Below are 115,343 nucleotides of genomic sequence, written 5' to 3'. Positions count from 1 at the left end.
CAAAAACTCCGTTTTGGTTTTAGCGCTTCGTTAATCAGGCTTTCAACCTCTCCCTCTTGGCTGTCCTGCTCTGTTTCCAGAGAGACTGGGGTAAATTTTTCGAGCTCTCGTTCATCAAAAACTTGGGCTTTTTTTAGCGATTCTTTCGTATTATTTTCACTATTCTCAGCGAAATCTAAACGCTGTTTTAAGGGTTCATTCATTTCAGTTTATCTCCCAACAAAAATTCAAGCGCACTGTCCATACGAATATGTGGCAATGGTTGATCCATTGGCGTTGGCCTTGGTCTGAAATCTTCAAATTGAAAACCTTGTGTTTGCCAAAATTGTTCATTAGGCAATCGTTTTGGCACCTCTCCTGGATAAAACATTAACGGTTGGCCATCACTTAGCCGATCCCCTTTTAATGCAGGTAATTTTTCACCTTTGTAATCCACAAGGCCACTTTCGGTTGCTTGTATTGACGCTAAACCCACACAATCCATGCTGATCCCTTCAAATGCGGCATGCTGCCACGCCTCTTGCACTAACTGCTGCAACAAAGCCACTAGGTTTGCATGTTGGTCTGGTGTTACATGGTCTGACTTGCTCGCCGCAAAGAGTAATTTATCAATACATGGCGAAAATAAACGCCTCAGTAATGTGCGCTTTCCATAATGAAAACTGCGCATTAATTGTGTTAATGCCATTCTCATATCATTAAAAGCATCAACCCCACTATTTAAGGGTTGTAAACAATCAACTAAAACAATTTGCCGGTCAAAGCGTTGGAAATAATCACGATAAAAGCCTTTTACGACATGTTCACAATAATATTGATAGCGTTGCTGCAATGCACCAATATTGGTGTTTTTGCCTGCCTGTGCGAGCTTTTTATCGCCATATTTAGCCACATTCGGCCATGGGAAAAACTGTAGTGCGGGCGCTCCAGCTAATTCAGCAGGCAAAACAAAGCGGCCAGGTTGGATAAAATGTTGGCCTTGGGCCTTACACTCCACTAGATATTGGGTATAGGCAGCGGCAATCTCAGCGAGTAAGTTTTCATCGACTGGGGCTAAGGGGTCACATTTCTCACACAATGCCAGCCACGAGTGGGCCAAATGCGCGCGTTTTCCCTTTATTAAGGTGTTCATTTGCTCAGACCACGCTAAATAATTTAAATCTAGCATGGGTAAATCCAACAACCATTCACCGGGGTAATCGACAATTTCTAAATACAATGATGAGTTATCGACAAAGTGACGTAAAAAAGAGTCTTCTGAACGGTAATGCAATTTAAGGCGTATTTCACTTACACCCCTTGTTGGTGTTGGCCATTGTGGTGGCTCTCCATAAAGTGATGCAATCCCATCATCATACGCAAAACGAGGTACCGACAAATCACGGTGAGGTATCCGCTTAACCCCTAACAACCGCTTATCACGCGCAGCAGAAAACAGAGGGAGCCGCGCGCCCGCATTCACATTCAATAGTTGATTGACCAATGAAGTAATAAATGCGGTTTTTCCACTGCGGCTAAGCCCTGTTACTGCGAGCCTAACATGACGATCAACACTTCTATTCATCAAATCGGTTAATTCACTGTGCAGTCGTTTCATGCTCCTCCCAAGACTTATCCTTTCAATTTAAACCCATTTTACGTCATATTGCGTACTATAATTTAGCATAAAACAAACTGTATTAGGTCAACCGTTTAATGAGTACATTAAGCAACCATTTACTCGTCAATAATTTAATTATTCTTCCTACGGCCCCGGCAGGACTATAAGAAATAAGCAACACTACTGCTAGTCGAATGCCTTTTTGCAGAAGACGTTTTTTTGCAAATTTTTTGATTCGATAAAGAACGTTATTTGCCATACTTCACTCACTTATTGATAAAAAACAAAAGGGATTTGGTTTTAAAACCTAATCCCTTATCATGTGATGGCGATACGATTTGTTATAGATTTCGAAATTTACTGTTCACTGTATAAGTATCTGATGTAACATATCTTTCAATTTGGCGTAGCTTCATTTCACCTGATTTTAATTGTGTATCGATTTGGTTAATCAAGCTGCTAACTTCTGGGCCAATATCTTGCTGTGAACGGTAGCCACTTGGAGCCGTTTCTACGACAAAACACATCACGATATATAAAATCAATGTAATTCCAAAGCTTACAAATAAGGCCAATACGGCTAATGCTCTGACCAAAGCAACCGGAAGTTCTAAGTACTCAGCAATACCCGAACACACACCACCGAACACACGTCTATCCGTTAAACGATAAAGTTTGCGGTTGCGAAATTGAGTCATTATTTTTGCCTCCAATTTGGGTGTTCTGCATCCAAAATATCTTCAAGCGTTTTAATGCGTTGTTGCATCTGTGATGCTTGCTCTGCTAATTGCATTAAACGTTGTACTTCATTTTCAGTTAGCTGACTCCCCTGCCCACTATTTTTTTTGCTGTAATGTAGCCACAGCCAAATAGGCAGAATAAAAATGAGAAAAATGATTAATACGAGAGACAGAAAAACGTAGCCCATCACATATCCTTATACATATGGTTAACCTATCTATGGCACTGATACGATATGGCTAACGTACCAGTGCATCAAAATAACTATTACTGATCTTTATTGATTTTAGCTTTAAGCGCTGCTAATTGCGCGCTTATTTCATCGTCTGCTTTTAACTCTGCAAACTGTTGATCCAGCGATTTTTGTTTACCAATACCATAACTTTGAGCTTCGCCTTCCATATGGTCTATACGGCGTTCAAACTGTTCAAAACGAGCCATTGCTTCATCTAGTTTGCCGCTATCCAATTGGCGACGTACATTACGACTAGACTGTGCTGCTTCCATACGAACAACCATTGATTGTTGTTTCGCACGAGTTTCTTGCAGTTTGTTCTCTAATTCTGTGATTTCACCTTTCAAGCGAGTCAAGGTTTCATCAACAATTATCAGCTCATGTTTTAAGGTATCGACCATCGCACTCACTTTTTGCTTTTCAATCAGTGCTGCGCGCGCTAAGTCTTCTTTATCTTTCACCAGCGCTAATTCTGCTTTTTCTTGCCAATCAGCAACTTGTTTTTCGCCCATTTCAATGCGACGCTCTAAACCTTTCTTTTCTGCTAAAGTACGTGCTGATGTTGAACGGATTTCAACTAACATGTCTTCCATTTCCTGGATCATCAGACGGATCATTTTTTGCGGATCTTCTGCTTTGTCTAACAAAGAAGCGATGTTTGCATTAATGATATCGGCAAAACGTGAAAAAATACCCATTATTTATATCCCCTTGATGGATTTAATCATTCTGTAGCGCCTCGACCTGATTTGGCTTCCAACCCATACCTGACGCTCCGTAAGTCTAACAACAATTCGCATGTTGCTGTATTTAGCAATTGCTATTCACATATTTAAAATAGCAATTCGCGTGCCAACTTTTAAATTAATTCATATTAATATGATTTTAAAGAGAATAATTATAAGCTTCCCCTGAAAATCATTTTAGTCTATAGTTAAATTATCGGCATTTTAGACCAACTATTGGTAAAAAAAACCATGAAAGAAACCAATGAACCTATTCTTGGCGTTTCAAGTAATTTTCTCGATGTACTTGAACAAGCCTCTGAACTCGCACAACTCAATAAGCCTGTTTTGGTTATCGGTGAACGTGGCACAGGTAAAGAACTTATCGCAGATAGACTTCATTACCTCTCTCCACGCTGGCAAGAAGCTTTTATCTCTCTCAATTGCAGCGGACTCAATGAGAATTTGCTGGATTCTGAATTATTTGGACATGAAGCGGGCTCTTTTACAGGTGCTCAAAAACGCCATCAAGGGCGCTTTGAACGAGCAGATAAAGGTTCTCTTTTTCTTGACGAGCTTGCTACAGCACCTATGTCAGTTCAAGAAAAACTCTTACGGGTCATTGAGTATGGTGAACTTGAGCGAGTCGGTGGAAGCCAAGCTTTACACGTAGATGTGCGTTTAATCTGTGCCACAAATGCCAATTTACCCGAACTTGCCAAACAGGGCCGTTTTCGAGCTGACCTCTTAGATAGGCTGGCTTTTGATGTCATTCGCCTTCCCCCACTACGTGAACGACAGCCTGATATCTTATTGTTAGCAGAACATTTTGCCATTTTAATGTGTGGTGAATTAAAGCGTTCACACTTTACAGGCTTTACACAACATGCCCAACAGGCCCTGCAACACTACCCATGGCCAGGTAATGTACGCGAATTAAAAAATGTCATTGAGCGCTCAGTATACCGCCATGGAAACCGAGCAGAGCCCGTTGATAATATTATTTTTAACCCATTTGGCGAAAAACTCGCTGAATTACATGAATCACCAAATACTCTGCCCTCACAACCTACCCAGCAACAAAAGGCAATATTGCCTTCATTACCTTGTGATTTACGTCAGTGGCAACAGCAATCCGAAAAAGCGTTATTAGAAAAAGCACTAACTGATTGCCATTTTAATCAACGTAAAGCTGCACAACGGTTATCATTAAGCTATGACCAACTGCGGGGGTTAATAAAAAAACATCAAATAAATATTGAAATTTAATAACTGACAGTCCAAAAAATACAAGTTTATTGTTTGGACTACTGTATTATACTTAAGAAGTAAAAATTAAATATATTGTCTTATCTTTATTACTAAATATTTCCAGTTCCATATTTTAGTTTCAAGAATTCTTTATTATCCCCAACTAATAAAACCCGATAAAGAATATAGACAAAACAAATAAAATCATTAAATATCAACAGATTAAATAAAATTCAAAAAAATAAATAATTATTACCTCAACTTACGCACCCAATGAGTTAAAAATAACAAAACAATGATAACTAGTCATTTTTACTGACCATTATATATAAATGTCATGGATATTCAGCACATTTAGTTAATTAAACATCCATGCTTAAGTCTATATTCAATTAATAATAGTGTTAAATTATTAAACTATTTTTACACCTTGTCATATTTAACTACTGTGCGAAATATATTTATATGATATCTCTATTAATATGATTTTTATTATATGAGGAGCCTATTATGAAGAATATAAATATACTCGCTATCACCTTTTTTCTTCTAGGGTTATCTCCTGTAGTCTATGCGGAATCATTGATGAGAACATTTTCTTACTGTGACGCTGCTTTTTTCGAGAAAATAAAAGAGTACCCCGTTTTAAACGATGTATCTAACAGATTGAAAAATAGGCAATTAGGTGACGGCGAACAAATTTCTGTTAATCTCAACTTTTCACCAACAGGTATTGTTACTTTTAACCGTTTTTTTGTTAGCTATAGTAATTTTGATAAATATGATGACTTCTCCTATTTAGGCTTACGTGGTCAATACTATTTTTGGGGATTTGAAACCACTCAAAGCCTCGAAGAGGTTGTCCGCTATACTTCATCAAAGATTGCTATTATAAAGGTGGGAAATACTTACATCTACTCACCGATGATCCGCCACAACTTGCAGGGTAAATGGGTATTTAACGAATACGCAACGCAAGACTACAACTTAGACCCGAATGCTGCTGAAAAAATGCTGATTATTGAAAAAGATGAGCAAAGAGGTGTTGTTCGTTTCTTTTGTACTCTCCAAGGTAAAGTGACCGATGAAGACCTACACTATGTGGGTTTAGAGTAATAGCAAAAAACAATGTAAAACAGGCTCCATTATTTTTACATAAAAAAAAGCCAGCACCCAAGCTGGCTATTAAATAAAACACTGGAAGCAATGTGAGCAATGTCATGCCTTGTCTACATAAGCACTTAGCTTAAGTGACAAAACGAATGATAATCGTTATCAGTGTCATTTGTAAAGCTTTTTAATGAGATTTTTTCTCATTAAGACATACTTCAATGATTAGTATAATAATTTAAGTTAATCATTATACTAACACCTTCCTTTTTTGCTTAATTTTTAAACTTTGTTTGGCTAAATTTTGCTTATACCCTGTCCCCCCATTTTTACGCTACAATAGGTGAATTCTAGTTAACGATGTCAGTGGTATGCGCCTATTAACTCTTTGGTTTTTATTTATCATATCTGTGTCTGCACAAGCGCTTAATAACCAAGAGCGCTTTACCGATATTGTGGCTAACGAGGTCCCTGCAGACATACGCCAAAAAGGTTTTATTTACTGTGTAAATGGGATTGTTACCACATTTAATCCACAGCTAGTCAGTAGCGGGCTGATTGTCGACCCTCTAGGTGCTCAAATTTATGATCGCCTGTTAGATGTTGACCCATTTACCTATCGCTTGGTTCCAGAACTGGCCGCAAGATGGGAAGTTCTCGATAATGGTGCGACTTATCGTTTATACCTGCGTAAAGATGTTAAATTCCAAAACACAGCTTGGTTTACACCAACGCGCAATATGAATGCCGATGATGTTGTGTTTAGTTTTTCCCGCATGTTTGAGGTAAACCAGCCTTATCACTATATTAATGGGGGGCGTTACCCTTATTTTGATAGCTTACAGTTTGCCAACAGTGTCCAAAGCATACGTAAAATAAATAACCATACAGTAGAGTTCCGTTTGAACTCACCTGATGCGTCTTTTTTATGGCACTTGGCAACCCACTATGCTCCTGTTCTTTCATCCGAGTATGCCGATTACCTTTCAAGTATCAATCGCCAAGAGCTGATCGATTGGCGGCCTGTAGGTACGGGTCCATTTCATTTAGATGACTACCAAGCCGGGCAATTCGTTAGGCTCCTCAGAAATGATAACTACTGGAAGGGATTACCACGTATGGAAGAAGTGGTTGTTGATATGGGAGCCGGAGGAACTGGCCGTATTTCGAAATTACTCACAGGGGAATGTGATGTTCTAGCTTACCCTGCAGCAAGCCAATTAAAAGTATTACGAGATGACCCACGCTTGCGGATTTCTATGCGCTCTGGGATGAATATTGCCTACCTCGCATTTAATACCAGTAAACCCCCTTTAGATAAACTAAAAGTGCGCCAAGCCATTGCTTATGCAATTAATAATGAGCGTCTTATGCAGTCAATCTATTATGGTACAGCAGAAACAGCCGCGTCTATTTTACCCAGAGCATCATGGGCTTATGACAACCAAGCAAAGATCACCGATTATAATCCCGAGCTTTCCAAACAAATGCTCAAAGAGATGGGATTAGAAAATCTAAAATTAGATTTATGGGTTCCAATCGCCTCTCAATCATATAACCCAAGCCCACTTAAGATGGCTGAGCTTATTCAAGCGGACTTGGCACAGGTGGGTATTGTTATGAATATCCGTTCTGTCGAAGGCCGATTCCAAGAAAACCAATTAATGGATAGAAGCCATGATATGACATTAGCGGGCTGGACAACTGACAGTAATGACCCAGACAGTTTTTTCCGTCCGCTACTGAGTTGTGCGGCAATAGGTTCCCAAACCAACCTAAGCCATTGGTGTAACCCCGCCTTTGATGAAATCTTGCATAAGGCACTCTTGACGCAACAATTAGCCGCACGTATAGATTACTACCACCAAGCACAGCAAATTTTAGGGGAAGATTTACCCGTCTTACCGCTTGCCTATTCTTTACGTTTACAAGCCTACCGCTATGATATAAAAGGGCTAATGATCAGTGCGTTTGGTAATACCTCATTTGCTGGTGTGTATCGAGAAATGGAACAGGCTGAGAAAGTTTCTCCGAAAAAACAGAGGCAGCAACCATGATTATTTATTCACTGCGTCGTTTTTTACTTTTATTAGTCACGGTGTTCTTCTTATCGCTAGTCAGCTTTAGCTTAAGCTATTTTACGCCCAATGCCCCATTGAGTGGCGCCTCACTTATTGACGCCTACATTTTTTATTTTGAAGGCTTACTCCATTTTGATTTTGGTGTTTCAAGTATCAACGGGGAACCCATCAGCGAACAATTAAGAGATACATTCCCTGCAACAATGGAATTGTGCATTTTAGCATTTATTTTTGCTTTAACGACAGGTATACCATTGGGTATCATTGCTGCTTTTTGGCGTAACAAACCCGCAGATATTGCTATCAGTGTTTTTGCTTTATTAGGATTTTCTGTCCCTGTATTTGTACTCGCCCTAGTCTTAACCCTCTTTTTCTCATTACATCTAGGCTGGCTACCTGTATCTGGTCGAATTGACCTCTTATATAATTTAAAAACAGTGACTGGCTTTGCCTTGGTTGATGCATGGCTTTCTGATTCGCCCTATCGTAAGGATATGATTATCAATGTACTTGAACACATGGTGTTACCTGTTCTTACTTTGGCGCTGGCGCCTACAACAGAGGTTATTCGGTTAGTACGCAATAGCACCGAAGAAATCGCCAGTGAAAATTATATCAAAGCGGCCGCTATTCGAGGGCTTTCACGAATTAAAATCATTCGTCGCCATATTTTTCATAATGCTATCCCCCCAATTATTCCTAAACTTGGGTTACAGTTTTCCACCATGTTGACACTAACTATGGTAACCGAACTCGTTTTTAACTGGCCAGGGCTTGGCCGTTGGTTAGTGACAGCAATCCGCCAAGAAGACTACTCCGCAATTTCTGCTGGCGTAATGCTAATTGGCGCATTAGTGATTACTGTAAATGTGTTGTCTGATATTTTAGGCGCCATGATGGACCCATTAAAACATAAGGATTGGTATGTCCTCAGATAATTTTTATCGTGAACAAAAAATGCCATCCCCAACACGTGTGGTATGGAATATCTTCTCATCAGATGTGGTTTCTATGGTGGGATTTGTTGGTGTGTTAGTTTTATTAATTTTATGCTTTGTTGGCTCTTACCTAGCGCCTTATGCACTAGATCAACAGTTTTTAGGTTACCAATTAACACCACCATCTTGGTCACATTATGGTGATGTTGCTTTCTTCTTTGGGACTGACGACCTTGGCCGCGATATTCTGAGTCGGCTATTAATTGGCACTAAATCAACGTTTGGTGCGGCTATTTTAGTCACATTGGTAGCAACACTGATAGGGTTAGTTCTGGGCTGCTTAGCAGGGATGACTCGTGGATTAAAATCTGCAATTTTCAACCATATACTCGATACATTACTGTCAATTCCGTCTTTATTACTGGCTATTATTGTCGTCGCATTTATGGGCGCTAGCCTACAAAATGCGATGCTCGCCATTTGCCTTGCATTAATTCCACGGATGGTAAGAACCATTTATGTCGCTGTTCATGATGAGTTAGATAAAGAGTACATTGTTGCCGCACGCCTTGATGGCGCTTCAAACATTTTTATTTTATGGTATACCGTACTACCAAACATCACCCCTATTCTCGTAACTGAACTAACTCGGGCACTTTCAATTGCCATTTTAGATATTGCCGCTTTAGGTTTCCTTGATTTAGGTGCACAACTTCCATCTTCTGAATGGGGCGCCATGCTAGGAGATACTTTAGAACTTATCTACGTTGCTCCCTGGACGGTTATCTTACCCGGTGTTGCTATCATGATAAGCGTACTTTTCGTTAACCTTTTAGGGGATGGGCTACACCGTGCCATCAACGCGGGAGTTGAATAATGCCACTACTAGACATCCGCAATTTAACTATCGAATTTATGACTGCCAATGGCCCAGTCAAAGCTGTTGATCGCGTATCCATGACATTATCTGAAGGGGAAATCCGAGGTTTAGTCGGCGAATCAGGCTCTGGGAAAAGCCTAATTGCGAAAGCTATCTGTGGCGTAACTAAAGATAACATTCGTGTAAAAGCCGACCGTTTTCGATTTCAAGACATTGACTTACTAAAACTCAGCCCACGTAAACGTCGCAAGTTAATTGGCCATAATATCTCTATGATATTTCAAGAACCCCAGTCTTGCCTCGACCCTGCCGCTGATATCGGCAAACAGCTTATTCAATCAATCCCAGGTTGGACTTATAAAGGCCGCTGGTGGCAGCGTTTTAATTGGCGTAAACGCCGTGCGATAGAACTGTTACACCGTGTGGGGATAAAAGATCATAAAGATATCATGCGCAGTTACCCTTATGAACTCACCGATGGTGAATGTCAAAAAGTCATGATAGCGATTGCGATAGCTAACCAACCACGGTTATTAATCGCTGACGAACCTACCAATGCGATGGAGTCTACCACTCAGGCACAAATTTTCCGTTTATTGGATAAATTAAATCAAAACAATAACATGGGAATTTTGCTCATTAGCCATGATATGGAAATGATGTCAAAACTTGTTGATCGCATTAACGTACTCTATTGTGGGCAAACGGTTGAGAGCGCAACACCTGAAGATATTCTGCAACGGCCACGCCACCCTTATACCCAAGCGTTGATCCGCTCAATCCCTGATTTTGAAAGCCCTCTTCCCCACAAAGGACGATTAAATACGTTACCCGGAGCAATTCCTTCTCTTGAGCATTTGCCTATTGGTTGCCGCCTTGGCCCCCGTTGCCCTTATGCACAACGCACTTGTATCAATGCGCCTCAACTGCGCAATATTAAAGGCCACCTCGTTGCTTGCCATTACCCGCTAAACACCGAGGAGCAATCTTAAATGGAGACCTTACTTGAAGTCCGTAATCTCACTAAAACTTTCCGTTTTCGTGAGGGCCTATTTCATCGGCACGAATTGCAAGCTGTTAAGCCCGTTAGCTTTAACTTACAGGCAGGCCAAACATTAGCTATTATTGGTGCCAATGGCTCAGGGAAATCAACGCTTGCACGGATGTTATCAGGTGTTGTTGAACCCACCAGCGGCGATATTTTCATTCGTGGTCAACGCCTAAATTTTGGCGATTATAGCTACCGTTGTCAGCGTGTTCGCATGATTTTCCAAGATCCAAGTACATCCCTAAATCCAAGACAACGTATTGGTCAAACGCTTGAACTCCCTTTAAAATTAAACACTGACTTGACTGGTATAGAACGTGAAAGACGCATTATTCAAACACTTCGCCAAGTCGGGTTACTTGCTGACCACGCTGAATACTATCCGCATATGTTAGCATCAGGGCAAAAACAGCGTATTGCACTGGCAAGAGCACTTATTCTACAACCCGAGATTATTATTGCTGATGAAGCATTGGCTTCGTTAGACATGTCTATGCGCTCGCAAATCATCAATTTAATGCTAGATTTACAAGCAAAACAAGATATTGCATTTATCTATGTTACCCAGCACTTAGGGATGATGAAGCACGTCAGCGATAAAATGCTTGTTATGGATAAAGGCGAAGTTGTTGAACGTGGTAATACAGCAGAAGTTTTAGCCGCCCCTCTCCACGACGTTACCCGCCGGTTAATTGAAAGTCACTTCGGTGAACCCTTGTCGATTGATGCTTGGCGGCAAGACTTGTAAGCGTTAATTCATTGTCTGTGGATAAAATTCTTCACAGACAATGAATTAAACTTGTTATTTAACGGGCTATCGTCACATTGGCTTTAATATGTTTAAGATGTACAACAATTGTAAAGGTAACAATCACTAACAGTGACCAGGCCCCCCACTTACCTGCATGTACCATTGACCAAGCACCAATTTGGTTTGGATATTGCCAAACACCAAAAAATGTCCCAAAATTTTCAGCCAGCCAAATAAAAAAGCCAATTAGCATAAATGCGAGCAATAATGGCATTTTTCGTTCTTTATCAAGCGGAGTATAAAAAACCATACTACGTGCATACAATCCCATAATAAATGCAGCTAAATACCAGCGATAATCATCAATATAATGATGACTAAAAAAATTAATATAAATAGCCAGAGCGACTACTGTTGCCATCCAGTAAGGTGGGTAGTGTTCAATTCTTACTTTAAAAAACCGCCAAGACTGAATGATATAGCTCCCTACTGCCGCATACATAAAGCCAGTAAATAAAGGAACCCCCCAAAGTTTTGTGTAGGCTTCATCCGGGTATTGCCATGAACCAATTGTTGCTGATGTTTTAAACAGTTCCATCATAAAACCGACTAAATGAAAAACACAAATCGCTTTTAATTCATCCCAAGTTTCTAGTTTTGACCAAACCAACAATCCTTGAAAAATAACCGCAAAAATTAGTAGCACATCATAGCGAGGTATGCCAATTAGCCCTTTAGCGGGTACCAAGAATAGTGCTAAAAAGAAAAATCCAGCGAATAAACAGGAACGAGCATTAATTAAACCGAAAAACCAAAACTCTAATAGAAAACGTTTAATCCCATGGCTCTTATTTGGCTGATGAGCCATTAAAATTTGGTCTAGTTTTCCTAAAAAATTCAATTTTTGACACAAGCTGGTCATTTATTTACTCACCTGTTACTTATTATTCGGTTTATTTTTTTCATAAGACAAGGCGAGGAGTTTAACAAAATAGTATTTCCTTACATAAGGTAACTATCTTAGATTTATGTATTTTTATCATTTATAGTTTTAAACACTGGTTGTACTCTGCTTGTTTATATTAACGATAATTTCAGTCCGATTTTGGGTTTTATTTTTTAACTCACACTTGATGGCAATTCGTTAACAGAAAGTGATGATATACTTAAGTGATATGTGTTTATCTGCCATATGAATGCTAACTCAATAATTTAGGAGTTTTATGATGAAATTATATTACGCTCCCGGTGCTTGCTCACTTTCTCCCCATATCATTCTGCGTGAAACTGGTTTAGATTTCAGTATTGAACGAGTGAATATAAAAGAGAAAAAAACAGAGAAAGGTGAAGACTTTTTAGCGATAAACCCGAAAGGTCAAGTACCCACTTTAGTGCTGGATAATGGTGAACAACTTACAGAAGGTGCAATTATTGTTCAATATATTGCAGATCAAAAACCAGATCGTAACCTAATCGCGCTTCCAGGTTCGATGAAACGTTATCACCAGTTAGAAGCTTTGAATTTTATTTCGACAGAACTCCATAAAACTTTCTCACCTTTATTCACACCAGGAACGCCAGAAGAGTATAAAGATACTGTACGTAAGGTATTGTTTAATAAATTTGAGTATGTTGATAGCGTACTCGCTAAGCAAGCTTTCTTTGCTGGTGATACTTTTAGTGTCGCAGATGCCTATTTATTCACTGTGAGTAACTGGGCAAAACACGTAGGGCTTGATTTAACTAGCCTGAGTCACCTGCAAGATTTCATTGCTAAAATCGCTAAACGCCCTAATGTTCAAGATGCATTAAAAGCGGAAGGTTTAATTTAATCGGTAAAATAGCGCTCTTCCAATAGAGCGCTATTTTCGATAATACAAATCAATTTAATCTAATTGTGTTGCACAGAAATTATGTTCAGGGTTAACCATTTTGTCTTGAGCCGCAACGAGCTGTAACTCATACTCGCCCATTTCTTTGGTTTTTATCATCACTTCATATACCGCTGCTGCAACATGCTCTAGCCCCTTATCTAAGGGCTCACCTTTCAATAAGTTAACCAACATTAAACCACTGGTTAAATCACCAACACCGACAGGTTGCTTTTCACCAAAATCAACGAGAGGACGGCTAACATGCCAAGTATGCTCTGCTGTTACAAGGATCATTTCAAAACGATCAGCACGATACCCTGCACGACTTAAATGCTTAACAAGAACAATTTTAGGGCCTTTGTAACACAATTCGCGAGCAGCTTGAGCGGCTTCTTCTACACTTTTAATTGTTCTACTCGTTAATGTTTCTAACTCTAGTAAATTTGGTGCGATGACATCACAAGCAGCCAGCGCTCGCTCACAAAGGAATTCAGCAACACCAGGTGCCACAATGCAACCTTTCTCAGGATGCCCCATTACTGGGTCACAAAAATAGAGGGCTTGCGGGTTGGCTGCCTTCACTCTTTTCACGATCGCAAGGATATCATCTCCTTGCTCAGCTGAGCCGATATAACCGCTTAATACAGCATCACAAATCTCTAATTTATGGATTTTAGCTAATCCATCAACGATATCAGTTAAGTGCTGGGCAGGAAAAACACTTCCAGTCCATTGTGGATACTGTGTGTGATTCGAAAATTGTACGGTATTAAGTGGCCACACATCTACGCCCATCCGGCACATAGGAAATGCGGCGGCACTGTTTCCTGCATGGCCGAAAACAACATGGGATTGAATTGATAATACGCTTTTCATTGAGAACCCAAAGAATTGTTATGTCGAATGAAGAGAAATCAGTGATTACCCGTTGCAAATATGAATATACTCCAAATAATTCGAATTGCATGTAAGTAACATGGCAAGATGACCCGACGAGCGTAGATCCGTATGTAATGCGGAGAACTCAGCGCAATCAACACCTATGCAATTTGAAATAGGACGAGTATAACCCGGAAAATTCCGGGCTGATATTACAAAGGTTAGTCAGAGCTATTTCCAATTAATTAAACAGTCGTTTTTCTTACCACGACGGATCAATGTATAACGACCAAACAAACGGTCTGCATCAGAGAATACATACATTGGCTCTGTTTGTTTTTGGCCATTAATAGATACCGCATTAGAGCTAATAGCCGTTCTTGCTTGCCCACGAGAAGGAACCAACTCTGAATCAACTAAGGCTTGCTGTAAATCAGCGCCTGCTTCTAATGTAATGCAAGGCATACCATCTTGAGCTAATTGCTCAAAATCAGCTTCAGTTAAATCAGATACTGCACCAGAGAATAAGCTTTCTGTGATACGCTTCGCTGCTGCTAGCCCTTCTTCGCCGTGTACTAGTTTAGTAACCAATTCCGCTAATACATATTGAGCTCGAGGCGCCTTACCACTATTTTTGTCTTCTTCTTCCAGTGCATTAATTTCATCTATTTCCATAAATGTGAAGAATTTTAAGAAGCGATAAACGTCAGCGTCTGCCGTGTTGATCCAGAACTGGTAGAATTTATATTGGCTGGTTTTTTTGGAGTCTAACCAAACTGCGCCACCTTCAGTTTTACCAAATTTAGTACCGTCTGCTTTAGTAATCAGAGGAACCGTCATACCAAATACTTGGTTTTGGTGTAAGCGACGAGTTAAATCGATACCCGAAGTGATGTTACCCCATTGGTCAGAACCACCGATTTGCAGTTCTACACCCATCTCTTTATTCATATTTGCGAAGTCATAACCTTGTAAAAGATTATAGGCAAACTCAGTAAAAGAGATACCAACGTCATCACGATTTAAACGTTGCTTAACAGACTCACGGTTAATCATTTGGTTAACAGAAAAGTGCTTACCAATATCACGTAAGAAAGTCAGTACATCCATTTTGCCAAACCAATCATAGTTGTTAGCAAGGCGTGCACTGTTATCACCACAATCAAAACTTAAAAACGGTGAAACTTGGTTACGGATTTTTCCTACCCACTCTTGAACGGTTTCTGCGGTATTTAATTTACGTTCAGTAGCTTTAAAGCTCGGATCGCCAATAAGGCCCGTTGCGCCACCTACCAACGCCACAGGCTTGTGCCCGGCTAGTTGGAATCGTTTTAAACACAGCAAAGGAACCAGATGTCCCAAATGCAAGCTATCTGCGGTAGGATCGAAGCCACAATAGAGAGAGATAGGGCCCTGCGCCAGTCTCTCTGCTAACGCATCCTCATCCGTTACCTGGGCAACGAGGCCCCGCTCTTGCAATTGTTTAATCAGGTTATTGCTAGACATCAATGACTCCATCAGTTGTATTTTGTCTATCTATATTAGTTTGAATGACCAGTAAGTTTGAGAGGCTTGTCAAAAACTCACCAGTGTAATTTGTCAATTTTCTTAAATGAAGCTATAGCATAAAGCGCATATCAATTAAGTGCCAGCTAAAAAACATGATCCTAAGGGGCTAATCTATCAATTTTCCAGCCATCGCCTTCTCGCTGGTATAAAAAACGGTCATGTAGACGGTGCGCCCCACCTTGCCAAAATTCAACACTATCAAATACCACTCGATACCCCCCCCAAAAACTCGGTAATGGGACATCGCCATTCTTAAATTTTTGTTTTAGTTCTAAAAATTTCCCTTCTAAAATACCACGCGCTGAAATTTTAGAAGATTGCGCTGATGCCCATGCTGCAATCTGGCTGTCTTTCGGCCTACTATGAAAATATTTGACAACCTCAATAGGGTTCAAACGCTCAGCAACCCCAGTGAAATTAACTTGGCGCTCTAATGGATACCATGGAAAATGTAGGCTAATTTTATTATTTTTCTCTAAATGTTGTGCTTTTCGACTACCTAAGTTGGTATAAAATACCAAGCCTTTATCATCAAAATGTTTTAATAGTACAATACGTTGGTAGGGCTGCCCGGTTTCATCTACAGTAGCAACACACATGGCTGTTGGATCACTCAATCGAGCTTCACATGCCTGCTTCATCCATAGTTCAAAAAGCGTCAGTGGGTTTGGTGTTAAGTCATTACGCCTCAACCCACTTTTGGTGTATTCACGACGTACCGATGCAAGATCTATTTCACCTAGCTCGTTCATTTTTATATCCTTCACCACTGTTATTTTTTATCGGTATTTTTAGGGTATATTGCCCCAAGCACAGTTTCTTGACTTGCTCCAGTAACGGATGCCAAATTTCCAGGAAGACCTGATATCGTTCGTGCTGCTAGCCATGCAAATGCTAAAGCTTCCATATCATCCCCACTTAAACCAAACTTATCACTTGGCGCCACTTCAGTTCCCGGGAGCAAAGCGGCCATTCGTTGCATTAAAAAAGTATTCTTTGCTCCACCACCGCAGACTATTAAGCGCTCACAACCACCACATAGTAATACTTGCTCTGCGATAGAGGCCGCAGTCAATTCGCACAGAGTTGCTTGCACATCATCCGCTGAGATTGATGGAAAATGAACTAAATGCTGTTCTAACCATTGCATGTTAAAATATTCACGCCCCGTACTTTTCGGCGAGGAACGTCTAAAATATGGGTCACTTAACATGGCTTTTAGTAATACATGGTTAACTTGACCACGACTTGCCCATTCACCATCTTTATCGAATGCTTTTTGTTGGATACGCCAGCTCCAGGTATCCATTAACATATTTCCCGGTCCTGTATCGTAGCCTTTGACGTAAGCCCCTGGTAATAAAGCTGTCACATTAGCAATTCCACCAATATTCAGTACAATTCGCTTTTCTGTAGAATGCCCTAGAACAGCTAAGTGAAATGCGGGAACTAAAGGCGCTCCCTGCCCACCATAAGCCATATCTCTTCGGCGAAAGTCCCCTACCGTTGTGATCCCTGTTAAAGCTGCAATACGGTTGTTATCACCTAACTGTATAGTAAAAGGCTGTTCGCCATCAGGTTCGTGCCAAACAGTTTGACCGTGACAACCAATCGCAATGATATCTTCGGCTGTTAGCCCTGTTTGAATAAGAAGTTGGTTTATCGCATCTGCATATAAAGAGCCAAGCTCTCTATCAATTTTACCAACCTCTGATAGCGTTGTTGCCTGCCCTTGGCATATATCTAGAATTCGTTTTTTTAACTCGATGGGAAACGCAACACTCAAACTGGATTGCTCTGCGACAAATTTGTCACTGATTGCGGCAAGAACGACATCAACACCATCTAGGCTAGTTCCTGACATAACGCCTATGTAACGACCCGATTTCATCATTATTCTTGTTCCTTCAGAGTGCACATTAACTTTACAATATTCAGCTACAAAAGATTGTGCTTTGATGACAAATTTTGTCAACAATTCGATGCAATTTCTCGGAGCGCTTCGCAGGAATAATAAATAAGTACTTTAAAACTAAAAATTGCTAGACAAACCAAATAAAAAAGTCGTTTTTTAATGTCTGAAATTTTCATTTTCAATATTATGGTACATAATGCATTGATCAGCTCAGCATAACTGTTTCGCGCTTCAGTTAAAGTTTAAAGCCTTACCCTGTTTGGCAACTTGTGCGAAATGATGCTCATGAATTGACTACCCTATGTGAATATTTAACAAAGAGTGCCTTATTGAATGAAATAATCACGAATTTGAGATATTTTACCTAGTGTTTACGCTCTATTTAAATCAGAATCGGTAATCTAACCATCGCTTTTTAATACCATTATTTTGATACTTGTTGTATTTATGGTGAAAACAAATATACGATGCTATGTTAGTGCCACAGACAGCAAATCTCATAGGAGTTCTTATGCTTAAGAAAGTTTTTGTAGGTGTTGTAGCAGTTGCAGCCTTATCAGGCTGTGTCAATACCAGTACGCTTTCTGGTGATACTATTTCTGCCAAGGATGCGAAACAGGTACAGACTGTGACTTATGGTACTGTTCTGAATGCTCGCCCTGTGACTATTCAAGCTGGTGAAGACGGTAACGTAATTGGCGCAATTGGTGGTGCTGTACTTGGTGGGTTATTAGGTAACACCATCGGTGGTGGTACAGGTAACACATTAGCAACAGCTGCAGGTGCTATTGCCGGTGGTTTAGCCGGTCAGGAAGCTCAAGGCGCATTAAATAGAAGCCAAGGTGTTCAATTAGAGATCCGCCTCGATAGCGGCAAAAACATTGTTGTTGTTCAAAAACAAGACCCTAGCACCTTCCGTAATGGCCAACGTGTTATGATTGCAAATAGCGGAAATACAGTGACTGTGTCTCCTCGGTAATCTTACGATACGAAATTAGGCATACTCACTGGCCAATGCCGGTGAGTATGCCTTAAAATAATATTGCTGAATAATATAGTTACTTCATGATATATAATTATATTTTATATTCATCATACATAGCTTTTAGGTAATACAGTTTCTTGCTTACAAATAAATGCCTTGCTTTCGAACCCAAAAAGGCACTTAACTTCCCCCCTTTAATAAATCGTTTATTATTAATTAATACGCACTAATAAATTAGCCAGCTAACAATTAGAAATACCGTAGGTAAATATAATTAACAGTATTAATTATATTTAAAGGTAATGACTTATCAAGAATCATAACTGGGTGTAATTATTATTTCCATTGACCTATTCCTATATCACCATCATACAAATTACATAGCCCGATTACTTAATTGCTAGTTTAATGATTAGCACACCATTTATTAGTTAGGTATATTATTTTCATATCAAGAATCATTTTGTAATCTTAAAATATTTTTTTCAAGTTTCATAAGTAACTGTGATAATTGATAAAGTTCATCTTTACTAATATTGTTCAATATCTCTATACGCGTATTGTTTATGACTTGATCTACCGTTTTAATAAAGGGTTCAGATTCTTCCGTTAACTTTATCCTTTTAGCTCTCCTATCATTTGTACAAGTATGTCTGGAAATAAGCTTTTTTTCCTCTAACTGATCTAGAGTCCTTACTAGTGAAGGCTGTTCAATACCAATCGCTTTTGCTAACTGTATTTGAGATTGCTCAGGCGGTAGTTGACTTATATTATGCAATGTAACCCAATGTGTTTGTGTAAGTTTAAGAGGCTTCAAACGATAGTCGATTAATGCTCTCCACATGCGAACAACACGTGATAACTCTGTCCCAATTTGTGATTCCAATTTACCCTCCTTTATATAATTATAATGTCAAAAAAATATACCATCTTCATATTATTTTTTGAATTATATATTAATTTCCCTTTATACTTACAACTTTTTATTTATATATTAGCTATTAAATACCTATATCTAGTTACAATAGCTGATTTATTATGAGATATAACTCTAATTAATATGTCGTTGATTCATACATTTTCTCAACCTAAGCTTAATAAGATAACCTATCAATTATCTTATTAATAAGAATAGCCGCACTCTCCTTTTTGATCTATCTATTTTAGCTCTTATAGCAGTCATGAATAACAATAAAAAAAACAATGTCACATAAACCTTTAAAAAACAAACAAATATAGTTAATCTTAAAATCATGTTAATTACAGTCATTTAAATTTAATCTATAATAATTTTGAATAAATAAAATTTCATTGAAATATAAACTCAGAAATAAATAGCATGCTAATAATTTATTATGGATTAATTTTCATTAAAAATAAAACATTTGATTTTTTTATCATTATTTTTAAACAGGAAACTAGAAAAGTTGTTGTTGTGTATCGATGGTTTTCTCTTGAGCTATTTTTTTATTTAATATTCTTAAATAACGTTGGTGACATAAACGAAGGACATTTCGTTTTTCACTATCCGAAAATTTTAACCAGTTAAAGCGTTCATCACGAGTGCGGTAACAACCTCGACAATAGCCTTGTTCATTACTTTGGCAAATACCACGACAAGGGCTGGGGATCTCAAAAAATTCAAGTTGTTCAGCCATAACTTTCCCCTTCAAAAGAAAAAATCACCATAAATGTATGATATACTCCTAGAAATGAGTATTACCATTATTTGTTCAAAAAACAAACTGTAATCATTGTATTTATTAATTTAAGCACGTTATATTAATAGGTAAATCGATTCAGGCTGATTCCAAGAGGTTTAAAAATGCGCTTACTCCATACTATGTTACGTGTTACTGATATGCAGCGTTCTATCGACTTTTACACAAAAGTGTTAGGCATGCGCTTATTAAGAACCAGTGAAAACACAGAGTATAAATACTCTCTCGCATTTGTTGGCTACAGCGATGAAAGTGAAGGCGCTGTCATAGAGTTAACCTATAACTGGGGTGTTGACCAATATGACATGGGTAACGCATATGGTCATATCGCCTTAGGCGTCGATGATGTTGCAAAAACGTGCGATGATATCCGTAGTGCGGGTGGTAACGTAACTCGTGAAGCGGGCCCTGTTAAGGGTGGAACAACTGTGATTGCATTTGTCGAAGATCCAGATGGCTATAAAATTGAGCTGATCGAAAACAAAAGCGCAAGTAAAGGCCTAGGCCATTAATTAGCGATATAATTTAAAAGTTTAGGCGCCTAACTCATCGCCTAAACTTTTATCACCGTTTACCTGCAAATTTTTACTGGTTTTGGCATAATGTCACCCAACCAGAAAACTAAAACTGAAAGTCCTAATGTCTGAAAAAAACAATCCAAATGCCCTAGTGAACCGCTTCAGGGGATACTATCCTGTCGTTATTGATGTTGAAACAGGTGGGTTTAATGCAAAAACTGACGGCCTGTTAGAAATTGCTGCCATCACCTTAAAAATGGACAAAGACGGCTGGCTCTCCATGGATGAAACATTACATTTTCATGTAGAACCTTTTGAAGGCGCAAATCTTGAGCCATCCGCTCTTGCCTTCACGGGAATTGATCCAACTAACCCTCTACGCGGTGCTGTTAGCGAATATGAGGCTCTTCATGCGATATTCAAAGTCATCCGCAAGGGCATGAAGAATACAGATTGTAATCGCGCAATTATTGTCGCTCATAACGCAAATTTTGATCACAGCTTTGTCATGAATGCTGCCGAACGAGCAGGTTTAAAACGTAATCCTTTCCATCCATTTGCAACCTTTGATACAGCGGCATTAAGTGGCTTAGTATTTGGTCAAACCATTTTGGCAAAAGCGTGTGTTTCCGCAGGTATCCCATTTGATGGCAAACAAGCTCATGGCGCTTTGTATGATACGAATCGAACGGCTCTGCTATTTTGCGAAATTGTTAATAAGTGGAAGAAATTGGGTGGTTGGCCAATTATTGAAGACTCTCAATAATCTTTTTATCAATAGTCATGACATAAAAAAAACCGTGTTTAGTAGAAAGTCATCAATGCTTTCACCAAATACGGTTTTTCAGTCTTTTAATTATGGCTTAATTCAGTCTGCGCTAGCTTCATCTGCTGAACGGTATTTATCAGCCGTTTCTTTAATTAGAGATTGAAGCTCACCACGCTGGAACATTTCCATGATGATATCACAGCCACCGACCAGCTCACCATCAACCCACAGTTGAGGGAAAGTTGGCCAATTTGCATATTTTGGTAATTCCGCACGAATATCTGGATTTTGTAAGATATCAACATAGGCAAAACGTTCACCACAAGAAGACAGAGCTTGTACTGCCTGAGCAGAAAAACCACAGCTCGGAAGTTTAGGAGAGCCTTTCATATATAATAAAATTGGGTTTTCTTTAATTTGGCGCTCAATTCTTTCAATAGTTGTCATTTTTTAACTTCCTTAAAACAAAGATGCAGGTTTTGCAGTCAGCCGGTAACTGAGAGTCTACCGCAACTTAACAGAATACATTGACTGATTGACTGATATAATAAGAAACTGAATTGTTTCATACAATATGCCAGTTTTATAGGGGCATTACTATAGCATCCCAAAAAGTAAAAAGGCACCTTTTCTATCTTCTCTTTACCTAAGTCAAACAAGTAGCTATTTCTAAGTAAGAACTGAAATTTAATGTGCTTAGGTTCCTCACCTACAATATCTATATGATTTTTATCTGTAATTTCTCTATTTATCTGTTAGCATCTTAGTCGTCTCATTACCTTACCTTTGTAAGGTTGATCGTGCTATCATTAATATATTAAGTATCATATCGCCAATAGGTGAAACTCTAATGATAAGCTGTGACATATTATTTCGCTCACTTTAAGAGCAAACACCCTGAGTATTTTGATATAAAAGCAATCAAGGAGTACGCAATGTCATTTGAACTACCCGCTTTACCGTATGCAAAAGATGCTTTAGAACCTTATATCTCTGCAGAAACCTTAGAATATCACTATGGTAAACACCACAACACATACGTTGTTAACTTAAATAACCTCATCAAAGGTACTAACTTTGAAGGAAAATCTTTAGAAGAAATAATCAAAACTTCTGAAGCAGGGGTTTTTAACAACGCGGCACAAGTTTGGAACCACACTTTCTATTGGAATTGCTTAGCGCCAAACGCTGGTGGCGAGCCGACAGGAAAAGTTGCGGAAGCTATTAATAAAGCATTCGGTTCTTTTGCTGAATTTAAAGCTCAGTTTACTGATGCAGCAACCAAAAACTTCGGTGCTGGATGGACTTGGTTAGTGAAAAAAGCAGATGGTAGCCTTGCAATCGTAAATACATCGAATGCTGCGACCCCAATTTCTGGTGATGATAAACCCGTGTTAACCGTTGATATTTGGGAGCATGCTTACTATATCGATTACCGTAACGCCCGCCCTAAATACTTAGAAAACTTCTGGGCACTGGTTAACTGGAAATTTGTGGAAGAAAACTTAGCATAGTCACCTAGCAAGTATTGAAACAAAGCATAAATAGACAAGGGCGAGATACACTCGCCCTTTTATTTCACCCTACTTGAGGCTGAAATAAAATCAGAAAATATGTGCAGCAAGAAAGATAATCATTGCTAATGAGCCCAATGCAGCAAGCAATCCATATTTAACATCTGTATCCATGAGTTCCTCTCATTCTAATGTAATTGAATTAACAAATAACCATGCAATAATTAAGGTTATTAAGTATACATATCCAAAAAAGTAAAACTAGTGTCTATATCACATGTTATAACATCAATTATTTCTTTCGTTTTTGCGCTAGATCAGACAAAATCGACAACAAATCGCTAAATTATTGCCAGCAAAGGATCAATGCATCAATATGCAGGTAATTTTTTAACAAGAATTCTTATTGAGACCGGTTATTGGTCAGGAGTTTTTTTTCCCCATGGCAACGATTAAAGATGTGGCGAAACGCGCTGGCGTATCTACCACGACTGTATCCCATGTTATTAATAAAACGCGCTTTGTGGCCGATGATACTAAGACAGCGGTCTGGGCTGCGATTAAAGAGCTCAATTATTCACCGAGTGCAGTTGCCCGTAGTTTAAAAGTTAATCATACAAAGTCGATTGGTTTACTCGCAACCTCAAGTGAAGCGCCTTACTTTGCGGAAGTCATTGAATCAGTTGAAAATAGTTGTTATGAAAAAGGTTACACGCTTATACTTTGTAATTCCCATAATAATTTGGGAAAACAAAAAGCGTATTTGCAAATGTTAGCGCAAAAGCGCGTTGATGGCCTACTCGTGATGTGTTCTGAATATCCAGATACGTTAATTAGTATGCTTGAAGATTATCGCAATATCCCAATGGTGGTGATGGATTGGGGAACCTCCCGAGGTGATTTTACAGACAGTATTATTGATAATTCATTCCATGGTGGGTACCTTGCAGGCCGCTATTTAATTGATCGTGGGCACCGTGATATTGGTGTGATCCCAGGTTCGCTCGAAAGAAACACAGGTATCGGCCGCTTAACAGGCTTCCAAAAAGCAATGGAAGAGGCAAAGATCACACTGAGAGACCAGTGGATAGTGCAAGGTGATTTCGAACCTGAGTCTGGTTATAAAGCAATGATGCAAATTTTAAGCCATAAACAACGCCCTACCGCGGTATTTTGTGGCGGCGATATCATGGCGATGGGAGCCATTTGTGCGGCTGATGAAATGGGGCTACGTGTTCCACAAGACATTTCAATCATTGGTTATGATAATGTACGAAATGCGCGCTATTTTACCCCAGCATTGACCACTATCCACCAACCAAAAGAGCGTTTAGGCCAAATGGCCTTCACTATGCTGCTCGATCGTATCGTAAATAAGCGCGAAGATGCTCAAACAATTGAAGTCCACCCTCGCCTTGTAGAACGTCGTTCTGTCGCTGACGGTCCATTTATCGATTACCGTCGATAAGAAAAATAGTTAAGTTGAAAGCCACTCTGCGTTGAGCGTTTCGTTATCGCCAAGGTAATCTAATAACCAACGGAGCGCGGGTGATGTGTTATTTTCCACCCAAGTTAAACAGCAAGGACTGGGTGGAAATGGCTGGGCTAATGCTAGCTCAACCAATTGGCCTTTTTCACAAAGCGGAGCTGCTCGATGCTCAGGTACCATTCCAACGCATAACCCGTTAACTAAACAAGCTAGACCATTTTCCCAGTAAGGCACGACAAGCCGACGTTGGTTATCAAGTGCCCAAGTATCACGTTTGGGAAGGTTACGAGAGGTATCTTCAAGGCACAAACTCGGATACTCTCTCATTTGGTCATCAGTCAGTTTTTCACCTATTTTTGCTAATGGATGTTCCGGACTTGCGACACACATCCACGGCATAAACCCCATATCACGGAAACTGTATCTTTCACCTATCGGGGACGCTCGAGTCGCACCAATCGCAACATCTACGCGCCCGTCAGCCAGTGCATCCCACACTCCATTAAACACTTCTGGATGAATAAAAAGTTCAATATCAGGAAAATGACGATAAAAATCAATAATTAACTGTTCCGTCCTTTGAGGTTTAACAATGCAATCAACGGCAATACTAAATTGCCCGCGCCAGCCATTTGCAACTTGCTGGCACTGATGCCGGGTATCTGTCATTTTTTTGATAACAGAACGGCTTTCCTTAATAAATATCGCTCCTGCTTCTGTCAGAACAACATCACGATGTCGGCGTTCAAATAGAGGAACCGCAAGCCATTCTTCAACTTGCTTTACGGTATAACTGATTGCAGAAGGTACACGGTGCAATTCTTCAGCAGCACCACTAAAGCTCCCAGTTCGAGCAACTGCATCAATCACTTCGAGTGCATGCGCAGACCACATAACTTCTCCTTTCGAAAATTTTGATAGCAAGATCCAAATATTACCGTTTCACAACCTAAAAAAATAGCCTATACAATGGAGTCATCATTAACATTTTTTTAAATATCAGATAAGTAATAATTATGTCGAATACTGTGAAAAAAAATTCCCCTGGTTTTATGGTTTACCTTGCAGGACTTAGCATGCTAGGGTTTTTAGCCATTGATATGTATTTACCTGCATTTGGTGCTATGCAAAACACCTTGCATACATCTGAAGGCGCTATCAGTGCTTCTCTCAGTATATTTTTAGCTGGTTTTGCCTTCGCTCAACTGTTGTGGGGGCCATTATCAGACAAACTTGGCCGTAAGCCTGTGCTCATTGTGGGCTTAACTATTTTCATTATAAGTAGCTTAGCCATTTATTGGGTAGAAACCGCAACACAGCTGTTAACTCTACGTTTTTTACAGGCGGTTGGTGTCTGCTCCGCTGCGGTTTTATGGCAAGCGCTTGTTATCGACCGCTATGATGAAGCAAATACCCAAAAAGTCTTTGCTTCTATTATGCCGCTAGTCGCGCTATCCCCTGCTTTAGCGCCATTATTAGGTGCATGGGTTCTAGAGCACCAAACATGGGAAGCAATTTTCCTGATCCTAATGGCTGTGGGCATATTACTTTTATTACCAACACTCTTTTTGAAAAATGTCTCAGTTAAAACGATCACTGATGACAGCCAACCGCAGGCTAAGATTTCTTTCTCAAACTTACTCAGTTCCCCTGTTTTCAGCGGTAACGTGCTGGTTTATGCATCCTGTAGTGCGGGTTTCTTCGCTTGGTTAACAGGGTCACCTTTTATCTTACGTAACATGGGATTCAACCCTGCTGATATTGGTCTGAGTTATATTCCACAAACTTTAGCCTTTATTGTTGGTGGATATGGCTGCCGTATTTTATTAGCAAAAATTCGTGCAGAAGCGTTATTTCCATTGTTACTGATTGGTTACGCGGTAAGCATGTCTATTTTATTCATCATGGCCATCTATACCACGCCATCATTAACCATGATATTGATCCCATTCTGCTTTATGGCGGCAATGAACGGGGCCTCTTACCCTATTGCAGTATCCAAAGCACTAAATACATTTCCTAGTGCGAGTGGTAAAGCAGCTGCGTTGCAGAATGCTTTACAGTTAGGCCTATGTTTTTTAGCAAGCCTGCTTGTTTCTGCCCTGCCCTTCGACCCATTGTTAGCCACAACTGGTGTAATGGCAGTTACAATTATCCCAATGGCTATTGGTTATTTTATGCAACGCTGTGACAAAAAAAACAGTCAAACTCTTGAGCAGGTCGACTGCCAGGCGAATTCATAAAATGTAGTTTATCGAATCAATCATGCCGTATTTTATCGGCATGATTGTTATTTAATAAATTCAAGAAAAACGTCTTCCAGTGTATAGCACTTGTGACTATACCGTAATACTTATTAAGTATTTTTCTATATCGCCCATTATTCTTAGCTCACAAAACCTGAACTTTCTTATCACGTTTCTTTATTCAAAGCGGATTTCACTAATAAATAAGGCTTTTATTTTGTTATCTACTAAGATATAGATATTTCATGGTTAATTTTTTTGTTAAAAAACGTTATCATTGCGACATTAAATAATGAGTGCTCAAGAATGATGTTAAAACAGTATTATCCACCAGATGAATTAAAATCCTTTGTTAGCTCTATTTTAATAATCAAAGAGTTTACAGAGGCAATTAAAATTTTTCCTGGAACGGGTGCTGAAATCTGGGTTTCATCAGATACATTTCAGATGACAACTGAAAGCAACTCAGTCGTAGACCCTTATCAACTCATTATTCCTAGAGTCAATACATTTACCGCTAGCCCTAATGATTCAAAAGTCATGGTATTACGTATTCGTCATGATGCATTGCGTTTTCTTCTGCCTCAAAGAACACTAAATTATACTGATGACCCCATCGCTCTGAATGACATATGGAAAGACCGTTGGTTTGAAGCTTTAGCTAATTCTTCATTCAAAGAGTTGTTGGATTGCTTTAATAGGACAAAAGCCAAGAAAAAGTCTCATTTCACAGATGAAATTTTAGAGTTGCTATATCGTAACCCAACTAAAAAAATCACTGAAATTGCCGAAGAGACAGGTTTACACCTCCGAGTCATTCAAAAAGAGTTTTTAAAAGAATACGGTATTACGCCAAAAAGATACCAGATCAATTGCCGCTTAGAGCACGTTTTAAAAAGTATGGTAGTAGAACCAGATACCTACCGTTGGTTTGAAACAGGCTATTATGATCAATCCCACTTTTACCGTGATTTTAAAAGATACTTTACTATGACGCCGTCGGCATTTTTAAAATCGAGTTATTCGCTTTTTTACAATACAAAAACTAAGTACCCATTAAGATAGTTCTTAATACATAAGGAGAACGGAATGAGTATTGTTGTGTATGCCCAAATTACAACAGAAAGGACGGATGGGTATTTAACGAAAGAAATCGTTCGTGACTTAGCAAAACTAAGCCGCCGAGAGAAAGGATGCATTCAATATGATCTTATGGCTAAAGAAAATGGTTACATTGTTTTCGAGGAATGGGAAGACACTCAGGCATTAGAGATGCATAAAAACAGCCCACATTTCAAGCGATTAGTTGAAGCAATTGAACGTGATAACGCTAGCTTTTCTGTCAATTTTAGTGAAAATGATCTATTAATAATGAAAACTAGAGCTCATTGTATTTTTTAAGCAATTTTAACCTTCTTTATTTAATAGAACTCCATAACCTACATTCAATAAACAAAATCCAACCATGCTTTATTCAGGCTATAGCATAAACTACCATTGCTATAGCCTACCTGATTGCTTATATCGCTATTTATCTTTAACATAAATAACGCAATTGCTAGCTTTTATGCCTATTCACTCTGTTTTCGCTACATTAGCCAACTCTTCTGCTTGCTGTAATAACTTTTCTTGTTCTTTTTGATTTAAAACGCGTTCAACCGTATCAACAATTGCCTGCGTTTGAGGGTCTATCTCAATATTTATTTTATCACCCAAGCGTTTTTTACCTAGTGTTGTTCTTTCTAATGTTTCTGGGATAAGATGGACACAAAACCGATTATTGATTACATCACCCACCGTTAAACTGATACCATCAATCGCCACAAAGCCTTTATGCAAAATATATTTCATCAAAGCCTTATCATGAATTGATAACCAAATTTGGTGGTTATCTTCAGATGTAAAGATTTTACTAATTTCAGCTGTTGTCATAATATGCCCAGAAACAACATGGCCACCAATTTCGTCACCATATTTTGCGGCGCGTTCGATATTAACAACATCACCTTCTTGTAATTCCCCTAAGTTAGTTAATCTTAGAGTTTCTTTGATTAGATCAAAACTGACTCTTTCACCGTCAATGTTTGTTACCGTCAAACAACAACCATTATGTGCAACGGAAGCCCCTGTTTCTAAACCTTTAAGTAATTCTGGGGTAAATTTCATTACATGAGTTCGAAAGTTGGCTCTTTCTGTAATTTCAATAATAGGAGCAGTCGCTTGAACAATGCCTGTAAACATAATGATTCTCAGTGTAGTGGATTAATAGACTCAGTTTACATCAGAATTTTTAGAGATCTATCCTATTTGAGTGGTAAACAAAGCGATAATAAACCTAGTATTTAGCAATATTTTAGGTTCTAAAATGCTCTTTTATAGTTTGTTACCATATCATTATTGGAATCCATATAGAAAAGGGATAGAATGAGCGGTTTTTAATAATCAATGAGATTTTAGTAACTCATTTATTTTTCTAATTTTTTCCTCTTACTTGCTTTTATTACAAAGGTGTATGCGTGCAGAAATATTTTACAGAAGCGCGTAGCTTGTTGGCACTTGGTATTCCTATCGTTTTAGCTCAATTTTCACAAACTGCAATGGGGTTTGTGGATACCGTTATGGCTGGAAGTGTTAGTGAAATTGAGATGTCCGCAGTTGCAGTTGGTTTTTCCATCTGGCTGCCAGCTATTCTTTTTGGCCAAGGCATTTTGATGGCGTTAACCCCAATCGTTGCACAAATGAATGGGTCAGGCCGTCGTAACTTAATTGGCGACCAAATTCAACAAGGGCTATGGTTAGCGCTACTTTTAGCCTTAGGCATTATGTGCCTTCTTTATAATAGCCAGCTTATTATCAGCAATATGCCCCATATTGATAAAGAATTGGCGGATAAGTCTGTCCGTTTTTTACATGCCATTATGTGGGGAGCACCGGGCTACTTATTTTATCAAGTGTATCGTAGCCAATGTGAAGGGCTTTCAAAAACCAAACCGGGGATGGTGATTGGTTTTCTTGGCCTAATGATTAATATTCCTATTAACTATATCTTTATTTATGGTCACTTTGGTGCACCTGCTTTAGGTGGTGTGGGTTGTGGTGTCGCCACTGCATCAGTGTATTGGGCTATGTGTCTGATGATGAGATGGTATGTGAAACGTGCTACTGCGCAGCGCGATATTCGCCCTACACTCTCTTTCACATCGCCAAATCCATTAATCTTAAAGCGAATTATCGTATTAGGTACCCCTATTGGTCTGGCACTTTTCTTTGAGGTCACTTTATTTGCTGTCGTTGCACTGCTAGTCGCCCCATTAGGTGTTGTCGCAGTAGCTGGTCACCAAGTTGCGTTGAATTTCAGTTCTGTGATGTTTATGTTCCCATTATCATTAGGAATAGCAGCAACCATTCGCGTTGGTTATAACTTAGGGCAGAACTCAACTGAAGCCGCTAAAGTTTCATCTTATACTGGTATTGCTGTTGGCTTAATGGTCGCTTGTTTTACCGCAGTTCTCACCGCGGTCTTCCGTGAGCCAATTGCGATGATGTATAACAAAAACCCAGAGGTGGTTGTTTTAGCGAGTAGTTTAATGCTATATGCCGCTATTTATCAGCTTTCAGACTCTGTGCAAGTTATTGGTGCGGGAATTTTACGTGGCTATAAAGATACACGTTCTATTTTCTTTATTACCTTCACGGCATATTGGTTACTTGGCTTACCTTCCGGTTATATCTTAGCATTAACTGATATTATCGCACCGGCCATGGGACCTAAAGGCTTTTGGATTGGCTTTATTATTGGTTTAAGCGCAGCAGCAGTAGGAATGGCGACACGGATTATGTGGATCCATAAGCAAACAGAGGATGTTATTCTACTTCGCTCTGCCCGCTAATTGACGGTTTTTTAAGCTTTTTATTATGGGGGAAGATGTATTTCGCACCAGATAGTTTTAAATACGAGCAAACTATCACGAAAATACATTTTCCCCTTGCCAGATGAACCTCATAACGTTAATATTCATCCCCGTTGTCACCTAGATAACTTTTAAATGCGTCCGTAGCTCAGTTGGTTAGAGCACCACCTTGACATGGTGGGGGTCGGTAGTTCGAGTCTACTCGGACGCACCATTTCTAGTGAACACAATGTTAATTTTCAGCGCGTCCGTAGCTCAGTTGGTTAGAGCACCACCTTGACATGGTGGGGGTCGGTAGTTCGAGTCTACTCGGACGCACCATTTCAAATTAACACAAGCCAAGTTTCTCAGTGCGTCCGTAGCTCAGTTGGTTAGAGCACCACCTTGACATGGTGGGGGTCGGTAGTTCGAGTCTACTCGGACGCACCATTTTATTTATCTTCCCACCCGCTAAAATTTCTCTTGATTGTCTATTATTATTCCCTTACCTTGTTGCGCAACAAATTAAATGACTTAATATTAACTGAATTTTTGATCTGAACGGTCTCTTCTTTTAATTTTATAAAATTTGATTTGTCTCACAGTTTTTTGTTGTCTATAATACTCGCGCTGGCTGAAAGGTTTCAACAGTAGCAAATCAATACGTTAGCTTTAATTCAATTTGTCATCTACACTATAATAAGAATCAAAATGTGACAAATTTAAGTGTAAAAATGCATTAAACACCAGACTGTCGCCTATTCTTATAAATGAGTTGCGCAACAAAATTTTTCATGCGCACGATTTATTAAATGTACTAAGCATCGGCGGCAATTCCGATTTCCTTTATAACATTAGATAGACTGCCATGAAAAAAACCAAAATTGTTTGTACTATCGGTCCAAAAACCGAATCAGAAGAAAAACTGACTCAACTTCTTGATGCTGGCATGAACGTCATGCGCCTCAATTTTTCTCACGGTGACTATGAAGAACATGGTCAACGTATCAAAAACCTTCGCTCTGTTTGTGCAAAAACGGGTAAACAAGCAGCTATTCTGTTAGATACTAAAGGTCCTGAAATCCGCACCATGAAATTGGAAGGTGGTAACGACGTTTCTCTCGTTGCGGGTCAAACTTTTACATTCACTACCGACACTTCAGTTGTAGGTAACAAAGATAAAGTTGCAGTGACCTATGCAGGCTTAACTTCAGATTTAAAAGTTGGTAATACTGTATTAGTTGATGATGGCTTAATTGGCATGAAAGTGACTAATGTCACTGCTACTGAAGTCGTTTGTGAAGTTTTAAATAACGGTGACCTCGGTGAGAAAAAAGGGGTTAATCTGCCAGGCGTTTCAATTGGCCTTCCAGCGTTAGCTGAAAAAGATAAAGAAGACTTAGTCTTTGGTTGCGAACAAGGTGTTGATTTTGTTGCTGCTTCTTTTATCCGTAAGCGCTCTGATGTTGAAGAAATTCGTGCTCACCTGAAAAAACATGGTGGCGAGAACATCCAAATTATTTCTAAGATTGAAAACCAAGAAGGTTTAAATAATTTTGATGAGATTTTAGAAGCTTCAGACGGCATCATGGTTGCTCGTGGTGATTTAGGCGTTGAGATCCCGGTTGAAGAAGTTATTTTTGCACAAAAAATGATGATTGAAAAATGTGTCGCAGCACGCAAAGTCGTGATCACTGCAACGCAAATGTTAGATTCAATGATCAAAAACCCACGCCCTACCCGCGCAGAAGCAGGCGACGTTGCCAACGCTATTTTAGACGGCACAGACGCAGTTATGCTGTCTGGTGAAAGTGCTAAAGGTAAATATCCAGTAGAAGCCGTTACCATTATGGCAACTATCTGTGAGCGTACAGACCGTGTCATGCAAACTCGCATTGATAACCAAAAACCAAGCCAACGCTTACGTGTCACTGAAGCTGTATGTCGTGGTGCTGTGGAAATGTCTGAAAAATTAGATGTTCCATTGATCGTTGTTGCAACCTACGGTGGTAAATCGGCTAAATCTGTACGTAAATATTTCCCTACAGCACCAATCCTAGCATTGACTACCAATGAAGAAACTGCACGCCAGTTACTGTTAGTCAAAGGTGTGATCCCAATGATTGTCGGTGGTTTTACATCCACAGATGATTTTTACCGTGAAGGTAAACGCGCAGCGCTAGAAAGTGGTTTAGCGGTTTCTGGTGATGCTGTTGTGATGGTTTCTGGTGCATTAGTACAAAGCGGTACAACCAACACATCTTCAGTTCATGTACTTTAATTTTTAATTGTCTTCTAGAGGCCGATAGTGACTATTTTAGCTATCGGCCTTTTTATTTAGATTTAACATTAAGTGCTGCCTTGATGTAACTATTCCTTTATTTCCTTTTCTCTAGTAAATATCTTATCGCGATTTAAGAGTAATATCATAAAACACGCTCAGATTGGTCAAATAACAACCTTTATTAATCTTAATTTAAATTTTTCTCCTTTTTCCTAGTACTAAATATAAAGTATTTCTAGCAAAACTTTATATTTAGTACTAGCATAAGACATAGTAAGTGCCATACCCTAATTTTCATTAGGTTGTTTTAAAGGGATATAGCAAGCTTTAAGATAACAAGCTTAGCTCTATTGTTTGGTGACTTGCTTTTTTATATTTTCAAGATAAATCAATCTAGAGGGTAAAATAATGATTCGTACTAAAATTGTACTGGGCTCTATCGTATTAGCTTCAGCATTACTAGCGGGTTGTTCTAACAGCACTGAAGTGCAAAAACTCTCTTCAGACGTGCAAACTCTGAATGGTAAAGTTGATCAACTGAGCAACGACGTTCAGTCTCTGCGTTCTGACGTACAGACAGCTCAAGAAGAAGCAGCGCGCGCTAACCAGCGTTTAGATAACCAAGTTCGTACTTACAAAAAATAAGTTCAATTTGGTCGTTATCTAGCTGATACGACGCTTCTTTGAAGCTAATAGTATTTATGAGGGCCTATGAAAATAGGCCCTTATTATTTGTCAGGATTATTGAGTTACAACAGAAGAACGGTATTTCGCAGGTAACAAAGCACCAACTTTACCATCATAGATAGGTTCAGGCTGTGAAATAGAGAACGGCTCAATAGGCACTAAACCTTGATGTTGTGTTTCACTTTCAGGAATACTGTTGCCCTGATCATTATTCACACGCACAGGCATACCAGAACGCCTTGCTAGCTCTTTTTCTACTAATGCCTTATCAACCCCTTCATTCTCTAGAAAATGCTTGAAATCGTCAGATAGCTTGATTGGCATGGTTTGAGGATCATCACTGTTTGTCCGTGACAATGGCTGATGTACTTCAATGTAATAACTACCATCCGTTTCTTTGGAGTATTTTATGGGCTGATCAATAACTTGAACACGAGTTCCTTTTGGTACCGTCTTAAATAAGGCTTCAATATCATCAGGACGCAAACGAATGCAACCAGAGCTCACTCGCATACCAATCCCAAAATCCGCATTAGTACCATGGATCAGATATTCACCACGCCCATGTGCTAGACGTAATGCATATAAGCCCATTGGGTTTTCAGGGCCAGCGGGAACGACAGCAGGAAGCGTTATACCTTCTTTCGCATAATTTTTACGAATATTTGCCGTGGGTGTCCATGTAGGGTCTTTTATTGACTGGCTAACTGAGGTCACCATTTCAGGTGTATCGCGACCTAATTGGCCAATACCAATAGGATATACAATCACTTCTTCACTGTTCGCTGGGTAGTAATATAAACGTAGCTCAGCCAGATTAATCACAATTCCCGTTCTTGGTGTCGACGGTAATAGCATTTGTGCTGGAATGATAAGTTCTTTACCCGCTTCGGGAAGATACGGGTCTGTTCCTGGATTTGCCTCAAGCATACCAAGTAGGCCAATTTGGTGATCACTGGCAATGGCCTCCAACGGCCGCCCATCATTGGGGACGATATACGTGTAATTTTCCCCGATAAGACGAGTGTTACTGTCAGGTAATGGGTATTCTTTTGCTTGAGCTGGCGCTAATAAGGCGCTCATGACAAACAAACTTGCCACCGTCAAAACTCTTTTCATATCTACTCCAAGGAAAATAATGTTCTTACAATAATTCAATAATTATTGTTCATAATAGCAACTATCTTTCATATCTTTAATACTAAATAAATATTTTTATTAAGTATTAATATGAAGTCAGTCTTTTTATGATGATTAAATATAGTTAGATATAGTTAAACACGATGGCTTTAATGGATTACTCAGATAAAGAATAATACCCAAGAAGTAAAATATAGGTAAGGGAGCATAACGCTCCCTCGGTAGGATCACACGAACTGTGCCGCGCGCGATAAAATCGTACGGATCATTGCATTTAAGCCTTGAGTACGTGAAGGTGTTAAATGCTGCTCCAATGCTAATTGCTCAAAAAATGACTTAACATCCAGTGCTAATATTTGTTGGGCAGTTTTACCTTGAAAAAGAATGATCACAATAGCAACTAACCCTTTAACGATCGCAGCGTCGCTGTCACCGGCAAACGTAACGGTACCGTCTGCTTGTTTTTGCATATCAATCCACACTTGGCTTTGGCAACCGGCGATTAAATTATTATCGCTTCTTTGCACCGCAGAGAGTTCAGGTAAACGCCCTCCTAGTTCTATCATATAAAGATAGCGTTCTTCCCAGTCTTGGCAGCGAGAAAAATTACGTAATAACTTATTTTCATCGGGTAATGCGGGCATGCTCATTTCCTTTACTATGTGTTTCTTATGTGCTTAGCCTAACAATTTTTTGATGCGCTGTAACGCATTGAATAAGGAATCAACTTCTTCCTTAGTCGTGTATATCCCCACAGAAGCACGGCACATAGCGGGCACTTGGTAATGTTCCATTAATGGTAAAGCACAGTGATGCCCAGTACGGATTGCAATGCCATACCTATCAAGAAAAGACCCCACATCATAAGCATGGTGCTGGCCTAGATTGAAGGCCAGAACACCTTCCCGTTGGTCATTGCCATATAATATAATTGAAGGTATTTCTTGTAATTTCTTAGACGCATAAGCCATCACTTCAGCTTCATGAGCAAATACATCAGATAAATTTAGTGCATTTAAATAATCGAATGCCGCCCCTAAACCAATAATTGCGCTTACATTCGGTGTTCCTGCTTCAAAGCGCCATGGTGCATCAGCAAAAGTGATCCCTTTGGTCAGGCTAACTTGGCGGATCATCGCCCCACCGCCTTCCCATGGTGGCATCATATCCAAAATAGCTTTTTTACCGTAAAGGATACCAATACCTGTCGGGCCATATAACTTGTGACCTGAAAACACATAAAAATCACAGTCTAAGGCTTGCACATCAACCTGCTGATGCATTGCACCTTGCGCACCATCGACCAATACCGTGATTTCACTGCCTTTTGAGGCAGCAATTGCTCGTGCTTGCTTGATTATCTCCTGTACGGGATTAACTGTTCCTAATACATTAGAGATATGTGTAAAACTCAGCAATCGCGTACGTGAATCAATGACATCATTTAATATATCTAATTGCAGCCTACCATCATCGGAAATTGGGATAACACGGATTTCAAAGCCAATTTCCTCAGCTAACATATACCAAGGTACAATATTCGCATGGTGTTCCATTTCAGTGATGACAATATTGTCCCCTTCATGGAAATACTTCCGGCCAAAACTGTTTGCAACAAGGTTAATGCCTTCCGTCGTACCTTTGACAAACACGATTTCTTCATTTGAAGCGGCATGAATAAAAGCCGCTGCTTTTTGACGAACTTCTTCCATCATTGTCGTCGCGTTTGCACTAAGAGTATGTATACCGCGGTGAACCGCGGCATATTGATGTAGTGTAAACTCACTTTCTTTTTCAATAACTTGCAAAGGCTTTTGCGCACTTGCTGCGCTATCTAAATAGACCAGCGGATGATTATTGACTGACTGAAATAAGGCAGGAAAATCCTGCCTGACTGATGCGACATTGAATGGCATGGATATTAAACCTCCGCTAAGCGCTGGCGGATGTTTGCCATCACAGCGTGTTTTAATTCTTCCGATTCAATAGATTCTGTAAGTTCTGCAGCAAATGCAATAATAATCATATGTTTTGCTGCTTTCCCCTCAATTCCTCTTGAACGCAGATAGAACAACTGTTCGTCATCAATACGACCGACTGTTGCACCGTGACCACACTTTACGTCATCAGCATAAATCTCAAGCTGAGGCTTGGTATCAATTTCTGCTTTTTCACCTAACAACAATGTGTTGTTAGTCATTTGGCCATCCGTTTTTAATGCGTTCGGTGCCACTTTAATCATGCCATTAAAGACAGCTTTACTGCTATCCATTGCAATGACTTTATGTAATTGGCGACTATTGCAGTAGCTATTATTGTGCTCTAAATACGTACGCGTATCTGCAATTTCATTGCCTTTAGGCAGCAATATACTGTTAAGTTCAAACTCAGTATTTTCACCATCAAGGCGAGCACTTGTATGGTTACGCGTTAATAATGCGCCAAGTAAAAAACTCGTACTTTTCACACGGCTATCGCGACCAATAACAATATCATTGTGAGCAAAATGCTGAGACTGACCATTTTCAACATTTAACTTAAAGTGACTAAAGTCTGCGTTATCACCGACTTCAACTGTTAAACGGCTGCCAGTCATGTGCATTTGGTCATTCAAACTAACATAATGCTCAATGACTTGGGCTTTGCTATTTGCATCTAACGTTAAATGGTAGCGATACTGGCTAATATTCGTGGCCTGCTTATCGTTGCTACCCGTGGAGATATTCAGCAAATACAATGGTTTCTCTGCTATTTTATTTGCTGCAAGATAAACAACTAACGGTTGTACCGCCAAGCTTTCTGTTAAATGCAAGAAAATCTCACTATTTACAGGCGAAGGCAGCAAGTCTTGGTTATCAAGCAAAGACACTTGGAATGGCCCCATATCAATGGAGCTTAGTGCTGAACTATAACGCCCATCAATTAAAACAAGGCGATATGCGTCAATTGGCAGAGCCAATGCTTCACACTCTTTTGCTTCAATATCACTATCGCTAAAACGATACTGAGCCTCAAGTACCGTATTTAGTGGTGTATAGTGCCAATCTTCATGGCGGAACACAGGTAAGCCAACTTGTTTTGCCATTTCCCAATGCGTTTTAGCATGTTGGGAATTCGCACCGTGTCGTTGCTCAAATAATTCAGAAAAACGTGACATTGCTTGCTCATTAAGCTTCGCAACTTCTGCACGTTTTTGTGCTCTTTCACTGTTGGTCAATAAGCCAGCCATAACCCTGCTCCTCCAGTTTTTTCGCTAAACTGAAATCACCTGATTTGATGATTTTCCCTTGATATAACACATGGACAAAGTCAGGTTTTACATAATCCAAAATACGCTGATAGTGGGTGACGATGATGAATGAACGCTCTGGCGAGCGTAATGAATTCACCCCGTTAGCCACAATTTTCAGTGCATCAATATCTAAACCGGAGTCAGTTTCATCGAGGATACACAATTGAGGTTCTAGAGCTGCCATCTGCAAGATATCATTGCGTTTTTTCTCACCACCGGAGAAACCTACGTTGACAGAACGAGCAAGTAAATCTTCTGGCATTTCTAATAATTTAATTTTATCTTCAATAAAATCTTGGAAATCGAAACGATCTAATGCTTCTTGCTGACGATATTCTCTGACCGCATTAACGGCTGTTTGCAAGAAAAATTGGTTACTGACCCCTGGAATTTCGACTGGGTATTGAAATGCGAGGAAAACACCTTCCCCTGCACGCTCTTCGGGATCTAATTCAAACAGGTCCTTACCTTTAAACGTCACTTCACCGCTATCAATTTCATACTCTTCGCGGCCAGCAAGTGTGGCTGATAATGTACTTTTACCTGAACCATTTGGCCCCATGATGGCATGAACTTCCCCTGGTTTTACTTCCAGAGATAACCCTTTTAAAATCTCATTACCTTCTACACTCACGTGTAAATCTTTAACACTTAACATATTTACATGCCTTTAGCGCTTTAGCGCAAATAAACTCGATTAGGATCAGCCAACGCTGTGCTCTAAGCTGATCGCCAGTAATTTTTGTGCTTCTACGGCAAATTCTAATGGAAGCTCCGAGAACACATCCTTACAGAAACCATTTACAATCATTGAAATTGCATCGTCTTCGCTGATACCACGTTGTAAACAGTAAAATAACTGGTCTTCCCCAATACGTGAGGTTGTTGCTTCATGTTCGAGCTGTGCCGTATTATTTTTCACTTCCACATATGGGAAAGTATGTGCACCACACTGTGTACCAATTAACATAGAGTCACATTGGGTAAAGTTACGAGCATTATGTGCACTCGGTAAAATTTTCACTAAACCGCGATAGCTGTTTTGGCTTTTACCCGCAGAAATACCTTTAGAAATGATCGTGGAACGGGTGTTTTTCCCGATATGGATCATTTTCGTTCCGGTATCCGCTTGCTGATTGCCGTTTGTTAATGCAACGGAGTAAAATTCACCGACTGAGTTGTCCCCTTTAAGGATGACGCTTGGGTATTTCCATGTGATGGCAGAGCCAGTTTCTGACTGTGTCCATGACATTTTTGAATTTTCACCTTCACACAATGCGCGTTTAGTCACAAAGTTCAGGATCCCACCCGCTTCGCTATCCCCACCAGAGAACCAGTTCTGGACAGTTGAATATTTAACTTCAGCATCTTTATGAATAATCACTTCAACAACCGCTGCATGGAGCTGATAGCTATCACGAACAGGTGCAGAACACCCTTCGATATAGCTGACATAACTACCTTCATCGGCAATTAAAATCGTACGCTCAAATTGGCCTGTTTTGGCTGCGTTGATCCTAAAATACGTTGATAGCTCCATTGGGCAGTGTACGCCTTTTGGTATATACACAAATGTGCCATCTGAAGCCACTGCCGCATTCAATGCAGCAAAAAAGTTATCATGGCTCGAAACGACTGACCCTAGATACTTCTGTACCAGTTCAGGGTACTCTTGAATAGCTTCGCTGAATGAGCAGAAAATCACCCCATGTTTCGCGAGGTCATCACGGTAAGTTGTTGATACCGAGACCGAGTCAAAAATTGCGTCAACCGCAACGGCCTTCCCTTCACGGACAGGAACACCCAACTGGTTAAAGGCTTCTTCAACTTCAGCTGTTAAATAGTTATTGGTTTCAGCCACACCAGTGCCTTGTGTCGCACCAGTTTGCGAACCACAAGTATCATCGCATGAACCACAAGATGGCGCAGAATAATAGCTGTAGTCCTGATAATCGAGATTTGGGTAATTCGCTTTCAGCCAATGAGGTTCTTCCATGCCTTTCCAGTGATTAAAGGCATCAAGACGGAATTGAAGCATCCACTCAGGCTCATTACGTTTTGCTGAAATGGCACGGATCACATCTTCGTTGATACCTTTCGCCATTTCATCAGTTGCGACTTCAGTAAAGAAGCCTTCTTTATAACGCTGGTCATCAAGCCAGCTTTGAACATCATCGCCAACTTCTACATTGCTCTGTGACATAATCTGACTTCACATGTTAAACGCCGAAGCTTTCACCACACCCACAGGCATGTTGGGCTTTCGGGTTATTAAATTTGAAAATTTGATTCAGCCCTTCTTGGACAAAATCAACGACTGTGCCATCAATAAATGGCATTGCTTCTTTTGGCACATAAAGGTGTGCGCCATCGAGTTCAAATAACAGGTGTTGGTCTGTTGGGTTTTCGATCATCTCAAACACATAACCGAAACCTGCGCAGCCAGACTGTTTTACGCCGAGTGAAAGCCCTTTTGTGTTTGGGTTTTGCACCATCAATTTTTTGATTTGTTTTGCAGCGCTTTGTGTCAGGTTAACTCCCTGCCAATTGTTTTCATCAAATGAAAATGTCTCTACACCGTCAGTCATATTGACCCCACATTTCTTATGGCTTTTCAGCCTGTTATCAAGAGATTAACTCTGCCTACCCTATGGTAATGATTAGCTAATTGACTTCAACCATTTGTTTTAAGAGGTTATAGCTATTTTAGCTCTTTTCTTGCTCACTACTAGATTAAAAAACAAACATCGCCCTAGAAAAACCAATCTAACTCATTGATAAGCAATAAATAAATAGAGTTGTATTTTTTATTTAAATTTGTACTAAATAATACACTTAAATGACACAAATTAATAAAGGTGCATTTATTATACAACTTAATTAACTTGATAAAAATGAATTTATAGAAAGAACGGTCATAAAACCACATAAATATAAGGGTTTTATAGGGCATTTTAGCCTTTGATTAGCCAAAAAACCCTACATTTAGAATGGTTATTATTCAAATAATACCGCAGTTGTCAGGCGAGAAGTACAACACAATTTGCCTTGTTCATTGAAAATTTCAATATTCCACACTTGCTGGCGACGTCCTAAATGAATCGGTTTACAAATACCTCTCACAACCCCTGAGCGAGCAGCACGAACATGATTGGCATTGATTTCCAACCCGACCACCTTTTGTTCCCCTTCCGAGCACATATAACCCGCAATTGAACCCAAAGATTCGGCTAACACAACAGAAGCGCCGCCATGCAATAACCCAAAAGGCTGTTTGGTACGATGATCAACAGGCATTATTCCCTCTAAATAATCATCTCCAATTGCCGTGATTTCAATACCGAGATGCCCTAACATGCAGGTTTTTGACATTTCAGCGAGTTGCTGCAAATTAAATTGACGTTTCCAAATCATTAAACTATCTCCAACAGGGCTTGAATCGGATGTTTTATCGATACATTTTCCATTCGCTTAACTTGGCTACGGCAAGAATAACCTGAACTTAAACAGCGATCTTTAGGCAAAGAAGACATCGCGCCTTTCCACGATAAGTCATAAATACCTTTTGAATTTTGAAGATTGGCCACTTCGTGTCCATAAGTCCCTGCCATGCCACAACAGCCAACACTAACATTATTCAATGTTTGCCCAAAGCGAGCAAATAACGCTGCCCATTGGTTCGCACTATTAGGTAAAGCCGTTGATTCCGTACAATGACCGAAAAAATACCACGGTTGTGCCGAAGCCGTTTGCACATTGTGTGGTTCAGGCAATGTCATTAACCACTCATGTGCCAACATCACCGTAAATTGGCACTGCTCTTTGCCTAAAATTTCATGATATTCATCGCGGTAACAAAGTACCAGTGCAGGGTCAACACCGACCATTGGCAACTGTAACTTTGCCACTCGATTTAAAAAGTCCGCAGTCTTACGCGCTGTTTTCGCAAATTTCGCTAAAAAACCTTTGATGTGTTGTGCTTTTCCATTCGGTGAGAACGGTAACAATACAGGTTTAAGGCCTAATTTTTCGATTAAGCGGACAAAATCTGCCACTACTTTGGCATCGTAATAACTGGTAAAAGGGTCTTGAACCACCAGCACATACTTTTCACGCTGTGAACTCGTCATACTTTCAAGTTGCTCAAGCGTGACAGAAACCGCGGCATGTCCTGAAAGTTCTTGTTTCAACGTTGGTTGAGAAAACAACGGCAAATCTACCATGCCAATCGTGTGTTGACTCAATTTTTGCACCATCGGTTGACGTAAAAAGAAATTAAATACCCCCGGTACTTTGGAAAGTAATGGCGCACTCGCTTCAACGTTTGCAACAATATGGTCCCGAATAGGACGTAAATAGCGCCCATGGTACAGCGCTAAAAATTTCGCTCTAAATGAAGGGACATCAATTTTGATCGGGCATTGCGTTGAGCAGGCTTTACAGGCAAGGCACCCTGCCATTGATGCTTTCACTTCATGAGAGAAGTCATAATCGCCTTGCTTCGCACGCCAAGTATTACGTGTTTTCTCTATAAGACCACGCAATGATGGTTGGCTTTGTGTTATACCTTTTTCAAGGTGTTCTGGTGTAATGCCTTGTTCCGCTAGTAACCTTAACCATTCGCGAACAAGTGTCGCGCGGCCTTTCGGGGAATGGACTCGTTGACCACTCACCTTCATCGACGGGCACATCGGGCTTTTCACATCAAAATTAAAACACAGCCCATTGCCATTACACTCCATTGCACCACGGAATTCTTGGCGCATTTGGACTGGAATTTGCCGGTCATACGTTCCTCGCTTGATATCATCAACCTGCTTCATCGGTGCATCCAGCCCCGCAGGTGGACAAATTTTACCTGGATTCAAGCGGTTATCGGGGTCAAAAGCGGCTTTGATGTTACGCAGTTCAGCGTATAACACATCACCAAAAAATTCAGGGCTATATTGTGCACGGAAACCTTTCCCATGCTCCCCCCACAGTAGTCCACCGTATTTCGCGGTTAATGCCACAATTTCATCAGAAATTTGTTTCATCAATACTTCTTGTTGCGGATCACACATATCAAGTGCAGGACGAACATGTAAGACACCTGCATCTACATGGCCAAACATGCCATAATTCAAGTTATGACTGTCTAATAATGCACGAAATTCTACTATATAGTCAGCAAGATGCTCAGGAGGAACACAGGTATCCTCAACAAATGGGATTGGCTTCGCTGCGCCTTTACTATTCCCCAGCAACCCAACCGCTTTTTTACGCATATTATAAATACGCGTAATATCTTCAAGATCATGGCAAGTTTGATAGCCAATCACTCCGGCTTGATTATTCGCCATTAATTCGTCTAAGCGTTGGCACAAGCTTTCAGTCAATTGATTGATTTCATCTTCATCGTCACCACTAAATTCAACGATGTTTAACCCTAACATCTCTTTATTTGGCACATCCGTAATTAAGGCTTTGACGGAATGCCAAACGATGTCTTCTTTTGCCAAGTTAAGTACTTTTGAATCCACGGTTTCAACAGACAATGCTTTCGCTTCAACCATAAAAGGTGCATTACGCAATGCGGACTCAAAAGAGTCATATTTTACATTTACCAAGCGCCGTACTTTTGGCAAAGGTGTAATGTCCAGTGTCGCCTCGGTAATAAAAGCTAAAGACCCTTCAGACCCAGTCAAAATACGGGTAAGGTCAAATTCAGTTAATGCATCATTAAATACATGACGTAAATCATAACCAGTTAGGAAACGGTTTAACTTAGGAAATTTTTCTTCAATTAATGAACGTTGTTCTAAACAGCGTTCTAACACCATTTTATAAATGCGTCCCACCGTAGAATCTTCTGACGCAATCGTTTGGGCGAGTTCGATAGGCATAGCGCGTGTATCTAGGCATTCCCCACCTAACACCATGGCTTTGACGCCTAATACGTGATCAGACGTTTTTCCATAAACTAATGAGCCTTGGCCTGATGCGTCAGTGTTGATCATCCCACCTAATGTTGCTCGGTTACTAGTGGATAATTCAGGTGAAAAGAAATAACCGTAAGGTTTGAGGTATTGATTTAATTGGTCTTTGATAACCCCAGCCTCAACTTTAACCCACCCTTGCTCTGGATTTATTTCTAGAATGCGGTTCATATAACGGGACATATCCACAACAATCCCTTCGGTTAAGGACTGCCCATTGGTTCCCGTTCCCCCTCCCCGAGGTGTAAAGCTAAGTTCACGAAATTTTGCTTGCCCTGCAAGGCGAGTGATAATTTGTACGTCTGCACTCGAACGTGGAAACACAACCGCTTGAGGTAATAATTGGTAAATACTATTGTCTGTCGCCATGGATAAACGCTCAGCATAGCTGGTGCCGTTATCCCCAGTAAAACCCTGTTCTTGTAGCTCATGCAAGAACTCAATGACTAAATGACTAAGATGAGGAGCTTCTGATATACGCGGGATCATTATTAACGATGACTCTTGTTGTTTAGTGTTCGCATTACTCGTTATGTACTATCTTTATTTTAAGTTGCACAATAGTGTCTGAGGTCTATGATGAATTACCCTCACAGCCTGTAAAGACAGTACAGCCGCTGATGACATTGCCATCATGAACCATACCACAATATTGTTTTTTTTAACCGTGAAAAATAATTACGTTATTTTCACCTAAAAATTTGCCACACACGCAGAATTTTCATTTGTAAAGGATCAATCATTAATGGAAAAATCGCAAAAACGCTTGGATCTTCCCAAACTTATTTTCGGCCTATTATCCATCGTTTTAATGATAGCAGCCTGCTTTTGGGTACTTAATCCATTTATTCTTGGCTTTGTATGGGCTGGAATGATGGTCATTGCTACTTGGCCACTATTATTAAGACTAGAAGCTCGCTTATGGCACAAGCGCTGGTTAGCGGCATTAGTGATGGTTCTTCTTATATTACTGCTATTCGTTATCCCATTAGGTATTCTAATCGGCAGTATTATTGAAAATAGCACCCCACTCATTGATTTAGCCAAATCACCGTCAAGCCTAACATTACCTGATTTAGAATGGCTAAATACCATCCCAATGGTCGGTGAGAAAATTTACTATGCGTGGCATAGTTTAGTCGCTAGTGGTGGTAATGCTTTACTGGCTAAAATTCAACCCTACTTTGGCCAAGCTGCGGGGTGGTTTGCTACGCAGGCCATTAGCGCAGGAAGATTTATTTTTCACTTGATGCTAATGTTGCTATTTAGTGGCTTGCTCTACCTTAAAGGCGAATCTGTCATGGTTGGCATCCGTCACTTTGCTGTTCGTCTCGCAGGGATCCGTGGGGATGCTGCCGTCGTATTAGCAGCACAATCTATTCGAGCTGTTGCCCTTGGTGTCGTCGTGACTGCGCTAATTCAAGCCATAGTCGGTGGAATTGGCCTCGCCCTGTCAGGTATCGGTTATGCGGCAATTTTGACTGTCTTATTGTTTATTTGCTGTGTGGCACAGTTGGGGCCTCTACTCATCATGGTACCATCTGTCATTTGGCTGTTTTGGACGGGTGATACAACCTGGGGAATTATTCTTGCGATATGGGCCGCTGTTGTTGCTACCATGGATGGTGTTCTACGCCCATGGTTAATTAAAATGGGCGCAGACTTACCAATGGTTCTGATCCTTATTGGTGTTATTGGTGGGATCCTATCATTTGGTATGATTGGTTTGTTTATTGGTCCAGTTGTATTAGCAGTTTCATATAGCTTACTAAAAGCTTGGATGAACGAAGTCGCGGTTCCAAATGAAGACTTAACAGAAACTGAAAAGTTTCTAGAAGAAGAGTTTTTGATTAAAAAGTAGCATACCACTAATTAGTTGCAGGCATGTTCAAGCAATACATGCCTGCTAACTTAATAAATCCCGTTTCATTAATATTTAGAAACAATATTTAACATTCTAACGTTAGTATTTAGGCTAATTTATGTTAACATAAATCTATTGAATTAATTCTCTTTAAGTAACAATGATTAATATTAATATTGAGAGTGTTCTTAATGATTGTATAATATGAATAGTTTAACATTTGATTATTCAATCATATAGATCTACAAAGCTATGCCATCCCCTTTTAGGCGTGGTTTTATTAACTGAATTGCTGTGTGTAGTCTTTGCCTGTCAGCCCATGATAGGCTTTTTTTTTATCTTAATTTAATATGAATACTATTCATGTCCCAATCAGAATATCAGCTTATAATTATTGATTAACATCAATTTCTGACATTATTATCAGTAATCTTACTCTTTTAGCGTTATATAATTAATTAATCTTCGTTACACTTATTTAGGATATGCTATCCTTTTAAAACTTAATACTCACAATGGGAGTAATTATATTTTATTTACGCTTAGCTTATACCTAAAAAGTATTATGCAGACAGTTATCCAGAACTGTTTAATATTAATCTACTTATAATAGTATTTATCAATTTCTATAATAGGCAGTTTTAATCAAGTAAATGCAAAGGCTGAATGTAATTCACATTCAGCCTGATAATTAATAAACGAGATAACTATTGATTTTCAGCTATTGTTAGCCACGTTTGTACGACAGTATCAGGGTTTAAAGATAAGCTATCAATACCTTCATCGACCAGCCATTGGGCGAAATCTTGATGGTCGGATGGCCCTTGACCACAAATACCTACATACTTATTTTGGCGTTTTGCAGCTTGTATTGCCATGGATAACATCGCTTTAACTGCATCGTTTCGTTCATCGAATAATTCAGAAACAACACCTGAATCCCTATCAAGGCCTAATGTTAACTGAGTCATATCATTCGAACCGATAGAGAAGCCGTCAAAATGTTCGAGGAATTGGTCAGCCAGTAAAGCATTTGATGGTATTTCACACATCATAATGACTTTTAAGCCGTTTTCACCACGTTTTAAATCATGTTTCGCCAGTTCTGCTATCACTGACTCCGCTTGTGCAACTGTCCGCACAAATGGGATCATGACTTCAACATTCGTTAGGCCCATAGTATTACGAACACGTTTAACCGCTTCACACTCTAATGCAAAACAGGCGCGGAAGCTGTCAGACACATAACGGCCAGCACCACGGAAACCTAGCATTGGGTTCTCTTCTTCAGGCTCATAAATATCCCCACCGACTAAGTTGGCATATTCATTTGACTTGAAGTCAGATAGACGAACAATAACGCGTTTTGGCCAAAAAGCCGCGGCTAGAGTCGAAATTCCTTCGGTTAATTTGCCAATATAGAACTCAATTGGGTCATCATAACCTGCCATCATTTGGCGAATTTCTGCTTGTAGCTCAGGAGATTGCTTATCAAACTCCAGCAGCGCTCTTGGGTGAACACCAATCATACGATTGATGATAAACTCAAGTCTCGCTAAACCCACGCCTTCATTAGGTAAGCAAGCAAAATCAAATGCACGGTCAGGGTTGCCGACGTTCATCATGATTTTGACATCTAGATTTGGCATATCACTCACTTCAGAGCTGTGAATTTCAAACGCCAGTTTACCTTCATACACAAAGCCCGTATCACCTTCTGAACAAGAAACGGTCACCTCTTGGCCTTCGTGCAAACGGTCAGTTGCATCACCACATCCTACAACAGCTGGAATACCTAATTCGCGAGCAATAATTGCGGCATGGCAGGTACGTCCACCACGATTTGTGACAATCGCAGCGGCTTTTTTCATGATAGGTTCCCAATCAGGGTCAGTCATATCGGTAACGAGTACATCACCGGCCTGAATTCTATCCATCTCACTCAAGTTATGAATGACTTTAACAACCCCAGAACCAATACGATGACCAATTGCACGTCCTTCAACTAAAACTTGTCCTTGTTGTTTTAATTGATAACGCTCCATCACTTGTTGATTAGAGCGAACGGTTTCTGGCCTTGCTTGGACAATATACAAACGCCCATTATGACCATCTTTTGCCCACTCAATATCCATTGGGCGACCGTAGTGCTTTTCAATCTGTATAGCTTGGCGTGCAAGCTCTTCCACTTCGAGATCAGTTAAAGAGAAACGATTGCGTAGCGCTTCTGGCACATCTTCGATTTGTACTTGTTTACCGTGCTCTTTACTGTTGGCATACACCATTTGTAATTTTTTAGAGCCCAGTGTACGACGCACAATCGCGGGACGGTTATTGGTTAGTGTTGGCTTATGAACATAAAATTCATCTGGGTTCACAGCGCCTTGCACCACCATCTCACCTAAACCATACGCAGAGGTGATAAATACGACTTGGTCGAAACCCGATTCAGTATCAATCGTAAACATAACACCCGATGAGGCTAAATCTGAACGTACCATACGTTGAACGCCCGCGGACAACGCTACACCGCGGTGGTCATAACCTTGGTGAACACGATATGAAATCGCACGGTCATTAAACAGTGAAGCAAAAACGTGTTTGATCGCAACTAATACTGCGTCTATCCCTTGAACGTTAAGGAATGTTTCCTGTTGCCCTGCAAACGAAGCGTCAGGCATATCCTCAGCGGTTGCCGATGAACGGACAGCAAATGAGGCTTCCGCTTCACCTTCTGACAATTGCGCGAATGCATCACGAATATCTTGTTCCAACTCCTTCGTCAGTGGGGTATCAATCACCCATTGACGGATCTGAGCACCTGCTACAGCCAGTTGGTTCACATCATCAATATCCGTTTCATCTAGCAGGTTATAAATGCGCTGATTTACACCGCTCTGCTCCAGAAAATCATTAAACGCCTGTGCGGTTGTCGCGAAACCGTTAGGTACGGATACTCCCAGATCAGATAAGTTAGTGATCATTTCACCGAGAGAAGCATTTTTGCCTCCTACACGGTCAACATCATTCATCCCTAATTGGTTATACCAAAGTACATTACACGGAGTGAGGCCATTTGTGGACATTGAAAGCGATCCTTTTATAGCAATTTAGTGACAGAGTACAAATCGTAAAAAATCTCGTTGGCGAAAATTCGCCTCGTGAAATAGACTAGCACAGACGATAAGAGAAGATGGACTGGTGAATCGTTCCATCACTGAAGAAAACTTTTTTGTTCTAAAAATCGTTCAAAAAATGGCTATAGTTCCCCCTATAAACTAATTTTTAAACTTTAAACAAAGATAATATCTCCCAATATCCAGTGATAAATACAATAAGAGACGAATAATGATGACCGAATTAGGAACAATGAATAATATGGCAAGCCAAGTTCAACGCACTGTTTTTTTTATTTCTGATGGGACAGCGATCACCGCTGAAACTTTGGGGCACGCCGTACTTTCTCAATTTCCTCTGTCATTTATTTCTTATACATTGCCGTTTGTGACAAGCGAAGCCCGCGCCCAGGAAATTAAACAAAAAATTGATATTATTTTCCAAGAAACCCAGTTGCGCCCTTTAGTGTTCTATTCGATTATCTCCCCTGAAGTAAAACAAATCATCACCCAAAGTGCCGGGTTTTGCCAAGATATCGTCCAAAGTTTAGTCGCCCCAATTCAAAAGGAAGTTGGCCTAGAACCCGAGCCGAAACTCAACCGAACTCATGGTTTGTCTATGCAGAATATGAATCAATATGATGCTCGTATAGCTGCCATTGAATACACTCTAGCTCATGACGATGGGATTTCTTTACGTAATTTAGACCAAGCCCAAGTGATACTTATTGGTGTTTCACGTTGTGGTAAAACGCCAACAAGTCTCTATTTAGCGATGCAATTTGGTATCCAAGCCGCAAACTACCCATTTACGGCTGATGATATGGATAACTTACAGTTACCTGTAGCGTTGCGCCCATATACTCATAAGTTATTCGGTTTAACTATCAGCCCTGAACGGTTAGCGGCCATTCGTGAAGAGCGCCGTGAAAATAGCCGTTATGCATCCATCAGGCAATGTCGTATTGAGATAGCGGAAGTGGAAGCTTTATTTAGACAAAATAAAATCAATTACTTAAATACAACGAACTATTCTGTTGAAGAGATTTCTGCAAAAGTGATTGATACCATGGGCTTACAAAGACGAATATTTTAATCAATACTAATAAAAAAAATATTCATTCCTGCTAAGTTGGAGGTTGAAATTAAGCCACATTCGTTTATTGTGATCTTAATCACTTATAGGGCATATGCCTATTAAAGTTTTTTGAGAAAGAAAATGCACAAAACTGATGAATTACGTACTGCGAGAGTGGATAGCTTAATTACCCCACAAACTCTCGCTGATGAATTTCCTATTTCCCAAAAAGTTGCTGACAACGTGACAACGTCACGTAAACGAATTGAACAGATTCTATCTGGTGAAGACCCTCGTCTACTTGTCATTGTCGGCCCTTGTTCGATTCATGACATCGATGCCGCTATTGAATACGCGAAAAAATTAAATGTATTAAGAGAACGTCATCAAGACCGTTTAGAAATTGTCATGCGAACTTACTTTGAGAAACCGCGTACTGTCGTTGGCTGGAAGGGGTTAATTTCAGACCCTAACCTCGACAATTCTTGCCAAGTCAATACAGGCATCCGCTTAGCACGCAAGTTACTAATTGAAGTTAACCAATTAGGGCTAGCTACAGCAACCGAATTTCTTGATATGGTTACTGGACAATATATTGCAGACCTCATTAGTTGGGGAGCTATTGGAGCCCGTACAACAGAGAGCCAAATCCATCGTGAAATGGCATCCGCACTGTCTTGCCCTGTTGGTTTCAAAAATGGGACTGACGGTAATATAAATATTGCTATTGATGCGATAAAAGCGGCAAAAGCACAGCATATGTTTTTATCACCGGATAAAAACGGGCAAATGACGATTTACCAAACCAGTGGTAACCCGCATGGGCATATAATTATGCGTGGCGGTAAACAGCCTAATTACACTGCCGGTGACTTAGCCGCAGCTTGCGACAAACTACGTAAATTTGAATTACCAGAGCATTTAGTGGTCGATTTCAGCCATGGTAATTGTCAAAAAATTCATCGTCGCCAACTCGAAGTTGCACGAGATATTGCGGAGCAAATAAAAGATGGCTCGACCGCTATCAGTGGAGTGATGGCAGAAAGTTTCTTAGTTGAAGGCACACAAAAAGTGGTTTCTGACCAACCGTTAGTTTATGGCCAATCTATTACCGACCCATGTCTTGGTTGGGAAGATACCGAACAACTTATTGAAATTCTTGCTCAAGCTGTTGAGTCACGCTTCAAATAAGCTTAATAACGCCAATCTATTTCTTACAATAAGCCTTTTAGTGAAGTAAAAACTAAAGGGCTTTTATATTTTATAATAAATATAATTATCATTTAAATATAACCAAAACGATATAATAATTTAATTATTCAAACAAAAACAGCATTTTAATCTAAAAAATTCTTGACCCACCTCTCACTAACGATAATAATTCTCACTACGAACTAATTTATCCGTCAGGTAACCCGTAGCCTAGCCCTTGCTATTCGCTGCAACATTACAGAGCCAACTAGTTCAAATAAACAAATACGCTGTACAAATACTCATTGCATGCCACCCAGATAACTTATCCAGGCAGCCAGCAAATTCTGAAACCAAAGGAAAGGATTTCCTATGCTGTTTAAATCGATGCCTGCATCACTCCATCAAAATCATAGAATATCACTCTCAGCTCTTACTGCTACTGTCGTAATGACCGGGTTTAGCCACACAGTCTTGGCTGAAAATTCGTCGACTCCAAAAGCAATGTCAAAAACGGATACCCGCGACATTATTCACGTTTCTACCTCACCTCTTAGTTTAGAGAATATCGCTGTAGCAGAACAAGTCGATGTAATTGATGCAAAAGCACCTGAATATCAATCTGCAACATCCGCCTTAGATTTACTAAAAGGCCAAGCTGGGGTATTTGTTTCTGGTTCCAATAGCACTTATGGCCAGGGCATTCAAATGCGAGGTTATGATTCACGAGGTGTTAAAGTCACTGTTGATAATATCACCCAAGACTTTTATTCCGGCTTATATGAAGCCACATTTATTGACCCCACCTTAATAAAAAAAGTCTACGTCCATAAAGGCGCATCATCTGTACATCATGGCGGCGGTGCATTAGCTGGAGTTGTCTCATTCAAAACAATAAACGCAGCTGACATATTAAAACCAGGGCAAAAACTCGGTGGCCAGGTATTCAGCGGTATTAACCGTAATGACCACGGTTACTATGCAGGTGCAACGCTGTTGGGAAGAACTGAATCAACGGATACCCTATTCAGCTATAGTCAACGTAAAAAGTACCTACTCGGCTCACCCGAATTTGAAGAGGTTGATAATACTGAACAGCTAAGCAACTGGATGCTCAAAAGTAGTTGGCTTGCCCACCCTTCATATAACTTGACGTTACAATTAAAAGAATACCGCAACAACAGTTTAGGGGTAAAACAACCCGCTAAACCTTCAGAAAAAAATAGATATCCAAATACACCGCATGAAAGGCAAAGCCATCAGCGAGATATTGCCATTAGCCAATTTTTTACACCCAAAAATGAGATAAATTGGCAAGCTCAGTGGGATGTTTATTATACAGATTTATATTTAGATCAAACTGATACAATTAAGGTCAAGAGCAAACCAAAAGAGTATGGCTCTGAAGCGCGAAATCAATATACCTATGGGACTAAATTTACTAATAGCTTCACGTTACCTATGTATAACTGGGTAAATCATCATATTCAAAGTGGTTTCGAATATTATCAGCAAAAGCAAACGTCGAATCAGTATGCAATAAGTTATCCACCGGCAGAACTCGACAACATGTCAGGCTGGTTGGTCAATGACATGACATTGCATCAATTACCGTTAACTTTATCAATTGGAACGCGCTTTACACAATACCGTGCATCGAGGGATAATTTCCCTGAAAGTAAACATACCAACTTGTCATCCCGTATGGCTGTTAGTATTACTCCAACCCATTGGCTCAATCTTTTTTCATCATACGCTGAAGCATACCGTACCCCACGTATGTCCGAGCTTTATAACAATTCAAACCATTTCACTATACCCTTTTTTGGCACTTCCTCGAACTTTCGCCCATCGCCTGATTTACTTCCAGAAACGAATAAAACCCTCGAAACAGGCGTAAAATTCAGTTTTGATGGGGTACTTATTGATAATAGCGACCTTCAATTTGGTTCAACCTACTTTAAGACCAAATCTAAAAATCATATTGCCCTCGAAGGCCTCTATACGCCAAGGTATGGCCAATGGTTCCCCGATGAACTTTATTATATCAATATCCCCAGCGCATCCATTTATGGCATCGATAGCTTTATAAGCTACAGAACACCGTGGTTTGAATTAAATATCAATCACAATAAAACCACAGGTAGAGAAGACGGCTCTCATTATTCTCTTTCGTCTATACGCCCTGAAACACTAACGACTCGATTCAATGTACCGGTTGCTAGTACTGGCTTTACTCTAGGTTGGATAGGGGAATTCTCTGCAAGAACGCAACTTCAAGGTAATGATAAATATAAAAAGTGGCATCACAAATCAGGCCAAGGTTTAGATCGTTATCATAAAGAAGTCATTCAGCATGCTGGCTATAGCATTCATGATTTCTATGTGAATTACCAAGCAGATCAGTTCATTAAAGGATTAAGTTCAACTCTCACAATGAAAAATGCATTTGATAAGCCGTATGTTTCTTCAATGGGAGTTCCTCAAGAAGGCCGAAACTTTTATATCAACATGAATTACAACTGGTAGTTAAGTAGTAAAAAAACATGTTATCAACTGATTTTATTAATTTTATCAACAGTATAAAAATAAATCAGTTGATAACGCTTCACTGTGTCTTGTCATTTCATTAAGGAAAAAAGGAAAAATTTGTGAATTCAAACCTCTATCATGATTACCTACAAGCTAAAAAAACGTACACTCATAAGCACTCCCAAGAAATAGCGGCCTTACTTGGCGTATCTGAAGCCCAGTTAATTCATTGTCGTGTCGGTAAAGATAATGTTCAACGATTGGTCAGCAAACCCGTTGATATCTTGCAAGGTTTAACCACGATAGGGAAAGCTATAGGGATCACTCGCAATCAGTATGCTGTTAGTATTCAAACGGGCGCATATAATAACCCGAAATTTAGCAGCCATGGTGGGCTATTTCTAAACCCTAAAGCATTAGACTTACGTATGTTCTTTGCGCAGTGGAGTTCAATTTTTGCACTCACTGAAGAAACGCCAGAGGGAACTCGCCACAGTATTCAATTTTTCGATAAATATGGTGATTCTTTACACAAAGTCTTTTCCACCGACAACACGGATATGGCTGCTTGGCAAGCCATAATAGAACGCTACAACACATCAGAAAATCCGCCTATCGAACCTAAAACAATTTCGCCATTTTCAGAACAGAAAATCAGCGAAGAACTCGCCTCTCAATTAGAACAACAATGGCGTGAGATGACAAATGTTCATCAGTTTTTTGGCATATTAAAGAAACACAATTTAAGTCGTCAGCAAGTTTTTCGTGTAGTTAGCAAAGAATTAGCATGGCAAGTACCTTCAACGGCCTTATCTGATCTGCTTTCCCTTGCATACCAAGCACAAAATGAAGTGATGCTCTTTGTAGGAAACCGTGGATGCGTGCAAATATTTACAGGAAAAATAAATGAACTATCATCACTCTCTGTTGAAAGCTCTCAAACTGATTGGTTAAATATTTCAAGTACAAACTTTAAACTTCATCTCATTGAAAGCGGCATTTCTGAGTGCTGGGTCACACGTAAGCCAACTAAAGATGGCTTTGTAACAAGCCTTGAGGTCTTTGATACCCAAGGTAACCAAATTATTCAAATGTATGGCCAGCGCATAGAAGGCACACCAGAACAAATAGAATGGAGCAAACAAATTCTTTCTATATCACGTATTTGATAAAAGAATAATAAAAAGATAAACGGGCTTCTAATGGTAATTTTCTGGATCCTTTCCTATCAGAGATAGTGGATTAAGCTAGAGATGAAATTTGCCATAGAACCCTTTACCTGATTTATTCATAGCAACAACATAAACCGCTTTTGCGGTATAGAAATAACATAATTGTCTACTACTCACATATACTCTAAATAATTCGAGTTGCAGCTAGGCGACAAGTGAAGAGAGGCCGATGAGCATACATGAGTATGTGATTCGGCGAGCTGAGCGCAGTCAACAACACTGCAACTTGAAATATGACGAGTATAGTACATCATACTTACCGTATTCTATTGATTATTACTCCCCGAAATACAATTATGGTCTTCTCCCACCAAAACAATTACCTCGGAATTTCCTGTTTATTGTTATAGAAAAATGATTATAAATGAAACAATAATTTTTCAATTATTTACTTGGTTAATAATTTCGAATGGCTTAATCAATTTTCTTGAACGTAATAAGACGTCTGTCTTGTCATCACCTAAACAAAACACCAAAAGAATATAATCACTTGAATTAAAACAACTTTAAACATACAATGATGAATGTTTAAAATGTTAATTTTTTCAACATCTATTGTACTGATAGTTATTCTCATTAAAAAACCGCACGTTTAGCCTATCGATATATCGGAAAAACAGGAAGAATAGACTCTAATTTCGTGAGTTATTATTAGTTATTAATGAACAATAGCCTACTTGAGTAGGAGGTAAATATGTCAGAAAGTGTAGTCAACGATATTGTTAAATGGCTTGAAAGCCAGTTGCAGCGCAATGAAGGCATCAAAATCGACACAATTGCCGATAAAAGCGGTTATTCAAAATGGCATTTACAGCGTGTTTTCAAAGAAATGAAAGGTTGCACGCTTGGCGAATACGTCCGTAAACGTCGTTTATTAGAAGCGGCCAAATCATTACGTGAAGGCAACTTACCTATTCTTGATATCGCATTGCAATATGGCTTCAGTTCACAGGCAACATTTACCCGTATCTTTAAAAAGCACTTTGATACAACGCCTGCAAAATTTCGCCAATCTGGTGAATTACCTGAATGCAAAAACTTTATGACTTGTAGCTGTCATAACTGATTATTTTAGAACGTCCCTTCCTATTAGTTATTTGCAATTTTGTAGTCTATGTCTGAGCCGATTATATCGGCTCTTTTTTTAACTTAACTCATGGACTAGCCAGTTTTCCAAATCAGCTAACTGCTCCTGCAATTGTGGCCATTTAACGGCCATCTCTTTGCTCAAAGAGCGTATCGTTTCTGTTTGATAGGCTTTACCCGATAATTGCTCACTTAACCACTCCAAAGGGGATGGGTCTAAGCTATCTGTAAAAAACTGGCAGCGATTTATCACACCTTTTTCGATATCAAAATGAAACTCAATTCCTCCCCAAGGAAAACGGGTATCAGAATAGTGAGAGAAAGCGGGTGCTTGTCCAAAATTCCACTCCCAACTACTTTGTTTAGCGAAGGTTTCTGCAAAATTTGGCAAGTCAGGTAATTTTTCAGGGGAGATATACTCTGCTTCGACCGTTTCACCGAAGTAATTAAAAAAACTCTTAATTATTCCTTCGCAAACAATTTCATGAGAGATATGGGGGACAAGCTCAGATAAATTAGCCACTCGAGAACGTACAGATGTGATCCCTTTTGCCTGTAATTTTTTAGGATCTGGATTCAAGTAATTTGCTAAGCGACCTAAATCTGCGTTAATCAGTAAGGTTCCATGGTGAAAACCTCTATCTTTCGTTTCTCGGTATGCAGAACCCGAAATTTTTCGTGGGCCACTTTCAGTATCTAAGACTAAATCATTACGACCTGATATTTCTGCGTTAATACCGACAAGTGCTAGCCCATCAACAATAATTTGTGTAGAAACCGTTTTGTCATACTCCGGCTTTCCTGCCATAAACGTAAAACACGTGTTACCTAAATCATGAAAAACAGCGCCACCGCCACTGCTACGCCGGGCTAAACGGACATTATCTTCTTCCATTTTTCGAGTATTGCACTCTTTCCACGGATTCTGCGCACGCCCTATAACTACCGTGTCAGCATTTCGCCAGAGAAACATAACACGTTGGTCAGTTGGCATTTGTCGGAAAATAGTTTCTTCAACCGCAAGGTTAAACCAAGGGTCGTAGGATCCAGAGATGAGTAAACGTACTGTTGACATTAAGCTATCCTTAAAACAAAACTTGCTCTTAAGATAACATAATCACTGAATAAAATAGTGAATTTAGATGCGCCTTGCCTGCCAAAACACTTTTCGCCAATAAACGTTATCCATTGATGAGCGGATCACCCCTTTACTCGTTGACGCATGAATGAATGTATTATCGGTATCGTAAATACCCACATGTAGCCCATTCTCTCCTGAGCCCGTCCTAAAGAAGACTAAATCCCCTGGCATCAAATCAGATTTATCAATACGTGTGCCTAATTGAGTTTGATCCACCGTTGTGCGAGGTAGTTGAATGGCGAAGCGATCATTAAATGTGCGATAGACAAAGCCGGAACAATCGACACCGTTTTGATTCATTCCACCATAATGATAAGGTGTGCCATACCACTGCTCTAGCTGGTCTTTTAATTGTGCTATCGTCATGATTGGATCTGATAACTGTGTTTTTAACGGTGGTGGTGGCGTTCTTTTAACAGGCGTTGATGAACAACCAATTAAAACTAAACACAGTAATAGTGGTAGGTGTTGTATTTTAATAACCATAAAGCACCTTATTTATCTATCTCATTACGATAACTTGCTTATATTATAGTGCGTGATGACGATAATATAAGCAACTAAGAAATTATTCTGTTCTATCACTTGATGATTTATTGGGCCGGCTAATTAGCCATACCCCTAATAAAATAAAGCCAATACCAGTGGCCTTTAACCCTGTAGCGGGTTCATTAAACCAAGGTAAGAAAACTGCTAATAAATAAACAAAAACATAGCTTAGGCTAATAAGCGGGTAAGCTTTATTCAATGCTATGTATTTTAATGCTAATAGCCAACATAACATCGATAACGCATAACAAACTAACCCTAAAAAAATAATTCCTAAACTAGCAATATTAGCGAGTAACCAATCAAATTGTAGCCAATGCCAGCCAAGTGTGAATGAGGGTAGTTCAACTACCCCTGCTTTTAAGCTCAGTTGAGCGACTGTGACTAATAACGCACTGCCAATCACCCATAAATACCCCTTATTCATACGCTGATACTCATTAGCAAAATACCAAACATAATGGCCACAACCCCCAACCAGTGGTTAAGCCCTGTTTGCTCTTTATACATAAACTGGCCAATTAGTGTAATTAATACAAAATTAATACTTAGCATTGGATAAGCAATACTCAACGGCATGGTTTCCAATAATTTCAGCCAAAACAACATGCCAAGTCCTAGCATGAAAACTGCCAGCACCAGCCACCGAAGGGCTGATGCTGTTTTATTGGTTTTATTACTCTGCCAATTGACGACGGCTTGCTTTTGAGCCACTTGCCCAACACAGGTCAAAACGCTAACCAGCAATAACAGCAATAGTTGTGCAATCATTGTTGATGGTATACCACAATCGCCATACGTGAATTTTTAATAACTTCATCTGGTTTAGGAATGTCCGGTAACCCTTCTTTACGGCCTAATAAAAAGACAACGGTTACCTGCCCTTCTTTACGTGCTTTTTCTAACCACTGTGCAAATTGATCTGGTTTAATTAAGCGATGTTGGCTATCTGGGTATTCCAAACCATACCTTAGCTCTCCACTGCTATTGTATAAATAGATATTGGAATTTTGCGTTTCCCACGCAAGGCCTGCTGCGACCCCAACATTACTCGCCATCAAATATTTGCTATTCATCAGTAGATCATGATTTTGATGAATAAAGTTTTGAGGCAATTTAGAATCAATGGTGTTGTTCGGTAGAGCACTACCAATACACAAGCTTACAGCTAAAGAACATGATGCTGCCCATAGCCAATACTTTGCATTTAATACTGTACATAGGTAACCAATAATCGCCCAGATAGAAAATGCCACAACCCCCAATACCATTTTTGACCATTCATCAGGTTCGTACAGTGGCTTTTTGATCACCGTGCTCACGACAATTACCGCTATAACAGCTGCAATTCCTAATACAACATTAATGACCCCATTGGCTTTCAATGCGTTCATTTTACCATTACGAACGCAGTCAACCCCATACTTCGCCATAAGCAATGCCAGTGGTGCCATAAACGGCAACATATACGTGGGTAATTTACCACGGGAAATACTGAAAAAGATGACTGGGACAACAAACCAGCACAGCAAGAAAAACATATCAGGGCTAGATTTCCGTTCTTTCCAGCCTTTCATGATCGCACCCGGTAGCAAGCCTGCCCATGGGATCGCGCCAAGAATAATAATTGGAATATAATACCAAAACGGTGCTATATGCTGAGCGTCATCTGCCGTGAAACGCTTAATGTGCTCAATCCAAAAGAAATAATGCCAATAATCAGGCTCTTGTTTTGCAACTGCTAAGGCCCATGGCAAGCTGATAATAACCGCAGAAATGATTGCGAGAGGCCCATACTTAAGTAACTCAAGGAACCGCTTTTGGTAGATTGTGACAGGAAGCATGACAATCACTGGAATAGCGAGGGCTAAGAAGCCTTTAGTCATAAATGCCATGCCACACGCTAGCCCAAGACAAAGCCATGCTGCTAATTTAGATTTGACTTCCCTCGACTTCATTGCCCATAAGCAACAAAACATACTTGCTGCTATCCATAAGGACAACATTGGGTCGAGCACACTGTAGGTCCCGATGGAGAACACTAAGAACATCGAGATATAAATGAGGCTTGCAACATAAGCAACGTGGTTATTACGCCACATCATTTTTGCCATACGATAGACAAGTAATGCACTAAGAAGAATACAAAAAACCGAACCAAAACGAACAGCAAAGTTAGTTTCACCAAAGATCATTTGGCTAATATTGTTTATCCAGTAACCTGCTACTGGCTTTTCAAAATAACGCACATCCAGCATGTAAGGAACAACCCAATCTCCACGCTGTAACATTTCACGGCTAATTTCTGCATATCGTGTTTCATCTGGTTGCCAAAGTAAACGGCTATCTAACGGCAACAAATAGGTTAAGATAAAAAAAAGAGCCAGCAGAGAGGCTCCTACTTTGCTCGCTCGGTTATTCAACATAGGTTGCTTATTCCTCTTCTTGGCAGCCTAACCAGCCTTCACGTCCGGGGAATGGTGCCCTCACCACACGCCCTTTTGGCAATGAATTCAAATCATCTGGCAGTAATTCACTTAATGTACAGAATTGGATTTCTTCTTGAGTAATTCGTTCCAATAATTGTGAAAATTGTTCCGATTTGGACATTCCTTCCACTTCTGTGTGGATAGTATAAACTGGAACGCCTTGATCTTCTTTAATTGCTTGAAGAATAAAATCATTAAATGCGTCATCACTCACGACTGTTCCTACAACTTCATCGTAAGTCGGCAGTGTGACAGGGATTTGAACTGTCCCAAGTGAGTCATCGGCTAAAATTGGCCTAAATGGATATTTACCACGACAATCACTATTGTAGTCAAAGTTAAACATTTGTTTAACTTCTAACACTCGCTCATCACCTCGCCAACCAGCAACGGCCGAACAAGTCACACGATGCCCAATGGCTTGCTCTAACGCATCAACACCTAACTTAACTTGCTCAGTCAGCTGTGATTTGCTCCATTTGGCAACTTTAGCCTGCCAACCTTGATGATCCCATGCATGTAAGCCAACTTCATGGCCAGCATCCAAAGTTTGTTTCATCAAGTAGCCTAAATCCTTAGCAATTTTTTTACCCGGCCATGCTGTGCCCGCTAATAAGATATCTAACCCATAAAGGGATGCTGCGTTCGACCTAAGCATTTTCCACAGAAATTTAGGACGCAAAAGGCGCCATAAATGGCGCCCCATGTTATCGGGTCCTACACTGAAGAAAAAGCTGGCCTGAATATTATGCTCTTTGAGCACTTTGAGTAACTGTGGAACCCCTTTTAAAGTACCTTGGTAGGTGTCCACATCAATTCTCAAGCCAACTTTTTTCATTAGTCTTTATTACCTAACTCTTCAACTGCACCTTGTAAGAAGAAATCTAATGTTTCTTCAATGGTATCTTTCATATCGATAGTTGGAACCCAATCAAGTAAACGACGTGCATTTTCAACACTTGGTTTACGGTGTTCAACATCTTGATACCCTTGGCCATAATAGCTGCTGCTTTCGATTTCACGGAAGCCCGCAAATGGAGGGAATTTTCCACGTTGTGGGTGTTTTTCGAAGCTTTCCAACAACATTTCTGCTAATTCACGAATACTCGCTTCATTTGTTGGATTACCGATATTGATGATCTGGCCATCACATTTACCATCTTTATTTTCGATGATACGGAACAATGCTTCGATACCGTCTTTAATATCTGTAAAGCAACGTTTTTGTGCGCCACCGTCAACCAGTTTAATTGGCGAGCCTTCAACTAAGTTTAGAATTAACTGAGTAATAGCGCGTGAGCTACCAATACGTGCAGAATTCAAGCTATCTAAGCGAGGTCCCATCCAGTTGAATGGACGGAATAAGGTGAATTTCAAACCTTCTTTCGCACCGTATGCCCAAATCACTCGGTCAAGTAATTGTTTAGAAACTGAGTAAATCCAACGTTGTTTATTGATTGGACCAACAATTAAACGTGACTCATCTTCATCAAACTCTTTATCATCACACATACCATAAACTTCAGATGTCGATGGGAAGATGATACGTTTGTTATATTTCACGCAGTAACGTACAACTTTCAAGTTTTCTTCAAAGTCTAATTCGAAAACGCGTAGTGGGTTACGGGTATATTCAATTGGCGTCGCAATCGCAACCAGAGGGAGAATAACATCACATTTTTTGATGTGGTATTCAATCCATTCTGTATGGATGCTAACGTCACCTTCAATAAAGTGGAAACGTGGGTTACCAATGAAACGCTCAATTGCAGAAGAGCCGATATCCATACCATAGATATCGTAGTTGCCATCTTTTAACAGGCGTTCTGTTAAATGGTTACCAATAAAGCCATTCACACCTAAAATAAGAACACGTGTGCGACGCTTAACTTGTGCTGTTGGTTTCGCACCAACGCGGACATCAGTCACAATCCCCATTTCGTTAGCAAGGCGGTTACCTTGCATATATAAACCTGTCTCACTTTGGCCGCTAACAACTTCGATAGCACCTTGGCCACAAGCGATACGCAGTGGGTCACTCGAAAGTACCGTACCTGCTGGTTTACCTTGGTTGTCATCTAAAACGCGTGCGCGCCAGATAACCATTTTACGTGCACCTAAATAAGTGAACGCACCTGGATAAGGTTCAGTCACTGCACGAATCAAGCAGTTAACTTCTTTTGCGCTGTTGTTCCAGTTAATCAAGCCATCTTCAGCGGTACGACGACCAAAGTACGTTGCTTGGCTTTCATCTTGCGCAACGGCTTTGTAACTACCTGCTTCGATTAATGGCAGTGTTTTATCCAATAAAACTTCCGCTGCTTCACGGACTTTCGCATGTAAAGTCAGGCTAGTGTCTGTATCGGTAATAACCACTTTTTCTTGAGCAATGATATCGCCAGCATCTGCCTTAGCGACCATTTTATGTAAGGTTACACCTGTTTCGCTTTCACCTTTTAATAATGCCCAATTAATAGGTGCACGGCCGCGATATTTAGGTAGCAATGAGCCATGTAGATTAAACGCACCTTTAGGCGCGATAGCTAACAGCTCTTCACTTAACATATCACGATAGTAGAAAGAGAAAATGACATCGGGTTTCATTTCGCGAATACGTTCAATCCACAATGGGTGATTAACGTTTTCAGGCGCAAAAACAGGAAGTTCCATGTCAGCACTTAAACGCGCAACTGAGGAGTAAAAGTGGTTTTCATTTGGGTCATCAGTGTGTGTAAACACTGCTTGGATATCAAAACCTGCTTTTTCAAGCGCTTTTAGCCCTACGCAGCCAATATCATGATAGGCAAAAACAATAGCTTTCATTAGTCTTCTTCCTGATTTTTGTCGGATTTCGCATCTGCTCCAACGACTTTTTGAATAAAATAACGAGGTCTCGCGCGCACATCATTGTAGATCCTACCGATGTATTCGCCCAGTAGCCCCATGGCAACAAATTGCGCACCAATAAACATAAAGAGTACTGCAAACAGAGTGAATACGCCATCTGCAGCCCACTCTGCGCCAAAAATTAAACGCAATGCAATTAACAATACCGCTAATAAAAAACCGCCAATCGCGATAACACTTCCGACAACACTCAATAAACGCAGTGGTGCCGTAGTTAGGCAAGTTAATAAGTCATACATTAAATTAATCAGCTTCATAAAGCTGTATTTAGAATCACCAAACTCACGTTCTGCATGCGCTACATCAATTTCAATGGTTCTACGTGCAAATGTATTTGCTAAAATAGGAATAAATGTACTTCTTTCATGGCACTGCAACATCGCTTGAATGATATGACGACGGTATGCACGAAGCATACAACCGTAATCGCCCATTGAACGCCCAGTTGCTTTCGTGATCATCGCATTAATCATTTTAGAGGCTGTTTTGCGAAACCAAGAGTCTTGGCGATTCGCACGGCGCGTACCAACTACATCATAACCTTGCATTGCAGTTTGGACTAAACGTGGGATTTCCTCTGGTGGATTTTGTAAGTCTGCATCCAAAGTAATCACTAAGTCGCCATCAGCTTGGTTAAAGCCCGCCATAATAGCAGAATGTTGACCGTAATTGCGGTTTAAAATAATTGCAATGACGTGGTTATCAGGATTTTCCGCTGCTTCTGTAAGCATTTGTGCTGAACGATCGCTACTACCATCATCAACTAGAATTAATTCATAGGATTGAGTTAATTGTTTACATGACTTAATAGTACGTTCCAATAACTGTGGTAAGCTCTGCTCTTCATTATAGACAGGGATTACTACTGAGACTTTTTTAATCTCATCAAATTCATCTGCGTGTGACACTATTTTGACTCCAAAAGAACTGCTTCTACAGCTTTAACAACCCGTTCAACATCTGCATCAGTCATATCGGGAAATAAAGGTAACGAACACAATGTGGCGCTATTCCATGTTGATTCTGGTAAAACTAATTCAGGATATTTTTCGCGATAATATTTTTGAGTATGTGCAGCGCGAAAATGCAACCCTGTTCCAATATCATGCTCTTTCAATTTTTCCATGAATGTATCGCGATCAATGCCACATTCGGCTTTATCAACACGTACCATAAATAAGTGATTCGCATGTAAATGTGAGTAACTAGGGACACTCAACATTTGTAAAGGGGAGTTTTTCAGTAACTCACGATAACGAGCCGTAAGCTCAGCACGACGCTGATTCAATTGCTCTACTCGTGATAGCTGCACTACGGCTATTGCGGCATGGATATCAGACAAATTATATTTAAAACCGGGCTCAACAACTTCAGCTTGTGGTTTGCGGCCTTGCATTTGCCTATCAAATGCGTCAACGCCTAGGCCGTGGAATTTAAGTGTGCGCACACGCTGAGCAAGCTCATCGTCGTCTGTTGCAACTAACCCACCTTCCGCACAGGTCACGTTTTTAATCGCGTGAAATGAGAAAATAGACGTTCCCTTTTCACCAATCCACTCGTTTTTATATCGTGTACCAACGGCATGCGCAGCGTCTTCGATTAAAGCCACACCCGCTTTTTGAGCAATTAAGCGTAACGCGTCTAAATCACAAGGTGCCCCAGCATAGTGTACTGGAATAATTGCTTTGGTTTTTTCCGTTAACGCATTTTCCACCGCTTCAGGTTGGATCATCAGTGTGTCGCGATCAACATCAATCATGACAGGTGTTGCCCCAAGCAACTCAATCATATTGATTGTTGACACCCAAGTTTGAGAAGGTGTAATAACTTCATCACCAGGACCAATACCCAATGCCATTAATACAACATGCATACCTGCTGTTGCTGATGACAATGCAATTGCATGTTTGCAGCCATAGCGCTTACAAAAATCGTCTTCTAGCTGATGATTCTGTGGGCCCGTTGTTATCCAGCCTGAACGCAGAACGTTTTCTACTGCTTTGACCTCTTCATCACCAATTGCCGGTTTTGAAAATGGTAAGAAATTGCTCATATTGTTTATAGCCTAGTTTTCATTGTGAATAGAATATTCTAGTTAATTATACTTTAACCGAACCTCAACACCTGCAAACATTGCGGTATTATCATGCAAAAAGGTGTGATACAAACAACTCATTGCGCATCGACTAAATTTATAACCTGCCATACTCGGTGAGATGTGCTGTGCGCTAACTTAATTTCAGACATAAATATGTCAGATAATTTTTTTTCTGTCATGACGCACTCTGGTTTCCCTATTGCAACTAACTGCCCTTGTTTCATCATCCAAATACAAGATGCATTTTTATACGAATGACTAAGGTCATGACCACTCATTATAACGGTTCCTAAGCAATCACAAAAATATTTAATCCATTTATCAAGCATTGATTGCTGAATAATGTCTAAATTATTGGTTGGCTCATCCAATAATATAAATTTTCCTTCGCATTGCTGGCTGTCCCAGACCTGCAAAAATGCAGCTATAATTCGAACTCTCTGCCATTCTCCACCAGAAAGTTGGCTAATAGGCTTACTTAATAGTGATGTGAGTTGAAAGTCTGTACATAATCGTTCAAAAATACCTGTAGAAAATATAGTGTTAGGCGAAAACAGGCCAACATATTGAAAAACTTTAAGTATAGGGGGGGAGTTAACCAATTGTGAAAGATAAGCACGTTGTTGGCTCAATTGAGCAATACGATACTGCCGTATACTTTTTCCACCTATTAAAATATCGCCATCCACAGGTAAATAGCCACTTATTGCAGCTAACAATGTGCTTTTCCCCGCACCATTAGCACCCAATAGATGAATTTGTTGTCCAGCCAGCACTTGAGTTGAAACATTAACTAGTCGAGTATCGATGGTAATATTTTTAATATCAATAATCAGTTTATTATCCATCACTTTTACCGCCATTGTTGGTGACGAATTAACAAGAAAATAAATATCGGTGCCCCTAGCGTTGCCGTAATAACACCAATAGGAACTTCAGCATTGGCAATTAATAACCGAGACAGTAAATCTGCAGTTAATAACCCTAACGCCCCCGCCACAGCAGAACCAATTAATAATACGCGGTTATCTGTTAAACCGCTTAATCTCAATATATGAGGAATAACTAAACCAATAAAACTTATTGCCCCTGCTATCGCCACACTAAGACCAATTAATACACCACTAATAATAATTAATATAACGCGCCATTTATGAATTGAGATACCTAATTGATAGGCTTGTACCGTTCCCAATGAAAGATAATTTAGTATATTTCCTTGAAAAAGTGCCCAAATTAAAAATGGTAAACAGCCAATAACAAGGCCAATTTGGTGCCAACCAATCCCACTAAAACTTCCCATCATCCAATACAATAACTGTCGCAAATCAAGATTACTGCTCATATACACCATCCATGTCATACAGGCACCACTAATCACACCGAGTGCAACACCGACAAGCAATAAACTGGAGTTATTCAAGTTCTTACGACGAGCAAAATAGAGCAATATGGAAGTAAAAAATAGTGCTCCCATAATTGAGCTAATACTTAATAGCCAATAATGCGTCACGCCTGAAGACAATAGTACCGTAAATACCACAGCAACACCCGCACCATTGCTTACTCCCAATAATCCTGGTTCGGCTAATGGGTTCTCAAATAAGGCTTGCATGATAGCGCCTGTGACTGCAAGAGAAGCACCGACAATTATCACGGCTAATAGGCGTGGAAAACGAATTTGCCAAACAAAAAGCTGGGCACTTTCCCCTACCAATTGGTTTGGCCAATACCATATTTCCCCAACACAAAGGTAAAAAACGGATACGATACACAGACTGATAACCACCATAATAATCAAGCGTAAATCTGTTACCTTCTGTATATTTTTCAAACGCTCCAGTTGGTTAGTTATCATGATAATAAATGTTTTTTCATTAGGTTAAGGAATTATAGCTTTTTATGTAAGAGATAGCATATGAATGAATCTAAACTCATTTTGATTTTTTTACTTTGGAGTAATACATATGATTTTTTCTAAAATAAATAATGATGCAAATACTATACACCCTAATAAAGCACAATCGTCTGAGCAAAGAAAAAATACGTCTTTTACTCATTCGATAAAGGCCATTAAAAATACAGGAATGAATTTTTTTATATCTACTTATCAAAAATTCACATTCATGCTAAGACATATCTTTGATAAAATTAAGATTATAGATAACCCAGTATACGTTAAAAATACTACAAGCTTACCACTATCTGTCAATAACCCCCCCCCTGCCGACTCTGTAAATCAACATCTTGTCCCAGTTCATACTGAGCAGCCCCAGAAATACAGCGGACTTAAAATAAGTAATTTGTCAAACCATAGCTCAGTTAAAAAAGAGGCTTGTGATGCCGAAAGGATCTACTTAAAAAATCAGAAATTAATCAACCAGTATCCTGACGTACCCGAGGATAAAAAAACAGAATTTCATTCCATGAATACGATGATTTTTGATTTACTAAGTAGCCCGACACATATTAAACAAGAAGGTATCTTCAGGAAGAGCGGTGCTAGTACTAAGATATCTAATCTTTTAGTGAAACTCACCAATAACCCAAGCTTTAGTCAACAAGCACTAGAAGATAATCACTTGACGCAAGATGAACTTACTGGTGCGATTAAAGCATTACGAAACAAAATATTAATCAAGCAGCCAAATGAAGAACACAAACTTAAAGAATTAATAAATATAAGGAATCAATCCATCAAGAAAATGAAACAAAAGAACATGTTAAAAATATGGCGCCGAACAAGCGAGATAAAATTTTACGGATAGCCAAAAACAATGCGGATGAAAGATTACCTGAGCAGCTAGAACTACCATTGCATCTACAAATTTGTATGCCACTGTTTGTTAAAATTGCTATGCATTCAAAAGAAAACAAAATGGAACCAGAGAATATTGCCATAGCTATTGGCGGAGGGTTGTCATCAAATAAAAGAACAGCTGATGAAGAAAATAATTTCAATAAATTAAGTAAAGCGAAACAAACTACATTCATGATGGAAGAAAGAGCTCTTCATGATTACGCGAATAAACTTCTTACGACGCTAATAGATAGAGAACTAAAACAATTTGTGTGACCCAAAAACAAAAGACCGCCTAGGCGGTCTTTTTTCATATCAAACGATATAATTACTCTTTCGGCGTTGCTTTTTCTACACGGCTTTTTAATTTTTGGCCTGGGCGGAAAGTAACAACACGGCGTGCAGTAATTGGAATATCTTCCCCAGTTTTTGGGTTACGTCCGGGACGTTGATTTTTATCACGTAAATCAAAGTTACCGAATCCAGATAATTTTACTTGCTCACCATTTTCTAAGGAAAGGCGAACCTCTTCAAAGAAAGTTTCGACAAGGTCTTTAGCATCACGTTTGCTAACACCCAGTTTTTCAAACAAATTTTCTGACATTTCAGCTTTAGTAAGCGCCATAGGTTTAGTCCCTCAAGGAGGCTTGGAATCGCTGTTTTAACGCAGCAATACACAGATCAACGGTAGCAGTGATCTCTTCTTCTTCCATAGTACGCTGGGTATCCTGGAAGACAAGACTGATAGCAAGGCTCTTATAGCCATCTGCTATTCCTTCACCACAGTACACATCAAATAAGTTTATGCCAACTATATGATTTATGCCAACTTTTTTACACTCTGCTAAAACTTCAGCAGCAGCCACATCTTCTGGCACGACAACAGCGATGTCACGGCGGTTCGATGGATAGCGCGAAATCGCCTTAGCTTCAGGAATAACACGTTGTGCTATCGCATCACTACGAACCTCAAACACCACCGTACGACCATTTAAATCGAGTTTGCGTTCTAATTCTGGGTGAACCACACCAATAAAGCCAATGTGTTCATTTTCCAGATAAATCCCAGCACTTTGACCTGGATGCAATGCAGGATGTGCCTCAGATTTAAATGTAATTTGATTTAGTTTCCCAGTCAATTCAAAAACAGCTTCAAGATCACCTTTTAAGTCAAAGAAGTCAACAACTTGTTTATCTAATGACCAATGTTCTTCAAATCTATTGCCTGTAATCACCCCTGCAAGCATTGGTTCCTGACGGATCCCATATTCTGCTTGATTATCAGGAATAAAGCGCAGACCTGTCTCAAATAAACGAATTCTATTTTGCTGACGATTCTGATTATAGACAACGGTTCCTAATAAACCAGTCAGTAACGATAAACGCATCGCTGACATATCAACAGAAATCGGGTTAGGTAAAAGCAACGCATCTTGTTGTGGGTGCAGTAAAGCTTGAACTTTAGGGTCAACAAAACTATAAGTGATTGCTTCTTGATAACCACGGTCAACTAACATTGCTTTAATACGTTTTAAAGGTAGGTTAGCTTCTTTGTGATTAGTCATGGTCAAATCAGCACGTAATGGCACATCAGGGATGCTGTTATAACCATAAACACGAGCGACTTCTTCCACTAAGTCTTCTTCGATTTGCATATCGAAGCGCCAACTTGGGGCGACAACATCCCATGTATTAGCAGAAACAGTGACTTTGCACCCTAAACGCGTCAAAATATCAGTAACTAACTCATCTTCAATAAAGTGACCAATCAAACGGTCTAATTTATTGCGCGTCAGTTTAATATTTGCGGCTTTTGGTAAATGCTGTTCACTGGTTACATCAATAATTTCACCGACTTCACCACCACAAATCTCAACAATTAGCGCAGTAGCACGTTCAATCGCTTTAAACTGTAATTGAGGGTCAACACCACGCTCAAAACGGTGAGATGCATCAGTGTGCAAACCGTAATTACGTGCACGACCTGTGATCGATAATGGGTCGAAGAATGCACACTCTAATAAAATATTTTTGGTTTCCGTATTAACACCTGAGTGTTCACCGCCAAAAATACCTGCAATCCCCAGTGCTTTTGATTCATCAGCAATCACTAATGTGTCTGATTTTAGCGTTGCTTCACTGCCATCAAGGAGAACCAGTTTCTCCCCTTCTTTTGCCATGCGAGCAACAATAGCACCATCTAAACGGTCTAGATCATAAGCGTGTTGAGGCTGACCCAATTCTAATAAGACGTAGTTGGTAATATCCACAACCGCGTCAATAGAACGGACGCCACCACGGCGCAACTTTTCTTTCATCCACAATGGCGTTGGCGCTGACACATCAATATTTTTGATCACACGGCCTAAGAAACGTGGGCACGCATTAGGTGCTTCTACTCGAATTGGGAAAGTGTCTTTTGTGGTCACGGATACTGTATTAATAGCAGGCTCATTCAACGCTAATTTATTAATAACAGCGACATCACGTGCAACCCCAAGAATACTTAAGCAATCTGCACGGTTAGGTGTAATGCTGATTTCAATCGCATTATCATCAAGTTTTAGATATTCACGAATATCGGTACCGATAGTGGCATCTAGAGGCAATTCAATAATTCCGCTGTGGTCATCAGAAATACCCAGCTCAGAATAAGAACACAGCATACCTTCAGAAGGCTCGCCACGTAGTTTTGCCGCTTTAATTTTAAAATCACCCGGTAATACCGCACCAACCGTTGCAACAGCAACTTTTAAGCCTTGACGGCAGTTTGGTGCACCACAGACGATATCTAATAAACGCTCACCGCCTACGTTAACTTTTGTAACGCGCAGTTTGTCTGCATTTGGGTGTTGACCACACTCAACCACTTCACCAACAACAACGCCGTGAAATTGGCCAGCAACTGCATCTACACCATCAACTTCCAAACCCGCCATCGTGATTTGGTCAGATAATGCTTCACTACTGATCGCCGGATTTACCCATTCGCGTAACCATAGTTCACTGAATTTCATGAGATAGACCCGCCTTATTTAAACTGTTTGAGGAAACGAAGATCATTTTCGAAGAATGCACGTAGGTCAGAAACACCGTAACGTAGCATTGTTAAGCGCTCCATCCCCATACCAAAGGCAAATCCAGAGTAGACTTCAGGGTCAATACCTACATTACGCAATACATTTGGATGAACCATTCCGCAGCCTAATACTTCTAACCATTTACCATTTTTACCCATAACATCAACTTCCGCTGAAGGTTCGGTGAATGGGAAATATGATGGTCGAAAACGTACTTGAACTTCCTCTTCAAAGAAGTTATTCAAGAAATCATGCAATGTGCCTTTTAGATTGGTAAAGCTGATATCTTTATCAACAATCAGGCCTTCTGTTTGATGGAACATAGGTGTATGCGTTTGGTCGTAATCATTACGATATACACGACCCGGGGCAATGATACGAATCGGTGGTTGTTGACCATTCATTGTACGGATTTGTACACCTGATGTTTGCGTACGCAATAAGCGTTTTGCATCAAACCAAAAAGTATCGTGGTCTGCACGCGCAGGGTGGTGAGCAGGAATATTTAGCGCATCAAAGTTATGATAGTCATCTTCGATTTCTGGGCCTGTTTCAACAGAGAAACCTAATTCGCCAAAAAATTCTTCAATTCGCTGAATTGTACGGGTCACTGGGTGTAACCCACCATTTTCCATTCGACGCCCTGGTAATGACACGTCAATTTTTTCTGATACCAGACGTGCATTAAGGATTTCAGCTTGCATCGCGTCCTTACGGGCGTTCAGAGCATCTTGAACCTGTACTTTAGCTTCATTTATCACAGCCCCTGCTGCTGGACGTTCCTCAGCAGGCAGTTCACGCAACGTTTTCATCTGTAGTGTGAAATGGCCGCTCTTGCCTAAATATTCAACACGCACTGATTCCAACGTAGCAACATCTTGGGCCTGTTCAATGGCTGCTTTTGCCTGTGCAACCAACTCAGCGAGATGTGGCATTGTTTCCCCTTTATGACCAATTGGTCTTTTTGCTAGTTATTCACTATATATATTAAGCTTCACATTCCATTTGGTAATGAATGAATACTTAACTGATTTTACTTTACTTAATCTAAAACTAGAAACAAAAAAGCCTCCCTAAGGAGGCTTTAGCGTAATCTTTCATTTCTTCTTTCTATTTACGCGCAAAAGCCCCCGATATTCAGGTGCTAAAGTAAAAAAAGAAACGAAAAATAACAGAATGCATGTAACTAACTCTCAATAACTGACTGTATCTAAAGTATTAACACAAATAACTATAAATGAAAAGAGGAAGTTACCCTCCTCTTTTCAAGCAAACAATTAAGCTAAAGCGCCTTTCGCTTTTTCTACTAAAGCAGTGAATGCTGCTTTATCGAAAACTGCGATGTCTGCTAAGATCTTACGGTCGATTTCAATTGAAGCTTTTTTCAAGCCATTGATGAAACGGCTGTAAGACAGACCGTTCTGACGAGCCGCAGCGTTGATACGTGCGATCCACAGTTGACGGAACTGACGTTTACGTTGACGGCGGTCACGGTAAGCGTATTGACCAGCTTTAATTACCGCCTGAAACGCTACGCGGTAAACACGTGAACGTGCACCATAGTAACCTTTCGCCTGCTTCAGAATTTTTTTGTGACGTGCACGTGCGATTACACCACGTTTTGCGCGAGCCATAGCTATCTCCTATCGTCTTTTATCTTAATTAACTAAATTGTTTACTTATGCGTAAGGCAGGCAGGCTACTACCAGACCCAGATCGCCCTTAGATACCATTCCTTTCGGACGTAAATGGCGTTTACGCTTAGTTGACTTTTTAGTCAGAATATGACGAAGGTTTGCATGCTTACGCTTAAAGCCACCGCCTGCAGTTTTTTTAAAGCGCTTTGCTGCGCCACGTACAGTTTTAATCTTTGGCATTTCTTTTATTTCCAACTTCGCATTGTGATTAACTACGAATTAATTAGGCGAATAACATCTATATTGCTATAAACGAATATTACTTGCAGGCCTAATTATTTCTTCTTCGGTGCCAGCACCATGATCATCTGACGTCCTTCAATTCTTGAAGGGAAAGATTCCACGGATGCCAGCTCTTCCAGATCAGCTTTGATGCGGTTAAGCATTTCCAGACCGATCTGCTGGTGAGCCATTTCACGACCGCGAAAACGCAGCGTAACTTTAGCTTTATCACCATCTTCTAGAAAGCGAGTCAGGTTGCGTAGTTTGACCTGATAATCACCTTCATCTGTACCAGGGCGGAATTTAATTTCCTTCACCTGAACAACTTTTTGTTTCTTTTTTTGCTCTTTTTGAGATTTGCTCTTCTCATAAAGGAATTTGCCGTAATCCATGATACGACAAACTGGCGGTTCAGCATTTGGGCTGATTTCAACGAGGTCTACACCTGCTTCTTCAGCTTTTTCAAGCGCTTCGCGTGCGCTCATGATGCCTAACTGTTCACCGTCTAAACCTGTTAAACGGACCTCTGGAACACGAATTTCATCATTGATACGATTTGGACGTGTTGTTGGGATTCTTTTTCCGCCTTTAATACTTCATTCCTCCAATTGGATAAAGAGATTTGCTTCTCTCAAGCAAATACACCCGTCACTCAATAGTTACTACTTGACGCATGTACGATATTCTTAGTTTGCCCTAATGCGCTATGCGCTGACAAAGTGATTCGACCGCGGATTTTAATGCTTCTTGCTGGATTACTCAAGTAATTCTTGCAATAAATCATTCTGAACTGTTTGAAAACTTGGCTTTTGAGGCCAATTATCGCTTTGACACAATTACTTTGATTCATTAATGAAGAAAATAACAAGACGTTAAATATACCGATTACCTTAGCTGGTATGGCATTACTTTCATCAATAATAAAATTTTTCATCACGAATAAAACAGAGAAGCAGCGCCCAAATGAGCGCTGCTAGACTCTAGCAATACTTCGCTATAACCATACTGGCTTAATTATTTTTTCTTTGGTGCCAATACCATGATCATCTGGCGTCCTTCAATCCTTGATGGGAATGATTCAACTGATGCCAGTTCATCCAGATCGGTTTTGATGCGGTTAAGCACTTCTAAGCCAATCTGTTGGTGAGCCATTTCGCGACCACGAAAACGCAGTGTTACTTTAGCTTTGTCACCGTCTTCCAAAAAGCGAATTAAACTACGTAGTTTAACTTGGTAGTCGCCTTCGTCTGTTCCTGGACGGAATTTAATTTCCTTCACTTGAACAACTTTTTGTTTTTTCTTTTGTTCTTTTTGAGACTTACTCTTCTCATAAAGATATTTACCGTAGTCCATGATACGACAAACTGGCGGCTCGGCATTTGGGCTGATTTCGACTAAATCGACACCAGCTTCTTCTGCTTTAAAGAGGCCTTCACGCACACTCATTACGCCAAGTTGTTCACCGTCTAAACCAGTGACACGGATTTCTGTTGCGCGAATTTCATCGTTAATACGATTTGGACGCGCCGTTGGGAGTTTTTTTCCGCCTTTAATACCTTATTCCTCCATCTGATTGAGTTGACGACTGCGGATCTCTTCAAGCAGTTTTGTCATGAATTCGTTGACATCAAGGCTACCTAAGTCTTTACCACGACGGGTACGTACAGCAACTTTACCTGATTCAACTTCTTTATCACCACATACTAACATGTAAGGGACGCGACGCAGCGTGTGTTCACGGATCTTAAAGCCGATTTTCTCGTTACGTAAGTCCGCTTTCGCACGAATGCCAACACTTTGCAGCTTGCTAACTAATTCTTGAACATAGTCTGCTTGACTATCAGTAATGTTCATTACGACCACTTGCTGTGGTGCTAACCATGTTGGGAAAAAGCCCGCATACTCTTCTGTTAAGATACCAATGAAGCGTTCTAGTGAACCTAACACAGCACGGTGGATCATCACAGGAACGATACGTTCGTTATTTTCACCTACATAGGAAGCTGTTAAACGGCCCGGCAAGAAGAAGTCTAACTGGACAGTACCACATTGCCATGCACGGTCAAGGCAGTCATACAGCGTAAACTCGATTTTCGGACCATAAAATGCACCTTCACCTGGTTGGTATTCAAATTCAATACCTTTTGATTTCAGGGCATTAGCCAAATCTTCTTCCGCTCTGTCCCACATATCGTCAGTGCCGATACGTTTTTCAGGGCGAGTTGATAGTTTTACAACAATTTTTTCGAAACCGAAAGTTGCATAAACATCATAAATCATTTCAATACAGCTGGTTACTTCACTTAAGATTTGCTCTTCAGTACAGAAGATATGTGCATCATCCTGAGTAAAGCCACGCACACGCATTAAGCCGTGCAACGCACCTGATGGCTCATTACGGTGACAGCTACCAAATTCTGCCATGCGCAATGGTAAGTCACGATATGATTTCAAACCTTGGTTGAAAATCTGTACGTGACCCGGGCAGTTCATTGGTTTGACACAATATTCACGGTTTTCAGATGAAGTCGTGAACATGGCATCTTTATAGTTATCCCAGTGACCTGTTTTTTCCCATAATACGCGGTCCATCATAAATGGCCCTTTCACTTCCTGATAATTATAGGCCTTCAGTTTAGTGCGTACAAAGGTTTCCAGTTCACGGAAAATTGTCCAACCGTCATTATGCCAGAAAGCCATACCCGGCGCTTCTTCTTGCATATGGTATAAATCTAATTGTTTACCAATTTTACGGTGGTCACGCTTAGCTGCTTCTTCTAAACGTAATAAATAGGCTGCTAATTGTTTTTTATCAGCCCATGCGGTGCCGTAAATACGTTGCAGCATTTTGTTATCGCTGTTACCACGCCAGTATGCGCCAGCCACTTTCTGTAATTTAAAATGGTGGCAAAAACGCATGTTTGGTACGTGTGGACCGCGACACATGTCAACATATTCTTCGTGATGATATAAACCTGGGCGGTCATCTTGACTAATATTTTGATCTAAAATTTCAACTTTATAGTCTTCGCCACGGGCAACGAAAGTTTCACGAGCTTCGCTCCAAGAAACACGTTTTTTCACCACCTCATAATCTGTTTTGGCAAGCTCAAGCATACGCTTTTCAAGCTTTTCCAAGTCTTCCTGCGTCAGCATGTGGTCTAAATCGACATCATAGTAAAAACCATTGTCGATAGTAGGACCAATCGCCATTTTCGTATTTGGCCATAATTGCTTGATGGCATGGCCTAACAGGTGAGCACAAGAGTGACGAATAATTTCGAGTCCGTCTTCATCCTTGCTCGTAATAATGGACACGTTTGCATCATGTTCAATTATTTCACATGCATCAACACGTTCACCATTAATTCGACCCGCGATACAGGCTTTAGCTAAACCCGCTCCGATGTCACGAGCAACATCCATCACTGAAACGGGATGGTCAAACTGACGCTGACTTCCATCAGGAAGAGTAATAACAGGCATTAAAAAATCCTTATCAGCAGTGGTGACCCACACGAAAGATCACTTGCTTGATTATTCCAAAGTTATAAATCAATACGTTACTAACGATTTCTCACTTCACTATGCAAGATATGTACACAAATATGGGCAGCTTAAGCGCCCTATTTCGTTACATCGTGAGTAACTCAACTACTAATGATAACACAGACCTATTTTATGGCGATAGCGTAATGCCGCTAATTGTTATTCTTCATCTGAAAAATCAACACCTTCCCGATTAAATGGCGAATAAGCTATCTAATGCAGGAAATAGTTTCTCTTTTTTTGCGAAAGAAAGCCGATACCAATGCGATCCACTGGATACGACTAATTCTTTAGTCATTATAGCCAACGTCGTGTCTGCTTGCGATAACGCTCCCACTCTTCATTGAATTTTTCCGCTAAAAATCGCTCTTCTTGCGGAATAGTGTACAAGTCGGTAATTAACCAAAAGACCAAACCCGCTATCAAGAAATAAAAAGAGTGCGAGAAGAAAGCTAAAGCCAAGCTCATTGATGTGAAAGCTAAATACATTGGATTACGTGAAAATCGGTAAGGCCCGTTAGTCACTAAATGCGTTGCCTTAACCGTAGGATTTGGTGATGTTTTATGTTTATAAAAATAATAAAGGCTTGTCGCGACCCAACTGACACTTTCAAGTGCCACTAAGATACCTAAGATCCCCATCCAACCAGAAAACGTCCAATCTAAAAGACCTTGCTTGGAAAGAAAATATACAGCTACCCCATTAGCGACTAACCAATTCAATAATGGTAATTTAAATATATTCATCATGTTACCTACAAGCCAAAATGATGCTATTAACATACCATAAATGAATATATAAATTTGAGTGGAGGAACATATAGAGGAGTGATATTAACGACAAAAATAATTAGTTATTGGGACTTAAGGAAAACACACTCTTTAAACCTTCTAGTTTACTATATTCTTGCTGGCAAACTAAATTTCGCACATCACTGGGCATAGAATCAATTCTGGTTTGAATATTGGCAAGTTGTTCATCTAAGCTATTCATTCCCTTTACATCAACAATGTCCTGATTCACTTTAAGATAATCAGTAAAACTTTGCAGGTTATCCTCTAAGCTATTACAAATATCATTACTGGCTAAACCCTGCGGTAAAATAGCACTGAGCGATGTTGGTAAGACTTGGGATATATTCGGATAAATGCTTTGCTTCCACTGCTGAGGAAAAACGATTAGTAACATGGCGGCTGCCAAAACTAATAGCATAGACGCCCCGGCTAATGTCGCTATAAGTTTTTTCATTCTTTTTCCTATTACTCAAAATTAACTGAAAATAGGATATACAACTCTGCGTAAAGCTATTTTTAAAATTAAAAATCCTTTGTAAAGAAATCCATGACTTTTTTAATAAAATTTCATTTCTTCATACGGTTTTTCTTGGCAGCTCTTTAAGCGTTGTAATAAACCGCCTACATGTAATTCTAATTTGTGGCCATCTGGATCAAGAAAATAAAAAGAATCTCCTTCACTTTTATTTTCTTTCCAGACAATGACATTCGCTTGCATTAGCCGATCAACAACGATAAGAAAGTCTTTCGCATCAACGTTAAAGGCATAGTGTGTGTAATCCGTTTTTTCTGGGGACGAAAATTGGCGAGTTGTATCTAATGATAGACATAACCATAAGTCGCCACAGGATATATAGGCGCCCTTTTTCCAACTCGCATGTAACTTCATACCAAGTAGTGATTGATAAAAACCAATACTTTTATCTAAATCAGTTACAGCTAACGTTAAGTGGTTGATTCCGTTTAACATATTTTTTTACTCTTTGGTTGCCTATTACATTGAATTCTTTTAATGAATTTACATAAATTATCAGTAAATAACATTGCAGCAGATATACTACATTCCATATCAACTTAAAGACAACCTGTTACGAAATGCCCTTAACCTTTTTATCCCCCTATAAAAAGGTTTTTTTTTTCCTGTAAAAATTGAATACTTTTACCACAACTCAGTATCCAATTGTTATTTAATAAATAAAGTAAGTTATTCACAGATGAAGGCCATTGTTATCCACAGTTAATGTGAACAACTCCAATTATCTTCAAGCTAATAAATGATAGTTGATGTTAATTCTTACCCATCAGTACTGTAATCGTCCCCTTTCATAAAGTATCCCTCTAGCTATAAATGCTAACCTACAGATCTATAAGAAATTTTGCTATCATTTGAGATAAGGTGTTTTATTTACATTAATCAGGAGCTTGAATCAAACTTCCATGACAAATTTTTTTGAGCTATTTCAAGCCGTTGGTATTGGTCTTGTGCTACTACTTCCTCTTGCCAACCCTTTAACTGCTATTGCGGTCATGTTAAGTATTTCTGCTAATATGACAAAAGAGCAGCGTGACCATCAATCATTATTGGCTTCTATTTATGTGTTCGCAATTATGACTATCGCTTTTTATGCAGGCCAGTTAGTTATGAATACATTTGGAATATCAATACCAGGTCTTAGAATTGCAGGTGGGTTAATTGTGGCATTTATTGGCTTTGGCATGCTGTTTCCTAGCAGTGATGTTGGGGAAGACCCGACTACCAATGCCCTTGATGACCCGAATGTTCCCAAAAAACGCCAAGAATCCCCTAGTATTGCTTTTGTTCCCCTTGCGATGCCGAGTACAGCTGGCCCTGGTACTATCGCCATGATCATCAGCTCCACTGCATCATTACAAAGTAATGTTAGTTTCGCTCCATGGGTTTTAAAAGTCGCCCCCGTTATCACCTTTTTTATTGCAAGCTTTATCGTTTGGATTGGTTTAAAAGGCGCAACTTCGATTATGAGGTGGTTAGGTAATAGCGGTATTGATGCAATCGCTCGGGTGATGGGGTTCTTATTAATCTGTATGGGAGTGCAATTTGTTATCAACGGCATCGTTGAAATTGTCGCGCAGCTCCCATATTTAATGAAGGAATATCAATAAGACATCGCTAATGCATTGTAAGCATTTTTAACTTTCCACAAATAGCGTGGGGCTTGCGGTGCAGGATGCTTTGTTTGCACGTGTTGATAAAATTCTTCCGGCGATAAGCTGTTAATCATTGCAATCGCCCGGCCTTTATCATTATCAAATGTTCTTAATAATGCCCCCGCCCCGTTCACATAAGCGACAACCGTTGCATAATATAATGTCTGAGGGTGGCTAATTCCAGCAAGATGTTGCTCCTTTAAAATACGAATATAAGTTGTACCAATATCAATATTTTTTTGTGGATCTTTTAAGTCACGAGAACTCGGCTCCCCCGACTTTCCCTGATAACGATATGCGTCACGTCCCGCTGTCGAAGCTTTAATCTGCATCAAACCTATTGCATTTGATTTACTGACAACTTCAGGCCTAAAGTTGGATTCGACCTCAATAATGGCCCTAATTAAAGCTTCATCAACACTGTAACGAGCCGCAGACTCACGAATAAACTCATCAAAAGGCGTTCTTGGGAATGTCGTATTTTGTGCTGTTACAGGCCCTGTAGGCTCTAGCATCCGCTGTTTTGTTACAGGCCTGTCTGGCTCGCTTGAACAACCTGCAAGTAGCAGTAGCGCAAAAGTGCCGCCAATTATTTTTTTCACTGTCGAATCCTCTACGATGGAAGCCGATGGCAGAATAACTAATCCTAAGAAAAATAAAATAATTTTTACTTAACTTTTACTTCAGGACGTGTTTTAGTCATACAAATAACCATGGGACTTAGAAGCCCATAATGACGAATGATGCTATTCCACATTTTTTATGTTTATTTTTCTCAATTGATATTGATAATCATTATCAGTTGAGATATAAAATATAATTGTTATAAACCTTAACAACTGTATGTTAAAAAACGCTAAACCAATAATGTCAGGGTCAACTTTTATGAAGAAGAACGTATCTCGATTATCTGCACCTTTACTAACCAGTATGTTTGCTTTGATAGCAGTCATCTTTTTTAGTCAGCCGGCTTTTGCTAAAAAATTTAAAGTCGTTACCACTTTTACCATTATCCAAGATATCGCTCAAAATGTAGCTGGAGATGCGGCAATTGTCGAGTCTATAACAAAGCCTGGAGCAGAAATCCACGGTTATCAACCGACGCCTAAAGATATTATGAAAGCCTATGACGCAGATTTAATCTTATGGAATGGGATGAATTTGGAAGTTTGGTTCCAACGTTTCTTTGAAAACTTTAAGAATGTCCCTGCTGTCGTAGTCACTGAAGGTATTGAGCCAATGCCAATCCGTGAAGGTGAGTATAAAGACAACCCGAACCCACATGCCTGGATGTCTCCTGCTAATGCTAAAATTTATATTGAAAATATTCGCCAAGCTCTAGTTAAATATGATCCTGAAAATGCAGAAACATATAATGCCAATGCGAAAAAATATGCGCAGCAAATTGCAGAGCTTGATACTCCTTTACGTGAACGCTTAAACCGTATTCCAGAAAATGAACGTTGGTTAGTCTCAAGTGAAGGCGCATTTAGCTATTTAACGAAAGATTACGGCTTTAAAGAAGTCTATTTATGGCCAATCAATGCAGAAGAGCAAGGCTCTCCTCAACAAGTGAAAAAAGTGATTGATACTGTCCGCAAATACAACATCCCTGTGGTATTCAGTGAAAGTACAATTTCTGATAAGCCTGCTCGCCAAGTCAGTAAAGAAACCGGGGCAAAATACGGCGGCGTATTATATGTTGACTCATTATCAACTGCCGATGGCCCAGTACCAACCTATATAGATCTTTTAAATACGACTGTAGACACGATAGCGAAAGGATTTTCACAGTAATATGAATCATTCAAGTCAATTCGAACACCCGAATCTTATCGTCGATGATGCGACTGTAACATATAATAATGGTCACACCGCTATCTACGACGCAAGCTTTACTATCTCTGGTGGCTCTATTTGTGCCTTAGTTGGCGTAAATGGCAGTGGCAAATCAACGCTATTTAAAACCATTATGGGGCTTGTCACCCCATCTTCAGGCAGTGTGACATTAAATGATCAGCCAATAAAAACGGCACTGAAAGAAAACGTGATTGCATACGTCCCACAAACGGAAGAAGTTGACTGGAACTTCCCCGTTCTCGTTTCTGATGTTGTGATGATGGGGCGTTATGGCAAAATGGGTTTTTTTCGCATCCCTAAACAAGCCGATAAAGATGCTGTCAAAATGGCATTAGAACGGGTTGACCTTGCAGGGCTTGAACATCGCCAAATAGGCGAGCTTTCAGGTGGTCAGAAAAAACGGGTTTTTTTAGCACGAGCGCTCGCACAAGAAGGTAAAGTTTTACTCCTTGATGAACCCTTTACTGGGGTTGATGTTAAAACTGAAAATGCCATTATAGACCTACTGCGTAGTTTGCGTGACGAAGGTCATCTGATCCTCGTTTCAACTCATAACTTGGGTAGTGTGCCTGAGTTTTGCGACCATGTTATCTTAATCAATCGCACGGTGTTAGCCAGTGGCCCAACCGAAACCACGTTTACACAGCGTAATCTACAAAACGCGTTTGGTGGTGTATTGCGTCATATTAACCTGTCAGGTCAAGAACTCCATGACGACGATGACCCACGCTCTGTCACCGTCATTACCGATGATGAAAGAGCGGCTGTATTCTATGGTCATGACCATGATGCTCCCGTTCGAAAAAACCAAGCTAAGGGTTCCGAATGATTGAGATGTTATTACAGCCCTTTGAATACGATTTCATGATAAAAGCCATTTGGGTCAGCGCCATTGTTGGTGCTGTCTGTGCATTTTTATCAGCGTATTTGATGCTAAAAGGCTGGTCATTAATGGGAGATGCGCTCTCCCACTCCGTTGTCCCTGGGGTGGCTGGTGCTTATGCTTTAGGTTTACCCTATGCGGCAGGCGCCTTTTTTACCGGGATCCTTGCAGCACTTGCCATGACATTAATAAAACATCTAACTCGTTTGCGTGAAGATGCTGTTATTGGCTTTATATTTTCTACTTTTTTTGCGGCAGGTTTGTTGATCGTTTCATTGAACCCAACATCTGTGAATGTACAAAGTATTATTTTTGGTAATATTTTAGGTATTGCGGATTCTGACGTATTACAAGTAGAAATTATTATCGGTGTTTCATTTATTGTTCTGTTGTGTTTATGGAAAGATTTATTAGCCGTTTTTTTCGATGAAAGTCACGCACGGTCAATTGGCTTGAATCCATTACGCCTAAAAATAATTTTCTTCACATTATTAAGTGCTTGTACCGTTGCTGCCTTGCAAACAGTTGGCGCTATTCTTGTTATCGCAATGGTCGTCACGCCAGGTGCAACCGCCTATTTATTAACTGACCAATTTAAACGCTTACTCATTATCTCCGTCACGATTGGCACCGTAACCAGTGCTGTTGGCGCTTATATCAGTTATTTCCTTAATGGTGCTACAGGAGGGTTAATTGTCACCCTACAAACCATTATTTTCCTGCTAGCATTTTTCTTTGCGCCTAAACACGGTATTTTTGCCTCAAAACGTAAAGCAAAAAAGGAAGTAGCTCGGCTGCATCAATCACACCAACAAGGAGCATCTCATGAGTGATTTCATTGACTTATTGATGGCTCCGTTTGCATTTCCTTTTATGCAAAAAGCTTTGATCACCGCAATTGTGAGTGGGACTGTGTGTGCCATTTTATCGTGCTTTTTAGTATTAAAAGGGTGGTCACTCATGGGGGATGCTATTTCCCACGCAGTGTTACCCGGGATCATCATTGCCTCTTTATTAGGTATTCCCTTGGCTATTGGTGCGTTTGCCTCTGGCTTATTCTGCGCTGTCGCAACGGGGTATTTAAAAGAAAATAGTCGGATAAAAGAAGATACCGTAATGGGTATCGTCTTCTCAGGAATGTTTGCTATTGGCTTGGTGATGTTTGCTAAAATAGATACCGAGCAGCACCTTACGCATATTTTATTTGGTGATATTTTAGGGATTACGGATAGCGAGTTTAAGCAAATTCTGTTATTTGCTGGGGTAACTATTGCAATTATCTTACTGAAACGTAAAGATTTCATGCTGTATTGTTTTGATCCAAACCAAGCCCGTGTGATTGGCCTACCCGTCAAACTGATCCATTATGGTTTACTGTCTTTACTTGCATTAACCATTGTCGCTTCACTACAAGCGGTTGGGATCATTTTAGTTATTGCCATGCTGATCTCACCGGGGATTATTGCATTTGTTCTATGTCGGAGCTTCGGCAAAATGCTCGTCGTCGCCATCATCGCTTCGGTAACATCGAGTGTTATTGGGACTATCCTGAGTTTTCACATCAATGCGACAACCGGGCCAACCATAGTCGTTACTCAAGCGGTTTATTTCGTAATAGCCCTGCTCTATAGCAAGCTAGTACTTGCACGTAAAAGAAGTCAAACAAACCCACAAAGTATGCATACCGCATAATAAATGGCAGACATAACAAAAAAGCTGAATTCGCGCCTAACGAATTCAGCTTTTTATTTTAAATAATTTCCTAATATGCGACTAAAGCTTTTTTAGCCATATTTACTTACTGCGTGTTTTGGGGTGGTTTACAGCAATATTGCGACGTTGCTCTTCAGGTTGAGTTTCATACACTTTCATTTCGCCACTTCCTGCTGGTATCGCCTGTTCAACAACAAGTTCCGCATCTGTTTGGGCAATAATATCTTGTAATTGTTGGTGCTGATTGCACCAAATTGCATCAACATCCTGGTCTCGTGAATTATCTCGCCCTGCAGAAAAAGCCACTGTACGCGCTTGAAAACGCGCTTGTTTCCCGCCTAATTCAAGCCCATATCCCGGCGTGGCAGGATGTGTGACAACCACTTTGCCATCATCAAGCCATGCTTTAACATCCGTATCTTGAACTTGATAACCGAGTTTCCCTAACCCATCTAAGACCGTTTTCCTTTGTGCAGCAGCAACAACTTGTTGCTCGGCTAGACTCACTGCGCTGCCTAGCTTATCGACCCATGTGGTTAACGCTTCTATCGAGCTTGATTGTATACTCGCTAACGCACTCGAAATCATGGCTTCATTTTCGTCACTCGCAAAAATAGCCAATTCATCACAAAGCTGTTCAATTTTATCGATAAGTTCGACGCGTTGCTGGCTTAACTTTAATTGCTCCGCCAATGTCATGATCAATGAGTCGGCACGTAAATGACGCTGTGTGCCTTCTTTAAGCTCCCGAAGCTCAACCAGTTGTTGCTCAGCACGTTGAGCATCATCAATTGAGGCCATCAATTTCAGCTTTTCAATCATCAATAGGATCTGTTCACATTGTTTGGCAAACGGTGTTTGAGGTAAGCCTGATTGCCAAAATTGTTTTACACCTTCAGATTGGGCTTTTAGCTGTTCCAATAATGCCGCTGCTGTTGGCGCTAGCACCATTGATTGCTGGCTCAATGTAGATAATGCTTTAAAAATCAGTTTATTAGATTGGCTTTCATCCTGTTCACTTGCCGAAACTAATTGTGTAAGTAGTTCGACTTCATTTGGCAGTTTTTCACGAACCAATGTGATTAACTCAGCCAAATTATGTTCTCTATATTTTTTTGTCCGGGCTAATAGCGCTTGTTTTTCAAGTTGTTGCTCACGAACTTCCTGTACTTCGTTATTCAGTGTCCCAGTGAACTCAACTAATTGGTTATTCAACAAGCTTAAATTGCGTGATGACAATGTGGCAAGCTGAGCAGAATTTTCCATTAGCTGCTGATAAGCTTGCGTGATTTGTGCAATACGCGGCTGATGATATTGGCTACTATTTGCCAATACTTGCCACTGTTTAAATCGACGTTTAGCTACCGCAAGCTGACGCCGGCACTGAATTTCATTCATTTCCCTAACAGTTATACGATGAACCGATGAACTCATAACGCACCTTCTTACGGATTTTGGCTCTCTATTTGAGAGAGTGGTGAGGTTAATAAAGCCTGTGAAATGGCATCATGCAGTTGTTGCTGTGCCAAATCGCGATTTTGATACCATTCGATAATAGACACTCGATAGCGTGCGGGTACCACACGCGTCAGAACAGTGCTACGCCACAGTTCCCTAGAACGGGCTGTTTTCAATAGTGGGTGTGATGGCATGTCGCATTCAATGCCGATGAGCAAACGGCCGCTGGTTTGCTCCTCAACAACTCCATCAAAATGGAATACCCCATTTTGGCTTGAGGTGGTTACCTGCCAGCCACTTTGCCGAATAAAGCCCATGACCGAATCGACAAACGCATTTTGTGGGAGTGCTTCGCTACCAACCGCAGACTGTGTATGGCACATGCGGTGGAGTAGTTTTTCATTTTCTTTTTTCATCAATGGGTTACATGCATTTAATGCATAAGCCAGATAGCCTTGTAAATAATCTCGTGGGATTTCCGGTTTGCGGTAAGTGGCTAATAAATCAGAAATTTCATCTATTGGCATCGATGTCATAATCACAACTTGCTGGCGAGCACGAGTGATAGCGACATTTAAACGCCGTTCTCCACCAGTTTGCCCTAGTACCCCGAAGTTACGCCTGAATGTCCCCTGCGCATTACGACCAAATGTGGTAGAAAATAAAATCACATCCCTTTCATCACCTTGTACATTTTCCACATTTTTCACAAAAAATGACATATCTTCGTCATCATGAGTGCGTTTGTTTTCCTGCGTATACGCCTGAAGAAAGCCTTCATCCTGTGCTGCACGTAATTGAATTATTTGGTTAATTAATGTTGCTTGTTTTTGGTTAAACGTGACGACCCCCACAGAAGGCCGCTGCTCGAAAGGCCGTTGCCACATTGAAGCCAAATGTTCCACGATGGCGTTAGCTTCAGCTTCATTGCTTTGGTTAACATAGGTACCATTAACTGGAATAAGCTGTAATGGCTTAATTTCACTGACCATTTTGGCAGAAAATTGTGCTGGGATGTTGAGCCTATTTTCATAAAAAGCAAAATTGGAGAAATTGATTAGTTCTCGATAGGCAGAACGGTAATGAATATCCAATGTATGAATAGGTAATACGGTTCGCGCTAAATGCAATAAATCAGGACAATCACTGATTTGCCGATAATCCCATTGCTCTCCCGCCAATTCTTGTTGGTCATCGTCTTCGTCATCAATGTCGTCTTCAATTAGCTTACCTGTGAAAAATTTTGATGGCGGCATTTGCTTTTCATCGCCACTCACAATAGCCTGTTTGGCTCTAAATAAGGTCGATAATGCAAATTCAATTGGCATCTGTGAGGCTTCGTCGTAGATTACGCTGTCAAACATAGCGCTTTCAAGTGGAAGTACTTGGCTCGCAACATCGGGTGTCATTAGCCAAACCGGCCGTAGTTGCATTAACCCAATATCTCTACCTTCTTGTATAAACTCCCTTAAACGTCGAGCTCTTGGCCCAGCTAAACGAGTAATTTCTTCCCATTCACGGCGGTTTCCTAACATTTTAATATCTATATTCGCCGTCAATGCCAATTTATTGAATTGTTGTAATTGTCTTTGGGCACTCTCTAGTTCGGCTAGATCCGACATCAGCTGGTCGTGGTTGGTACTTAATGCAGGCAATGTTGCCACTAACTGCGCTTTAGTGAACAGACAGAAGTAATAATTAACAGTTTGGACTAATTGTTCTCGCCATTGCGTTGTAAAACCGCCAGTAGTAATAAGCTGCTTGATTGCCGGTTTTAATAGCACAAGGAGCCCCCAATGCTGTTGTGAAAAGTGTTGCGTATCCGACCTAAATGATTGGTAATACAATAAATTTTCTTTTTGTTGCTCTATTTTCACCAGTTCAGCCGTATATGACTCGCCGTTTGCCACGGCCACTTTAAACCGTTCAACTGTTTCTGGTGAAAATACACTGTCTAGCTCACTCAGTTGGTTCAAGCTTTCCGTTCTTGCGCGTAATTTGGCTATTGCCGCTCTGATTTCACAGCATTGATGAGTAAACCCCGTTCTTTGTTGCTGAATAATCGCGTCTATAAAATGCACAGGTTCAGGATACTGAGCGAGAAGCTCAGCCATATCTGCCACTCGTTTTAATTGCATGACCAGCGGTTGCAATGTGCTACGCCACTGGTGGTTTGGCTGAAGTTCAAGACCAAGCTGTTGATATAATGGTTGTAATTCTTTTTCAAGTAAGCGCCATTGTTGCTCAACACCAATGGTGTCAAGCACTAACGTCTGTTTTTCAGTCGTCGACGCTAAGCCACTCGTTGCCATAAATGACTGCAATTGGTTTTGCCGACGGTAGTAATACGGGTTCAAGAAACGTAACCATGACCCTTGCATTGTTTCCATCAATGCTCGCGATAATTGGGCAAGATGCTGATTATCAAGCCCCCTAAACACAGGGAATAATAACGGGTCGATATTTTCTGCATTAATCGATAATAATCGCTGATACAACAGCTCAAGTTGCTGAATAATGGAATTTCCCGTTTCACCGCGAAATAGTGGTAACCAACGGGAGAATTCCTGCCATTGTTCAGCCGTTAATTGGTTAAATTGTGCTTCATGCTGTATTAGCCATTGCTCATGAGTCGATAATTGAGTCAACGTGATTTGCTGATATTGTGTTTGGTAAGCTTCATCACGCTGTTTTTCAGTATCAATCAACCTTGTAATAGATTGATTAAACAATAAATATTGAGGCTCTTCTACCGTAAACTGTGCTAAGGCGTTTAGTGCATTATTTTCATAATCCAATTGCCACCAAGTATATGCATGTAGCTTCAAGTCATCCGTTAGTTGCTCAATCGTATGGCTATCAAGTTGCACTAATAATGGCTTAATTTCCTGTTCATCAATATCAAAATGAGGAAGCTTTTCAAGTTCAATCAATTGGGTTAATACTTGTTTATAAGAAACTTGAAACTTTTCGTCGATATTATTCATCGAGTGAAAGTAGTTGTCTAATTTTCGTTCAAATAGCTGAACGCGACTAACAAGATGAATTCTTTCTCCTGACCAATCACGCTCACTGAGCTGGCTTTTTTCTTGTTCCCAAAGTTGCTCAATTTGCTCCCTCACTGCCAAAATAGTGTCACGGCCTCTTTGGCCTTGGCTGATATATAGCGCTCTATCTCCTAATCCATTAGCAATCAAACGCTTATAGACTACCTCTAATGCCGCAGGTTTTTGACATACCACTAAAACGGTTTGCTGACATCCTATTGCATCCGCAATCAAACTCACGATGGTTTGACTTTTCCCTGTCCCTGGCGGCCCTTCAATCAGCAGCCCCGTGTTCGCTTGTGCAGCTTGAACAACTTGTTCTTGTGATGGATCGGCCAATGACAACGCATACTGGTTAAGTAAATTATCTGGTTGCGTTTCGCTCGTGCTATTGAGCGGTGAGACTTTTAGCATTGTCGCTAAGGCTGTTTGGGAAATAGGTAGCCCAGCAATTTGCTGTAGATCGCTACTCATCGCCTGGCCAATAAACGAGGTATGGAAGAGTACCGCTGAACAACAGATTTGTGCACTGTTCTCTGCAATTGGGGTCGTGATCGACGGAAGTGGCGTCAGTTCCGTACCTTGTATCGGTAATAAAGGCGCAAGTGTTTCCATCATATCTTCAATGGTTAAACCCGCTTTAGATAATAAATTATCTAATACTGTTTGCCATTCAGTCACTGATGGTATACCCGCAAAGCTTGCGAGTGCTGGATTTAAGCGTATTGCCCCCCGTCCCTGATCAAAACTAAGCTGAATGGGGCTATTTTGAGCTAAAGAAGTACGCAACGAAACCGGCCATAAAAATAAAGGCGCTATTCGCGGTTTAATTTGATTCGGTTGTGTGTGCAGTAATAAGAATGGAAAACCAAGATACATGCCATCAATACCCGTATCCCGTTGATATAACTGCGTATCTGATTGTAGGATCCGTAATCGGCTATTGACGCCTCGATGCTGCAATAATAAATCACTATCAATGCTAACCGCACTTTTTTTACGGTTCAATAAGTGTTCGAGTAGCATATTCGCACGGCGAACCGGGCTATCACATTCCATTAAATCGACTCGCCCAGTATTTTGCGTTAAACGCATGCGCACTAGGTTTCCACGTTGTGTCACTGACGTGAGCTTTTGTGTAAAAAACCTTAGAACTTCAAGAACATATTTTTGTGACTCGGGGACTTGCCAATGTTCGAATGGAATAGCGAGCAAAACGAGTATTTTTTCTAATGGCAAGCGACGCGTTAATAAAAAGTTATCCACCCAACTATCGAGTTCAGGAAGCCCAATTCGTTTAAAATCACTGACTCGGAGGTTAATGAGCTGGTATAGCTCCCCTCTTGGTAACAAAAGCTGGTTTTTGGCTATTTCGCTATCAAAACTGTGGATATCATTTTGTTTTGCTAATTCAAAAGATTGCTCGACTAATGCGGTCAGTGAAACAAATTGCCCAATATCGGCACTTAGCAATAAAATATAATCAATTTCTTGTCGATTCTGTCTATCTAATAAGGCTTGTAGGCTTTCGTTATGAGCGTCAGGAAACTGGCTATGCAGCAATTCCCAACGCGCGGCGAGCTGGCTTATTGACGTGATCAACAAATACAGTTTCAAGCTTTCTTCATTGAGTAATATATTCAATTGTTCAGCGCGTTGGCGTACTAAACACTGGCGGTGGTAGAGCTGCACTAACCAATGTTGTGGGTCAATATTCTGAATATGTTGAGTTAATGGCTCACTAATGAGGGTATAAGCAAGAATAGGTTGTTCTAATAACCACGCTGGTGTGATGATTTCGCCACGATAAATAAATGGCATATTCGGGTTGAGGATTTTTAAGGCTAAAGTTAGATTAATATCTTGATTAATTTCACTTTGCACGGATCCATCTAGCGATTTTTCACTGTCTAAAAAGCCCTGAATTTGCTTTAGCTGCTCCTGGCTATTATCAAATTTTGCGAGCCATGATGTTAACTCCCCGCGTAACAAAAATTGCACAGCATCATCCCAATGAGCTTGTTCACCAGCAGCCATGGCAAAAGTATCTGGCTGAGAAAATTGCTGACCTGCAAACTGGACTTGATGGTATTGAGCTGGCGAGCCTGCTATCACGGTTTGTGGGGCTTGGACGGCTTTCCCCTCTAGCCATGCTGACACCTGTGGCCATTGCCAACGTAAAAAACGATCTCGACACAGTAATCCACGTAATAATAATTGTAAGTTAGGGTCTAAATCATCAGGTAAATCAATGCCATTGGTCATGACTTGAATTAAGAACGCATTATCATGAACTTGAGCGAAACACTGCCCTCGGGTTAGCTGTTCTAATAAAATAACCCCGAGACTCCACCAGTCTGATGCAGCGCTTACACCGCCTGCTAAAGTTTCTGGTGCGCTATAACGGGAAATATCCAAAGGGGTCACGATATCAAGGTCAAATTCAGACAAACTCGCAGAGCCATATTCAATAACAACGATATCTAAAGGCTCACGGCTGCGGATCAATAAATTAGCAGGACATAGGTTGCGATGGCGCAAACCATGTTCGGTAAATGCCGCTATCGCTTTCCCCATTTCCTCAACTAATTTCGGAATTTCATGAAGTTGCCAAAAATCCCCTTGCTGAATAAATTGGCTGAGTGAACCACCTTCCAGTAATTCAGTCACATGCCAAGCACGGTTTTCCCAGCGGCCTGTTTCATAAAATTCAGGTACGTGGTCTGTTGGGAGCAATTGAAGTACTTGGTAAATAGTTGGATCAGGTTCTTCACCTTTTTGATATAAGGTAAGTACGCCACTTTTTTCACTTTCAATATGTGTGACTAAGTAACGCTCCCGTAGACTATCATTTTGATTTATACGTCGCTCAAGCCGCCAATTGCCTATCAGTTGTTGAGATTGTTCCTCAGCATTGCTTGGCTCAACCGCAGCATCTTCCCCACATTCGAGGCAAATAAAATCCCCCTCATCCATGGTATGCCCATTCACACAAACTCTTTGTTCAATAATTTGATTATTTTCAGCAATATTGAGTTGTGGACGCTCAATCGATGTATTGGGCTCATCAATAGGACGCCAGCCAGATTCATGAATGGCTTCAAGGGTTAAATCCCAACCACAAAACTGATTATCTCCTTGTGGTGTTCTAATTTGCCCCGCACAAAAAATTTCAGTTAATGGTCTCTCTGTTTGGCAATGTGGGCAAAAACGTATCATGGTCATCCATTCATCCAATTAATTATTTTTTTAGTTGTTGCAAAGACTGGTCTTGCTGCTCAATCAAGGTACGTAGGCGCAACATATCGTTACGTTCAGGGACACCCGCCAAAAATAGCCGCCCGGTTTCGTCAAACGCTAAATCCAGTACTTTATCTTCTGGTGTCGTCGAACGCTGGTATGCCATAAATCGTGCTTTTCCTAATGGTGTCAACATATGTAATTGTTGATTATCACTACCCTTGAGCATTTGGGTTTGCAGAAGATCCACTTTGAATGGCTCACTGATCAAGGCATCAATACAGGGAGCCATTTGTGAAACACGCTTTTCTATGTCATCCCATTGATAACCGCTATAGACTAAAATATCCGCATCTGTTAGCTGTTTAATCCCACTAACTAATGCGAATAAGGCTTCAGGTTGCTCAAATGGCTCTCCCCCAGAAATCGTGATGCCATCTGCCAACGGTAGCCACTCAGTGATCTGTTCCAACAATTGTTCTACCGTGATGTTATTGTCTTTCACTTGCCATGTATCAGGAGAAAGGCAGCCTTTACAACGTAATGAACAACCTTGGAACCAGATACCAATACGTTTTCCGGGGCCTAAGGCCGTAATTGGGAAATGGATCCGTGAAATACTAATATTCACCACATCAATTACTCATCACGGCTAACGTGATTTGCGTGGTTTCGCCTGTGGCAATTTCAACAATTTGATAAGCTGAATTAGGTTGCAAATCTTGGTCGAAAACAGCACGAGATAACGGGTTAATTAAATAGCTTTCTAATTGGTTACGTATACCTCGACCACCATTAGATAAATCGGCTAAGCAATGTTGTTTTAACGTCTCTTTGGCTTGTGGTGAGATTGAAATAGTCAGTGATTGCTTTTCCAAACCAGAAAGGATATTTCCCACCATTTGTTCGAATATTTGCTGTGCCACATCGGGGCGAATAAAATCAAAAACAATAATATTTTCCCCAATTCGATTGAGTAACTCAGGCCTATTTAATACTAATTTAAAGTGGCGTTCGATCTCACTTTTCACATTGCGTGTCACCGTTTCAAAAGGCTCACTGGGTTGCACATTTGCCACTCGCTCACCATTCGCATCCAAGCGATAAATACCGAGATTTGACGTGAAAATAATTAAAGATTCCGAGAAATAGACGCGATCTCCACGGCCGGAGGTCAATACGCCATCATCAATAATTTGTAGAAATTTATCCATTAAATGCGGATGCGCTTTTTCTATCTCATCAAACAGCACCACGCTAAATGGCTTCTCACGAATGGCATTCGTCAATTCACCACCAGAGTCATAACCGACATAGCCAGGAGGAGCACCAATTAAGCGTTGGTCTGCATGTTCAGCGCTAAATTCAGACATATCAAAGCGGATGTAGGCACTTTCATCACCAAATAGCAATTGAGTGACCGTTTTCGCCAGCTCTGTTTTCCCAACCCCCGTTGGCCCCGCTAGAAACAAAACGCCTCGAGGCCGACCACCTTTATGCCCCCCCACTCCCGTCATTGCACGTTTAATAATGTCCAATAAATGGGTGACAGCGTGTTGTTGGCCTTTAACTCGGCGAGAAATAATCTCTGGTGCGTTATGTATTTTCTGCTTATCAATTTTTTTCCATGGGTCTTCCGTTATGCCGACTTTATAACGCCGTACCGCATCACTAATACGTGTCACAGGGACATTTTCAATCCGTGCAAGCTGTACTATTGCCGTTAAGTCTAATAATAAGAGACCTTCTGTTTCATCAATGAAAGCATTAAATAAGCTATCTTTATCAGCCTGTTCTATACCATTAATATCCGCCAAGGAAGCAAGCAACATTGGCGTAAGGACCCGACGAACTTGGTTGTCAGGCTTCGCCACGGGAATGGCTCTTATTCGTGGGTTATTAACTAAAAACCAATCTGGCAGGTCGGTCTCTTTCTCCACAATCCAAAAAATGGAATTGTAGAACGGCTGGTTATTTTCCCCGGTTGGTCGCGCTTTGGCTTGATGAGAAACCACCAGAGCGCGAGTAAATAAGCTGTGCTCAGCCGGAGTTAGATTATCGCGATGGGAAATCAAGCAAGAGGCGAAATCAATACATAATGCAATTGGCTGCTGCTTGTAGTTAATAAATTTTTCCAGCAAATGATTTAGCATATCAATACCACCAGCGGCTTTATCATCAGCCATATGCAAACCTAAGTTTTGCATCAATGTGGCAGTCGCTTGTGGGTTTTCTTTGGAGTTTGCCACGCATTGGAAGCCAATAAGTGGTGTGTAGGTGATCACATAGGCATATCCAGCCTGAAATAAGTTATTAAAGAGTGCTTGGTTAAATGGCAGCGGTGTCACTACCGTCGGCGCAATTTCGCTGGCTTGTAGGTCACGAACATTACCAAATAGGACAAACTGGCTTTTCAGTGGAATAAATCGCAGTAAGTCTCTTAACCAACGCGGTTTTTGAAAATCCATGTTCATAGCACTCCTTAAGTATGAAAGTATTTTTTGCAGTTTACCTGAAATCGCTCACAGATGGCGTCAAGATCTTGCACTCCGACTAAATTATCTGAACATTCTCATTTGGCTGAATATAGGCTAGATTAATGTTTATTCACCTGATAATTGTTCTATAATTTCGTGATAGCCTCTTCTTTTTAAACAATTATCACTGTTAATTCCTAAACTGTCGCTATAGTATTGTATTAATGAAGACCAAAGCAGAGCGAGGTGAGTCATGTGGCAAGCAATGTGTCGTTTATTAAGTGAACACTTAGGAGAGGCAGAGCTACGTAACAAAGTCATTCTGTCTGGTGGTGATATTCACCATACGTTAAGAATTGACTATGGCGAACACACCGTGTTCATTAAACAAAATCGGCGTGAGTTTTTGCCTTTATTTAAACAAGAGGCTGAACAACTTGAAATGCTCGCTAAAAGCCAAACGATAACCGTTCCTAAGGTTTATGGTGTTGGCAGCAATAAGCACCACAGTTTTCTTCTGCTCGAATATTTCCCTCTCAAACCTTTCGATAACACCAATGCATGGCATTTTGGCCAACAATTAGCGCGTTTACATCAATGGGAAGAACAGCCTAGTTACGGGTTTGATTTTGATACCATGCTAAGCACAATTGTGCAGCCTAATGGTTGGGAAAAGCGCTGGAATTCATTCTTTGCAGAAAAGCGTATTGGCTTACAATTACAACTCGCCTCTGAAAAAGGAATGGTATTTGCTGATATTCAGCAAATTGTCGATATTGTTAAGGACAAACTTGCTGGACATCAACCACAGCCTTCTTTATTACATGGTGATTTATGGCCAGCTAACTGTGCTATTACTCAAAATCTTGAAGGGGTGCTATATGACCCTGCATGTTATTGGGGCGATAGGGAATGTGATATTGCGATGTTGCCATTATATCAAGATCTTCCGATCCAAATTATTGATGGCTACCAAAGCGTTTGGCCGCTTCCCAATGGCTTTTTAGATAGACAGCCAATATATCAGCTCTATTACCTACTCAACCAAGCCCATATCTTTGGTAACGAACAAAGCTACCACCAAGCACGCTCGATTATTGATAATCTACTCAACGAAAAATAAGCTCCTGTTTTTTAGCATTTAGCACGACAAATAATTAATTTTCTAAATAATTCGAACTGTGGCAAAGCGGCGATTGAGGATATCTCGGGGAGCATACACAAGTATGTGACCCAAATAGCGAAAGAAGCTAACACAGCTACAGCTCGGAGTACGACGAAAATTTAATTTTCTAAATAATTTGCGTTATGAGTAGGCGGCAAATGAAGATATCTCGGGGAGCATACACAAATATGTGACCCAAGTAGCCGAAAAAAGCCAACACAGCTACAGCTCGGAGTACGACAAAAATTTAATTTTCTAAATAATTCGAACTGTGGCAAGGCGGCGATTGAGGATAGCTTGGGGAGCATACACAAGTATGTGACCCAAGTAGCCGAAAGAAGCCAACACAGCTACAGCTCGAAGTATGACGAAAATTCGAAAATTACCAATTAAGGAAACGCAGAAGAAAATACAACCCTACCCCCAATACAATTGGCCAAAAATAAAGAAGAAAAAATTGAGTGAATATCGTATGGCGTGGAATAGTCACCTTAGCTTCAAGCTCTTCTTTCGAAATATCTACGCCTTTTGCTTTTTCTATGATCACGTGATCTTCTAAACTTTCACGAATAAACTTAATTTGTCGGTACATGCGCAAACCTGATGCACTAAGCGCCAGCCCAACAAAAATAAAAATAAAGATGATGATAAAACTGATATTACTGCCGGAAAACCCATTAGCGACTTGAGGTACTGGTGAATTATTCCAAAAGAAATTTAGGAATGGTGTAGTTTGACGAGTCATTTCCGCCATTAATTTAATAAAATCATTAGCGACCGCATTGACCCCTTCACCTGCGAGCCCCTTCATGCCAGCCAATTTAATTAAAGACACCAATGTCGAAATTAATGCTAACAGAAAAACAACCCAACCCAGAATACGTTTGCCGACTGCGACATAATTGGCATTATGGTAATTCATTACTGCTTTTCCTCAGCGTTATTATTTTTGATAAGTTTTTACAATGATTTCTCAAGGCTAATCATAGCTGAAAATATTCATTGCCTCCAAATTTCAATTCATAATTGATAACAATGTTTAGACTTTCAGACTAATCAAAATAGTGTGGTTATTCATTATCATGATATTTCTACTTCATGCAGTCCGAATATCCTTCAATATTGTTTTAATACTAACTCAAGTAATACGCTTGAGGTCAGTTTACTGATATCATTGCTCCTTCGTTAATAGATACGACATGAATGGAGTTTTGACATGTACCATAATCTTCCCATCCAATCGGTCATTTTTGATATGGATGGTTTACTGATCGACTCGGAACCGTTTTGGGCACAGGCTGAACTTGAGATTTTTTCACAATTGGGTGTCGACGTTTCAATTGCAGATACCCTGCCTGATATTTTAGGTTTACGTATTGACCATGTGGTGGAGCTTTGGTACCACGCCTCCCCTTGGCAAGGATGTAGCCAAGAAGAAGCCACACAACGTATCATTGACCGTGTTGTTGGCTTAGTTGAAGAAACTCGCCCTATTCTACCTGGCGTACAGCATGCCATGGAACTTTGCCGTTCAATGGATTTAAAAATTGCACTGGCTTCCGCCTCTCCTTTGTATATGTTGGAAAAAGTACTAAACCTTCTGGATATTCGTGACTATTTCTCTGCGGTTATTTCTGCGTCTGACTTACCTTTGAGTAAACCTCATCCTGAAGTTTATCTTAAAGCAGCAGCTGAGTTATCGACTAAACCAGTCAATTGTGTTTCATTAGAAGATTCATTTAACGGTATGATTTCTGCAAAAGCCGCCAGAATGCGTTCAATTGTGGTACCTGATAGCAAGCATTTTAATGACCCGCGCTTTGGTTTAGCGGATATCAAATTAGCCTCATTGAATGACTTAAAAGCTGAACATTTACGTTAAAAATACTTTGTGTGCCTAATAAGTGTTCTCCCCTATCTAACTTAGGTAGGGGAATTGTGTCAGATTATAAAACTCTTCCCTTATCTGCTAATAAATAAGAGTTTTTTTACCTTTCTACTACTATCATATTCTTTTCAAACACTTTATACTGCCAATCAACTGTATAGATAAACAGATGGTATTTTATCCACCATGACAGCTGAAGGGCATCTGCTTTTTTCCGTCGCCTCTTTGATAATGGCTCATAAACTTCAAATCACCCCAGAGATTGCTCATGGTGATTGGCTGCACATGGTTCCAGGGGCCTTATTAGGCGCATTATTGCCCGATATTGACCACCCTTCTTCAATTCCTGGTCGACTACTGCGGATTTTTTCACTACCCATATCCAAACTGTGTGGGCACCGGGGGTTTACTCATAGCCTAGTTGCATGGTTTCTCTTGATGATTTCTTGTTATCAATGGCTACCTTCTGAATGGGCAATCCCAGCTGATATTATCCAAGCCTTTTTATTGGGTTATATCAGTCATCTCGTCGCCGATATGCTCACGCCTTCGGGAGTACCGTTACTATGGCCACTCCCCCAGCGTTTTTGTTTTCCCATGATCCGCGGTAAAAATAGCCAACGTGGAGAACGCTTTGTCGCCATTGTTTTGACTGTTTGTGCCTGCTTGTTACCTGCTGGTTATCAATTCGATTTTTATAGTCATATTGATGTGATTATGAAATATATTCATAATCAAATAGATACATATCTCCCCACATAAATTATAGTTTTGTAATATAATGTAAGTATGAATAATACTATCTTATTACTTTTTGATATAAGAAATGTGTTTTATCAGCTGATAACATATAACCAGTTGTTTGAAGCAACTAAATCCTTATAACCAATAAGGACTAAAGGGCAAGTAACATACCTTATAAAAATATGATTTGGAGTTCGGAATGAATATTCCTCTAATTATTAATGTGCTCGGCTTTGTAGCACTACTAATACTGTTAGCAAAACTAGGGGCTAAAGGCTGGAGCCTATCTAAAAAAGTGTTAGTTGGCCTGGTTTTCGGTGTTGCCTATGGGGTAGTACTGCACCTCGTGTATGGTAGTGGCCACCAAACGGTAAAAGACTCCATTCTGTGGTTTAATATTGTCGGAAATGGTTATGTGCAGCTATTACAAATGGTGATTATGCCATTGGTATTTGCTTCAATACTAAGTGCAGTGGCAAGGCTACATAAAGCATCTTCGCTAGGTAAAATAAGCTTTTTAACAATTGGCACCTTGTTATTTACCACCGCTATTGCAGCGTTAGTGGGTATTTTAATTGCCAATGTATTCGGCTTAACTGCGGAAGGCTTAGTTCAAGGTCAATCCGAAACAGCACGTTTATCTGCAATAGAAAGCAACTATATTGGGAAAGTTTCTGACTTAACCGTACCTCAACTAATTTTATCGTTTATTCCAAAAAACCCATTTGCGGATTTAACGGGTGCAAACCCAACATCAATTATTAGTGTCGTTATTTTTGCCGCCTTCCTGGGTGTTGCCGCACTACAATTGTTTAAAGACGATAAAGAACGTGGTGAAAAAGCCTTAGCAGCGATTGATGTTATGCAAGCTTGGGCAATGAAATTAGTTCGCTTAGTCATGCGTTTAACACCGTATGGTGTGATGGCGCTGATGATTAAAGTCGTAGCAAGTTCAAACTTACATGACATCATCAACCTAGGAACTTTTGTTATTGCGTCCTATGTTGCATTAGGCATTATGTTTGTTGTACATGGCATTTTAGTTGCGACAACAGGCTTGAACCCGATTAAGTTCTTTAAGAAAGCAGGCCCAGTTTTAACCTTTGCATTCACTAGCCGTTCAAGTGCTGCAAGTATTCCACTGAATATTGAAACACAAACACGTCGTTTTGGTATCCCTGAATCGATTGCTAGTTTCTCTGCATCCTTTGGTGCAACAATTGGTCAAAATGGTTGTGCGGGTATCTATCCTGCAATGTTAGCCGTGATGGTCGCGCCAACAATGGGTATTAATCCATTCGACCCACTATGGATAGCGACACTCGTTGGTATCGTTACTATCAGTTCAGCGGGTGTTGCTGGTGTCGGTGGAGGTGCAACTTTCGCAGCGTTAATTGTACTGCCTGCGATGGGTTTACCTGTCACATTAGTTGCCCTGTTAATTTCAGTTGAACCATTAATTGATATGGGCCGTACTGCATTGAATGTCAGTGGTTCAATGACAGCAGGCACAGTGACCAGCCAGTTGATGGGTGAAACAGATAAAGCAATATTCAATCAAAATGATGATGCAGATTTAAAACATGTTTAATAATTAAACTGACGCCTATATTAGAAACCTGCTTCGGCAGGTTTTTTTATCGTTGTTATAAACATGCTGATTTTATTTACCTTGGAGAATGTCAAAAAAACCAGTTTTTTGTGCTAAGTAATATTGCAATAAACTGGAATTTCGTAAGATAATAAAATCTGAGCAACGTTTTCTTGAGCTTCCTGCTTGTGTTGCGTCACCCCATTTCCTATGGGGATTTATCAACAATCATTTATGGTTTTTTAATATGACTAATAATGTCCATATCCTAAAAACTGATCCTTCAGATAACCCTTGTGTCAGCTGTGGTGCGTGTTGTGCCTATTTTCGTGTCTCTTTTTATTGGGCTGAAGCAGAGAGCGGAGGCGGTATTGTGCCCCAACATTTAACCGAGCAGGTCACCCCCTTTATGAGTTGTATGCAGGGGACTAATCAAAAACAAAATACTCGCTGTAAGGCCTTAGAAGGCACGATAGGTGAATGTGTCTCTTGTTCGATTTATGCACAAAGACCCACACCGTGTCGTGAGTTCGAACAATCTTGGCAGGATGGTATTTACAATGAGGCCTGCGATAGAGCACGTGCCGCTCATGGTTTACCCCCTTTAGAGCCTCATCAACCACAAATAGCTTGCTAGCCGTCAATGACCCAGATTTTTCTGGGTTATCTCTTTTTTGAACCCAGCCTGAAAATGCGTCCTTGCATTGGTGTTAAGCATTCCACTATATACACTACATAATTTCGTTCATGGCCTGCATTGCCAACTCAAAAGAGTGTAAACGAGCTTGATGATCAAAAATTTGGCCATTAACCATAATTTCATCTGCTTGAGTTTGTCGCAATATCGTTTCCAACCCATGACGTACTTTGGTTTTATCCCCTACCAATGACATACCTAGTGCTTGTTGAACACCAAACTCCTCGGCAGGCGACCAGATATTTTCCATGCTCTCGACCGGGGCAGGCAATTGAGAAGGCTGGCCACGACGTAACATGACAAACGCTTGCTGCATCGAGGTAAATAAAAACTCCGCTTCACGTTGAGTGTCCGCGGCAATAATGTTGATGCATACCATCGCATACGGCTTAGAGAGTCTCTGTGATGGTTGGAAATTAACACGATAAACATCCAGCGCCTGCAACAATAAATCAGGGGCAAAATGGGAAGCAAAGGCAAATGGTAGCCCCATTTGCGCGGCTAGCCTTGCACTGTATAAACTTGAACCCAATAACCAAACAGGAATTTTTTCACCAAAACCCGGAACGGGGCGCACGGCTGGCTCTGGGTTAGTTGCATCAAACCAATTTACAATTTGAGCCACATCTTGTGGAAAATTATCGATATCCGTATTCATATGACGGCGTAAAGCTTGCATCGTTCGTTGGTCACTTCCTGGCGCACGCCCGATACCTAAGTCGATACGTTCAGGGTAAAGTGTATTTAATGTGCCAAATTGCTCTGCAATCACCAACGGTGAATGGTTTGGTAACATAACACCACCAGAACCGAGTCGTAGTGATTGCGTATTCGCAGCAAGGTAGCCAATCAATACCGACGTAGCGGCGCTGGCGATCCCCGTCATATTATGGTGTTCCGCTAGCCAATAGCGGTGATAACCCAGTTTTTCTGCGAGTTGGGCGATGTCAAGGGAATGAGCAAAGGCCTCTTTCGCTGTCGAACCCTCAATAATTGGCGCAAGATCGAGTAAAGAAAGGGGGATTTTTTTATCTGACATACACACTCACTTTGTAAGAGTTTTATTGAACCTAACTTACCATCCTAGACTATCCTCTTTGATGTCTCCAGCACTGAAACTTGCATTAGCACAAGTGGTCTAAAAATGTAAATTATCGTCTACTAACCCACTGTTTTATAAAAATTATGGAACAAGCTTGAATAAAAAATGCAGTAATTATGAAGCTTCCGTCAGGGGAGGTAAAAGCGATTGCGAGACAGAATGAATTGGTGAATGATTTGCTCATCACCAATACAGAGGAAATTGAAATGAAAAAATTAAATACCAGTTTATTAGCATTAGCATTATTAACCGTCGGTTTTACTGCGGCAGCAAATGGCGTTAACCACAAAATGCCTCGTCAGCACATGGGTAACCACCACAATATGGTATATAGCGTTACAGAACAAACGACGACACCAAATGAAACTGTAAAAAAACTGGCCAATAGCACCCCAAAAATTGAAGATGGCAAACGCTATGTGGTCAAAGTCACAGTGATGGAAGCCCCTGAATTTAAAGCAATGAATACGATGCCAACACCGGAACCAATGCGTACTCCAGCAGCAAATCAATAGCTAATATTAATGAATATTAATTAAGTTATCGGCAAAACCTTTTATATTGATATGTACAACCAGATAGCTGTTGAGAGAAAAAACCGATATTTTAGTTAAATAATAAAGAGTTCTATATATCCTACGATTGCCTCTGTATCCAGAGGCTTTTTTTTTAGAAAAAAAGTTTATCTGAATTGAACCCTTTCCCCTAGTAATAACACCTAATAGCGACTAATCTTAATTCAAGCAGATTGTTAATAACTGCGACTTATTAACACTTTGTTTGACACCCTTTCAATAGAAAATCAGGAGCTTATCATGGGGTATTTTGAATTAAAAAAATCCACTAAAGACGTTGCTCAGCCTTACTATTTCGTTTTAAAAGCAGCGAATCACGAAGTGATTGCTAAAAGTGAAATGTATGCTTCTAAGCAATCTGCGCTTAAAGGGATTGCCTCTGTCCAAAAAAATGGCTCTTCTGAAACAATAAAAGATCTAACTGAGTAAATTTCAGTGGCCCCACTCCTTTCAAGTCGGGGCTACTTTTTTATCTGCTAGCTATTCCTATCTGTTCACTATTTTTAGCTGTTGACTATATAATTTACATAAATCAGCGCTATTCAATTAGCTACGGCTCAGACCAGTCCATTGTTCATATTAACTTTTTTTAGATTAACCAGCTCAAATTAACCCCTTAAATTAACCCCTTAAATTAACCTAAGTAACGCAGTCACAATCGCAGCTGACAAGACAATGATAATAAATGGCTTTTTAAACCACGTTAGTACCCCTGCCACTAGCACCCCTACAATTTTAGGCCAATCAGAAACTTCATCACCAGAAAATAACGTAGATGTTGCCGCAACTGAGAATAAAATAACAATAGCTGCCGCTGAAAATAACATTTTGCTATTTTCAGAAAGTACCACTCGACCGCGCAGCAAAGCGCCTGACGCTCGCATTAAATAAGTACCAATCGCCAGCAGTAAGATACCGCTAATAATTAACCATGGGTTATTTGTCATTATTTATTTCCTTATATAAATAACCAAGCTCAATAGTGCGAGTAATACGGGGATCCCTGCTGGTAGTATCGGTGTGGTCGCAACCGCAATGATTGCACCGATAATGGCGGTTAATCTAAGCCGTTTATCCGATAACGCAGGTAATGAAAGCGCTAAAATAATCGCAGGAAACATCGCATCCATCCCATATATATGTGTATCACTAATAAAGCTGCCCAATACCTCACCTATCACAACACCTATTGGCCAACACAGTAAAATACCTATTCCACACAACCAAAAAGCCGCACGTTTTTCTGACTCAGTTTCTTGAGCTAAACCAAATACAACACTCTCATCATTCATAATGTGATAGCCCAGTAATGACTTTGCTCCCTTACCCGTTAAATCACTGGTCGCAAAACTAAAAGGGATATGCCGTGAATTGACTAACAACCCCGCAAGTGCAGCAGAAAGTGGGCTTCCCCCTGCAAAAATAACACCAATAAACAAAAACTCAGACGCCCCTGCGAGCACTAAAATAGATAAAGTGAGTGGCACCCACCAGTCAAATCCTTGTGAAAGCGCCAATGCGCCATAAGAAATGCCGACAATTAAGTCAGCAAAACAGACAAGAGCTATGTTTTTCACTGTGCTATGATTTAATGTTGAGCTTATTGACGTTAGCATTCCTAAACCGTTCTATATATAATACATTCGTTCATTATGTCGATACGCAGTATAAAGTGCAATCTAAATAGGAAATTAAAATTGAATCTACCTTCTCCTCCCATTGAGTTGATTTCGAAAGCCCTTGTCCGTGAAAGACAAAAAAGTGGGCTATCACTATCAGAGCTATCTCGCAAAGCGGGTATCGCTAAATCGACACTTTCTCAATTGGAATCTGGTAGTGGTAACCCAAGTATTGAAACCTTATGGGCACTTTGTGTCGCGTTAGATATTCCTTTCGCTCGATTAATTGAAGAGAAACAAGAAACTATCACAGTGATCCGCCATGGGGAGGCAATACCTGTTAGTGCTGAGCACGCAAATTATTTGGCCTTTTTGCTCTCATCTGCCCCTGCTGATTCGCGACGGGATATTTATACTGTGATTGCCCAGCCCGGCCGTGACCGTATTTCAGAGCCTCATATGCGTGGCGTTAGCGAGCACATCATTATTATGTCTGGTAGAGCATTAGTCGGCCCATTGGATAACCCTGTTGAATTACAAGTTGGGGACTATATTCACTACCCTGGAGATGAGCCGCATATAATGCGAGCCTTAGAACCGAATACGATGGCGGTTATGGTGATCGATAAACAGAATTAATCGCCTATCTAGCCCAATAGATTTTGCGTTATGATAGCTCTAGTGAATATTAATTGGAGGCTGTGTGATGTCCTACTATGATGAAATTGTTGAAAAAGTGAATCAATTGATTGATGAAAACTCAGTTCATAATATGAATGAAATGCTAATGCAGCTATCCCATGACCCACAGCTCAACCAAGAGCAACGATTTGAACAACAACAGCGTTTAAGAGACGCTATTTTTATTCATCATAATTAATCGCGGCCACACAACTCGCCGCTATTCGCGCTCTTAACTTATCTTAATAACCAAAATAAATAGGCAGTAGGGTTAGTGGTAATCCCGGTATTGGTAAAACAACTAACCCTAATAGCATTAACAGGCTCAATTAAAACTCCTGTTGCTGTAAATAACTCCATGCATATTGTGCATGAAGCTCAGCGCCTGTCGCCATCGTGTCTTCATCAATATTAAAGCAGCCATGATGATGTGCCCATTGAGTGTCCTTTTCGGCATTTCCTGTGCCTAGCAGAGCAAAGCACCCTGGGATATTTTCAATGTAGAAGCTGAAATCTTCACCGCCCGGTGTCGGTCTTTCGTGGATCAGAGCTTGCTCACCAAAAGCTTGCGAAATCACGGATTGCGCCAATAACGCGCTACGTTCCTCATTGATAACAGGTAATGTCCCATAGATATAATCAACATGTGCAGTCGCCCCATAAATAGCCGCAGTATGCTCTGCATAACGGCGAATAGCGGCTTCGATGCGGTTACGAGTTTCAATATCAAAACAACGTACCGTACCGTCCAATACTGCATTTTCTGCGATAACATTGAAGCGTGTCCCGACATCCATTTTACCGATCGTGACCACGGCTGAGTCTAAAGATGAGGTTTCCCGGGACACAATCGCTTGTAAATTCATGACAAATGCAGAAGCAACAACCGCAGCGTCAATGGTCGCTTCTGGCATTGATCCATGCCCACCACGACCTTTAAAAGTAACTTTCAGTAAATCAGCGGAAGCAAAAGACCCTCCCACATTACAAGACACTTTTCCTGATGGTGTCGTTGTCCAAATGTGCATGCCAAAAACGTTATCGACATTTTCGATTGCGCCTTGTTTGATCATGGCTAATGCGCCTTGAGCGATCTCTTCTGCGGGTTGGAAAATTAAACGCACATTACCGGCTAATTCTTCACGCACCTCATACAGCGCTTTGGCCGCGGTTAATAGCATCGCTGTGTGTGCATCATGGCCACAAGCATGCATTTTACCTTCAATTGTTGATTTATATTCTAATGAATCATTCAATTCCAAAACGGGTAATGCATCGATATCTGCTCGTAAAGCTACCGTTTTGCCCGGTTTACCGCCTTTAATTTCAGCAATAACGCCTGTAGGCTCGGTTAATCGATACGCTATTCCAATTTTGTCTAATTCTTCAGCAATACGTTTTGTGGTACGTATTTCTTCAAATGGTAGTTCAGGATGAGCGTGTAGGTCACGACGAAAAGCAATCATTTCAGGTGTGTGTTTTTTGATTGCGGCTGTAATTATTTTGTTGATCATTTTTCTACCTTTTACCCTATTGCTCAATCAGATACTGTATCTGGCTTATTTATTAATTAGCATTCTATTAATGACTTAACAGTAGCAAACATCACATCTGCCCCTCGTGCAATTTGTGCATAATCCGTCCATTCATCTGGATGATGGCTTAATCCATTGCGGCTTGGCACAAATATCAGCCCTGTTTGAGTAATACCTGCAAAAATCATTGTGTCATGCCCTGCACCACTGACCATTGAACGAAAACGTAAGTTTTGGTCACCGGCATGCTGTCGCATCAGTTGATGAATATCGCTATTGAGCTCCGTTGGCTGAACATATAACGGCTGAACAATATCGCTTGAAATTGCTAACGAATTACTAATTTGTTCTGTTAATTCAATTATTTGCACAATCACTTTACGTAATGCGATATCATTTTTAGAACGAATATCGACGCTAAAGGTGACTTCGCTAGGGATGACATTCGCCCCATTCGGCAATACCGCTAAACGTCCCACGGTCGCAACTGTATTATCCCCTGCCGCTTTTGCGAGTTCAGGGATATGGCTGATAATTTGGCTAGCACACACTAATGCATCGGCCCGCATATTCATTGGCGTAGTACCTGCATGGCCAGCTTTACCTGTCAGTTTAATTTCTAACTGGCTGATACCGACGATGGTTTCTACGATCCCTACATCTTCATTGGCCTGTTCTAACACCGGGCCTTGTTCGATATGTAGCTCTAAAAATGCTTTAACCTTTTTAGGGTCAAGCACAGCTTGGGATGCATTGTCTGCATTGAACCCTGCCTCTGCCATACGCTTTGCAGCACTCACGCCCTGGCTATCCTTGAGTTGGTATAATTCTTTAGTACCAATCAAACCCGTTATTACACTTGAAGCCATCAAACCGCGGCCAAAACTGGTACCTTCTTCTTCAACTAAGGCTATCACTTCTAAAGGGTACTTTGGTGTTAAGTTTTGCTCGCGAATACGCGCGACAACATCCAAACCGGTGACAATCCCTGCGGGGCCATCAAATGCCCCGCCATGAGGAACAGAGTCAAAATGAGAACCCACAATCACCGCAGGCAAATCAGGTTGCTGGCCTTCTAAGCGCCCATAAATATTACCAATAGCATCTTCACGGACTTGTAAACCTAGGACTCGCATTTCTTGTTTTAGGTAATCACGCGCTTGTTTATCTTGTTCGCTGTAGCTCATCCGCGTAGTACCTTGACCCGGTGTTGCGGTATATTCTGCCAATTGTTCTAAGTGGCGCTGAATTCTTGAAGTACTTGTTTCCATTATTTTTACCCTGCAATTGGAACAATATAAGCCACCATAATACCTGCTAATACAACAGAAACCATGGTCACAGAAATAAAGCCACCAACTAGCATCGGCCCTAACATATGGCTAGTTAATACTTGGCGTTCCTTTTCGTCTTTTGTTAACGCGTTGATCGCTTCATTCGTAATAATGTAGTCAGCTGGAAAGCCATATAACGCTGTTAGAGCAACAGCAAACGCCATTTCTTTGGTGACGCCTAATATTTTACCAACCACCCATGATGCAAGGTACATCCCAATAACCGCAGCGCAAATTAACACCACCATCGGATAAACTAGGCGCAATAACATATCTGGGGTCGCGTGGTTTAATGTATCGAAGATAAACAACATTAAGGCCATAATAGCGAACCCAAAGCCATTGGCTTTTTGTAGCGGCTGTCTTTCTAAGAAACCTAATGAAGAGGCAATAACACCAAATAATAAACACAACACAAATGGGCTAATACTCACATAAGGAGCAACAAAAGATGAGGCTAAATAAGCCAAATACCCTACCGCAGCTAAGCGTAAGAATTTAAAATAGCTGGTGTTATAGTGATTAGGGATTTTTTTGAACATACGTGGCATTTCATCTTCAGATACCACCGTTTTAACTTCAACCTCTTTTGCCCCGTCTACCGATAAGGTTTCTTGCCATTGGCCATTGCGATATTTTTCTAAAACTCGGCGCCCTTCTTTTTTTAACATGATGGCTGTTAATGGATAGCCCGCAAACCCCTGCATGACGTAAATTAAAATAGCGAAAACTGAAAGGTCGACTAAACCAGCCTCAGCCGCACCTTTTGACATAATTAACGAAGATACAATACCGCCAACTAACGGAGGAACTGCAACTAATACAGTATTTAAATCAAATAGGGCAACCCCAATGATAAAGGTTAAGAAAATGATGCCTAAAATCCCAGCTAAGGAGATAAGAATGGTTTTCCATTGGCGCAACAATTCTTTTAACGATAATAAGGTTCCCATATTTGTAATTAACAAATACATCAAGGTAACCGCAACTACTTGAGGAATACCGGCAATACTTACAATATCTTTCGGGAAAATAGTCCAATAACCTAAAAGAAAGAGCACTGCGCATACAAATACGGAGGGGATCCAAGCCTTAGTTCTAACGGCTATAGCATCCCCGATATATAATATTCCCACTATCAGAAACAGAGCTAACATCTGTGACATAACTTTTTCCCCGCACTTATCTTTTTTTATTAGATTATTTTTTGGTATTGAAAACTATTAATTTTAATTAGGATTAGATTATAAATTTTATTTAGCACAACAAAACACCAATATAGAGAGCATTTCGCTGCAAATACACGAAATTGCAACAAAATTCATCATAACACCGAAAATTCAGATGTATAGAGAGTTAAACCGGATTTAAACAGCTTGGAATAAAGCTATGCAGTGAACTAAATAGTCAGATATAACATTGAAAGGGGCCAAGCCCCTTAATATTCTCTAAATGCAGGTTTATAAGTTAATATTTTATGTCATTTAAGTTATTTTTTATAAACAAATCAACTGTAGTTGATTTTTTAATCTATGAAATTATATTCTATTGTCCATGGCTGTATTTTCAATAATTATCGCAATATGACGAAAAATCGCCTTATAAAGATGACCAATATTTCTATTTATAGAAAATATTCTACTTTATTTTATTTTTAAACCGTTTCTCTTTATATTGCCGTTGAAAAGGATGATACCCCTTCCTCTCCAATTTAGTTTGTTTTGGCAATAAAGTTTATTTAAATAAAGAAAAACCCCATAGATAATTAACTACCTACGGGGCGTAATGAGTAATAGATAAAATAATTTAATGACTCGTTTGTTGTTCAGTCGCTACCTTGGCTGGTTTTATTTTGCGATTATTTTCAAACCCAGGTTGTGGCACTTTAATAAAGAATGTCAGTATTCCTGCAAAGATATACAAACCTGTATATGCCCAAACAACGCCCACAATATCAAAGAAAGGTAATACTAAACTGGCTATTGCGGGTGCGGCAAAATTACTTAATCCCGCGGAAAGGTTATAAATTGAGACGGCAGCACCTTTATGGTGAGGTTCAATACTTGGGAAAACGGCTGTCATCGGCACGAAAGCCGCCACAAAGATCCCCAATAAAATCGCAGGTATTAACGCAATCGCAAAATTATGGCCAAAATAAACCGGTAAGTAATAGAACATCAGGCTAGATACTGCCATACCTAGGCAACCAAACCATCTAACTTGGCGAACCCAACCAATGTGTTCACCAACAATTCCCCAAAAAATATTCGTAAAAATAGTGACAAAGAAGAAAACAGCCCAAATCTGTAACCATTCAGAAATGGTGAAACCTAAGCGGTCAACAAACAGTAATGGCATGATAATCGCAAAACCAAACAATGAAATTGTATTGATAATACGGATTAAACTCGCCATAAAGATGTCTTTGTTGGTAAATAAAATAGTGGCAGCCCGCGATAATTCAGCCATTTTATCTTTCATCGGTAAATTGACTTTAGAGCGGTCAACTGGAACATTGCGTAGGCTAAAATACGCAATCGCACCACCAAGCGCAACCCAGCCGATGGCCATCCATAATGTTCCTGTTTCACCCATCATTGGGATTGAGAAACTAGGCAGATAGCTGCCGATAACACCAATACCTACCGAGTACATTGCCCAGAACCAACCGGTAGCCGCAGCAAGATGCGCTCGAGGGATGACTTGCACCAACATCATCATAAATGAATAGATAAACAATGGATAAGCTAATCCACGAATACCATAAAATAACAGCATCATACTGTAGCTTTTCATACCTAAACCAAATGCCATAAATAAGGCATGCATGACAATCCAGAGAATAAACCCGATCATCATGGCTTTTAGGGGCGTGATAATTTCAGCTACGACGCCAGATGCCCATGCTGCAACAGCTGCCATTAAGCCGTAGACAGTAAATACCATCGCTGATTGTGCCGGTGTAAACCCTAAATCAGTAATATGTTTCGATAAAAAAGCCATTTCAAAACCATCACCACTCATAAAAATAGCGATGGCAATAAAACCCCAGAACAAATGCTTAGGTAGACCAAGCCAATACTGCTTCTGTTCCATTGCAGTTTCCTCATTGTAATTTTGTTATTTTAATCAATCGCGAAGAGATAACTGTGGCGGTGATGTGTAGGGAAACACCGCCACACTCGCCTACTGTGGCAATAATTCCCTTGTTTGTTTTTGCTGTTGGTATAATAAACGGAAAACATCAAGCCGTTGATTTAACCAAACTTGGTACTGTTTTTGCGGTAAATAAGTACTCAATACTTCTGGTTTCTGGCACACAATTTCTGTATTGCCTCCATCTGCCAACCATGCCAAACGAGCTGCACCTAAAGCCCCCGATGAACTCGCTGGGTGAGTCACAATCGGTATATCAATCACATCCGCAATCAGCTGCGCCCAAACAGGACTACGCGCTCCTCCCCCTGTTAAGCTACACTGGCTAATTTGCGTTCCCGTTTGTGTTAAAACCTGCATGCCATCCGCCAGAGCAAAGGTCACTCCCTCAATTACCGCATAACCAAGCTGGGCTCGCGTTGTTTCATTTCTTAACGCAAAAAATGAGCCCATTGCATAAGGGTCATTATGGGGCGTTCTTTCCCCTGAGAGGTAAGGCAAAAATACTGGAGCTTGCTTCTTCTGGTCATCACTCAATTGACCCACTTCGTCCATCAGCTGATTTTCAGTTGTGGAAAGAAGCTGGCAAAGCCAACGCAAACAGTTGGCAGCACTTAACATCACACTCATTTGGTGCCAGCGATTTGGCAATGCATGAGCAAATGCATGGACACCTTGATGTGGTGCTGCTTGTAATTGATTATTAACCACAAAAATGACGCCAGAGGTACCCAGAGAAATTAAGGCATCACCGTCATTAATTGCGCCAACACCCACTGCTGAGGCTGCATTGTCACCGCCTCCACCAGCGATAATCACATTGGCACTCAGCCCCCATTGCGATGCTAAATCCGCCCGTAACACACCACTTTGTTCAGCACCCTCAACTAAAGAAGGCATCTGTTCACGAGTTAGATTAGTTGCAGCCAATAATTCATCGGACCAATCACGCTTAGCCACATCCAGCCACAATGTCCCCGAAGCATCAGACATATCACTGGTAAATTGCCCCGTCATTTTCCAACGTAAATAGTCTTTAGGAAGCAATACCTTGGCAACTTGTTTGAATATTTCAGGCTCATGGCGTGCAACCCACAATAATTTGGGTGCGGTGAAACCTGGCATAACTAAATTAGCGCCAATCGTTAGAAACTCAGGGTGATTTTCCATCAACCATTCACACTCCTTCGCACTGCGGGTATCATTCCATAAAATACAGTCGCGAAGAACTTGGTGCTCGCTGTTTAATAATACTGCACCGTGCATTTGGCCTGATAAACCAATTGCTTTCACCGCAGCCCATGCTTCTGGGGCTTTTTGGCGCAAGGTCGCCGCAACCGAGTTGGTGGCTTCCCACCAACTATCTGGCGATTGTTCGGCCCACTGAGAATGTGGCCTTTGTACGGTTAATGCCATATGGCTTGAGGCAACAATTTCGCCCTGAGCATTAATTAATACAGCCTTAAGTTCTGAAGTGCCTAGGTCAATTCCGAGGTACATCGCCTTTCTCCTTACAGAGGTTGTTGAGGTGACTTGAGCCAATTTTCAACTTTTTCAACCGTGTTGCTCATCAATTCGTGGAATTCAGTAGAATGAGCGAGTGAGCCGAACAACATTTCACTTGAGACAAATTGCGACAATGCGTCACTGCTATTCATCATTTTTTGATATAGCGGCACATCTAACACACCATCCTGATATTCATACGGTAATTCACCACGAGCCCAGCGCTGTAAAAACACGAAGAATAAAGCAGGCAGCACAGCCGTCGCAGCCGGAGTCTGCTGGCGCTGATAACATTCTTGCAGTGTTGGCGTGATAAAACCGGGAATTTTTGATAAACCATCAGCGGCAACACGTTGGTTAGTATCCTGAATATAAGGGTTACTAAAGCGTGCGAGTACCACATCACGGTATTGTTCTAAATCGAGAGGACTCGGTGACAATGACGGTATCACGTCTTGTGTGACATAATTCCATGCCATTTGTTTGATAGCAGATTGGCGGGTGCTTTCATCAATAAAGCTCAAACCAATTAAGGTTCCTGCCCAAGCAATACAACTGTGGCTCGCATTCAGAATACGAATTTTCGCTTCTTCCCACGGTAAAACGGACTCAACCATTTCTACATCGACATTTTCTAATGCAGGGCGCCCATTAATAAAGTCATCTTCAATCACCCACTGAATGAATGCCTCTCCCATAACAGGTGCTTTATCATCCCAACCAGTATGCTGTTTTACACGTTCAGCCACATCTGGGGTTGGGCGAGGCGTGATCCTATCAACCATGGTATTCGGCGAACGCGTATTTTCTTTCACCCATTGGTACAGCTCAGTTTCACCTTTTAATTGCAGAAACGATAAAAAGCCGTGTCTAAACCGTTCGCCATTGTGGCGCAAATTATCACAATTTAACAAGGTCACAGGTTCACCATGAGCCGCTAAACGTGCACGTAAAATTTGTGTTAATGCACCATATATGGTGCTCATTTTGCCCGTTAAGTCTGCTTTAACATCTGGCTGTTCTGCATCTAACTCATGCTGTGGGGTTAAATAATAGCCCGCCTCCGTGACCGTGAAAGCAATAACGCGTATTGCTTTATCACAGCCTTGTTCGACTAACTGGCTTAAATTCTCATCCCAATGTAATACTTTACGCACTGAAGTGATTTTTTCATAATGGCGCTCACCTTCAGGTGAAACTGTTTCAAGGGTATATTCCCCATTTTGCTTGGTTAGGTTATCAAGCAATGCATTCGCATCATTGCGAATATTCCCTAAGGCAATTGACCAACTATCATCCCCTTGTTGAATCAAGCGGTGCAAATACCACGCTTGGTGAGCACGATGAAATGACCCAGCACCGATGTGCATCCACACTGATTTCTGCTTTAGCATTGTGACTCCTTACCCTAAAATTAAATAATTGCTATTTTTTTGGGCATATGCCCGTTTGTTATATTTTAGTTTCAATCCGATCACAATTACTGCGATAATGCTCACAGTATTAACTTTTGCCCTTTTAATAAACAATTGCCCAGAATTACAATAAGCGAAACCAGCAGGAGAATGTCCATGCAGAAAGAATTAAAAAAAATGGAACAAGCTGCACGTGCGGCATGGCTATATTTTGTGGCAGGCAAAACACAACAGGAAATTGCGCATGAACTTGGGCTGTCGAGACAAGTCGCCCAACGCCTTATTTCACTAGCAAAAGAACAAGGTATGGTTCAAGTGCAAATCACGCACCCGATTACGGAGTGTTTAAGACTCGCTAATGATATCCAGCAAAAGTATCACCTAACACATTGCTTTGTTGTCCCTTCAGGCCAACTTGATACAGAAGCGACGCTCGATATGATTTCGGTGGCCGGTGCTGAGCTTATGGAGCAATTAATCGACCCCGATAAACCTCAAGTTATTGGTATCGGTTCAGGTAGAACATTACGCAGTATTATTGATGCCCTTCCTTACCTAGAAACCGCCCAGCACCAGTGTGTTTCACTAATAGGTGCGATTGCTCGTGATAGCTCAGCAACACGCTATGATATTCCATTACGTTTTGCAGAAAAATTACAGTGCCGGCACTACATTCTACCTGCACCGCTTTATGCCGATAGCCCTGAAGATAAAGCAATGTGGTGCCAACATCGCGTGTATAAGGAAGTCACGGAAAAAGCCCTAAATGCAGATATTACCTTTATTGGTATTGGTGAAGTCGGCAAAGGATGCCCACTCAATTCTGAAGGTTTTGTCACGGATGAACAATTGGAAATGTTGTTAGAAAAGGGTGTAGCCGCAGAGTTATTGGGACATTTTATCCAAGCTAACGGAGAGCGGCTTTCTACCGCGCTAGATGACACGCACACCAGTGTTCCGCTTTTCCCTTCCCCGAATAAACCAGTGATCGCATTTGCGGGTGGCGCGCACAAAACAAAAGCCATTCAAGCCGTTATGAATGGTGGTTGGGTAACAGGTTTAGTGACCGATGAAGCTACTGCACATCATTTATTAGCTAATAAATAAATCACCCCTGTGCTAGCCAGTGATGGCATAACATTCCAAGCAAGGTAAATATTAAGGCGCCAATGACATGGATGGCAATAGTACTAATGGCGAAGCCCAATTTACCTTCTTGGATCAATACCAAGACTTCAAGTGAAAAGGTCGAAAAGGTGGTAAATGCGCCACAAAAACCAGTCACAATGAATAATTTATAGGCAGGGCTAATATTTGCATTGGCAAAGTAAGAGATGGCAAAACCAATAACAAAGCCGCCAATTAAGTTGACCGCAACCGTACCAAGGGGAATGTTGGGGTAAAGGTGATTAAGTCTTAGGCTAACAAACCATCTTAGCCATCCACCAAGAACAGAACCAATCGCGATTGCAAATAAAGAGGCGTACATAGAAACTTCCTTTAATGTCTGGCGGGATAAACGAAAGGAAAGTCTCCCTGTTATACTCTAAATAATTCGAGTTACATGTAGGCGACAAGCGAAGATAGTCCAATGAACATACAGAAGTATGTGATTTGGCTAGTGCTGTGCAGTCAACAACCATGTAACTTGAAGTATGACGAGTATAGATCATTTATGCCCTATATTAGGGCACATAATACCTACGTACCCCATCAAATGAAAAGGTTAACGTAGGCATCATCAGCCCTCAACGGGCGGTTTTACATGAGGAGGAATGCCATCTCCCAAAGATTTATATAAAAATAATAAGGTAACTAATTAGGTGATGTAAACCTATTTTATAATAGATACTCTAAATAATTAGAGTCATAGTCAAACAATGAACCAATGACTGAGTATACGTCGTCAACAACGCGACAGCTTGAAGTATGGC

Annotated in this window: 106 protein-coding genes, 3 tRNA genes, 1 riboswitch and 1 other annotated feature (1 of these 111 running past the window's edge); of the genes, 45 read left to right on the top strand and 64 right to left on the bottom strand. The window is 40.4% G+C overall.

The window, feature by feature from the left end:
- The 5 genes from PSF67_RS04595 to pspA all read right to left on the bottom strand — a co-directional run.
- Positions 1–203, bottom strand: partial view of a YcjF family protein gene (locus PSF67_RS04595; protein WP_210844698.1) — the beginning only. It extends 853 nt beyond the left edge of the window; the window shows 203 of its 1,056 coding nt (coding positions 1–203); its start codon is at positions 201–203; its stop codon lies off the left edge, out of view.
- The gene (locus PSF67_RS04590) at positions 200–1,597 is read right to left on the bottom strand and encodes a YcjX family protein (protein WP_102139680.1); all 1,398 of its coding nucleotides are present in this window, start codon (positions 1,595–1,597) and stop codon (positions 200–202) included. Before PSF67_RS04590 ends, PSF67_RS04595 begins: the two co-directional genes overlap by 4 nt.
- Positions 1,598–1,941: 344 nt before the next feature.
- Positions 1,942–2,298, bottom strand: a complete 357-nt coding sequence (pspC, locus tag PSF67_RS04585) for an envelope stress response membrane protein PspC (protein ID WP_004263899.1) — start codon at positions 2,296–2,298, stop codon at positions 1,942–1,944.
- Positions 2,298–2,528: an envelope stress response membrane protein PspB gene (gene pspB / locus PSF67_RS04580; protein WP_004263897.1), complete on the bottom strand. Its 231-nt coding sequence runs from the start codon at positions 2,526–2,528 to the stop codon at positions 2,298–2,300. Before pspB ends, pspC begins: the two co-directional genes overlap by 1 nt.
- Before the next feature lie 80 nt (positions 2,529–2,608).
- Entirely contained in the window at positions 2,609–3,274 is a 666-nt protein-coding gene (gene pspA, locus PSF67_RS04575; RefSeq protein WP_004263893.1) for a phage shock protein PspA, read from the bottom strand.
- Between the two features lie 279 nt (positions 3,275–3,553).
- Here pspA and pspF point away from each other — a divergent pair, with 279 nt between their 5' ends.
- The 7 genes from pspF to sapF all read left to right on the top strand — a co-directional run bounded on the left by pspF (position 3,554) and on the right by sapF (position 11,357).
- Complete coding sequence (gene pspF / locus PSF67_RS04570) at positions 3,554–4,570, top strand: phage shock protein operon transcriptional activator (protein WP_210848137.1); 1,017 nt, start codon at positions 3,554–3,556, stop codon at positions 4,568–4,570.
- Between the two features lie 492 nt (positions 4,571–5,062).
- Positions 5,063–5,668, top strand: a complete 606-nt coding sequence (locus PSF67_RS04565) for a hypothetical protein (RefSeq protein WP_166265231.1) — start codon at positions 5,063–5,065, stop codon at positions 5,666–5,668.
- A 365-nt stretch (positions 5,669–6,033) separates the two neighbouring features.
- Positions 6,034–7,719 carry an ABC transporter substrate-binding protein SapA gene (gene sapA / locus PSF67_RS04560; RefSeq protein WP_102139684.1) on the top strand — a complete coding sequence of 562 codons (1,686 nt, stop codon included), beginning with the start codon at positions 6,034–6,036 and terminating at the stop codon, positions 7,717–7,719.
- Complete coding sequence (sapB, locus tag PSF67_RS04555) at positions 7,716–8,681, top strand: putrescine export ABC transporter permease SapB (protein WP_102139685.1); 966 nt, start codon at positions 7,716–7,718, stop codon at positions 8,679–8,681. Before sapA ends, sapB begins: the two co-directional genes overlap by 4 nt.
- Complete coding sequence (gene sapC / locus PSF67_RS04550) at positions 8,668–9,558, top strand: putrescine export ABC transporter permease SapC (RefSeq protein ID WP_102139686.1); 891 nt, start codon at positions 8,668–8,670, stop codon at positions 9,556–9,558. The genes sapB and sapC overlap by 14 nt, the downstream gene beginning before the upstream one ends.
- Positions 9,558–10,553 (top strand): putrescine export ABC transporter ATP-binding protein SapD, encoded by a 996-nt coding sequence (gene sapD / locus PSF67_RS04545; protein WP_004910464.1) that lies wholly within the window; start codon positions 9,558–9,560, stop codon positions 10,551–10,553. Before sapC ends, sapD begins: the two co-directional genes overlap by 1 nt.
- Positions 10,554–11,357 (top strand): putrescine export ABC transporter ATP-binding protein SapF, encoded by an 804-nt coding sequence (gene sapF / locus PSF67_RS04540; protein ID WP_102139687.1) that lies wholly within the window; start codon positions 10,554–10,556, stop codon positions 11,355–11,357. It abuts the gene before it with no gap.
- A gap of 58 nt (positions 11,358–11,415) precedes the next feature.
- On the opposite strand, the gene PSF67_RS04535 is transcribed toward sapF, so the two are convergent.
- Positions 11,416–12,282, bottom strand: coding sequence for a DUF817 domain-containing protein (locus tag PSF67_RS04535; RefSeq protein ID WP_166265259.1), 867 nt, complete (start codon positions 12,280–12,282; stop codon positions 11,416–11,418).
- Positions 12,283–12,586: 304 nt separating this feature from the next.
- Between PSF67_RS04535 and gstA the strand changes: the two genes are divergently transcribed.
- Positions 12,587–13,192, top strand: a complete 606-nt coding sequence (gene gstA, locus PSF67_RS04530; protein WP_102139689.1) for a glutathione transferase GstA — start codon at positions 12,587–12,589, stop codon at positions 13,190–13,192.
- 54 nt (positions 13,193–13,246) lie between these two features.
- Here the strand turns inward: gstA and pdxY are convergent, their stop codons facing one another.
- The 4 genes from pdxY to anmK form a co-directional block, all read right to left on the bottom strand.
- Positions 13,247–14,110: a pyridoxal kinase PdxY gene (pdxY, locus tag PSF67_RS04525; protein ID WP_272676577.1), complete on the bottom strand. Its 864-nt coding sequence runs from the start codon at positions 14,108–14,110 to the stop codon at positions 13,247–13,249.
- Positions 14,111–14,344: 234 nt separating this feature from the next.
- The gene (tyrS, locus tag PSF67_RS04520) at positions 14,345–15,619 is read right to left on the bottom strand and encodes a tyrosine--tRNA ligase (protein WP_102139691.1); all 1,275 of its coding nucleotides are present in this window, start codon (positions 15,617–15,619) and stop codon (positions 14,345–14,347) included.
- Positions 15,620–15,780: 161 nt separating this feature from the next.
- Positions 15,781–16,434, bottom strand: coding sequence for a pyridoxamine 5'-phosphate oxidase (gene pdxH / locus PSF67_RS04515; RefSeq protein ID WP_102139692.1), 654 nt, complete (start codon positions 16,432–16,434; stop codon positions 15,781–15,783).
- A 20-nt stretch (positions 16,435–16,454) separates the two neighbouring features.
- On the bottom strand, positions 16,455–17,576 hold the full coding sequence (anmK, locus tag PSF67_RS04510) for an anhydro-N-acetylmuramic acid kinase (RefSeq protein WP_181489844.1): 1,122 nt from the start codon (positions 17,574–17,576) through the stop codon (positions 16,455–16,457).
- 532 nt (positions 17,577–18,108) lie between these two features.
- Here anmK and PSF67_RS04505 point away from each other — a divergent pair.
- Positions 18,109–18,576, top strand: coding sequence for a glycine zipper 2TM domain-containing protein (locus PSF67_RS04505; RefSeq protein ID WP_036958672.1), 468 nt, complete (start codon positions 18,109–18,111; stop codon positions 18,574–18,576).
- Between the two features lie 457 nt (positions 18,577–19,033).
- Here the strand turns inward: PSF67_RS04505 and slyA are convergent, their stop codons facing one another.
- Both slyA and PSF67_RS04495 read right to left on the bottom strand, forming a co-directional pair.
- Entirely contained in the window at positions 19,034–19,468 is a 435-nt protein-coding gene (gene slyA, locus PSF67_RS04500; RefSeq protein ID WP_094961765.1) for a transcriptional regulator SlyA, read from the bottom strand.
- Positions 19,469–20,000: 532 nt separating this feature from the next.
- Positions 20,001–20,240 carry a DUF1289 domain-containing protein gene (locus PSF67_RS04495; protein ID WP_102139693.1) on the bottom strand — a complete coding sequence of 80 codons (240 nt, stop codon included), beginning with the start codon at positions 20,238–20,240 and terminating at the stop codon, positions 20,001–20,003.
- 167 nt (positions 20,241–20,407) lie between these two features.
- Between PSF67_RS04495 and gloA the strand changes: the two genes are divergently transcribed.
- Together gloA and rnt are read left to right on the top strand one after the other, a co-directional pair.
- Positions 20,408–20,815 carry a lactoylglutathione lyase gene (gloA, locus tag PSF67_RS04490; protein WP_036958666.1) on the top strand — a complete coding sequence of 136 codons (408 nt, stop codon included), beginning with the start codon at positions 20,408–20,410 and terminating at the stop codon, positions 20,813–20,815.
- 127 nt (positions 20,816–20,942) lie between these two features.
- A complete protein-coding gene (rnt, locus tag PSF67_RS04485; protein ID WP_102139694.1) occupies positions 20,943–21,587 on the top strand; it encodes a ribonuclease T in 645 nt (214 codons plus the stop codon).
- A 102-nt stretch (positions 21,588–21,689) separates the two neighbouring features.
- On the opposite strand, the gene PSF67_RS04480 is transcribed toward rnt, so the two are convergent.
- Positions 21,690–22,037 carry a Grx4 family monothiol glutaredoxin gene (locus PSF67_RS04480; RefSeq protein WP_102139695.1) on the bottom strand — a complete coding sequence of 116 codons (348 nt, stop codon included), beginning with the start codon at positions 22,035–22,037 and terminating at the stop codon, positions 21,690–21,692.
- Between the two features lie 488 nt (positions 22,038–22,525).
- Here PSF67_RS04480 and sodB point away from each other — a divergent pair, with 488 nt between their 5' ends.
- Positions 22,526–23,104 (top strand): superoxide dismutase [Fe], encoded by a 579-nt coding sequence (sodB, locus tag PSF67_RS04475; RefSeq protein ID WP_102139696.1) that lies wholly within the window; start codon positions 22,526–22,528, stop codon positions 23,102–23,104.
- A 442-nt stretch (positions 23,105–23,546) separates the two neighbouring features.
- On the top strand, positions 23,547–24,572 hold the full coding sequence (purR, locus tag PSF67_RS04470; protein ID WP_102139697.1) for an HTH-type transcriptional repressor PurR: 1,026 nt from the start codon (positions 23,547–23,549) through the stop codon (positions 24,570–24,572).
- A gap of 9 nt (positions 24,573–24,581) precedes the next feature.
- Here the strand turns inward: purR and punR are convergent, their stop codons facing one another.
- Positions 24,582–25,487, bottom strand: a complete 906-nt coding sequence (gene punR / locus PSF67_RS04465) for a DNA-binding transcriptional activator PunR (protein WP_102139698.1) — start codon at positions 25,485–25,487, stop codon at positions 24,582–24,584.
- Between the two features lie 122 nt (positions 25,488–25,609).
- On the opposite strand from punR, the gene punC reads away from it, so the two are divergent.
- The 3 genes from punC (at position 25,610) to PSF67_RS04450 (ending at position 28,240) form a co-directional block, all read left to right on the top strand.
- Positions 25,610–26,836 carry a purine nucleoside transporter PunC gene (gene punC, locus PSF67_RS04460; protein ID WP_102139699.1) on the top strand — a complete coding sequence of 409 codons (1,227 nt, stop codon included), beginning with the start codon at positions 25,610–25,612 and terminating at the stop codon, positions 26,834–26,836.
- A 309-nt stretch (positions 26,837–27,145) separates the two neighbouring features.
- Complete coding sequence (locus PSF67_RS04455) at positions 27,146–27,904, top strand: helix-turn-helix transcriptional regulator (protein ID WP_241098593.1); 759 nt, start codon at positions 27,146–27,148, stop codon at positions 27,902–27,904.
- 24 nt (positions 27,905–27,928) lie between these two features.
- Complete coding sequence (locus tag PSF67_RS04450; RefSeq protein WP_272676576.1) at positions 27,929–28,240, top strand: putative quinol monooxygenase; 312 nt, start codon at positions 27,929–27,931, stop codon at positions 28,238–28,240.
- Between the two features lie 174 nt (positions 28,241–28,414).
- Here PSF67_RS04450 and PSF67_RS04445 read toward each other — a convergent pair whose 3' ends face one another.
- Positions 28,415–29,080: a riboflavin synthase subunit alpha gene (locus tag PSF67_RS04445; protein WP_102139701.1), complete on the bottom strand. Its 666-nt coding sequence runs from the start codon at positions 29,078–29,080 to the stop codon at positions 28,415–28,417.
- Between the two features lie 275 nt (positions 29,081–29,355).
- Here PSF67_RS04445 and PSF67_RS04440 point away from each other — a divergent pair, with 275 nt between their 5' ends.
- From PSF67_RS04440 to PSF67_RS04415, 6 genes are all read left to right on the top strand, one after another.
- Entirely contained in the window at positions 29,356–30,729 is a 1,374-nt protein-coding gene (locus PSF67_RS04440) for an MATE family efflux transporter (protein WP_102139702.1), read from the top strand.
- A 158-nt stretch (positions 30,730–30,887) separates the two neighbouring features.
- Positions 30,888–30,964: transfer RNA gene (locus PSF67_RS04435), tRNA-Val, on the top strand.
- A 30-nt stretch (positions 30,965–30,994) separates the two neighbouring features.
- Positions 30,995–31,071, top strand: a tRNA-Val gene (locus PSF67_RS04430).
- A 31-nt stretch (positions 31,072–31,102) separates the two neighbouring features.
- A tRNA-Val gene (locus PSF67_RS04425) sits at positions 31,103–31,179 on the top strand.
- A gap of 418 nt (positions 31,180–31,597) precedes the next feature.
- The gene (pykF, locus tag PSF67_RS04420; RefSeq protein WP_166265271.1) at positions 31,598–33,010 is read left to right on the top strand and encodes a pyruvate kinase PykF; all 1,413 of its coding nucleotides are present in this window, start codon (positions 31,598–31,600) and stop codon (positions 33,008–33,010) included.
- A gap of 411 nt (positions 33,011–33,421) precedes the next feature.
- The gene (locus tag PSF67_RS04415; RefSeq protein WP_004263789.1) at positions 33,422–33,658 is read left to right on the top strand and encodes a major outer membrane lipoprotein; all 237 of its coding nucleotides are present in this window, start codon (positions 33,422–33,424) and stop codon (positions 33,656–33,658) included.
- Positions 33,659–33,754: 96 nt separating this feature from the next.
- On the opposite strand, the gene PSF67_RS04410 is transcribed toward PSF67_RS04415, so the two are convergent.
- The 9 genes from PSF67_RS04410 to ydiJ form a co-directional block, all read right to left on the bottom strand.
- Positions 33,755–34,819 carry a L,D-transpeptidase family protein gene (locus PSF67_RS04410; protein WP_272676575.1) on the bottom strand — a complete coding sequence of 355 codons (1,065 nt, stop codon included), beginning with the start codon at positions 34,817–34,819 and terminating at the stop codon, positions 33,755–33,757.
- A gap of 248 nt (positions 34,820–35,067) precedes the next feature.
- A complete protein-coding gene (gene sufE / locus PSF67_RS04405) occupies positions 35,068–35,484 on the bottom strand; it encodes a cysteine desulfuration protein SufE (protein ID WP_102139705.1) in 417 nt (138 codons plus the stop codon).
- Between the two features lie 33 nt (positions 35,485–35,517).
- Entirely contained in the window at positions 35,518–36,756 is a 1,239-nt protein-coding gene (sufS, locus tag PSF67_RS04400) for a cysteine desulfurase SufS (protein ID WP_102139706.1), read from the bottom strand.
- Positions 36,757–36,761: 5 nt separating this feature from the next.
- Complete coding sequence (sufD, locus tag PSF67_RS04395) at positions 36,762–38,069, bottom strand: Fe-S cluster assembly protein SufD (protein WP_206275852.1); 1,308 nt, start codon at positions 38,067–38,069, stop codon at positions 36,762–36,764.
- Positions 38,044–38,790: a Fe-S cluster assembly ATPase SufC gene (sufC, locus tag PSF67_RS04390; RefSeq protein ID WP_004263776.1), complete on the bottom strand. Its 747-nt coding sequence runs from the start codon at positions 38,788–38,790 to the stop codon at positions 38,044–38,046. Before sufC ends, sufD begins: the two co-directional genes overlap by 26 nt.
- Before the next feature lie 45 nt (positions 38,791–38,835).
- Positions 38,836–40,335: a Fe-S cluster assembly protein SufB gene (gene sufB / locus PSF67_RS04385; RefSeq protein WP_102139708.1), complete on the bottom strand. Its 1,500-nt coding sequence runs from the start codon at positions 40,333–40,335 to the stop codon at positions 38,836–38,838.
- A 16-nt stretch (positions 40,336–40,351) separates the two neighbouring features.
- Complete coding sequence (gene sufA, locus PSF67_RS04380) at positions 40,352–40,720, bottom strand: Fe-S cluster assembly scaffold SufA (RefSeq protein WP_102139709.1); 369 nt, start codon at positions 40,718–40,720, stop codon at positions 40,352–40,354.
- A gap of 409 nt (positions 40,721–41,129) precedes the next feature.
- A complete protein-coding gene (gene menI, locus PSF67_RS04375) occupies positions 41,130–41,546 on the bottom strand; it encodes a 1,4-dihydroxy-2-naphthoyl-CoA hydrolase (protein ID WP_102139710.1) in 417 nt (138 codons plus the stop codon).
- Complete coding sequence (gene ydiJ / locus PSF67_RS04370) at positions 41,546–44,599, bottom strand: D-2-hydroxyglutarate dehydrogenase YdiJ (protein WP_166265286.1); 3,054 nt, start codon at positions 44,597–44,599, stop codon at positions 41,546–41,548. The genes menI and ydiJ overlap by 1 nt, the downstream gene beginning before the upstream one ends.
- 256 nt (positions 44,600–44,855) lie before the next feature.
- Between ydiJ and ydiK the strand changes: the two genes are divergently transcribed.
- Entirely contained in the window at positions 44,856–45,971 is a 1,116-nt protein-coding gene (gene ydiK, locus PSF67_RS04365) for an AI-2E family transporter YdiK (protein WP_166265289.1), read from the top strand.
- A 710-nt stretch (positions 45,972–46,681) separates the two neighbouring features.
- On the opposite strand, the gene ppsA is transcribed toward ydiK, so the two are convergent.
- Positions 46,682–49,060, bottom strand: a complete 2,379-nt coding sequence (gene ppsA, locus PSF67_RS04360) for a phosphoenolpyruvate synthase (RefSeq protein ID WP_102140648.1) — start codon at positions 49,058–49,060, stop codon at positions 46,682–46,684.
- A gap of 262 nt (positions 49,061–49,322) precedes the next feature.
- On the opposite strand from ppsA, the gene ppsR reads away from it, so the two are divergent.
- From ppsR to PSF67_RS04335, 5 genes are all read left to right on the top strand, one after another.
- Positions 49,323–50,186, top strand: coding sequence for a posphoenolpyruvate synthetase regulatory kinase/phosphorylase PpsR (ppsR, locus tag PSF67_RS04355; protein WP_102140647.1), 864 nt, complete (start codon positions 49,323–49,325; stop codon positions 50,184–50,186).
- A 123-nt stretch (positions 50,187–50,309) separates the two neighbouring features.
- A complete protein-coding gene (locus PSF67_RS04350) occupies positions 50,310–51,359 on the top strand; it encodes a 3-deoxy-7-phosphoheptulonate synthase (RefSeq protein ID WP_272676574.1) in 1,050 nt (349 codons plus the stop codon).
- A 372-nt stretch (positions 51,360–51,731) separates the two neighbouring features.
- Positions 51,732–53,888 (top strand): TonB-dependent receptor domain-containing protein, encoded by a 2,157-nt coding sequence (locus PSF67_RS04345; RefSeq protein ID WP_210848767.1) that lies wholly within the window; start codon positions 51,732–51,734, stop codon positions 53,886–53,888.
- 122 nt (positions 53,889–54,010) lie between these two features.
- Positions 54,011–55,060, top strand: coding sequence for a hemin-degrading factor (locus tag PSF67_RS04340; RefSeq protein ID WP_272676573.1), 1,050 nt, complete (start codon positions 54,011–54,013; stop codon positions 55,058–55,060).
- Between the two features lie 757 nt (positions 55,061–55,817).
- Complete coding sequence (locus tag PSF67_RS04335) at positions 55,818–56,189, top strand: helix-turn-helix domain-containing protein (RefSeq protein ID WP_004910390.1); 372 nt, start codon at positions 55,818–55,820, stop codon at positions 56,187–56,189.
- 78 nt (positions 56,190–56,267) lie between these two features.
- On the opposite strand, the gene PSF67_RS04330 is transcribed toward PSF67_RS04335, so the two are convergent.
- The 11 genes from PSF67_RS04330 to btuC form a co-directional block, all read right to left on the bottom strand.
- Complete coding sequence (locus PSF67_RS04330; RefSeq protein ID WP_166265298.1) at positions 56,268–57,284, bottom strand: lipoate--protein ligase; 1,017 nt, start codon at positions 57,282–57,284, stop codon at positions 56,268–56,270.
- A gap of 63 nt (positions 57,285–57,347) precedes the next feature.
- Complete coding sequence (locus PSF67_RS04325; protein WP_102140642.1) at positions 57,348–57,836, bottom strand: C40 family peptidase; 489 nt, start codon at positions 57,834–57,836, stop codon at positions 57,348–57,350.
- An 82-nt stretch (positions 57,837–57,918) separates the two neighbouring features.
- A complete protein-coding gene (gene arnF / locus PSF67_RS04320) occupies positions 57,919–58,326 on the bottom strand; it encodes a 4-amino-4-deoxy-L-arabinose-phosphoundecaprenol flippase subunit ArnF (RefSeq protein ID WP_102140641.1) in 408 nt (135 codons plus the stop codon).
- Positions 58,323–58,670: a 4-amino-4-deoxy-L-arabinose-phosphoundecaprenol flippase subunit ArnE gene (gene arnE / locus PSF67_RS04315; protein ID WP_272676572.1), complete on the bottom strand. Its 348-nt coding sequence runs from the start codon at positions 58,668–58,670 to the stop codon at positions 58,323–58,325. The genes arnF and arnE overlap by 4 nt, the downstream gene beginning before the upstream one ends.
- Positions 58,667–60,325, bottom strand: coding sequence for a lipid IV(A) 4-amino-4-deoxy-L-arabinosyltransferase (gene arnT / locus PSF67_RS04310; protein ID WP_195698585.1), 1,659 nt, complete (start codon positions 60,323–60,325; stop codon positions 58,667–58,669). Before arnT ends, arnE begins: the two co-directional genes overlap by 4 nt.
- A gap of 7 nt (positions 60,326–60,332) precedes the next feature.
- Entirely contained in the window at positions 60,333–61,226 is an 894-nt protein-coding gene (arnD, locus tag PSF67_RS04305) for a 4-deoxy-4-formamido-L-arabinose-phosphoundecaprenol deformylase (RefSeq protein WP_166265307.1), read from the bottom strand.
- Positions 61,226–63,211, bottom strand: a complete 1,986-nt coding sequence (gene arnA / locus PSF67_RS04300) for a bifunctional UDP-4-amino-4-deoxy-L-arabinose formyltransferase/UDP-glucuronic acid oxidase ArnA (protein ID WP_102140637.1) — start codon at positions 63,209–63,211, stop codon at positions 61,226–61,228. The genes arnD and arnA overlap by 1 nt, the downstream gene beginning before the upstream one ends.
- Positions 63,211–64,203: an undecaprenyl-phosphate 4-deoxy-4-formamido-L-arabinose transferase gene (gene arnC / locus PSF67_RS04295; RefSeq protein WP_102140636.1), complete on the bottom strand. Its 993-nt coding sequence runs from the start codon at positions 64,201–64,203 to the stop codon at positions 63,211–63,213. The genes arnA and arnC overlap by 1 nt, the downstream gene beginning before the upstream one ends.
- Positions 64,203–65,348, bottom strand: a complete 1,146-nt coding sequence (gene arnB, locus PSF67_RS04290; protein ID WP_102140635.1) for a UDP-4-amino-4-deoxy-L-arabinose aminotransferase — start codon at positions 65,346–65,348, stop codon at positions 64,203–64,205. The genes arnC and arnB overlap by 1 nt, the downstream gene beginning before the upstream one ends.
- A 119-nt stretch (positions 65,349–65,467) precedes the next feature.
- Positions 65,468–66,241: a vitamin B12 ABC transporter ATP-binding protein BtuD gene (locus PSF67_RS04285; protein ID WP_229597570.1), complete on the bottom strand. Its 774-nt coding sequence runs from the start codon at positions 66,239–66,241 to the stop codon at positions 65,468–65,470.
- Between the two features lie 5 nt (positions 66,242–66,246).
- On the bottom strand, positions 66,247–67,248 hold the full coding sequence (btuC, locus tag PSF67_RS04280; protein ID WP_102140649.1) for a vitamin B12 ABC transporter permease BtuC: 1,002 nt from the start codon (positions 67,246–67,248) through the stop codon (positions 66,247–66,249).
- A gap of 112 nt (positions 67,249–67,360) precedes the next feature.
- On the opposite strand from btuC, the gene PSF67_RS04275 reads away from it, so the two are divergent.
- On the top strand, positions 67,361–68,161 hold the full coding sequence (locus PSF67_RS04275; protein ID WP_272676571.1) for a hypothetical protein: 801 nt from the start codon (positions 67,361–67,363) through the stop codon (positions 68,159–68,161).
- Positions 68,125–68,469 (top strand): hypothetical protein, encoded by a 345-nt coding sequence (locus PSF67_RS04270; RefSeq protein WP_272676570.1) that lies wholly within the window; start codon positions 68,125–68,127, stop codon positions 68,467–68,469. The genes PSF67_RS04275 and PSF67_RS04270 overlap by 37 nt, the downstream gene beginning before the upstream one ends.
- A gap of 52 nt (positions 68,470–68,521) precedes the next feature.
- Here PSF67_RS04270 and ihfA read toward each other — a convergent pair whose 3' ends face one another.
- The 12 genes from ihfA to fos all read right to left on the bottom strand — a co-directional run bounded on the left by ihfA (position 68,522) and on the right by fos (position 78,506).
- Entirely contained in the window at positions 68,522–68,818 is a 297-nt protein-coding gene (gene ihfA, locus PSF67_RS04265; protein ID WP_004263721.1) for an integration host factor subunit alpha, read from the bottom strand.
- 4 nt (positions 68,819–68,822) lie between these two features.
- The gene (pheT, locus tag PSF67_RS04260; RefSeq protein ID WP_102139208.1) at positions 68,823–71,210 is read right to left on the bottom strand and encodes a phenylalanine--tRNA ligase subunit beta; all 2,388 of its coding nucleotides are present in this window, start codon (positions 71,208–71,210) and stop codon (positions 68,823–68,825) included.
- 14 nt (positions 71,211–71,224) lie between these two features.
- Entirely contained in the window at positions 71,225–72,208 is a 984-nt protein-coding gene (gene pheS / locus PSF67_RS04255) for a phenylalanine--tRNA ligase subunit alpha (RefSeq protein ID WP_102139209.1), read from the bottom strand.
- 123 nt (positions 72,209–72,331) lie between these two features.
- Positions 72,332–72,461 (bottom strand) — a sequence feature (Phe leader region).
- Positions 72,411–72,455, bottom strand: a complete 45-nt coding sequence (gene pheM, locus PSF67_RS22060; RefSeq protein ID WP_136134757.1) for a pheST operon leader peptide PheM — start codon at positions 72,453–72,455, stop codon at positions 72,411–72,413. (Overlaps the previous feature by 45 nt.)
- An 89-nt stretch (positions 72,462–72,550) precedes the next feature.
- On the bottom strand, positions 72,551–72,907 hold the full coding sequence (gene rplT / locus PSF67_RS04250) for a 50S ribosomal protein L20 (RefSeq protein WP_004263714.1): 357 nt from the start codon (positions 72,905–72,907) through the stop codon (positions 72,551–72,553).
- A 45-nt stretch (positions 72,908–72,952) separates the two neighbouring features.
- Positions 72,953–73,150, bottom strand: coding sequence for a 50S ribosomal protein L35 (gene rpmI / locus PSF67_RS04245; RefSeq protein WP_004263702.1), 198 nt, complete (start codon positions 73,148–73,150; stop codon positions 72,953–72,955).
- Positions 73,151–73,245: 95 nt separating this feature from the next.
- Positions 73,246–73,785, bottom strand: coding sequence for a translation initiation factor IF-3 (infC, locus tag PSF67_RS04240; RefSeq protein ID WP_071524539.1), 540 nt, complete (start codon positions 73,783–73,785; stop codon positions 73,246–73,248).
- Between the two features lie 421 nt (positions 73,786–74,206).
- Positions 74,207–74,746 carry a translation initiation factor IF-3 gene (gene infC, locus PSF67_RS04235; protein ID WP_102139210.1) on the bottom strand — a complete coding sequence of 180 codons (540 nt, stop codon included), beginning with the start codon at positions 74,744–74,746 and terminating at the stop codon, positions 74,207–74,209.
- 3 nt (positions 74,747–74,749) lie between these two features.
- Positions 74,750–76,678, bottom strand: coding sequence for a threonine--tRNA ligase (thrS, locus tag PSF67_RS04230; RefSeq protein WP_102139211.1), 1,929 nt, complete (start codon positions 76,676–76,678; stop codon positions 74,750–74,752).
- A gap of 360 nt (positions 76,679–77,038) precedes the next feature.
- Positions 77,039–77,488 carry a methyltransferase family protein gene (locus PSF67_RS04225; protein ID WP_231068477.1) on the bottom strand — a complete coding sequence of 150 codons (450 nt, stop codon included), beginning with the start codon at positions 77,486–77,488 and terminating at the stop codon, positions 77,039–77,041.
- Between the two features lie 103 nt (positions 77,489–77,591).
- A complete protein-coding gene (locus tag PSF67_RS04220; protein WP_195698581.1) occupies positions 77,592–77,990 on the bottom strand; it encodes a hypothetical protein in 399 nt (132 codons plus the stop codon).
- 102 nt (positions 77,991–78,092) lie between these two features.
- Positions 78,093–78,506, bottom strand: coding sequence for a fosfomycin resistance glutathione transferase (gene fos, locus PSF67_RS04215; RefSeq protein ID WP_102139214.1), 414 nt, complete (start codon positions 78,504–78,506; stop codon positions 78,093–78,095).
- A gap of 467 nt (positions 78,507–78,973) precedes the next feature.
- Between fos and PSF67_RS04210 the strand changes: the two genes are divergently transcribed.
- Positions 78,974–79,678, top strand: coding sequence for a MarC family NAAT transporter (locus tag PSF67_RS04210; protein WP_272676569.1), 705 nt, complete (start codon positions 78,974–78,976; stop codon positions 79,676–79,678).
- Here the strand turns inward: PSF67_RS04210 and PSF67_RS04205 are convergent.
- Complete coding sequence (locus tag PSF67_RS04205) at positions 79,672–80,325, bottom strand: transglycosylase SLT domain-containing protein (RefSeq protein WP_102139216.1); 654 nt, start codon at positions 80,323–80,325, stop codon at positions 79,672–79,674. The genes PSF67_RS04210 and PSF67_RS04205 overlap by 7 nt on opposite strands.
- Before the next feature lie 283 nt (positions 80,326–80,608).
- Here PSF67_RS04205 and PSF67_RS04200 point away from each other — a divergent pair, with 283 nt between their 5' ends.
- The 4 genes from PSF67_RS04200 to PSF67_RS04185 are packed head-to-tail and all read left to right on the top strand — an operon-like array spanning position 80,609 to position 84,158.
- Entirely contained in the window at positions 80,609–81,520 is a 912-nt protein-coding gene (locus PSF67_RS04200; RefSeq protein WP_102139217.1) for a metal ABC transporter substrate-binding protein, read from the top strand.
- A 1-nt stretch (position 81,521) separates the two neighbouring features.
- Positions 81,522–82,412: a manganese/iron ABC transporter ATP-binding protein gene (locus PSF67_RS04195; RefSeq protein WP_102139218.1), complete on the top strand. Its 891-nt coding sequence runs from the start codon at positions 81,522–81,524 to the stop codon at positions 82,410–82,412.
- Positions 82,409–83,299 (top strand): metal ABC transporter permease, encoded by an 891-nt coding sequence (locus PSF67_RS04190; RefSeq protein WP_272676568.1) that lies wholly within the window; start codon positions 82,409–82,411, stop codon positions 83,297–83,299. The genes PSF67_RS04195 and PSF67_RS04190 overlap by 4 nt, the downstream gene beginning before the upstream one ends.
- Entirely contained in the window at positions 83,292–84,158 is an 867-nt protein-coding gene (locus PSF67_RS04185; RefSeq protein WP_096863947.1) for a metal ABC transporter permease, read from the top strand. Before PSF67_RS04190 ends, PSF67_RS04185 begins: the two co-directional genes overlap by 8 nt.
- 102 nt (positions 84,159–84,260) lie before the next feature.
- Here the strand turns inward: PSF67_RS04185 and PSF67_RS04180 are convergent, their stop codons facing one another.
- Genes PSF67_RS04180 through PSF67_RS04165 form a run of 4 tightly spaced genes read right to left on the bottom strand, consistent with a single transcriptional unit; the run spans position 84,261 to position 94,392 of the window.
- Entirely contained in the window at positions 84,261–85,613 is a 1,353-nt protein-coding gene (locus PSF67_RS04180; protein WP_210848763.1) for a hypothetical protein, read from the bottom strand.
- Positions 85,614–85,624: 11 nt separating this feature from the next.
- Complete coding sequence (locus tag PSF67_RS04175) at positions 85,625–91,909, bottom strand: protein kinase domain-containing protein (protein ID WP_272676567.1); 6,285 nt, start codon at positions 91,907–91,909, stop codon at positions 85,625–85,627.
- 16 nt (positions 91,910–91,925) lie between these two features.
- Positions 91,926–92,555, bottom strand: a complete 630-nt coding sequence (locus tag PSF67_RS04170; protein WP_272676566.1) for a 4Fe-4S single cluster domain-containing protein — start codon at positions 92,553–92,555, stop codon at positions 91,926–91,928.
- Positions 92,556–92,559: 4 nt separating this feature from the next.
- Complete coding sequence (locus PSF67_RS04165; protein ID WP_272676565.1) at positions 92,560–94,392, bottom strand: AAA family ATPase; 1,833 nt, start codon at positions 94,390–94,392, stop codon at positions 92,560–92,562.
- A 262-nt stretch (positions 94,393–94,654) separates the two neighbouring features.
- Between PSF67_RS04165 and PSF67_RS04160 the strand changes: the two genes are divergently transcribed.
- Complete coding sequence (locus tag PSF67_RS04160; protein WP_206275863.1) at positions 94,655–95,524, top strand: fructosamine kinase family protein; 870 nt, start codon at positions 94,655–94,657, stop codon at positions 95,522–95,524.
- A 424-nt stretch (positions 95,525–95,948) separates the two neighbouring features.
- On the opposite strand, the gene PSF67_RS04155 is transcribed toward PSF67_RS04160, so the two are convergent.
- Positions 95,949–96,488, bottom strand: coding sequence for a YniB family protein (locus PSF67_RS04155; RefSeq protein ID WP_102139224.1), 540 nt, complete (start codon positions 96,486–96,488; stop codon positions 95,949–95,951).
- Positions 96,489–96,782: 294 nt separating this feature from the next.
- Between PSF67_RS04155 and hxpB the strand changes: the two genes are divergently transcribed.
- The 4 genes from hxpB to PSF67_RS04135 all read left to right on the top strand — a co-directional run bounded on the left by hxpB (position 96,783) and on the right by PSF67_RS04135 (position 100,426).
- Positions 96,783–97,448 carry a hexitol phosphatase HxpB gene (hxpB, locus tag PSF67_RS04150; protein ID WP_272676564.1) on the top strand — a complete coding sequence of 222 codons (666 nt, stop codon included), beginning with the start codon at positions 96,783–96,785 and terminating at the stop codon, positions 97,446–97,448.
- Positions 97,449–97,640: 192 nt separating this feature from the next.
- Positions 97,641–98,216, top strand: a complete 576-nt coding sequence (locus PSF67_RS04145; RefSeq protein WP_231068485.1) for a metal-dependent hydrolase — start codon at positions 97,641–97,643, stop codon at positions 98,214–98,216.
- Positions 98,217–98,397: 181 nt separating this feature from the next.
- Positions 98,398–99,789: an L-cystine transporter gene (locus tag PSF67_RS04140; protein WP_125890927.1), complete on the top strand. Its 1,392-nt coding sequence runs from the start codon at positions 98,398–98,400 to the stop codon at positions 99,787–99,789.
- 247 nt (positions 99,790–100,036) lie between these two features.
- On the top strand, positions 100,037–100,426 hold the full coding sequence (locus PSF67_RS04135; protein WP_102139226.1) for a YkgJ family cysteine cluster protein: 390 nt from the start codon (positions 100,037–100,039) through the stop codon (positions 100,424–100,426).
- A gap of 94 nt (positions 100,427–100,520) precedes the next feature.
- On the opposite strand, the gene PSF67_RS04130 is transcribed toward PSF67_RS04135, so the two are convergent.
- Positions 100,521–101,525, bottom strand: a complete 1,005-nt coding sequence (locus tag PSF67_RS04130; protein ID WP_102139227.1) for a luciferase-like monooxygenase — start codon at positions 101,523–101,525, stop codon at positions 100,521–100,523.
- 179 nt (positions 101,526–101,704) lie between these two features.
- Here PSF67_RS04130 and PSF67_RS04125 point away from each other — a divergent pair, with 179 nt between their 5' ends.
- Entirely contained in the window at positions 101,705–102,103 is a 399-nt protein-coding gene (locus PSF67_RS04125) for a hypothetical protein (protein WP_229597568.1), read from the top strand.
- Between the two features lie 300 nt (positions 102,104–102,403).
- Complete coding sequence (locus tag PSF67_RS04120) at positions 102,404–102,592, top strand: YegP family protein (RefSeq protein ID WP_004263611.1); 189 nt, start codon at positions 102,404–102,406, stop codon at positions 102,590–102,592.
- Between the two features lie 200 nt (positions 102,593–102,792).
- On the opposite strand, the gene PSF67_RS04115 is transcribed toward PSF67_RS04120, so the two are convergent.
- Positions 102,793–103,110, bottom strand: coding sequence for an AzlD domain-containing protein (locus tag PSF67_RS04115; protein ID WP_102139228.1), 318 nt, complete (start codon positions 103,108–103,110; stop codon positions 102,793–102,795).
- A gap of 3 nt (positions 103,111–103,113) precedes the next feature.
- On the bottom strand, positions 103,114–103,779 hold the full coding sequence (locus PSF67_RS04110) for an AzlC family ABC transporter permease (RefSeq protein WP_102139326.1): 666 nt from the start codon (positions 103,777–103,779) through the stop codon (positions 103,114–103,116).
- An 81-nt stretch (positions 103,780–103,860) separates the two neighbouring features.
- Here PSF67_RS04110 and PSF67_RS04105 point away from each other — a divergent pair, with 81 nt between their 5' ends.
- Positions 103,861–104,421 carry a helix-turn-helix domain-containing protein gene (locus tag PSF67_RS04105; RefSeq protein WP_181489849.1) on the top strand — a complete coding sequence of 187 codons (561 nt, stop codon included), beginning with the start codon at positions 103,861–103,863 and terminating at the stop codon, positions 104,419–104,421.
- 67 nt (positions 104,422–104,488) lie between these two features.
- On the top strand, positions 104,489–104,662 hold the full coding sequence (locus PSF67_RS04100; RefSeq protein WP_102139230.1) for a DUF2526 family protein: 174 nt from the start codon (positions 104,489–104,491) through the stop codon (positions 104,660–104,662).
- A gap of 130 nt (positions 104,663–104,792) precedes the next feature.
- On the opposite strand, the gene PSF67_RS04095 is transcribed toward PSF67_RS04100, so the two are convergent.
- From PSF67_RS04095 to dalD, 6 genes are all read right to left on the bottom strand, one after another.
- Positions 104,793–105,977, bottom strand: coding sequence for an amidohydrolase (locus PSF67_RS04095; RefSeq protein WP_102139231.1), 1,185 nt, complete (start codon positions 105,975–105,977; stop codon positions 104,793–104,795).
- A gap of 56 nt (positions 105,978–106,033) precedes the next feature.
- Entirely contained in the window at positions 106,034–107,269 is a 1,236-nt protein-coding gene (locus tag PSF67_RS04090; RefSeq protein WP_272676563.1) for a Zn-dependent hydrolase, read from the bottom strand.
- A 5-nt stretch (positions 107,270–107,274) separates the two neighbouring features.
- A complete protein-coding gene (locus PSF67_RS04085; RefSeq protein WP_272676562.1) occupies positions 107,275–108,498 on the bottom strand; it encodes a hypothetical protein in 1,224 nt (407 codons plus the stop codon).
- Positions 108,499–109,138: 640 nt separating this feature from the next.
- On the bottom strand, positions 109,139–110,428 hold the full coding sequence (locus PSF67_RS04080) for an MFS transporter (RefSeq protein ID WP_210848758.1): 1,290 nt from the start codon (positions 110,426–110,428) through the stop codon (positions 109,139–109,141).
- 90 nt (positions 110,429–110,518) lie between these two features.
- Positions 110,519–111,988, bottom strand: a complete 1,470-nt coding sequence (gene xylB, locus PSF67_RS04075) for a xylulokinase (RefSeq protein WP_272676561.1) — start codon at positions 111,986–111,988, stop codon at positions 110,519–110,521.
- Between the two features lie 11 nt (positions 111,989–111,999).
- Complete coding sequence (dalD, locus tag PSF67_RS04070; protein ID WP_272676560.1) at positions 112,000–113,388, bottom strand: D-arabinitol 4-dehydrogenase; 1,389 nt, start codon at positions 113,386–113,388, stop codon at positions 112,000–112,002.
- Between the two features lie 177 nt (positions 113,389–113,565).
- Between dalD and PSF67_RS04065 the strand changes: the two genes are divergently transcribed.
- Positions 113,566–114,516, top strand: coding sequence for a sugar-binding transcriptional regulator (locus tag PSF67_RS04065; RefSeq protein WP_272676559.1), 951 nt, complete (start codon positions 113,566–113,568; stop codon positions 114,514–114,516).
- A 1-nt stretch (position 114,517) separates the two neighbouring features.
- On the opposite strand, the gene crcB is transcribed toward PSF67_RS04065, so the two are convergent.
- Positions 114,518–114,898 carry a fluoride efflux transporter CrcB gene (crcB, locus tag PSF67_RS04060; RefSeq protein ID WP_102139238.1) on the bottom strand — a complete coding sequence of 127 codons (381 nt, stop codon included), beginning with the start codon at positions 114,896–114,898 and terminating at the stop codon, positions 114,518–114,520.
- A gap of 236 nt (positions 114,899–115,134) precedes the next feature.
- A riboswitch (Fluoride riboswitch) is annotated at positions 115,135–115,204 on the bottom strand.
- Positions 115,205–115,343 lie beyond the last annotated feature (139 nt).

Source organism: Providencia sp. PROV076 (genome assembly GCF_028483405.1).
Lineage (GTDB): Bacteria > Pseudomonadota > Gammaproteobacteria > Enterobacterales > Enterobacteriaceae > Providencia > Providencia huaxiensis.
The sequence above is the reverse complement of the archived record's forward strand: the minus strand, read 5'-3'. Positions and strand labels throughout refer to the sequence as shown.

What these genes read in the sequence shown, in the direction of transcription:
- PSF67_RS04590 (WP_102139680.1), bottom strand. Translation starts at nt 1,597, where the DNA reads ATGAAACGACTGCACAGTGAATTAACCGATTTGATGAATAGAAGTGTT.
- pspC (WP_004263899.1), bottom strand. Translation starts at nt 2,298, where the DNA reads ATGACTCAATTTCGCAACCGCAAACTTTATCGTTTAACGGATAGACGT.
- pspB (WP_004263897.1), bottom strand. Translation starts at nt 2,528, where the DNA reads ATGGGCTACGTTTTTCTGTCTCTCGTATTAATCATTTTTCTCATTTTT.
- pspA (WP_004263893.1), bottom strand. Translation starts at nt 3,274, where the DNA reads ATGGGTATTTTTTCACGTTTTGCCGATATCATTAATGCAAACATCGCT.
- pspF (WP_210848137.1), top strand. Translation starts at nt 3,554, where the DNA reads ATGAAAGAAACCAATGAACCTATTCTTGGCGTTTCAAGTAATTTTCTC.
- PSF67_RS04565 (WP_166265231.1), top strand. Translation starts at nt 5,063, where the DNA reads ATGAAGAATATAAATATACTCGCTATCACCTTTTTTCTTCTAGGGTTA.
- sapA (WP_102139684.1), top strand. Translation starts at nt 6,034, where the DNA reads ATGCGCCTATTAACTCTTTGGTTTTTATTTATCATATCTGTGTCTGCA.
- sapB (WP_102139685.1), top strand. Translation starts at nt 7,716, where the DNA reads ATGATTATTTATTCACTGCGTCGTTTTTTACTTTTATTAGTCACGGTG.
- sapC (WP_102139686.1), top strand. Translation starts at nt 8,668, where the DNA reads ATGTCCTCAGATAATTTTTATCGTGAACAAAAAATGCCATCCCCAACA.
- sapD (WP_004910464.1), top strand. Translation starts at nt 9,558, where the DNA reads ATGCCACTACTAGACATCCGCAATTTAACTATCGAATTTATGACTGCC.
- sapF (WP_102139687.1), top strand. Translation starts at nt 10,554, where the DNA reads ATGGAGACCTTACTTGAAGTCCGTAATCTCACTAAAACTTTCCGTTTT.
- PSF67_RS04535 (WP_166265259.1), bottom strand. Translation starts at nt 12,282, where the DNA reads ATGACCAGCTTGTGTCAAAAATTGAATTTTTTAGGAAAACTAGACCAA.
- gstA (WP_102139689.1), top strand. Translation starts at nt 12,587, where the DNA reads ATGAAATTATATTACGCTCCCGGTGCTTGCTCACTTTCTCCCCATATC.
- pdxY (WP_272676577.1), bottom strand. Translation starts at nt 14,110, where the DNA reads ATGAAAAGCGTATTATCAATTCAATCCCATGTTGTTTTCGGCCATGCA.
- tyrS (WP_102139691.1), bottom strand. Translation starts at nt 15,619, where the DNA reads ATGTCTAGCAATAACCTGATTAAACAATTGCAAGAGCGGGGCCTCGTT.
- pdxH (WP_102139692.1), bottom strand. Translation starts at nt 16,434, where the DNA reads ATGAACGAGCTAGGTGAAATAGATCTTGCATCGGTACGTCGTGAATAC.
- anmK (WP_181489844.1), bottom strand. Translation starts at nt 17,576, where the DNA reads ATGATGAAATCGGGTCGTTACATAGGCGTTATGTCAGGAACTAGCCTA.
- PSF67_RS04505 (WP_036958672.1), top strand. Translation starts at nt 18,109, where the DNA reads ATGCTTAAGAAAGTTTTTGTAGGTGTTGTAGCAGTTGCAGCCTTATCA.
- PSF67_RS04495 (WP_102139693.1), bottom strand. Translation starts at nt 20,240, where the DNA reads ATGGCTGAACAACTTGAATTTTTTGAGATCCCCAGCCCTTGTCGTGGT.
- gloA (WP_036958666.1), top strand. Translation starts at nt 20,408, where the DNA reads ATGCGCTTACTCCATACTATGTTACGTGTTACTGATATGCAGCGTTCT.
- rnt (WP_102139694.1), top strand. Translation starts at nt 20,943, where the DNA reads ATGTCTGAAAAAAACAATCCAAATGCCCTAGTGAACCGCTTCAGGGGA.
- PSF67_RS04480 (WP_102139695.1), bottom strand. Translation starts at nt 22,037, where the DNA reads ATGACAACTATTGAAAGAATTGAGCGCCAAATTAAAGAAAACCCAATT.
- sodB (WP_102139696.1), top strand. Translation starts at nt 22,526, where the DNA reads ATGTCATTTGAACTACCCGCTTTACCGTATGCAAAAGATGCTTTAGAA.
- purR (WP_102139697.1), top strand. Translation starts at nt 23,547, where the DNA reads ATGGCAACGATTAAAGATGTGGCGAAACGCGCTGGCGTATCTACCACG.
- punR (WP_102139698.1), bottom strand. Translation starts at nt 25,487, where the DNA reads ATGTGGTCTGCGCATGCACTCGAAGTGATTGATGCAGTTGCTCGAACT.
- punC (WP_102139699.1), top strand. Translation starts at nt 25,610, where the DNA reads ATGTCGAATACTGTGAAAAAAAATTCCCCTGGTTTTATGGTTTACCTT.
- PSF67_RS04455 (WP_241098593.1), top strand. Translation starts at nt 27,146, where the DNA reads ATGATGTTAAAACAGTATTATCCACCAGATGAATTAAAATCCTTTGTT.
- PSF67_RS04450 (WP_272676576.1), top strand. Translation starts at nt 27,929, where the DNA reads ATGAGTATTGTTGTGTATGCCCAAATTACAACAGAAAGGACGGATGGG.
- PSF67_RS04445 (WP_102139701.1), bottom strand. Translation starts at nt 29,080, where the DNA reads ATGTTTACAGGCATTGTTCAAGCGACTGCTCCTATTATTGAAATTACA.
- pykF (WP_166265271.1), top strand. Translation starts at nt 31,598, where the DNA reads ATGAAAAAAACCAAAATTGTTTGTACTATCGGTCCAAAAACCGAATCA.
- PSF67_RS04415 (WP_004263789.1), top strand. Translation starts at nt 33,422, where the DNA reads ATGATTCGTACTAAAATTGTACTGGGCTCTATCGTATTAGCTTCAGCA.
- PSF67_RS04410 (WP_272676575.1), bottom strand. Translation starts at nt 34,819, where the DNA reads ATGAAAAGAGTTTTGACGGTGGCAAGTTTGTTTGTCATGAGCGCCTTA.
- sufE (WP_102139705.1), bottom strand. Translation starts at nt 35,484, where the DNA reads ATGCCCGCATTACCCGATGAAAATAAGTTATTACGTAATTTTTCTCGC.
- sufS (WP_102139706.1), bottom strand. Translation starts at nt 36,756, where the DNA reads ATGCCATTCAATGTCGCATCAGTCAGGCAGGATTTTCCTGCCTTATTT.
- sufD (WP_206275852.1), bottom strand. Translation starts at nt 38,069, where the DNA reads ATGGCTGGCTTATTGACCAACAGTGAAAGAGCACAAAAACGTGCAGAA.
- sufC (WP_004263776.1), bottom strand. Translation starts at nt 38,790, where the DNA reads ATGTTAAGTGTTAAAGATTTACACGTGAGTGTAGAAGGTAATGAGATT.
- sufB (WP_102139708.1), bottom strand. Translation starts at nt 40,335, where the DNA reads ATGTCACAGAGCAATGTAGAAGTTGGCGATGATGTTCAAAGCTGGCTT.
- sufA (WP_102139709.1), bottom strand. Translation starts at nt 40,720, where the DNA reads ATGACTGACGGTGTAGAGACATTTTCATTTGATGAAAACAATTGGCAG.
- menI (WP_102139710.1), bottom strand. Translation starts at nt 41,546, where the DNA reads ATGATTTGGAAACGTCAATTTAATTTGCAGCAACTCGCTGAAATGTCA.
- ydiJ (WP_166265286.1), bottom strand. Translation starts at nt 44,599, where the DNA reads ATGATCCCGCGTATATCAGAAGCTCCTCATCTTAGTCATTTAGTCATT.
- ydiK (WP_166265289.1), top strand. Translation starts at nt 44,856, where the DNA reads ATGGAAAAATCGCAAAAACGCTTGGATCTTCCCAAACTTATTTTCGGC.
- ppsA (WP_102140648.1), bottom strand. Translation starts at nt 49,060, where the DNA reads ATGTCCACAAATGGCCTCACTCCGTGTAATGTACTTTGGTATAACCAA.
- ppsR (WP_102140647.1), top strand. Translation starts at nt 49,323, where the DNA reads ATGATGACCGAATTAGGAACAATGAATAATATGGCAAGCCAAGTTCAA.
- PSF67_RS04350 (WP_272676574.1), top strand. Translation starts at nt 50,310, where the DNA reads ATGCACAAAACTGATGAATTACGTACTGCGAGAGTGGATAGCTTAATT.
- PSF67_RS04345 (WP_210848767.1), top strand. Translation starts at nt 51,732, where the DNA reads ATGCTGTTTAAATCGATGCCTGCATCACTCCATCAAAATCATAGAATA.
- PSF67_RS04335 (WP_004910390.1), top strand. Translation starts at nt 55,818, where the DNA reads ATGTCAGAAAGTGTAGTCAACGATATTGTTAAATGGCTTGAAAGCCAG.
- PSF67_RS04330 (WP_166265298.1), bottom strand. Translation starts at nt 57,284, where the DNA reads ATGTCAACAGTACGTTTACTCATCTCTGGATCCTACGACCCTTGGTTT.
- PSF67_RS04325 (WP_102140642.1), bottom strand. Translation starts at nt 57,836, where the DNA reads ATGGTTATTAAAATACAACACCTACCACTATTACTGTGTTTAGTTTTA.
- arnF (WP_102140641.1), bottom strand. Translation starts at nt 58,326, where the DNA reads ATGAATAAGGGGTATTTATGGGTGATTGGCAGTGCGTTATTAGTCACA.
- arnE (WP_272676572.1), bottom strand. Translation starts at nt 58,670, where the DNA reads ATGATTGCACAACTATTGCTGTTATTGCTGGTTAGCGTTTTGACCTGT.
- arnT (WP_195698585.1), bottom strand. Translation starts at nt 60,325, where the DNA reads ATGTTGAATAACCGAGCGAGCAAAGTAGGAGCCTCTCTGCTGGCTCTT.
- arnD (WP_166265307.1), bottom strand. Translation starts at nt 61,226, where the DNA reads ATGAAAAAAGTTGGCTTGAGAATTGATGTGGACACCTACCAAGGTACT.
- arnA (WP_102140637.1), bottom strand. Translation starts at nt 63,211, where the DNA reads ATGAAAGCTATTGTTTTTGCCTATCATGATATTGGCTGCGTAGGGCTA.
- arnB (WP_102140635.1), bottom strand. Translation starts at nt 65,348, where the DNA reads ATGAGCAATTTCTTACCATTTTCAAAACCGGCAATTGGTGATGAAGAG.
- PSF67_RS04285 (WP_229597570.1), bottom strand. Translation starts at nt 66,241, where the DNA reads ATGGATAATAAACTGATTATTGATATTAAAAATATTACCATCGATACT.
- PSF67_RS04275 (WP_272676571.1), top strand. Translation starts at nt 67,361, where the DNA reads ATGATTTTTTCTAAAATAAATAATGATGCAAATACTATACACCCTAAT.
- PSF67_RS04270 (WP_272676570.1), top strand. Translation starts at nt 68,125, where the DNA reads ATGGCGCCGAACAAGCGAGATAAAATTTTACGGATAGCCAAAAACAAT.
- ihfA (WP_004263721.1), bottom strand. Translation starts at nt 68,818, where the DNA reads ATGGCGCTTACTAAAGCTGAAATGTCAGAAAATTTGTTTGAAAAACTG.
- pheT (WP_102139208.1), bottom strand. Translation starts at nt 71,210, where the DNA reads ATGAAATTCAGTGAACTATGGTTACGCGAATGGGTAAATCCGGCGATC.
- pheS (WP_102139209.1), bottom strand. Translation starts at nt 72,208, where the DNA reads ATGCCACATCTCGCTGAGTTGGTTGCACAGGCAAAAGCAGCCATTGAA.
- rplT (WP_004263714.1), bottom strand. Translation starts at nt 72,907, where the DNA reads ATGGCTCGCGCAAAACGTGGTGTAATCGCACGTGCACGTCACAAAAAA.
- rpmI (WP_004263702.1), bottom strand. Translation starts at nt 73,150, where the DNA reads ATGCCAAAGATTAAAACTGTACGTGGCGCAGCAAAGCGCTTTAAAAAA.
- thrS (WP_102139211.1), bottom strand. Translation starts at nt 76,678, where the DNA reads ATGCCTGTTATTACTCTTCCTGATGGAAGTCAGCGTCAGTTTGACCAT.
- PSF67_RS04225 (WP_231068477.1), bottom strand. Translation starts at nt 77,488, where the DNA reads ATGAATATATTTAAATTACCATTATTGAATTGGTTAGTCGCTAATGGG.
- PSF67_RS04220 (WP_195698581.1), bottom strand. Translation starts at nt 77,990, where the DNA reads ATGAAAAAACTTATAGCGACATTAGCCGGGGCGTCTATGCTATTAGTT.
- fos (WP_102139214.1), bottom strand. Translation starts at nt 78,506, where the DNA reads ATGTTAAACGGAATCAACCACTTAACGTTAGCTGTAACTGATTTAGAT.
- PSF67_RS04210 (WP_272676569.1), top strand. Translation starts at nt 78,974, where the DNA reads ATGACAAATTTTTTTGAGCTATTTCAAGCCGTTGGTATTGGTCTTGTG.
- PSF67_RS04200 (WP_102139217.1), top strand. Translation starts at nt 80,609, where the DNA reads ATGAAGAAGAACGTATCTCGATTATCTGCACCTTTACTAACCAGTATG.
- PSF67_RS04195 (WP_102139218.1), top strand. Translation starts at nt 81,522, where the DNA reads ATGAATCATTCAAGTCAATTCGAACACCCGAATCTTATCGTCGATGAT.
- PSF67_RS04190 (WP_272676568.1), top strand. Translation starts at nt 82,409, where the DNA reads ATGATTGAGATGTTATTACAGCCCTTTGAATACGATTTCATGATAAAA.
- PSF67_RS04185 (WP_096863947.1), top strand. Translation starts at nt 83,292, where the DNA reads ATGAGTGATTTCATTGACTTATTGATGGCTCCGTTTGCATTTCCTTTT.
- PSF67_RS04180 (WP_210848763.1), bottom strand. Translation starts at nt 85,613, where the DNA reads ATGAGTTCATCGGTTCATCGTATAACTGTTAGGGAAATGAATGAAATT.
- PSF67_RS04175 (WP_272676567.1), bottom strand. Translation starts at nt 91,909, where the DNA reads ATGACCATGATACGTTTTTGCCCACATTGCCAAACAGAGAGACCATTA.
- PSF67_RS04165 (WP_272676565.1), bottom strand. Translation starts at nt 94,392, where the DNA reads ATGGATTTTCAAAAACCGCGTTGGTTAAGAGACTTACTGCGATTTATT.
- PSF67_RS04160 (WP_206275863.1), top strand. Translation starts at nt 94,655, where the DNA reads ATGTGGCAAGCAATGTGTCGTTTATTAAGTGAACACTTAGGAGAGGCA.
- PSF67_RS04155 (WP_102139224.1), bottom strand. Translation starts at nt 96,488, where the DNA reads ATGAATTACCATAATGCCAATTATGTCGCAGTCGGCAAACGTATTCTG.
- hxpB (WP_272676564.1), top strand. Translation starts at nt 96,783, where the DNA reads ATGTACCATAATCTTCCCATCCAATCGGTCATTTTTGATATGGATGGT.
- PSF67_RS04145 (WP_231068485.1), top strand. Translation starts at nt 97,641, where the DNA reads ATGACAGCTGAAGGGCATCTGCTTTTTTCCGTCGCCTCTTTGATAATG.
- PSF67_RS04140 (WP_125890927.1), top strand. Translation starts at nt 98,398, where the DNA reads ATGAATATTCCTCTAATTATTAATGTGCTCGGCTTTGTAGCACTACTA.
- PSF67_RS04135 (WP_102139226.1), top strand. Translation starts at nt 100,037, where the DNA reads ATGACTAATAATGTCCATATCCTAAAAACTGATCCTTCAGATAACCCT.
- PSF67_RS04130 (WP_102139227.1), bottom strand. Translation starts at nt 101,525, where the DNA reads ATGTCAGATAAAAAAATCCCCCTTTCTTTACTCGATCTTGCGCCAATT.
- PSF67_RS04125 (WP_229597568.1), top strand. Translation starts at nt 101,705, where the DNA reads ATGAAGCTTCCGTCAGGGGAGGTAAAAGCGATTGCGAGACAGAATGAA.
- PSF67_RS04120 (WP_004263611.1), top strand. Translation starts at nt 102,404, where the DNA reads ATGGGGTATTTTGAATTAAAAAAATCCACTAAAGACGTTGCTCAGCCT.
- PSF67_RS04115 (WP_102139228.1), bottom strand. Translation starts at nt 103,110, where the DNA reads ATGACAAATAACCCATGGTTAATTATTAGCGGTATCTTACTGCTGGCG.
- PSF67_RS04110 (WP_102139326.1), bottom strand. Translation starts at nt 103,779, where the DNA reads ATGCTAACGTCAATAAGCTCAACATTAAATCATAGCACAGTGAAAAAC.
- PSF67_RS04100 (WP_102139230.1), top strand. Translation starts at nt 104,489, where the DNA reads ATGTCCTACTATGATGAAATTGTTGAAAAAGTGAATCAATTGATTGAT.
- PSF67_RS04095 (WP_102139231.1), bottom strand. Translation starts at nt 105,977, where the DNA reads ATGATCAACAAAATAATTACAGCCGCAATCAAAAAACACACACCTGAA.
- PSF67_RS04090 (WP_272676563.1), bottom strand. Translation starts at nt 107,269, where the DNA reads ATGGAAACAAGTACTTCAAGAATTCAGCGCCACTTAGAACAATTGGCA.
- PSF67_RS04085 (WP_272676562.1), bottom strand. Translation starts at nt 108,498, where the DNA reads ATGTCACAGATGTTAGCTCTGTTTCTGATAGTGGGAATATTATATATC.
- PSF67_RS04080 (WP_210848758.1), bottom strand. Translation starts at nt 110,428, where the DNA reads ATGGAACAGAAGCAGTATTGGCTTGGTCTACCTAAGCATTTGTTCTGG.
- xylB (WP_272676561.1), bottom strand. Translation starts at nt 111,988, where the DNA reads ATGTACCTCGGAATTGACCTAGGCACTTCAGAACTTAAGGCTGTATTA.
- dalD (WP_272676560.1), bottom strand. Translation starts at nt 113,388, where the DNA reads ATGCTAAAGCAGAAATCAGTGTGGATGCACATCGGTGCTGGGTCATTT.
- PSF67_RS04065 (WP_272676559.1), top strand. Translation starts at nt 113,566, where the DNA reads ATGCAGAAAGAATTAAAAAAAATGGAACAAGCTGCACGTGCGGCATGG.
- crcB (WP_102139238.1), bottom strand. Translation starts at nt 114,898, where the DNA reads ATGTACGCCTCTTTATTTGCAATCGCGATTGGTTCTGTTCTTGGTGGA.